Genomic DNA, 113,540 nt, shown 5'->3' with positions numbered 1-113,540 from the left:
CACGCTTGGCCAACCGAACCGCTGGAGCGGTCGCTCGCGTTGCAGACACAGGATTCACCGGCTGGCCCATGTTTGCCGGAACCTGCTGCAGGGTCGACTCATCGGGTTCGACGTCGATCCCGAAATCCGCTGCCAGCCCGGACAGGCCATTCGAGTAACCTTGGCCGATCGCGCGGAACTTCCATCCGCCGTTGTGTCGGTACAGCTCACCGCAAATCATGGCGGTCTCACTGCTCGCCCCATCGATGGCGAACCCGATAAGCGCTTCCCCAGTGACCGCGTTGAAGACCTGTACCTGTAGTCCCCCAACCACCCCGAACGATTGAGCATCGACCGAGGCCGTGACCACAACCGATTGGAGGGACGGAGAAAGCCGGGCAAGGTCGACCATGAGCAGTTCTGAGGCTCCGCCCGAGTCAGTGCTCCCGCCGTCGTGCCTGATATGCTCGACCGGATGCACAGGCTGGTTGTAAAAGACAAAATCGTCGTCCGACCGGACCTTGCCGGTTCGATCGAGTGCGATCGCCGCGGCATCCACCACGGGGCACCTGGGCCCGGGCCGCCAGCTCACCACGATTCGCGCTGCGCACGACTCCACTGGAGCGTTCGCACCCTTCGTCAGAGATCGCACGATTCACCATCGTAGCCCCCTCAACTCTCCGAGTCCCCGGAAACACCTTCAAGCTCCTCCAAGCGCTTCACCGCCGCTTCTGGGTCTACGGCCTTACCGACCGGAAGGGTTACCAGCGCCAGGGAGCCAAACGCACTGGGTTTCGTGGCGGCGACAATGCCCCCTCACGTCCGGACATCCGATCATCGGCATGCCCGGATGTCCGCGGCGTCGAGCTTGCCGACGCTCGGCCCGCCCCGGAGATCGATAGTGCGCGCACCCCTCTTCGGGATTCGGTCCACCCCACCCCCACACCACGCGCAAGGTCACCAGCAAGATCAGCTGAGCTGGGGGGAGGGGGGAGGGGTTCCGCCTAGGTGGGTTAGGGCGGTGGTGGTGGAGGTTTGCAAGGGGAGGGCGCCGCATTGGGTGGCTAGGTTGGTGGCGGTGGTTAGGTGGGTTTGGGCTTTGGTTGGGTGGTTGGCGGTGGTTAGGGCTTGGGCGTAGGCGGCGTGGGATTTGGCTCGTTCTAGGTGGGAGCGGGTTTGGTCCAGGAGGTGGACGGACTCGGCGAGGAGTTTTAGGCGGCGGGGGAGCGGTTCGGCGGAGGCGGCGTGGCGGAGGGCTCGGCCCAGGGCTCGGGGGGTGCCCCAGGTTTCGGCGAGGGACAGGAGGTTGGCGGCTACCTCTCGGGCCTCCTCGGGGCGGTTGAGGCGGTTGAGGCAGTGGATCAGGGGGGCTCGCCAGTCGGAGACCAGCGGGTTCGTCATGGGGGCGGCCTCGCACTCGTCGCGTAGGGCTAGGGTCCGTTCGAAAGCGGTGTCTGTGTCGCCTAGGGCCAGGAGCAGCGAGATCTCGCCGGGGGCGTAGATGGAGCGGGTGACGCCGGGGGCGTGTGACGCCTTGACGCGCCGCAGGACCTCCGACGCCTCCTTGATCTCGCCGCGCGCCACGAGCGCGTTGAGCAGGACGTTCGCCAGGAACGTCTCGGAAAGCCCGGTCGCGCCGTACTGGCCGACCTCCCACGCCTGCCGCGCGTCGGCGACGGCCTCGGCGAGGTGCCCGCCGATGTACATGTGCTCCGCCCGGTACAGCAGGGCGGGCGTCATACCGCGGAACGAGCCGGCGCGACGGCTGTGGTCGAGCATCGCCTCCACGGACGGAAGCAGCGCCGGGGAGTCGCAAGGCAGCAGCGCGTACCAGGCGCACGTCATCAGCGGCTCGGCCATGGGGTGCCCGATCAGGCGGTCTCCTGTGACGGCCCGCAGCGCCCGTCGTTCGGCGGATTCCCTACGGTTCTGGAACATGTCGTGCAGCGCCAGCCCGGCCTCCAGCGCGACACCGCCGAGCGAGTCGGGGGAGCCGCCGACGTCCTGCCCCCGGTAGGCGTCGGCCGCCGCGACGAGGTCGGCCCCGTGCCGCGTCCCGTAGGCGACCATGACGGCGCAGGACTGGAGGAAGTACCTGCTGTCCTCGGACATGAGGCTGTCGCGCTCCAGCGCCGCCTGGCAGACGCGCGCGGCCTCGCGTGGGCGGCTGGCGAGCCACAGTGTGCTGGCCAGCCCGTAGGAGATCCGCGCGCGGGCCTCGGGGTCCGGCTCGACGGCGAGGACCGCCGACAGCGTCTCCACCGCCCGCCCGGTGTCCACCAGCGCCTCGGCGGTGCCGAGCCGGGCGAGGGTCGCGACCCGCCGCTCCCCGAGGTCCTCCTCCAGCATCCGGCGCAGGAACGTGACGGTGCTGGCGACCGCGCCGCGCGCGAGGCTCAGTTCGGCGGCCGCGTCGAGCACCGGCACCGGGTCGCGCTCGTCGAGCCCCGGCGGCACCCGCGACAGGTGGGTGGCGGCGCGCAGCGGGTCGTGCGCGTCCGTCGCGGTGTGCGCGGCGCGCAGGTGGAGTTCGGTGCGCAGCGCGGCGGGTGTCGCGTCGTAGACGGCGGCGCGCAGCATGGGGTGGGCGAAGGAGAAGCGCAGCGGGACGCCCTCGCACTCGACGAGCTGGTCCGACACCAGCGGCGTCAGCGCGTCGAGCGCCTCGCGCGGCGTGACCAGCGCGACCCGGGCGACCCAGTCGGTGCCGGTTCCGTCGCCCAGGACCGCGAGCACCCGGGCGGCGTCGAGGCAGGGACGCGGTAGGTGGCGTAGCTGCCTGTCCACGAACCGGTGGAGGCTCGGCGAGCCCTCCAGCAGCGTCCGTTCGGCGTCGTCCTCGGCCTCGGCGAGCTGGAGCGCCAGTTCGCGCAGCAGGAACGGGTTGCCGCGAGTCAGCGCGTGGCACTGGTCGACCAGGGACGGCGGCGCGTCGAGGACGCCGGACAGCAGCGCCGCGCACCCTTCGGACGTCAGTGGCCGCAACACCCGTGTGACGGCGTGGGGCAGCCCGCCGATAGCGGCGGTGAACCTCTGGAGGCGCTCGTGGCCGGGCCGGAGCCCGATGACGAGCACGGCGCGCAGCGCGTCGAGCCGGGCGGCGAGGAACGCGAGGAACTGGGCGGACAGGGTGTCGGCCCAGTGCAGGTCGTCCAGCACGAGGAGCAGCGGGTCGCGCGCCGCGAGGTCGCCGGCCAGCCGGTAGAGGGACAGGATCGTCTGGTATTCGCCGCCCGTGGCCTGTCCGCCTTCGGGGGAAAGCAGCGCGCCCGCCTCCGCGTGCCGGTGGAACAGCTGTCCTGCGCAGCCCCAGGCGTAGTCGGTCTCCAGGTCGCTGCCGCGCGCGCGGACCACGGTGAACCCGAGCGCGGACGCCCGGTTCCTGGCGTGTTCGAGCAGGCTGGTCTTGCCGATCCCGGCGGGGCCCTCGAAGATCAGGACGTGTCCGGTGCCGCCGCTGACCGTCTCGTCCAGGGCGCGGTCGATCAGGCCGGTCTCCTCGGCCCGCTCGACCAGGGCGGCTCCGCCGGACTGCCGTCCGGGCCGTGCGGCGGGCACGGGCGCGAGGTCGAGCCCGGGGTCCTGGCGCAGGATCGCCGCCTCCAGGTCGCGCAGCGGGCCGCCGGGGTCGATGCCGAGTTCGTCGCGCAGCCTGGCGCGCAGCCCGTGCAGGACCGTCAGGGCGTCGGCCTGCCTTCCGCTGCGGTAGAGGGCGACCATGAGCTGTCCGTGGAGGTCCTCGTCGAAGGGGTGCCGCGCGGTCAGTTCCGTCAGTTCCGGGACGAGCGCGGCGTGGCTGCCGAGCGCGAGCCGGCATTCGATCGCCGCCTGCTCGGCCGCCCGCCGGGTGCGTTCCAGCCGTTCGGCCTCGCCCGCGAACCAGGAGAGCTCCCGCACGTCGGCGAGCGGCTGCCCCCGCCACAGCGCGAGGGCCCGTTCCAGCGCGGCGAGCCGCTCCTGGGGTCCGGGCGCGCCCCGGCCCTCGCCGATCAGCCGCTCGGCCTCGCGCAGGTCGGTGCCGGGGACGGCGAGGACGTAGCCGGGGGCCTGGGCGCGGACGGCGTCCGGGCCGAGCAGCCGCCGCAGGTAGGAGACGTGGCTCTGGAGCGCGTTCACCGCGGTGGCGGGCGGGTCGCCGTCCCACACCGCGTCGATGAGCCTGTCGACGCCGACGACCTCACCCGGCCGCAGCGCGAGCCGGGCGAGGACCGCCTTGCGGCGCAGCCCGGGTAGCGGCAGCTCCACACCGTCCACGACGACGTCCACCGGCCCCAGCAGCCGCACCTGGACGGACAATGGATTCCTCAACAGCAGTCGGGCAAAGACCGCTGTCAGTCTAACGTCGGCCCGCTGACGTCCCGGGGCGTCCCGCTAATGGGCGGGGGCCAGGCACAGCACATATCCCGGCTTGCCTTCCTCTCCCCTCCAGAAGAAGGTCTGGGCATCGGTGAAGGACGCGCAGATCGAGGCGGCGTTGACCTGTGCCTGGACGCGTGTCTTGTTCGGCACCCGGCCGACGATCCGGTAGTCCGCGGCCGGGTCGGCGCAGTCCACGAGTTCGACGTTCTGGCCCCCGGTGTTGCGGACGCAGTCACCCGACTTGGCCCGGTCCGGGCTCGCCAGGGCCGCCTGGACCGCCAGGTAGGAACACCCGCCCATGGCGAGCAGGGCGAGGACGGAAAGGATCTTCTTGATCATCTCAGTTTTTTCTCACTGTTCAGGTGCCCTTTTCAGTACAGGCGGACACCGACGGCTTCGAGGTATTCCGCCGGGGCGGCGAGGGTGTCGCCGGGCGCCTTGTCGTAACGGCGGGCGACGTCGGCGAGTTCGGCGGAGAAACGCGCGAGGTCGTCCTCGGAGAGGGCGCCGGAAAGGCGTGTGATCGGGCCGTAGTAGCGGCGGAACCACTCCGAGAAGTGCTCGGGCGAGCGGTAGCGGAACACGTAGTGCCGCTTGGTGAACGTCCAGGCGACGCGGTCGCCGAACAGCTCCTGCAGGTGCGCCTCGGTGCCCCACAGGGTGGCCGGGCGGACCCCGGCGGGCGGCGGCGCGAACGCGCCGACCGTGCGGAACATGGCGCCGACCATGCCCTCGGGCGTCCAGGACGCGACGGCGATCCGCCCGCCGACCTCGGTCACCCTGACGAGTTCGGCGGCCGCCTTCCGGTGGTCGGGCGCGAACATGACGCCGACCGTGCTCAGCACCGCGTCGAAGGACTCGGCGGGGAACGGCAGCTCCTCGGCGTCGCCCTCCACGAAGGTGACGGGCACGCTCGCGGCCGTGGCCCGGTCGCGGCCCCGCGCGAGCAGGGGCGCCGCGTAGTCGAGGCCGGTCGCCTCGGCGAACCGGAGGGCTGCGGCGATGGCGGCGTTGCCCTGCCCGCAGGCCACGTCCAGGACGCGTTCGCCCGCCTGCACGTCGGCGGCTTCGACCAGCAGTTCGGCGATGATCTGGAGGGTGTTGCCGACCCGCGTGTAGTCGCCGGTCTCCCACCCGGTCCGCTGCGCCGCCTTGATCGACGTGAAGTCGATCGCCGTGTTCGTCATGGTTTCTCCTTCTTCCGGACCGGCGACCGGTCGGCCGCCATACCGCAGATGCTCACCGGGCCCTGTTGTCGCCCGGTTGCCGCGCGGCTGCCGCGCGGCTGCCGCGGCGGGATCTCCTGCGGAAAGCCCAATTCACAAAAGGCAAAGGAGGGCCCGAGCATAAGCATGCGGCATTACCCTGACGCGTCACTGACGCGGCACTGAAATCCGCTGACGTTCGCCTTGGGAATCGTCGTAACGAACTGGACACCGCCATTTTCCGCCCGCATAGTGCGTTCATACGCATGACGTCCAGGGGGCGGAAAAGGAATGAACGGATCACTGACGGCCGAACGCGCACGCACGGGAGAACAGGGCAGGGCACGGGCCGCCCTGTGGACGGTCGATCTGCTCGGCCCCCTGGAGGCGCGCCGGGCGGGCCTGCCCGTCGAGCTGCCTCCGCGACGGCGCAGCGTGCTCGCCCTCCTCGCGCTCAGGGTGGGCACCCTGGTCACCGACGACGGCCTCGTCGACGCCCTGTGGGGCCGCGACGCCCCGCAGACGGCGGTGCGCACCCTGCACAGCCACATCGCGAAGCTCGGCGCGGCGCTGTCGACCGAGGGCGCGCGGCTGGTCCGGCGGCGCGGCCCCGGCTACCTCCTCGAAGCCGACACCGTGCGCGTCGACCGCGTCCGCTTCGAGTCCCTGACGTCCGACGGCCTGCGCTACCTCGCCCAGGGCCGCTGCGCCGAGGCCGCACGGGTGCTCACCGGCGCGCTCGCCCTGTGGCGCGGCGACCCGCTTGCGGACGCCCCCGTCCACGAGTGGGCGCTGACCGAGGTGGACTACCTGCGCGGCCTCCGCCTCCAGGCGGGTGAGGGCATGTTCGCGGCACGGCTCGTGGCGGGTCCGCAGGCGGCGGCCGCCGTCGCCGAGATCGAGCGCCTCGTCGCCGAAGAGCCGCTGCGCGAGCGCCTGTGGGAGCTGCTGATCGTCGCGCTGCACCTGGGCGGCCGCACCGGCGACGCCCTCGACGCCTACCGGCGGGTCCGCCGCAGGCTCCTGGACGACCTGGGCATCGACCCCGGCGAGGGCCTGCGCCATGTGGAGGAGGGCGTCCTGCGCGGCTCGGCCGACGCCCGCGCCCTGCTGCGGCTCGCGCCCGAGACGGCACGGGTGCGCGGCCAGGGCCCCACCGGGCCGCTGAGCCTTCCCCAGCAGCTCAGCCCGCTCGTCGGCCGGGAAGCCGACCTCGCCGAGACGGCCGACCTGCTCCGCGCCGCCCGGCTGGTGACGCTCACCGGCTTCGGCGGGACGGGCAAGTCGCGGCTCGCCGTCGCCGCCGCCCGCGCCGTGGCGCCGGAGTTCGCCGAGGTCGTCTTCCTCGACGTGGCGAAGCTCGGCGACGCGAGCGTCCTCGACGCCGTCGGCGCGGCGCTCGGCGTCCCGGCGCACGGCCCGGACCCCGTGCTGGACCGGATAGCCAGGCGCGTCGCCTACGACCACGTCCTCCTCGTCCTGGACGACTGCGAGCTCCTCGCGGGGCCGTGCGCGCTGGCCGTGCGGGAGCTGCTCGGCCGCTGCCCGCACCTGCGGGTGCTGGCGACGAGCCAGGAGGCGCTGCGGGTGCCGGGCGAGGTGCTCAGGCCGGTCGCGCCGCTGCGCTTCCCCGACCCGGCGCTGGTCCGCTCCGGCGCGGACCTCGCCGGGCACGCGGCGGCCGACCTCTTCGCCGAACGGGCGCGGCTCGGCGGCCCCGAGGCGCTCGCCGCACCGGACGCACGGGCCGTCGCCGCGATCTGCGCCCGCTGCCACGGCCTGCCCCTCGCCCTGGAGCTCGCCGCCGCGCGGACCCGCACGCTCGGCCTGCCCGAGCTGGCCGAACGGCTGCGCGACCCGTTCACCGTGCTGGACGGCGGCCGGTTCGGCGCGCGCCCGCACCACCGCGCGCTGCGCGACACCGCCGAGTGGGGCTACCTACTGCTCGGCCCGCGCGAGCGCAGGGCGCTGCGCGCGCTCAGCGTCTTCGGCGGCGCGTTCTCCCTTGACGACGCGGCTGCCGTGCACGTCGAGACCCCGCCCCTGGAACTGGTGACACGTCTCGCCGACAGGTCACTGCTCGCCTCGGTGCGGACGGAGGGAGGCACCCGTTACGAGCTGGTCGACGCCGTCCGCAGGTACGCCGCCGAAAGGCTCGCGGCCCGTCCTGACGAGTACGAGCAGGCCCGTCGTGACCACGCGTCCCGCTACCGGAGCCGCGCCGAGGAGATCGAACGGCATCTGCGGGGGCCGCGCCTCGGGGCGCTCATGACGGAGATCACCGAACGGCACGACGACGTGCGGTCCGCGCTCGACTGGCTGACCGGCGCCGACCCGGAGGGCGCGCTGCGGCTGGCGGCGTCCCTGTGGCGCTACCACGAGATGCGCGGCGGGGCCGTCGAGGGCGGCCGGTGGCTGGCCGAGGTGCTCGCGGCGAGCCCGCCGGACGTCCCCGCGAACGCGCGGGCGAAGGCGCTGTGGGCGTCGGCGAAGCTCGGGGCCCTGGGCGGCGGCTACGGCGAGGCGGCCCGCCAGGCCGAACAGGCACTCGACCTGTTCCGCCGGGAGCGCGACAACGCCGGGACGGCCCGCGCGCTCGCCCTGCTCGGGAAGATCGCCGCGGAGCGCGGCGACTACCCGGGCGCGCTGGAGTTCGGCAGCGGATCCCGGGAAGCCGCCGTGCGCGGCGGCGACAGCAGGGCCGTCGGGCACGCGCTGCGGCTGCTCGGCTCGGCGTCGTGGCTGGCAGGCGACCCCGCCTCGACGCCCCGGTACGCCGCTGAGGCGGCGCACCACTTCCAGGCGGCGGGCGACCGGGAACGGCTGTCCAGGTGCCGGCTCGACCTGGGCGCCGCCGCCCTGTACTCCGACGACCCGGAGACCGCCTCCGGGCATCTCCAGGAAGCCCTCCACCTTGCCTTCGAACTCCGCGCACGGGAGGGCGTGGCCTGGGCCGAACACCTCCTCGCCCTGCTGGACCTGCGCCGGGACGACACCGGCCGCGCCCTGCGCCGCCTGACGACCGCCCTGGGCCTCTTCCACAAACTCGGCGTCCGCTGGCGTCAGGCGAGCGTCCTGGACGCCCTCGCCGCCGCCCTCACCGGCCGGGCCCCGATCCTCGCGGCCGAACTCCTGGGCACCGCCGACCAGATCCGCGGCTCGCTGGCCGTTCCCGTCCCGGCCTGCGAACGTCCCGCCCTGACCCGGACGGCCACCGCCCTGCGCGCCCACCTGGGCCCGTCCACCTTCGAAGCCGCCCACACCCTGGGCCGCTGGCACACACTCCCCCATCTCCACCACCACCTGTCCACCCTCCCCGAGTGATCCTTGGGGTCAGGTGAAATCTGGAGGGTGCCGTTGTGGTCGGTGACGCCGCCACCCAATCCGACGGCAACCGAACGGCAACCGCCTTCGCGCATCGTTCTTCCCAGCACGCGAGCCGCCCCGGGGAGTGGGTATCTGCCGGTGACCCATCCGGTCCCGAACCGAGGCGGCCCGCGTGCGGCCAGCGGGGCGGGGATCGGATGGGGATGATCCCCGCTCCCGCACGTTGAGGACGCCCCCGCGTGCGGGGGCGTCCTGGTGGGCGGGGCGGGGTCAGAAGATCGGCATGAACTGGCGCTTGATCACGTTCGACTTGATCGTGTAGTAGGTGTTGTTCGGCCGTTGGAACCGGGTTTCGAGGTAGACCTCGTCGCGGCTCGCGCCGTCCTCGTTCAGGACGGCCCCGTTGACGATGAAGCTGGTGACCAGCCCGCTGGTCGGAAGGCTGGTGAGGTAGTCGTCGAGGTCGGGCCAGTCCTCACCCCACACGATGATCTGGGTCGCCCTGTCCGCCGCGTTCTTCGGAGCGCACCGGTTGGTGACCCTGTAGGTGCCCTTGCTCATCTCCGTGATCGCCAGCTCACACCGCCCCGCCCCCGGATACCCCGCCGCCACCGGCGACGCCACAAGCCCCACCGCCACCACGACCGCCCCCACGGCCCCGACGACCTTCCTCTTACTCCCACGCATGATCTCTCTCCCTCTCCGGAACGCACGTCCCCCGCACGTCCCTCATGGAAGATGTCTAGAAGACCCCCGTTGCCACCCGGTTGCCACCATCCCGCGTCTTCCTGGTCGGGTGACTGGGGTGGTAGGGGTGGGGCCGGCTTAGCGTGCGGGGCATGGGTGCTGGTGTCGACGGGTTGCCGAAGACCGAGTGGGGCACGGTGGTCGTACTCGCGGTGGCCACGTTGACCGCCGCCAGCGAGATCTCACTGTCGTCGTTTACGTTGCCGCTGATCGGGCAGGAGTTCGGTGCCGGACGTGCTGGCTCCGGCGGTGTCGGCGGCGGTCTGGGGGTCGGCGGGTTCCTTGGCGCGGTCGGGCTGCTGGCGGGGGTCGCGGGCGCGGGCTTCGGGGTGGCCGTCGGGGCGGCTGTCACCGGTCGGCGGGCCCGGTCATCTGACTGAGGCGGCGACACGTTCCGGCTTTGTACCGTCTGCGGCATGAAAGCCATCCGCGTCCACACGTTCGGTCCCGTAGAGCGACTCCACTATGACGACGTTCCCGCGCCCGAGCCGGGCCCCGGTCAGGTCCGCGTCGCGGTGCGGGCGGCGGGCGTGCACGTGCTTGACACGTACCTCCACGAAGGCGACCCGGCCAAGATCCCCTTCCCGGTGCCGGACCTGCCCGTCATTCCCGGACGGGAGGTGGCGGGCGTCGTCGACGCGCTCGGCGACGGCGTCGAGGAGTCCTGGCTGGGCCGCCGGGTCGTCGCGCACCTCGGCCTCGTCAACGCCGGTTACGCCGAGTTCGCCGTCCGGGAGGTGGACGCGCTCTTCCCCGTCCCGGACGTGCTGGACTTCCCCGCCGCGATCACGATGGTCGGCACCGGCCGTGCCGCGCTCGGCATCTGGCGGTCGACGGAGGTGCGCGCGGGCGACACCGTCCTGGTCACCGCCGCCGCCGGAGGCGTGGGCACCCTGCTGGTGCAGCTCGCCAAAGCCGCCGGGGCGACGGTGGTCGGCGCGGCCGGAGGGCCTTCGAAGACCGCTCGGGTCCGCGCCGCCGGAGCGGACAGGGCGGTCGACTACACGTCGCCCGGCTGGGGAAAGGAGGCGGGCGAGGTGAGCGTGGTCTTCGACGGTGTCGGCGGCGAGGCGGGCCGGGCCGCCTTCGAGCTGCTCGGACCGGGCGGCGTGCACGTGGTGCACGGCTGGGCTGAGGAGATCACCGCCTTCACCTCCGTCGACCTGCGCGACCGGGCCGTCAGCGCGGTGTACGCGCTCGGCCCGAGGATGGCGCGCCGGCCCGGCGGAATGCGCGCCCTCCAGGAGGAAGCCCTGGCCGAGGCGGTGGCCGGGCGCCTCGTGCCCGCCGTCACCACGTTTCCGCTCGCGGCGGCGGCCGCCGCGCACGCCGCCCTGCGCGGGCGGAAGACGGTCGGCAAGGTGGTCCTCCTGCCGTGATCTCCCCATCTGGGCCGGATTTTTCGGACATCGGCGCGGAGGATCGTCGTCCCGGCCGCCTAGGCTGACCGCATGATCTACGGCCGCGACCAGGAGGCCGGGGTCCTCACCGGCTCGCTCGACGCGGCGCGTTCCGGCCGCAGCACGGCGCTGGTGCTGCGCGGCGAGGCGGGGATCGGCAAGTCCGCGCTTCTCTCCGACGTCGCCGAGCGCGCTCGTGAGCAGGGCGGCCTGCTGGTCCTGACGGCCCTCGGCGTCGAGACGGAGCAGGACCTCCCGTTCGCCGGGCTGCACATGCTGCTCGCCCCGGTCGCCGACCGCGTCGACACGCTGCCGGGGCGGCAGGCCGCCGTGCTGCACACCGCGCTCGGCAGGGCCGACGGGCCGGTCGGCGACCGGTTCCAGACCGGCATCGCGCTGCACGCCCTGCTGCACGCGCTCGCCGCCGAACAACCCGTGCTCTGCCTCGTCGACGACGCGCACTGGATCGACGCGTCGTCCGCCGACGCCCTGCTCTTCACGGCCCGCAGGCTGCGCGGCGAAGGCACCGTCATGCTCTTCGCGGCGCGTGACGGGCACGCGCCCGCGTTCCCGGCCCCGGGCATCCCCGAGCTGAACCTGCCCCGGCTGGACCGGGAGTCGTCCGCCGCCCTCCTCGCCGACCACGCCCCCGACCTGACACGCCAGGTGCGCGAACTCGTGCTGCGGGAGGCGGCGGGCAATCCGCTGGCGCTGAAGGAGCTTCCCACCGCCCACCGCGAGGGCACCCTCGAACCGTTCGGCTCCGCGATCGGCACCGACCGGGTACGGCAGGGCTTCACCGAACGCATCGCCCACCTGCCGCCCAAGGCGCGCGCCCTGCTTCTGCTGGCCGCCCTCGACGGCAGCGGCGACCCGCACACCCTCGTCCGGGCCGCCGCCCATCTCGACGCGGGCCTGACCGACCTGGAACCGGCCGAGCGCAAGGGCCTGCTGCGCACCGCCGACAACCGGGTCTCCTTCCCGCACCCGCTCATCCGTTCGGCGGCCGTGCGGTCGGCGTCGCTCGCCGAACGGCTGGCCGCGCACGCCGCGCTCGCCCGGTCCGTGCCCGGCGACAGCCCGGACGGCTTCGTCCGCCGGACCCTGCACCTGGCCGCCGCGACCACCGGGCCGGACGAGTCCGTCGCCCGCGCGGTCGAGGAGAGCGCCGGATGCGGCCGTGGCCAGGCCGCCTACGGCACCGCCGCCGCGACCTACGAACGCGCCGCCCGGCTCAGCCCCGCCCCCGCCGACCGTGGCCGCAGGCTCGCCCTGGCCGCCCGCGCCGCCGCCGACGCAGGTGACGCGCCGCGCGCCGCCGCGCTCGCCGAGCAGGCGACGCCCCTCGTGGCCGACCCGGCCGTACGGGCGGCGCTCGCCCAGATCAGCGCCCTCGACCCGTACTTCCGCGGCCACCCCGACACCGCGGCCCGCCTCCTGATCGGCGGAGCCGCCCAGGCCGCCGCGCACGCCCCCGTCAAAGCGGCCTTCATGCTGCTGGACGCCACCGGCGCCGCCTGGGTCAGCGGCCGGCGCTCGACCGTGCGCGCCGCCCTGGCCACGACCGACGCGCTGGCCCTGCCCGTCGACGCCGCCGACGCGCGCGCCCTGCGCGACGCCGCAGCGGGCCTCGCCCGCGTCGCCCTGGGACAGCCCGGTATCGCCGCGCTGCACGCCCTCTACACCGGCGACGTGCTGCACCAGCTCGCGCCACTGGAACGCGCCTGCGCGCTGGAATGGGTCATCGCGACCGGTGACCTTCCCCTCGCCGAGCACCTCCTGTCCGAGCTGGCCGACGAGTACCGCACGAGCGCGACCGGCGCGCTGCCGGAGGTCCTGCGCGACCTCACGCGCGTCCGCCTGCTCCGCGGCCACCTCCACGACGCGGACGCCACGGCACGCGCCGCCGAACGCGTCGCGGAGGAGACCGACCAGCCCTTCTTCGCCGCCGAGGCCCGCGACCTTCGCGCCACCGTCGCCGCCTGGCGGGGCACACCGCCCGCCGGGGACCCGCCCGCCACCGCGCGCGCCGTCCGCGCGCTGTCCCGTGGCGACCTCGATGACGCGCTGGCGCTGCTCGACGTCCTCACCCAGACCGAACTGCCCGGCGTCATGACCCGCTATCTGGCCTTCGACCGGGTCGAGGCCCTGGCCCGGCTCGGTCGCACGGACGACGCCCGTGCCGCGCTTGACGCCGTCAGCCCGTGGGCCGTCGAAACGGGCCAGGAATGGGCGCGTGGTCTCCTCGCCCGCGCCGAAGCCCACCTCTCGCCCGACCCGGCGACGCGCTGGGACGAGGCGCTCGCCTGCCTGTCCGCCTCGGCCCGGCCCCTGGAGTACGCCCGCACCCTCCTCGGGCGCGGCTCCTGGCTGCGCCGCGCCGGCCGTCCCAGCGCGGCCCGCCCCGCCCTGCGCACCGCCGTCGAGACGTTCGCCGCCCTCGGTGCCGGCCACTGGGCGGAACGCGCCCGTGCCGAACTCCGCGCCGCGGGCGACAGCGGCGCCGTCACCTCCGCGCCCGCCCCGGCCCCGGTGGACGCGACGGCCCTGTCCCCGCAGGAACGGCGCGTCGTGCACCTGGCCGCGGCGGGCCTGACCAACCGCCAGATCGGCGAACGCCTCTTCCTCAGCCCCCGAACCGTCGGCTACCACCTCTACAACGCCTACCCCAAACTCGGCGTCAGCTCCCGCATCGAACTGACCCGGATCGCCCTCCCCGACGGCTGACCCACCTCGTCGACGGCACCGCATGCGGCTGGTTCTGCCGTCAAGGGTTCGGCGGGTTCGGCCGGAAGTGGACCGGGGCAGAACACCGGTCACAGGAGTCACTGCCGTCGGACGAGGGGGTTCAGCCCAACGTGAGAGAGGGCTACTGTTCGTGATCCAGGCGCGGATGGGGGAGCACGGGGGGCGATGACGTACCTGATCTCCGCTGAGGTGCTGGCCGTCGAGGGGCGCGAACGGGCAGCGGCCGCCGCGCTGCGGGACCTCGGGTTCAGGATCCTGCACGGCGGCGGGACGATCAGCGTGAGCGGGCCGAAGGAGCTGTGGGAACGCACCTTCGGGACGACCGGGAACGGGCGGCGCGAGATACCGGCGGAGCTGGCGGGGCTGGTCCGTGACGTCTACGTCGTCGAGCCTCCGGAGTTCTTCTAGCGCCGTCACGGCTCAGGAGGGAGCGCTCGTGGTCACGGTGACGGACAACCAGGAGAACAGGGTCCACTTCGAGGCGGTCGTCAGGTCCGAGAGCGGCGCGTCGGTGTTCGAGGGCACCGCGGCGGCCCAGGCGTCGGTGCTGGAGCGGCTCGCCCCGCCGGACGGGCGCGCCGCCGACGCCGCCGCCGAACTGCAGGCGATCGGCTTCACGATCCGGCACATCGGCACCTACTCCGTCAGCGGAGAGTGCGACCGCGGCCTGTGGGAGAGCACCTTCGGCACCGTGGTCGAGCCGCACACTCGGGCGCTGCACGGGCAGCCCGGCGACGAGGCAGACGAATCCGACCAGGTCACCTTCCTTTCGCACGTCCCCGACGTGCCGTTCACGGTGCCGGAGCGGCTGTCGTCGCTGGTCGAACGGGCCTACCCGCAGCGCCCGCCGGTGTTCTTCGGATCGCCGATCCCGCCACCGCTGCCCTACTTCCACCTGCGGGTCCCGGACGACGTCGCGCTGATCCTGCGGGCCACGGCCGTGCACCAGCACGGCGTGACGGGGCGGGGCGTGCTCGTCGCGATGACCGACACCGGGTTCTACCGGCACCCGTTCTACGCGGCGCACGGCTACCAGTACCAGGCGACGCTCGCGCCGGACGCGACCCGGGTCGAGCACGACGAGTACGGGCACGGCACGGCCGAGGCGGCGAACATCTTCGCGGCGGCCCGCGACATCGACTTCGTCGGCGTCAAGATGGGGGCGAACCCGGTGCTCGCGTTCAAGACGGCGAGCGACCTGCACCCGGCCGTCCTCACCAACAGCTGGGGCTTCCACCTGCCCGGCCTCAGCGAGCTGCCGAACTACCTCAAACCGCTGGAGCTGGCGGTGCTGGAGGCCGTCCGGGAGCGCGGCATCACCGTCTGCTTCTCGGCGGGCAACGGGCACGTCGCGTTCCCCGCGATGCTGCCGGACGTCATCGCGGTGGGCGGCGTCCACGCCCGGCCCGCACCGGGCGGCACGGGCTTCGACCTCCAGGCGTCGGACTACGCCAGCAGCTTCGACAGCCTCATCTACCCCGGACGCCATGTCCCCGACGTCTGCGGCCTGGTGGGGATGAGGCCGCACGCGATCTACATCGCGCTGCCCGTGGAGCCGGGCGACGTCATCGACCGCTCCCTGAGCGGGAACGACCAGACCGGCGCCGACGACGGGTGGGCGGTGATCAGCGGCACCAGCGCGGCCGCCCCGCAGATCGCGGGCGTCTGCGCCCTGCTCAAGCAGGCGCAGCCCGGCCTGTCGCCCGACCTGGTCAAGGCGCTGCTCAAGGCGTCCGCCCTGGACGTCGTCCACGGCACGAGCGCCATGGGCGAGCCCGCCGGCGAAGGCCACGACGGCGCCACCGGAGCGGGCCTCGTCGACGCCGATGCCGCCTACCGGCTCGCCCGCTCCATCCGAACCCGCAACCTCCTCGACCTCCCCTCTCCCCGCTGACGGACTTCCCCGAACGCCAGAAAGCTCTTACCTCCCAGGCATGACCCTTCCGGGGCTGGAAACCCCTTCCCGATCTGGCGGCCTCAGCGGGGCGAGCGCCGCGCGTGACCGGTCGCCGCTGCCGACCGGGCGCCGACGAGAACGGGGCGGCGGGTGGCTGAGGCCGATCGGGGGTCAGGGGGTGGGGGGTTGTCTTCGCGACGCCCATGATGGACGAGGTGTTCGAGGGCCCCGCAGGGATCCTGCTGTGGGCGGGCAACACCGAGGGCATGTGGAAGATGGTGCCGCTGGACGCCGTCGTGGCCGAGGCCGTCGGGGGGATCGAGAGGCGGGCGGCGCAGATCGTGGTGCCCCGCTCCCTTCTTCCGGCGGCGAAGGCGCCCGGATTCGCCCGGCCCTTTGTGGAGCGGTTCGGCTTTTGTGGCGATACGATCCCCCGCGTCGTCGCCGCGGCCCGTCCCCCGGCGACGCGCACCGGCGACAGGAGACAGCCTTGACTTCCACCCCGACCCGGCTGGACACCCCCCTCACTCTCAGATCAGGTCAAACGCTGCCGAATCGGCTCATGAAGTCCGCGTTGAGCGAGGGGCTCGCGGAACCCGACGGCTCGCCCGGCACCCGCCTGGAGACGCTCTACCGCAGATGGAGCGGCGGCGGATACGGGCTTGTCGTCACCGGCAACGTCATGGTCGACCGGCGGCACCTGGGCGAGCCCGGCAACGTCGTCGTCGAGGACGAGCGCCACCTCGCCGCGCTGACCCGGTGGGCCAAGGGCCACCGCGAACAGGGCGGGCCGATCTGGGCGCAGGTCAACCATCCGGGGCGGCAGGCGAACCGGCGCGTCAGCGGGAACCGGCCGGTCGCGCCGAGCGCGATCGCCGCGCGGGTTCCGGGGGCGTCCAGGCCGCGCGCGCTCACCGACGCGGAGATCCGCGAGATCATCACGCGGTTCGGGACGACCGCCGGGGTCGTCGAGGCCGCCGGATTCGACGGTGTGCAGATCCACGGGGCGCACGGCTACCTCGTCACCCAGTTCCTCTCGCCGCGCTCCAACCAGCGGGACGACGCGTGGGGCGGCGATCCGGAACGGCGACGCAGGTTCGTGCTTGAGGTGCTGCGCGCGATCCGTTCTTCGGTGAGCCCCGGATTCTCCGTAGGTATCAAGCTCAATTCGGCGGACTTCCAGCGCGGCGGGTTCACCGAGGAGGAGTCTCGTGACGTCGTCCGGGCGCTCGTGGCGGAGGGCATCGATCTCATCGAGATCAGCGGCGGCTCCTACGAGGCCCCGGCCATGATGGGCGTGATGGCGGAGTCCACCCGCGCGCGCGAGGCGTACTTCCTTGATTACGCCCGCACGGTCCGCTCGATAGCCGAGGGCACGCCTATCGCCGTCACCGGAGGGTTCCGCTCCCGCGCCGCGATGGACCAGGCGCTCGCCGACGACGACTGCGACCTCATCGGCCTCGGCCGCCCCGCCTGCGTCACCCCCGACGCCGCCAGGGCCCTGCTCGAACGCGGCGTCGCCCGGCTCGACACACCGCCGATCCGGGTCGGCGCCCGTCCCGTCCTGGGCCGTCTCACCGACCTCCGTCCGCTGGACAGCGCCGTGAACCTCCAGTGGCACGCCGAGCAGCTCCACCGGATGGCGGCGGGCCACGACCCCGACCCCGCCCGCCCCTGGTACCGCACCCTCACGTCCATGCTCCGCTACGGCCCCGCCGCCCTCACCCCCAAACGCGGCTGACGCCCGCTCCCTGACAGCCCCTCGCCGACGGCGGGGGGCGTTTCGCTTTTGTCAGGACGTCAGCGGCTTCGGCGGCCTGTAAGACGCGGGCCGTGGACAGGCTGACAACACGATCTTGTTGCGGACGGGTGGGGGAAACGGGAAGGTTGGCTCCGCCGCGGCAATCCGACAGTCGTCTCAAAGCGGGAGAAGTGGTGAAACCGACCTCATGTGCCGTCCTCGTGGCGGCCGCCGTCGTCGCCTCCCTGACCGGAGCGTCAGGGACGGGGACAGAGGCGGCACGGGCGGCTGACGTCAGGGCGCTACCGAGCGTCAATATGGAAGCCGTCGTCAAGGCCGCCCAGATCGACCCACGGCGTCCCGACACCAAGCTGACCCCCGGCGCCAAGGCAAGCGTCCTGCTTGTCGAACGCGCCCTACGCGACCGGCGCCTCCTCGACGCGAAGTGGGTGGACGGCTACTTCGGCACCACCACCGTCGCCGCCTACGCGAAGTTCCAACGGTCGCTCGGCTACAAGGGCCTCGCCGCGAACGGGCTGCCCGGCAAGGCGTCACTCGCCAAACTCGGCGCGGGACGCTTCAAAGTCACCCGGGCCATCTCGCCGGGCGGCAAGGTGCCACTCGGCGGCGTCGTCGTCAGCGCCCGCACCCGCGCCATGCTGGCCGAGGCGAAACGGCTGCACGGCCGCACCCTCAAGCTCGACCAGGGCTCGTACAACCCCGGCGGCGACCCCACCTCCGCCGGGACGCACGACGGAGGCGGCGTCATCGACATCTCCGTCAAGGGGATGAACGCCGCGACCCGCACCGCCGTCGTCCGCGCGCTGCGCACCGTCGGCTTCGCGGCGTGGCTGCGCAGCCCCGCGCAGGCCGACTGGCCGTGGCACATCCACGCCGTCGCGATCAGCGACACCGACCTGTCCGGCCAGGCCCAGAACCAGGTCGGCGACTACTACCTCGGTCTCAACGGGCTCGCCGGACGCGGCAAGGACGACGGCCCGAAGGTGACCATCCGCACCTGGGAGGAACACCAGCGCCGCTGACCCCCTCCACCCAGGCACCACGGACACACGAAGGAGAAACACCATGGCAACCCTCAACCGCGTCTTCACCGCGGCGGCAGGCGTGATCGCGCTCGGCGGCATCGTGCTCGGCACCGCGTCGCCCGCCTCCGCCGCCACCCGCAACGGCGTCTGCGAGACCGGCGAGTTCTGCTACTACTTCAACAGCAACACCAAGGGATCCGTCTCGGACTTCGGCGGATCGGTCGCCGACTACGGCACCAAGCAGCCGTCCTGCTACGACTTCAAGGGCTCCGGCGCGGGTAAAGGCAAGTGCATCAAGAACGAGGCGGCGTCCGTCTGGAACCGCAGCGGCAAAACCGTCCGCGTCTACTACAACACCGGCTACAAGGGCTCCTACCAGGACTTCAAGGCCGGCGCGAAAGGCAACCTGAGCGCGACGCTGAAGAACCAGAACGCCTCGCACCGGTTCAGCCCGCCCGCCTCGACCGGACGCGTCAACCTGTCCTACGCCCTTTACAACGCGACGGGCCGGATCAGCTGCCACTTCGACGGCTACACGAGCACCCCCGGACGGCACGAGGGCATCGACTTCGTGCGCGGCGTCGGCGTCAACGTGCGCGCCCTCATCACCGGCCAGATCATCCACGTCGCGCGCGGCCGCACCGGCAGCGGCGGGCTCTCCACCATCTCGATCTACAACGCGTCGCTGAACAAGTCCGTCATCTACCTGCACACCGCGCCGAACGCGTCGCTGAAGGTCGGCCAGACCGTCAAGAAGGGGCAGGCCATCGCCCTTGAGTCGTGGCGCGGCGTCGGCTCCTCCGCCAGCGCGCACACCCACGTCGAGATGCGGCCGGGACGGCAGAAGTACGCCTCCAAGAGCGTCGGCGACCCCGTCCTGAGCAACCCCAACCCGAACGCGTTCTGGAACTCGCTCGGCTACAACGTCCGCTAGCGGCGGCCCCCTGACGAACGGAAGGAAACCGTGTTCCCACGCATCGCGAAACTGCTCGCGGGCGCCGCGGCACTGGCGTTCGGCGGCGTGCTCGTCGCCGCCCCGCCCGTGGCGGCGGCCGGACGCGACGGCGTCTGCCAGACCGGCGAGTTCTGCTACTACTTCAACAGCAACAACAAGGGGTCCCTCTCGGACTTCACCTCCTCGGTCGGCGACTACGGCACAAAGCAGCCGTCCTGCTACGACTTCAAGGGCGCCGGAAACGGCAAGGGAAAATGCATCAAGAACGAGGCGGCGTCCGTCTGGAACCGCAGCGGTAAAACCGTCCGCGTCTACTTCAACAGCAACTACAAGGGCGCCTACCAGGACTTCCGTCCCGGCTCCAAAGGCAACCTCGAAACGGGGCTGAAGAACCAGAACGCGGCGCACCGGTTCCTGAGCGCCGCCCCGGCGCCGACCCCGACCGGCTGCAAGACCGACGGCACACACACCAAGCCGCCGACCACGATCCTCGTCTACCGGGCGTCGCTCGGCCGCGTCGACCGTGTTCCGTTCCGGACGTACGTCAAGGACGTCCTGCCGAACGAGTGGTACGCGAGCTGGCCCAAGGAATCGCTGCGGGCCGGGGCGATCGCCGTCAAGAACCACGGCTGGTACTGGGCGCTGCACTCGACCCGCAGGACGGCGGGCGGCAAGTGCTTCGACGTCTGGGACCACACCAACAGCCAGGTCTACAAGCCCGGCTCCGCCAAGCCCGCGACCAGCGCCGCCGTCGACGCGACCTGGCGCACCCGCCTCACCCGGGGCGGCAAGATCTACCAGGCCCAGTACTGCGCCACCACAACGGCGTGCCGCTCCTGGTGGGTCGACGGCGAATGGATGTCCCAGCACGGCTCCCGCGACCTCGCCCGCTCCGGCTGGACCCACACCCGCATCCTCAGGCACTACTACCGGGGGATCACCCTGAAGTCCTGACCCCTTCCGCGCCCCGGTTCCCCACCCTCTGGGAGAACCGGGGCGGCGGCACACCATGCCCGGCTGGCCCCGGTTCCCCACCCGTCCTCTGGGGGAACCGGGGCCGGACACCGGGACACTCGGACGCTCCGCGGTCGCGGAGTTCGGCGGCGCCGGGGTGCGGGGGCACCGGGCGCCGCGCGCCGCGCGCCGGGATCAGTCGACGATGATCTGGAAGTTGAGGGGGCGGCTTCCGGGGAAGACGAGCTGACCGGAGGCGTCGGCCATCTTGAAGCGGACGTAGCAGAGGCCGGGTGTGCGGGGTGTGGTGATCTCGGTGCCGATGTCGACGGTCTCGCCGGGGAGGGTGTCGTCGATCGGCACCTCGTTGACGGTCCGGCACTGGTCGGCGCGCTGCGGCACGTCGAGGCGACGCAGCGAGTAGCCCTGCCACGGCACCGTCCCGACGTTCTTGATCCGCCAGACCTTGGTGACGGTCTCGCCCCGCCCGACATGCGTGCAGTCGAGCAGCGTGATGTCCGCGATGAACACCGACGCGTCACCCTCGTTCGCGGGCGGCGCCGCGGGCGGATTCGTCGGCACCACCGGACAGTCCGCCGCCGTCAACCCCAACCCCACCGAATCCCCACCCGGCTTCGCCCCCTCCCCACCACGATCCACCGCCGCCGCGACAACCCCCACCACGCCCACCGTCGCCACCACCCCTACCACCAACCGCCCCACCCGAAACCCCCGCCTGCCCCCCACCCCGCCCGACGCCCTCGCCACACCGGCAGAGCCCACCCCAAAAGCCGCACCTTCACCCCGCGCCCCCTCCGCCGAACCGTCCCCAAGCGCCGAAGCCCCGGCCTGTACCACCGCACCCGAACGCGCCGCCCCGTCCGCACGAGCGTCGGCGTCCGGCCGAACCCCCGCACCGGGCTCGACACCCGGTTGAAGCACACCACCCGCATCGGACGCGCCGACCGAGTAGGACGCGGCACCCGCGCGGGCGTCGGCGTCCGAACCAAGCGGGGCGTCCGTGGGAGGAGCGACATCCGGAAGGGACACCGCACCCGCACCAGACTCGTCACCCGGTTGACGCACGCCACCCACGCGGGCCTCGGCATCCGCACCAGGAGCGGTATCAGCGCGAGGCACGGCATTCGGGTGAAGCGCGCCACCGGGTGCGGCGCCAGGGTGGAGCGCGGCACCCGCGCCGGGCTCGGCACCTGGTTGAAGCCGGGCGGCCGCGCCGGGCACGGCGTTCGAGTGAAGCGGGACATCTGCGCCAGGCACGGCGTTCGGGTGAAGCGCGGCACCCACACCAGGCTCGGCACCGGGTTGAAGCGGGGCGTCTAGGCCAGGCACGGTATTCGGGTGAAGCGGAGCATCCGCACCAGGCGCGACATTCGGGTTAAGTGGGGTAGCGGGACCGGGCACGGCGTTCGGGTGGAGCGGGGCAGCGGTAGCGGGTGCGGTGCCAGGGTGGAGCGTGGCGTCTGTGGGAGGCGTGGTGTCCGCGCTGGGGCGGGAGGAGGCTTCCCTGGCGTTGGTGGATCGGACGACGCGGTTGGCGGTTTCCCAGAGGGGGCGGTAGTCGGCGGGGTCGGCGCCGCAGGCGCGGACGAACTCGACGGTCGTCTCCCAGCTGGGAAGCCGGTTGCCTTTTGTGGCCTCGTGCAATGTCGTGTGCGAGATCGCCCCGGACCGGCCGGACATCTCCCGAAACGGGGGGTTGCCCACCGATGCGCGCAGCTCCCGCAGCTTCCCCGCGAAACCCGCGATCGCCTCCGCCCGTGCACGCCTCTCGTCCACCGCACGAAGCTAACAGCACCCCCACTCTCCCCTCAACTCCCACCCATCCCCCCGATCCCCGACCCGGCCACAGCCCGCGTCCCTGAGGAGGGGTTCAGGGGTTCTCCCACCAGCGAGGCTCCAGGCCGATCTCCGTAAGCCGATCCTCCAACCAGGGGACGCGGGCTTTTGGTGTGCGCAGGATGAGGCCACCGCTTCCGGGCGCGGACCTGGCGAGAGCCCGGGCCATCCTGCTTGCGGGCTGGAGGTGGAGCCCGTCCGAGCCCAAGGAGGGGTAGCCGTCGGCGAGGGCGACCAGGGCGCCGCGTCGCCCGAAGACGGCTCCCCACACGCCTACGAAGTGGCCTACGCGCCATTCCTGTTCGGTGGGCCATGGGTCGGCTCCGGTGTCCAGGTAGGCGCGCAGCCCTGCTTCGTCGGCATGACGCACCAGGGGGGCGGTGTGCGGGTTCGCGATGACCACGCCGGGGGCCGCGCCGTCCACGAGCAGCCGTAGGAGCGCGACGAGACGGCCGGTCGTCCACTCGCCCGTCACCGGGACCGCCTCCAGGCCGTCCCGCGCGCCCGACCGCAGCGCGCGGCCGACGCCGTCCGGCGACGTCCCGGCGGCCTCCGGGGACGCGGCCCGTGGCAGCCCCTCCCAGTTGACGGCGTGCGCGGGCTCCCCCGCCGGCCGCGACCACGCCGCCTCGCCCTCCCAGACCGCCGTTCCGGCCGCGCAGGCGAGCCGCCCGAGGTCCGGACGGCCGGTCACGAGCGCGGCCCAGAACGGGCCGCAGAGCTGGTCCGGCTGGGGCAGCGCGGCCGCGTGGGCGCGCAGCACGTCCGACGTGCCAGGGAAGGCCCGAACCTCGACCCCGTTCAGTACTTCCATCGGTGGGCTTCGACGACCGCGTCGAACGGCCGCTCGGCCGCCCACGCCAGGTCGGCCTCACGCACCGCCCGGAACGCGCCGAGCAGCTCGGGGCCCAGCACGGCGCCCACCTGCTCGGCGGCGGCGAGCGCGTCGAGCTGCGCGCGCGGCGTCTCGGGCAGCCGCGTCACACCGTGCTCGGCGCGGCGCTCCTCCGACCAGGTGCCGGGGTCCTCGGCGATCGGCGCGGGCGGCACAAGGCCGTCCTTCAGCCCCGCGAGCCCCGACGCGATGACGACGGCGAGCGCAAGATACGGGTTCGCCGACGCGTCCGACGGCTTCAGCTCGATGTTCGCGTGGCCGTCGCCCAGAAGCGGGGTCGCCGGGACGAAGCGTAGGGGCGCCTCACGGTTCTCCACCCCCCAGAAGGCGTAGGCGCTGGAGAAGTAGCCGGGACGCAGCCGCGCGCTTGACGGCACGCTGGGCGCCGTCACCGAGGTGATCGCAGGCAGGTCGCGCAGGAGTCCGGCGAGGAAGGCTCCGCCCTCCTCGGACAGGCCGTGCGGCCCGTCGCCCGGCAGGATGTTGACGCCGTCGCGCAGCGCCGAGACGTGCAGGTGCCAGCCGTTGCCGACGCCCTCGGCCGTGTGCAGCGGCGCGAACCCGGCGCGCAGGCCGTGCGCGCGGGCGGCGGCGTGGATCGTCTGCCGCGCGAGCAGCTGGTCGTCGGCCGCCGAGACCGGATCCGACGGCAGGAGGCTGAGCTCGAACTGCGCCTGCCCGTACTCGGCGTGGAACTGGCCGATACCGAGCCCGTTCGCTTCCAGGTCGCGCAGCAGCGTCACCGTGAACTCGTCTACTGAGAGCAGCGCGGTTGAACTGTAGGCGGGTCCACCGGGGGCGGGCCCGTCGTCACTGGAGAGGACGAACTCCAGCTCCCAGCCCGCCTTGAAGGTGAGGCCACGCTCGGCGGCCTCCGCGACCTGGCGTTCCAGGACCGACCGCTGGTCGTACGCCCAGGCCGACCCGTCCGCCGCCACCTGCCTGCCCGGCGCCCACGCCAGCCCGTCCTGCCCCCGCAGCCGCACGAGCCGTTCCACCACCGGCACCAGCCTGACGTCCCCCGACGGCGTCGCCAGCCCCTCGTGCGCGAACGTGATCCCGTCATGCGAGTCGAAGACGGCGAACAGGGACGTCACCCCCACCCCCTTCTCCGCCACCTCGGCGAGCCTCCCCACCGGAACCACCCGCGACCGAACAACCCCGTTGTTGTCCGCCCAACCCACAACAACCCCGGCCACCCCACCTTTCCGAAGCCCCTTGACCACTTCACCTACCCGAATCCCCGCCACGAAACACCTCCCAGTGCAATCCCTACTATTCAGACAGACAAATTCTATTAATAGCCGCCACCCCAGTCAAGATCACTCACTCCCAGATCACCCCGCCAACGCGGCGACCGGCTCCAGCGCCGCGGCCTTGAACGCCGGATAGATCCCAGCCACCGTGCCGACGAACAGCCCCAGCCCCGGACCCACCACGATCAGCCAGGGAGAGATGGCAGCAGTCCACCCTTTCGCCAAACAGATCCCGAGACAACCGCCATCAGCAGGAAGAGACGGCCCGCAAGGTAGAGGATCGTCTTACCGTCGACCCGGTCCGTCCGGCCAGCGACTCGACGCGCACGGGCACCGTCGTCGTCGACGGCGGCGCCTCCGCCTCGGCCGCCGACTGACGCGGCGAACGGGTTCCGTCCGCGGGTCATGCTCCCGCGCCGGAAAGGATCTGCTTCGCCTTTGTGAGGGCGTGCTTGTTCGCGGAGATGATCTCGGTGACCGGGCCTTGGTACTTCTGTAGTGCGACGGTGTAATAGCGGTCTTCCAGAGTTCGGCGCTTCGGGGCGTAGTCCGTCTCGGCCTCGCATTCGGCGTCCGCGACGGCCAGGGTGATCTCCTTCTTCCGGGCCTCGGCGGGCGTGCCCTGGCTCGCGAACTCCTTGGCCTTCACGCGGGCGGCCTCGGGGTCGGCGAATTCACCGAGCCCCTTCGCTTTCACACACGCGGCCCATGCGTCGTTCAGGGTCTTCAGCGCCGGATCCACCCGGATCTGCCGCTGCGCCACGATCGGCAACATTCCGGCGAAGTTCACCACCCTGATCTCCAACTCGACCGATCCGTACAGGGTGGCCCTCGCCTCGGCGAGGCAGCCGTTGGCGTTGGTGCCGACACTCTCCCCGTTGGGCAGTTCGATCTCCACGGACGAGGAGCCGTCCCCAAAATAGGCGGCGTGCCATTTGGCCTTGTCGGACGCCGAAAGGCCGCCGTTCCCCGGATCCGTCTCCGTCGCCGGCCTGTCGTTCACCGGGTCCTTCGGATACCCGTGGCGCTTCGCGTCGGCCACCGACTGCCCGTAAGGCTCCACACCCATCGTCGGCGCCACGTCACCGGTCGGCGAAGGGCTCTTGACGTAGGTGAATCCGGCCTTCGTCATGCACCGCCGAATGAGTTCCTCCTGTGCCGCGTGCCTGACGCTCATGCCGTCCCAGAGTCCGCGCATCGCGTCGCGCACACCCGGATCGGGCTCGGCAGGCAGCGACCACCCGCCGGTCCCCTCCGGCCGCGGCGACTCGTCAGCCGTCGAACACGCCCCACAGGCGACAAGCAAACCCCCGACAAGCACCCCAACACCCCAACCCCGCATGTGGACTCCTTGGCCGAGCCTGAACCGGACGTCAGCCGGAACTGCATGACAGGAGAAAGATCGCAGTACGAGATTTTCAGCAACAGGGCGCGTCCACATGCCGAGATTCAGGTTGCCCAGCCCGCGATACGGGGCGTCGCATCGCACCGCCATCCGCCGAATCGGCGCCACGCCCGCGACCGGCGAGAACTCGCCCCACAACTCCCTCGACCCCGGGAGGCGTGCCCGAGAAAGGAACGGTGCGTTTGTGACGTACATCACCTGCCGTTCTCGGTGCGAGCGGGCCTGGTTTCAAGGCGCCCTTTCGCGGCCTTTATGGCAGGGCCGATCAAGTGGTGGCGGAAAGGCGGCGGCGGAGCGCGGTTCGGACAGAAGTGGTACCGGCATCTACCTGCGTGCGCGACAGCGGCCAGCTCACCTTCGCCTCCCGCTCTCCGTCCGTGCTGGCAGCCGTTGGGGTGGCAACGGCTGAGCCGGGTGGGGTTTTAGGGTGGGGGGATGGATGGGGAGCTTCGGGAGATCCGGGGGCGGATCGATGCGGTGGATCGGGAGATCGTGGGGTTGTTGGCGGTTCGGGAGGGGTTGGTGAGGCGAGCGGCGGCCGTCAAGAAGGACGAGGAGGCGGTGCGGGCGCCGGAGCGGGTTGAGCGGGTGGTGGCGGGGGTGCGGGAGCGGGCCGTCGAGGCGGGGCTCTCGCCCGGCGTCGCCGAGGCGGTGTGGCGTGCGATGATCACGGCGTTCATCGAACTCGAACTGGACGAGCACCGGGCGCTCGGACGCGAGGCCCCCGTGAGCGACGCCCCGACGCCGTGACGGCACCGGGGCGCACGATCCGCCGGAGATCTGGCTATTTGACGGGGATGGGGCTGGTCGTGACCGGGGTGGTGGTCGTGGAGCCCTTCCAGTGGAGCTGGAGCGATCCGGGGGACTTGGGGCGGATCGTCTTGGTGTAGGTGCCGTTGCGCTTGGTCTTCACGGTGGTGAGGGTCGTCCACTTCGTGGAGCCCTTCTTGCGGAAGCGGATCTGGAGGGTGCGGCCTCCGAAGCCGTCGTAGGAGCCGTACTTCAGGGTGCGCAGGCGGCCGGACAGCGTGACGGCGGCGCCCTTGCGCGGCTTCTTCGGCGTCGCCTTCGCGGTGATCTTCGTCTTGCTGCGGATGGTGAACCGGCCGGTCGGGCCCTGGATCGCGCTGCCCGTCTCGTCGCCGATCGCCTCCGTTTTCACCGTCCAGTTGCCGGGGACGGCGAACAGCGGCGTCAACTGGACCCGCCCCGTGTAGACGCCGTCGCCGTCCGGGTCGGTCAGATAGAGGAACTCGTAGCCGTTGCCGTTGAGCGCCGTCAGCTCGGCAAGGATCTTGCCCTCATAGAACGGCTCCGCCGCGTCGATCGAGACCCGCAGATTCAACACCGTCGACTTCCCCGTCGTGACAACGGCGTTCTTCGGCGTGACGGCGACAAACGTCGCCCGCCGCTCGGACGGCCCCGCCTGCGCGGGCGCAACGAACAAGCCCGCCCCAACAGAAGCCGCGACAAGGACAACAAGGGACCTACGTGACAAGACAACACTCCTAGGACTGGGGGAAAAGATCCAAAACCCGACCCTAGGCCCGCAGAGAATTCCACTCTGCGTCCCACGCCTCGTTTCCCGCCCCATGGAACCAAGGCGACCCAGAACCCGCGAACCGTGGCTGGGCCGTGCCTGGTGATCTCACCGAAGGCCGGGCCGCGTCCGGAAGCGCCGGTAGAAGGGGCTCACGGCGAGGCCGGCCTCGCGAAGAGCCGAGGCGTCGCAGCCGGTGGTCTCAGCGACGACGTCGACCATCGCTTCGGCCATGAGCCCGTAGTACGTCGGATCCGGCTGGTAGCGCACGCACGCCAGCACCGCAGCACGGGCCGCCGCCTCGTGCGCGGCCCAGATCTCCACGATCACCGCGTCGTCCGTCCGCGCGTAGGCGTCGATCTTGTCGAGTCTCGGCCGCAGGGCGCGGTAGTAGGCGCGGACGTAGCCGTCGCGCAGGGTCGCGCGGCGCAGCGCGGGAGTGGCCCAGAACAGCACGACGGAGAGGACGAGCAGCGCGGGCGCGACGGCGAAGACGAACGCGTTGGACAGGAGGACGCCACCGCATTCGCCGGGGGCATCGCCCTCCTGGCCGTTGAAGCAGACGGCGTCCCCACCGGTGGAGCCCAGCGCGAAGAGCGCGCTGACGAACACGGCGACCGCCGCCGCGCGGGCGTGCTTGAGGAGAAAGAACGCGAATTCCATGAGGGGGCTCCCGTGGTGGACAGCGCATCAAGCCCCCGAAACTCTTGACGAGAGTGCCACCCGAGCCCGCCGAATACATCGGATCCCATAACTTTCAGGCGTCTCCACAACGCACGAGGGACCGCCGTCCCCGGCGAGCCGGTGGGGGTTAGGGAGGTGTGGCGGGGAGGGGAGGGACTTGGGGGGAACTGGTGTGGTGAGGATGGAAGGGTGCGTTGGGTACTTGCTGGAGTTGTCGCCGGGGTTGTTAGTGGAGTGGTTTGGGGTGGGGTTGTGGTGCTTGGGGAGGCAGGTTGGGTGGGTGGTGTGGGTTTTTTGGGTGGTGTTGTGGTGGTGGGTGGGGTTACGGGGTTTTTGGGGCGGCATCGGCCTGGGGATGCGGTGGCGTTGGGGGCGTTGCTGGGGCTTTTGGGGTGGTTTGTTGGGGCGATGGTGGTGGTGCAGTTCTCGGGGGGAGGGGGGGTTGTGGGGGTTTATCCGTGGGTGGTGGGAGGGGTGTTGGCGGGGGCGTTTGCGGGGGTGCTTGTGGGGCTGGTGGTGCGGGTGTTGCCGGAAAGGAGGGTCGAGGGGGCGTCGGCGGAGGCGGCGGCGCGGGTGGTGGTCGTGGGTGGGGGGTTTGGTGGGGTGGCGGTGGCGCGGCGGTTCGAGCGGCTGGTCGCGCGGGGGGCGCGGGTGGACGTGACGTTGGTGAGTGACTCGGGCTTTTTGCTGTTCACGCCGATGCTGGCGGAGGTGGCGGGTGGCGCGCTGGAGGCGCAGCACATCGGGGCGCCGGTCAGGGCGTGCGCGCCGCACACGCGGTTCCGGCGCGGCGAGGTGGTCAGGATCGACGCGGGCAGCAAGAAGGTCGTGCTGCGGACGGGCGGCCCGCGCGACGACGAGATCGGCTACGACCATCTCGTCATCGCGACGGGGGTCGCGCCCGCGTTCTTCGGGCTGCCCGGCGTGGCGGAACGGGCGTTCACCCTCAAGACCCTCGCGGACGCGGCACGGCTGCGCGCGCACGTCCTCGGGCTCCTCGATCTGGCCGAGCAGGAGCGCGACCCGCGTGTGCGGCGCAGGCTGCTGTCGTTCGTCGTCGCCGGGGGCGGGTTCGCCGGGGCCGAGACGGTCGCCGAGCTGTTCGACCTGGTACACGGCGTGCTCCGGTACTACCCGGGCATCACCGAGGACGAGCCGACGTTCACCCTCGTCCACTCCGGCCACCGCATCCTGCCCGAGATGCCGGAATCACTGGGCGCGTACGCGCGGGCGCGGCTGGAGGCGCGCGGCATCGTGTTCCGGTTCGGCGTCCGGGTCGCCGAGGTGGCCGAGAGCGCCGTCTGGCTGGCCGACCGCACGTCGATCCCGGCGCACACCCTCGTCTGGACGGCGGGCAACAAACCGGGCCCCCTCCTTTCCGGCGAACGCCTTAAAACCGACGCGGCGCTCCGGGTCACCGGCGCCGCCGACGTCTGGGCCGTCGGCGACTGCGCCCAGATCCCGGACCCCGACGGCACCCCCTACCCGCCGACGGCACAGCACGCGATCCGGCAGGGCGGAAAGGCCGCCGACAACATCGCCGCCGTGCTCGCCGGCCGCGAGCCCGAGCCGTTCGTGTTCCGCGCGATCGGCGTGCTGTGCCTGCTCGGCCACCGCACGGCGGCCGCGGAGATCCGCGGGGTGCGGCTGTCCGGCCTGGCCGCGTGGTTCCTGTGGCGCGGCATCTACCTGGCCAAACTGCCCGGCGCGGAGAAACGGGTACGGGTGCTGTCCGACTGGGTGCTCGACCTTGTGTTCCCGCGCGACCTGACGGCGGGCCGCGATGCGTGACGCGGTGCGCGGAGCCGTCGCAGGGCTAGTCGGCGGCCTGGTGTTCGGCGCTTGCATGGCCTCCTACGGCGCGCTGCCTACCGTCGCCTCCCTGGTACGCACGGACGCGGCACCTGTCGGTTTCGCCGTGCACCTCGTGATCGCGGCCCTCGTGGGCGCGGGCTTCGGAGCCGTCGCGGGCAAGGTGCGCGGGGGTGAGCTGTACTTCTGGGGCGTCGCCTACGGCGCGTTCTGGTGGTACCTGGGGCCGCAGACCCTGCTACCGCTGCTCACAGGCGAACCCGTCACCTGGGACCTCGCCAACGCGCGACGTCTCCTGCCGAGCCTCTACGGGCACCTGGCCTACGGCGCTGTGACGGCCCTGGCCTTCGGCCTGTTGGCGCGGCCGGACCTACGCTCTCACCTCAAGCCGGGCCCCCTGGCGCGCGGCCTCGTCGCTGGCCTTACGGCGGCCCTGGTGCTGCTCCCCGCCACGAACCTCCTCCTCGTCGGCGCCCTGGCCGGGCTCGCCTACCCGCTCCTGTTCTCCGGCCGTCGTGAGGGCACAGGCCCTGCCGTCATCAGAGGCACCGCCTACGGCTTCACCTGGTGGATCGCCAGCGCCCTCACCGCCTTGCCGCTGCTGCGCGGCGACGGCCTCGACTGGTCCGCGACGGCCACCGCCACCGCCGTCACGGAGCTGCCCCCTTATCTGCTGCTGGGCGCGGGCACCGCCCTGGTGTTCTCCTGGCTCGGCTCGCTCTCCCGCCTCTTCCTCGTCGACGACGTCAGGGCGCTGCACGACGACGGCGCCGGGGCGCGCGGCCTGCACGCGACGTTCTACGGCGTCCTCGCGGGCCTCGCGGGCGGGACGGTGTTCGCCGTCGTCTGGGCGGAGTCAGGCACCCTGTCCAGGGTGGCCGGTCTGGTGGGCGGCCGAGGCATCGTGCTCGCTGTCGTCGTCCACCTTGTGATCGCCCAGCTCATCGGCGTCTCCTACGCGCTGCTGTTCCGCCGCCGCTCCTTCGACCTCGCGTCCGGCATAGGCTGGGGCGTCTCCTACGGCCTCCTCTGGTGGTTCCTGGGCGCCCTCACCCTCCTCCCCGCCCTCCTCGGCGAGCCCCTCCGCTGGAACCCGACGGCGATGGCCGCCGCCCTCCCGTCCCTGGTAGGCCACCTCCTCTACGGCGCCTTCCTGGGCGCGATACACCAGTGGCTGGAGAACCGAACAAACCCGTGGTGGCTCACCCGCGGCGAAGCCGAGACCCGCCGCGTCGAGTCCCGCAGAGACCAGACCCTCTCCGCCGCCCCCGCCCTCTGGCTCCTCACCGTGCTGGTGGCCGCCGCCGTCCCCGTCCTCACCACACCGCCTTGACCAGGTTCAGGGGGTATGGGTGGGGGTGGGAAACGATTTGGGGGATCTGGGGGCGGGGGGGTTGGGGGCGGGTGTATTCAGGAGGTTGCCGGGTGAGGTGACAGCGCATGGGCAGATGGGCGGGGCTGGGGTCCGAGGGTGACCGGGGGGTGGTCCGCGGGCTCCACGAGGAGGATGTGCGGGCGCTGGAGAAGGCGCTCGCGGCCTACGAGGGGCAGGTGTACGACTACGCGTTCGCGCTCGCGGGCGACATGCGCGCGGCCGAGGACATCGTGCACGACGCGTTCGTCGACGCGCTGCGCCGGGCCGCCAGGATGCGCAACCCCGCGAGGTTGCGGGCCTGGCTGTACGCGGGCGTGCGGCGCAGGGCGCTGCTGCGGACCAGGGTGCGCGAGCTCGCCTGGGCCCCGCAGGACACGCGTGAGGGCGCGCCAGGCGAGGCCCTGGAGGTGCTCCAGGGCGCGCTGGACCGGATCTCCTTCAGCGACCAGGAACTCGTGCTGCTGACCGGCAGACACGGCTTCGCGGGCGCGGAGCTGGCGGCGGTGCTGGGCGAGCCCGTCCACCGCGCGACGGCACGGGCCGCCCGCGCGCGCCGCCGGGCGGAGGCCGCGGTGATCGCCCAGCTGAAGGTCGTCCAGGAGAGGTGCGCGGGGCACCTCCCGGTGCTGGTGCGGGCGCAGAACCGCGCCCCGCGCGACGACGGGCACAGCGCACGATGTCCGGCATGCCGGAGACGGGCCGAGGCGGGCCTCGCGGTGCTGCTGTCCCTGCCCGAGCCGCCGCGCCCGCCGGACAGCCTGCGCCGCCGGGTGCTGCACACCGCGACGGACCCCGAGCTGGCCGGGTACCGGGCGGACATCGTCGGCAAGGGCGGCCACCTGACGGTCGAGGGCTTCCCGCGCCAGCCCGACACCCCGTCCGGGCTCGGCCGCCGCTGGCTCATCGCGGGCAGCGGCATGGCGGCGACGCTGGCGTCCGCGATCGCCGCGAGCCTGCTGCTCGGCCCGCAGCTCGGCAGGCCGCCGCTGGGGTGGCCGCCGATCGAGCAGCCGATCAGGTCGCCCGCTCACCCGGCGCCGCCGGAGCGGCCGGTGGCGCTGCCGGACGTCGGCGGCAGCTCCGCCGAGCCGACGACAACACCGGAGCCGTCGCCCGCCGACACCGGCCACGCGGTGAACGGCGGCGAGCCCGACGTCCCGCTGCCGACGGACACGCCGAACGCGGCGACGGAGCCCACCGCGAGCCCCGCGCCGCCGACGTCGCCGGACACGCCGAACGCGCCGCCGCCTCCGCCCGCCCAGGTCGTCCCGGAGGCGCCGCAGCCGCCGCCCGCGCTGGCCCGGCTGAGCGTGCTCGACACCGAGGTGGCGATAGGCGCGGGACGTACCTCGCGGATCCCGTTGCAGGCCGAGAACGGGCCGGTCACCTGGACGGCCGAAGCCGACAATGGAGCGATCCGCCTGGGCGAGGACAGCGGCGTCGTAACACCCGACCAGCCTTACGAGCTCGAAGTGCGGCTTCCGCCTTCACTCATCCGGCTTCCGGGCAAGACGGTCGTCTCGATCGTCAACGAGGCGGACGGCAGCGAGTATCAGGTCGAGGTGAGCTGGGGCCTTTCGTTGCTCTGACGGCGCAGTAGGTAGGGCCGCACCCTTCCGATGCCCTGGAGCTGTCGGGCGGAGAGCCGCCTGCGCGCGTACCCTTCGAGCTCGTCCGCGAGTTCCGGCGCGGCCAGGACGGTGCCCGGCCTGGCCGCCGACGTCAGCCGGGCCGCCAGGTTGACGGGCGTGCCGAACACGTCGCCGAGCCGGAGGATGACCTCGCCGTACGCGAGGCCGACGCGCACGTCGGGGAAGTCGTCGTCCGCCGACCAGTCGGAGATGCGCAGGCCGATCTCGGCGGCGGCGGCCGGGGTCGGCGCGGTGAACAGGACCTCGTCGCCGAGCGTCTTGATCACCCGGCCGCCCTCCTCGGCGGTGATCGTCGCGGTGGCCGTCTCGAACCTGTCGACGAGGTCGGCGAGCCCGGCGGGGCCGAGCCGCCTGCTCAGCCGGGTGAAGGAGACGATGTCGGCGAACCCGACGGCGAGCAGCGCGGTGCCCGCGCCAGGGTCGGCCGTCGCCTCCGACACCGCGCCATACGCCCGGACCCCTGCGGCGGCGAGCTGACGTCGCCAGCCTCGCAGCAGCAGCCTTTCGAACTTCGGCCTGAGCTCCGCGCTCGCGGTGAGGGCAGCCACGACGTCGTCCTCCTCGACGACGGCGCCGGGCTTGACGAACAGCTCGGCGAGCCGCTCCAGCCAGAGCTCGCTGAGCCGGTTGGCCATCCGGCTCATGGTCTGGCCTACGCCGCGCGCAAGCTGGAGGACCATCTCCTCGTCCACGTAAGGGTGGCCGAGGAGGTCCTTGATATCGGCGAGCGCCTGGACGTCGTCCTGGGTGAAGGCGATCTCGTCCGGGGCGGGGGTGGAGAAGCCGAGCGCCGACCAGATCCGTAGGCTGAGCTCGGCGGAGAGCCCGGAGAGCTCCTCCATGTCGGCCATCGTGTGCGTGAGCGGCTCGCCCAGCAGGAGTTCCTCGACCTCACGCGCGTCCGTCATGGCGACTCCAACCATTACATCGAACAATGTCTCATTGCCTCAGGCGTAAGATTCGTACGATCGCCGACGAGGGTCAAGCCGGGAGGGGGAACTCGTGGCCGAGTACCGGATAGACGAGCTGGCCCAGCGGGCCGGCACCACGGTCCGCAACATCCGCTCCTACCAGGACCGCGGCCTGCTCCCGTCCCCTCGGCTCAAGGGCCGCGTCGGCCTCTATGACGATGCTCACCTCGCCCGGCTACGCCTCATCGGGCAGATGCTGGAGCGCGGCTACACGCTGAACAACATCAGCGACCTCATAGGAGCCTGGGAGGCCGGGCGCGACGTAGGCGAAGTGCTCGGCCTGGAGCAGGTGCTCACCGACCCGTGGACGGACGAGATCCCCGGCTGGGCGACCTTCGACGAGCTGCTCGAAGCCTTCGGCCGCGAAAGCGACCCCGACGTGATCGAGGACAGGGTCAGGCGGGCCATCGAACTCGGCTTTGTGGAGCCGGACGGCGACCGCTTCCGCGTCCCGAGCCCGCGCCTCCTGCACGTCGGCGCCGAACTCGTCGCGAGCGGCATCCCGCTGGAGGCGGTGCTGGACATCGCCGACGAGATCCGGCGCGACTGCGAGGTCATCGCCAACCGGTTCGTCGACCTCGTGGACGAGCACGTGCTCAAGGACGCCGACCTCATGGGCAAGGACGCCGTCCGGGTCGCCGAGGTCATCCGCAGGATGCGGCCGCTGGTGCAGATGGTGGTGAACCCGTTCGTCGCGCGCGGCATGGAGCGGCGGGTGCACGGCGAACTCGGCGACAAGCTGGGCCTGCTGCTCTCGGACGACAAAGCCAACGACACAGCGGTTTAACCCCCATAGCCGGATGCTTCGGGGTTAGGGTCGGCTTCGAGCCGTCCCCTCCTCCCCCCGGAGTGTCCCGTGAAGCTCATCACCCGCAAGCAGTGGAAGGCGCGGAGCCCGCGCTCGGCGTCGTCCCACCTCGCGTCGGCGCGGGGCGTGAAGGTGCACTACACGGGCAGCCGGGTGGACCCGCGCACCGCCGACGACCACGACAGGTGCTACGCGCTGGTCCGGCAGATCCAGAACGGCCACATGGACGGCAACGGCTGGGCGGACATCGGCTACTCGTTCCTGTGCTGTCCGCACCGGTTCGTCTTCGAGGGGCGCGGCCTGCACAAGCTGCCCGCCGCCAACGGCCCCGGCCTGAACAGCGGGCACTACGCGGTGCTCGGCATGGTCGGCGACAGCGGGCTCGTCGTGCCGAACGACGAGATGCTGCACGGCATCCGCGACGCCATCGAGCACGTCCGCGCGAACGGCCGCGCGGGCACCGAGATCAAGGGCCACCGCGACGGCTACGCCACGAGCTGCCCCGGCGAGCGGCTGTACGCCTGGGTGAAGGCCGGAGCGCCCCGCCCCAAGACCTCGGCCCCCAAGCCGCCGCCCGCGCCCCCCAAGCCCGTCTCAAAGCCGCTCAGCCTCGTCCTGGACCTCGCGACCCGCGGCACCCTCACCATCCCGCCCGGCACCCGCGTCTCGGTGCCGTGGGCCGTCGAGAACGCCGACCCGTCCGGCCAGCACGCCGCCAACTCCCCGTCCTGGCGGCCGAAGACCCCCGACTGGCACCTGGTGACGCTCTCCGCCATAGTCACCGGCCACAAAAAAGGCGAACGCCTCAAACTAGTCATCGGCGAATACGAGCCCACCGGCAGCACCCGCCGCAAGGACCACTTCGGCGAGGACAAGATCGGCCACGGCACCAAGGTCGAACACACCGTCTCCGGCCTCGTCTGGCTCGGCAAGGACCACGGCTACCGCGCCGACCTCATCAACCACGGCTCCGAGTCCGTGACGCTGACGTCGGCGCGGCTGCACGTGGCCCGCTAGGGATCAGTCGTTGTCGAGGACGAGGCTGAGGGCCCAGGAGACGATGGCGACGATGATGCCGCCGAAGATGGCGGTGGGCCAGAAGTCGGCTACGTGGAAGCCCAGGTCGACTTGTTCGGCTATCCAGGAGGTGAGGAGGAGGAGGGCGGCGTTCACGACCAGGCCGAAGAGGCCGAGGGTGAGGACGTAGAAGGCGCAGCCGAGGGTTTTGATGATGGGTTTGAGGACGGCGTTGACGACGCCGAAGATGAGGGCGACCAGGACGAGGGTGAGCGCCTTGTCCTGAGTGTCGGATCCGGTGACGGTGATGCCGTCGAGGAACCAGGTCGCGGCGGCCAGGGCCAGAGCCGTGATGACGACGTTGATCAGGATTTTCACCGGTCGATCGTGACATGTCCGGCCCCGCCGGGTCGTCACTCCAGACGATGAACTTTCACATCACCGGAAGGAGGAGGGCCGACGGACGGTCCGGGTCGTGGAACACCTCCTGGTCGGCGGCGACCATCTTCCGGGCCGACCCGAGCGGTTCGCCCGTGCCGGGGTTCGACGCGATCTTCGGGTAGGCGCCGCTGGCCACGTGGACGCGCAGCCGGTGACCCTTCTTGAACCGGTGCCCGATCGGCCACATGTCGAGGTCGACCCGGCGCACCCCGTCGCCGTCGGGCGGCGCGTTCTCCGGGCTGAGCCGCAGCCCGCCCTCGCAGATGTTCTTCGACGACCCGTCCGGCGCGACGTCGCACAGCCGGACGACGAAGTCGGTGTGCACCCGGGTGGACCGCACGTACAGCTCGGCGGTGACGGGCCCGATGACGTCGAGGTCGCCTTCCAGCTCCGGTGACGTGAAGACGAGCACGTCGGGGCGGCGTTCGGCGGGCCGCTGGTCGACGGGACGGCCGATGCCGAGCAGGGTCGGGCCGCCGAACGCGGGTGTCGGGTCGTTCGGGTCGTATCGGTATTTGTCCGGCTTGGAGGTGCGGGGCCCGTCCGGGCCGAACCCGTGCCCGGCCTGCAGGTGCCAGCGCTGCGTCTCCGCGCCGGGGATGGGCCAGTCGGCGAACTCGCGCCACTCGCCCGCCCCGGTGACGAGCAGCCGCACCGGGTTCTCGCGCAGCCCCGACGGGTCGTCCTTGAGGTGCGCGCGGAACCAGGCGAGCGACTCGCGCAGCGCCGCGATGCCGTGCCTCGGGTCGGCGTGCCACCACGGCCCGATGGTGAGCTGCGGCCGGTGCCCGGCGCCGCGCATCGCGATGTAGTCCTTCAGCATCCAGGGGAGGAACACGTCGTACCAGCCGCCGACCATCGACGCGGGCGGGAGTTCGCCGTCGCACGCGGCGCTGTGCACGCGGCCGTCCCAGAACGGGTCCTCGGGGACGCCGTGCCCGGTGAGCAGCTGCTGGAAGAACGGGACGCTGCCGCCGGTGGTGAACGCGTCGAGCTCCTCCAGCGGCAGCCCTGCCCGGACGGCCCGCGCGGTGCGGCGGCGCATCCGGAAGAGGTCCAGGGGGTGCTCGATCCGCGACGTCACCGACACCCACCCGAGGGTGGACTCCAGGGCGAAGGAGCCGCCGATGTAGATCGCGTCGCGGAACTGTGAGGCGGTGACGGCGAGCGACATCGCCTTGTGCTCGGTTCCGGCGCCGCCCGCTATCGCCCACTGGGTGTGTCCGAGGTAGCTGGGCCCGTAGGTGGCGAACGTGCCGTGGAACCAGGGCTGCCGCTTCAGCCATTCCACCGTCGCCAGTCCGTCGATCTGCTCGTTGAGCGGGTCGAACGACCCGCCGGAGCCGAACGTGCCGCGCACGCTCTGCACGAGGATCTGGTAACCGAAGAACGCGAACGGATAGCCGTTGATGGCCCCGGTGACGCCCCGCCGCCCGTAGGGGGTGCGGACAAGGATCGTCGGCGGCTTCTTCACGCCCAGGGGGACGTACCTGTCAGCGAGGAGGACGGTGCCGTCGGGCATCGTCACGGGGATGTCCTTCACGTGGCTGACCCGGTAGGTGGCCGACGGTAGGGCGGGCCATCCGGGTAGGGAGGGAAGGTGCGGGAGATGGGGAAGCTGCGGCAGTTGGGGGAACTGGCGCAGCCGCTCGGGGACGCTCAACCGGTCGGTAATGGCCATCGGTCCTCCCCTGTACGGGATGTCTGTAGTTAATACCCGCGTGTTACATCGGGGTAACACGAGCGGATCCGAACGACATTCCAGCGAAGCCCACCCCGGCCCGAAGATCCTTAACCGATCATGACAAAATCTCTGGGCACGGACCGGTGGTCGGTGATAACTATTACCAGCTGGTAGCAGGTCGGTCACCGCCGGGTAACGGAACACCGATAGGGTGACCCCACAAAAATCGGGTCATCGGGAGCCTTGGGAGACCTGTTGCTCTATCGCTTCATGAGACTGGTCGTGCCGACCGCTTTCCGCGTCCTGTTCCACCTCAGGGTGGAGGGGAAGGAGAACATCCCCGGGTCGGGTCCCCTCATCGTGGCAGCCAACCATCAGTCCTTCATCGACAGCTACGTCATCCCCGTGGCCCTGCTCCCCCTCAAGGTCGTCTTCCTGGCGAAGGCCGAGTACTTCGAGGGCACGGGGGTCAAGGGCAGGCTCAGCCGCTGGTTCTTCACCTCCATGGGCATGGTCCCGGTCGCCCGCGGTGACGGCGCGTCGGCGCTCGGCTCGCTGGAGCAGTCCGCGGAGGTCGTGAACGGCGGCAACGTGCTCGCGATCTACCCGGAGGGCACCCGTTCGGTGGACGGGCGGCTGTACCGGGGCCGCACCGGCGCGGGCTGGCTCGTGCTGGCGACCGGCGCGAAAGTGCTGCCGGTCGGGCTCATCGGCACCGACGAGCTCCAGCCCTACGGCACCCGGTTCCCCCGGATCGGCAAGCGCGTCACCGTCCGGATCGGGGAGCCGCTGGAGTTCGACGGGTACGCGGGCAGCCCGGTGCCCAAGGGACGGGCCCGCAGGGAGATCGCCGACGAGATCGTCCAGGCCATCCAGAAGCTGACCGGGCAGGAGTACGTGCCCGAGTACAACGACCACCAGAGCAAGTAGAGCGGGAGCCGAGGCCCCCGCTCTCATGGACCGTCAGCCCCGTCAGAACCCGGACGGCGGCTGGCGGTCCTTGATGGTGAGGCCGTCCTGCTCGGCGTCCTGCCGCAGGCCCTCCAGCGCGGAGCTCGCGTCGGTGATCCCCGAGGTGTCCCCGGTCTTGAGCTTGTCGATCGCCGCGCTGGCCGTCGCCCACAGCGCCTCGACGGGCGCCTTCAGCGACTTGCACAGCGTCGGGTCCGCGTTGATCATCTTGCGGCCGGCGTTCAGCCGGTTCAGCGAGAACGCCCCTGCGGCGACGGCCTTGGCGATCGCGCTCTTGCGCTTCTCGGCGCCCTCGTTGAAGCCGCCCGCCTTGTACGGCTTCAGGATCCACTGGTTGAACGCGCCGAAGGCGAGGCCCATGTCGGCGACGAAGCGCGTCTTGGCGAACTTCTTCGTCGCCGCCGTCGGGCAGGCCGCTGCGGCGGTCGTGCCGGGCGTACCGGTCGGCGTACCCGCCGCCCCGGTGACGGTCGCGACGACGTCGGTCGCCCTTTCCGCGGTCTCCTGACCGCCGCCGCCGCAGGCGGTGAGTGAGACCGTCAAGGCGGATACCGCCAGAAGCTTACCGACCATGCTCATTTCCCCCCGAGACTCGCACAGTTCGATCTCGGCCTACCCCGTGGTGGCGCGAAGATCACCGACGGGCCGGGCAGTATCGTCGGCTTCCATGCGGCTCCTGCGTCTGTTCCCTCCCCTTACGTCCGGCGGGCCGCAGTTCCGGGCGCTGGCCCTGGCCGTCGCCGCCGGGACGGTCCTCGGCGGCTGTTCCGGCTCGGGCGACGACGACGTGCCGCCGCCGATCCACACCCCGCCGCCCGGCGCGACCACCTTCACGGCCGACCAGCTCCGCCAGGCGCTCCTCGCGGACATCCCCCACTACGTCCGGGCGGGCGAGCCCGACGCGGGCCCCTACGGCATGCTCAAGGCCGTCCGGAACTTCACCCAGCTGCAGAGCCAGGTCAAGCTCGACAAGCCCGAGTGCGCGGACGCGACCAGGGCGCTCGCCGACGCGGGCGAGCTGGCCGCCGCCCCGGCCGCGCTCAGCACCTGGGCGCGGGCCACCGGCGAGACGATCACCCAGACCCTCGTCGCGGTGCCGCCGCAGGTCGCCGAGCGCGAGGTCGGGCGGCGCGTCCCCAAGCTGTGCCGGACGTTCAAGGCACGCGTCGGCGGCCAGTGGTCCACCCACCAGGTGGTCGAGCAGACCCCCGACCGGCACCTCGTCGGCGAGGGTTCGCGGACCGTCGGCCTGGTCACGATGAGCGGTGACGTCAAGGTGAACATGTGGTTCGTCGTCTTCACCTCCCCCGGTTACCTGGGCACCGTGTCGGTGTACGGGCCCAAGGCGACGAGGGCCGAGGCCGAACGGCTCGCGAGGGACGCGGTGGCGCAGACGGAACGCGTCCTGGGGTAGGGGACGAACCATCCGAACCTTGACGGGTCCGGAGCAGTCTCAGTAAAGCGGAACGAGAGCGCGGGACCAGGGATGGAACGGTCAGCGCATCCGGGGCCCGGTGCGATACTGGGGCCGCGTGTGTCTAGGGGAAAGGGACCACCCGGTAATGAGCGTTACCTACCGAGTACGCGGGGGCGGGCAGCTTCAAGGCACCGTCTTCATCCAGGGCGCGAAGAACTCCGCCCTCCCGATGATCGGCGCCGCGCTCATGGCCGCCAAGGGCCGCACCGTGCTGCGGAACGTCCCGATCATCGAGGACGTGCGGCGCGCGGTGGAGCTCGCCGAGGCCGTCGGGGCCAAGGCGGAGCTGCACGAGGCCGAGCGGACCCTGGTCATCGACGCGTCGCAGCTGTCGAGCCCGGTGCTCCCGGCGGACATCGCGGCCCGGTTCCGTGGTTCGTTCCTGTTCGTCCCGGCGCTGCTGCACCGGCTCGGCGAGGCGGTCATCGAGGGCGTCGGCGGCTGCAACCTGGGCAGCCGGAACCTCGACTTCCACTACAACGGCTTCAAGCGCATGGGCGCGACGGTCACCGAGCACGAGACCAACATCCACGTGAAGGTCGGCCAGCTCCAGGCGGGCACGCTGTACTGCGACACGCCGTCGCACACCGGCACCGAGAACCTCGTCATGGCCGGGGCCCTTGCCAACGGCACGACGCTCATCAAGAACTGCGCGCTGGAGCCGGAGGTCCTGGACAACGTCGACTTCCTGCAGCGGATGGGCGCGCGGATCGAGGGCGGCGGCACCGGTTTCATCCGGGTGCACGGTGTGGACGAGCTGACGGCCGTCGAGCACACCGTCATGCCGGACCGGATCGACGCGGGCGTGCTCGTCATGGCGTGCGCGATCACCGGCGGCGAGGTCAACCTCGTCGGCGCCGAGCTGGAGCACCTGGGCGTCGCGGTGGACAAGCTGGAGCAGATGGGCGTCGAGTTCAGCCAGCAGGGCGCGGTGCTCCAGGTGCGCCGGGAGCGGCCGCTGCGGCCGATCAACATCATCACCGACGAGTACCCGGGCTTCGCCACCGACCTCCAGTCTCCGATCATGGCGCTTGCGAGCCAGGCCGAGGGCGAGTCCTACATCTACGAGCGGATCTTCGACAGCCGGTTCCAGTTGGCCGAGGAGCTGATCCGGATGGGCGCGTCCATCGAGGTGGCGGGCAGCCAGCGGGCCAAGGTCTACGGGCGCACGCCGCTGCGCGGTGCCCGGACCGTCGCGCACGACCTGCGCTCGGGCGCGGCGCTGGTGCTCGCGGGCCTCGCCGCCGAGGGTGAGACCGAGATCAGCTCGGCGTACTACATCGACCGTGGCCACTCCAACTTCGCGGAGCGGCTGAACGCGCTGGGCGCCGACGTCATTCGCGAAACCGACTGACGCCCCTTACCTGCCCTTCTCCGCGAACTGGGTAATGCGCCACATTTGCCGTTGAGCGGCCAGATTCGGACACCTTCCCTAGAGCGCACACCTTCCATAAAGCCCTTCCCAGCCCATGATCCGCCCTTTAGGGTGCGTGTTCATGGGCTGGTGGTGCTGACCGGAACCTGACCATCCGGTAAGGATTTTCTGTCCACCCCTGTCTATAGGTTACTTTTTCGCCGCACTCTTGATTCGGTTTCGCGTCAGAGAGTCACATCGGCGCGCGGAGGGGCGATCCGCACGTTGTGATGGTGGACCCGAAGGTGCGGGCGAGCACGGCGGGCAATGGGACATACGGGCAACGTGGGCGGCCGGAAGGCAGGGGCGAAAGCCATGACAGGACCACGGACGGGGACGGTGGCGCCGGATCTGACGATCGGAGTCGTCGGTCCGCACGACCTCGTCGAACGGGTCATGCTGATGGGGCACGGGCCTACCCCCGTGCCGAGCCGCCTCGTCGCCGCGGCTTACCGCGACGAACAGGAGGCGGCCGACAAGGTGATGCGGCTCGGCGCGGGCGTTGACGTGTGCCTGTTCGCCAGCCCCGTCCCGTACGACTTCGCCCGCAAGGCCGGAGTCCTGACGATGCCGGCCACCTACGTGCCGCTGAACGGCGCGGCCCTCCAGGGGGCGCTGCTGCGCGCCGCGCTGGACGAGCGGTTCGACCCGGCCAAGGTGAGCATCGACGTGCTCGCCCGAGGCGAAGTCGAGGAGGCGTACTCGGAGATCGGCCTCCAGGTCGACCAGGTGCACCTGCGCGAGGAGGTCGCCGGTCCTGGCACCCTCGCGGCCTTCCACGAGCGGCTGTGGCGGCGCGGCGTCACCAGCGTGGCGCTCACCTGCGTGCACGCGACGGCCGAGCGGATGGAACTCGCGGGCGTCCCGACGCTGCGCATCCGGCCTACGGGCGCGGCCATCCGCAGCTCGTTGCAGACCGCCGCGCTGCTCGGCGCGCACCACCGGCTCGAAGAGTCACAGCTCGTCGTCGTCCTCGTGGACGTGCCGACGCTGCGCGAGTCGCCCCGGCGCGTCACCCCGCGCTACTGGCGCGAGGAGCTGAAGCTCGCGCTGCACCGGGTGCTGCTCCAGGAGGCGCACCGGATGAACGCGGCCGTCTGGCCGCTGGACGACCACAGCTACCTCGTCACGGCCACCCGCGGCTCGGTCGCCACCGGCACCGAGGGGTTCCGGACGCCGCCGTTCGTCGAGCGCGTCCGCGAGGAGCTCGGGCTCGTCGTCGAGGTCGGCATCGGCATGGGCCGCACCGCGCAGGAGGCCGAGACGCACGCGCGGGCCGCGCTGTCCCGCTCCCAGACGTCCCAGCGCGCCCAGGGCTTCGCGCTGGACCGCGACGGCAGGGCGCTGGTGCCCGCGCCGCGCACCCCGCCGCGCGGCGCCCCGCCGGTCAAGCCGAAGGGCCTGGAGATCCTCGCCAGGCTCGCCGACAAGCTCGGCGAGCAGGTCGAGACGGGCGCCCCGCTCATCGTCGACGCCGAGAACGCCGGAAAGATGCTCGGTGTGACTTCGCGCACTGCCCGGCGGCTGCTGCGCACCCTCGTGGAAGAGGGCCTGGCCTGGCCGCTTCCGCCCAACCGCACCCCACAGCCGGGTAGGCCGAGGCAGCTCTACCGCCTCATCGTGGAGAAGTTGGGTTCGGTGAAAGCCGGCGGCGGCCCATGAAAAAGCTAAACTCCCCCCAACCAGTGAACGACTACACGCGTCGTAGCACGTGTTGAGGTGTGGCTGGAAGGACTGACGTTGGACAGGACCTGGACGGTACCGGGTTACCGGCATATCCGAGAGCTCGGCGCGGGGGCGTCCGGGCGTGTGGTGATGGCCGTACACGAGGAGACCTCCATCGAGGTCGCCATCAAGTACCTGTCCCCCGAACTGGCCATGGACCCCGAGTTCGTGCTGCGCTTCCGCGACGAGGCGCAGCTCCTGTCGGAGCTGGAGGACCCGCATCTCGTCCAGTTCTTCGAGTACGTCGAGACGTCCACCAGCGCCGCGATCGTCATGGAGCTCGTCGACGGGGTGAGCCTCGCGCACATCCTGGCCGACGCGGGCCCGACCACGCCCGAGGCGGCGCTGACCGTCCTCAAGGGCTCGCTGCTCGGCCTGGCCAGCGCGCACGCCTCCGGGATCGTGCACCGCGACTACAAGCCCGGCAACGTCCTCGTGGACGGCCAGGGCACCAGCTTCCTGTCCGACTTCGGCATCGCCGTGCGGGCGGGCGAGGACATCGCGGCGGCGGGCACCCCGGCTTACATGCCGCCCGAGCAGTGGAACGGCAACCCCGTCACGGCAGCCGCCGACGTGTACGCGGCCACCGCCGTCGCCTACGAGTGCCTCACCGGGCGCCGCCCCTACCAGGCGGCCACGCTGCCCGCGCTCGCCGTGGCGCACCGCGAGCAGCCCGTGCCGGTCGAGGACGTGCCCGAGGGGCTGCGCCCGCTCATCGCGGCCGGGCTCGCCAAGGACGTCCAGGAGCGCCCGCAGAGCGCGTTCGCGTTCCTGCTGGAGCTGGAGATGACGGCGGGCGCCGCCTACGGGCCGGGCTGGGAGGACAAGGGCCGCGCCCACCTGAAGACGCGCGCTCTCGCGCTCGCCCTACTGTTCCCGGTAAGCCGCCCGTCGGATTACGCGGCGCCCTCGGACGCCGCCACCACCATGCTCGACGGCCCCGGACGCGTCCCCGCCGTACTGGAGTCGGCGCCCTACCGGCCGAGCAAGCGGCTCGGCCTGGCCGCCGTGACAGCCGGTGCGGTCGCCTCGTTCACGCTGCTGAGCGGCGCCGTCATGGTGCTGAACAACTCGGCGAACCACCAGGCGGTGCAGCCGCACGCCGCGCAGGCGACGCCCGACTCGCCGGCCGCGCAGGCCGGCGGCGGCCCCGTGCCGTCCCCCTCGGCGACGCCGGGCAGCGGGCCGCGCCCCGGCCCCGTCATCGTGGTGACGGCGGACCCGATCTCCGACCCGGCGTCCCCCACCGGGACCCCCACGCCGTCGCCGTCGGGCCCGACCCCGACCGAGACGGACGCGCCCGAGCCGGAGCCGACCGACCCGACGGCGACCCCCGACCCGACCGGGACCCCGACCGATCCGGCCGAGCCGGAGCCCACCGAGCCGGCCGAGCCCGACCCGACACCGTCCAGCCCGGCCACGCCCGACGCCGACGACGACAAGCCCGACGCGCCGCAGGCCCCGACCCCGACGGTGACGACCCAGGCCGCGCCGCCGGTCCCGGTCGCCGTCTCCGGGCTGCGCGTCACCGCGCGGGCCAGCGGCTCCACCATGGTCGTGACGGTCGGCGTCACCGGGGTCACCGGGACGTCCGGCAGCACCGCGGTCACGCTGCGGCTGCTGGTGGACGGCCAGACCAGCGCCGTCATCGTGGTCCCGAACGTCACCGGGCCGACCACGCGGGTCTACACCCGGCCGCTCGCGAACTGCGGCACCGGCTCCGCCACGGCGAGCGCGGACGGCGTCAGCGTGGCCAGCGCCACCGTCAAGGCGCCCTGCGTGCGATGACCGGCCCCGTCGAGCCCCCCGTTCCACCGCGTCCCGGCGACGGCACGCCCCCGGCCGGTTCGCGCGGTGTGCCGCCCCGCGCGGGCGGGAGGCCGTCGAGGCCGGGCCGCCGCCGCAAGCCGGAGCCCCCGGCGGGCGACGGGCCCCCCGACGTCACCCAGTTGGACTGGGGCAGGGCGACGGCCCGTCCGGAGGATCCGACCCGGACCAGGACGGACGCGGCGGGCACGACGAGCCTGGATCCGACCGTCACCCGCCGCGAGTTCGGCCCGACGGGCACCCGTCCGGCGGCGCCCGGGACGACGGGCGAGAGCCCCGTCTCCGGCGCGGCGACCCAGGCGCCCGGCGACGACATCAGGGTGCGGTTCGGCGCGGGCCCCACGGTGCCGCGCATGTGGAACCCGGAGTCGGTTCCGGCACGGCACCGCAGGGGCAACGCAAGGGTCGCCCCGTTCCTGAGCGTGGCCGCTTCCATGGTCGTCATCGGCGGCCTGCTCGCGTGGCTCGCCTTCCGTGACTCCCCGGCGGAGCCCCTCGCCGTCTCCGGCGTGGAGATCGCCGCGCCGGGCGGCGAGCAGCGCTGCGACCCCGACAGGCTCTCCCGCACCGTCAAGATCACCGCGACGGTCCAGCTCAACGGCGAACCGGGCATCCTCACCTACCGCTGGGTCCAGAGCGACGGCACACCGGGCGACTTCCACAAGGCGACGATCCTCGCCGACCAGACCCGCTTTGAGGCACCACTCCAGTGGACGGTCTCAGGTGAGGGCCGTAAGCAGCTCACCGCGACGTTCGAGCTCGACTCCCCCGAGAAGAACAAGTCGTCCGCCACGTTCGAGTACCTCTGCCGCCCCTGACCCCTACCAGGGCAGCGCTTCCCCGTCCTCGCCGAAGAACCCGCCCGTCGGCGCCTCAGCCCCCAGCAGGGCGAGCCTGACGATGTCGGCGGCCCCCTCGGACGCCTTGCGGACGCCGGTATGCGCGTTCAGGTCGGTCGCGCAGTAGCCGGGATCCGCGGAGTTCACCTTGATCGGGCTGTCACGGAGCTCCTTGGCGAACGCCACGGTGACCCCGTTCAGCGCCGTCTTGGACGAGTTGTAAGGCAGGAAGTTCAGGGCGGCGTACTCGTGGTCGAAGTCGGCGCCGAAGGCCAGGGAGCCGAGGCCGCTGGAGACGTTGACGATCCGGGCGGCGGGCGCCGCGCGCAGCAGCGGGAGGAACGCCTGGATCGTCCGGATCGGCCCGAACACGTTGGTCTCGTAGGTGCGGCGCACGGTGTCGACGGAGGTCTGGCTCGGCAGGTGGCGGTCCATCGGGGCGTCGGGGGGCGCGACGACCCCCGCGTTGTTGATGAGCACGTCGAGGCTGCCGTACTCGCGCGCGACGAGCGCGGCGGCGGCCGTCACCGAGGCGTCGTCGGCGACGTCCAGCGGGACGTACCGGGCGTCGAAGCCCTCGTCCGCCAGCCTCGCGACGGCCTCCTCGCCGCGTTCCGGAGCACGCGCGCCCACCAGCACGGTGAACCCGAGCGCGCCGAGCTGCCGCGCCGCCTCGAAGCCCAGCCCCCTGTTGGCCCCGGTGATCAGGGCTGTCTTGTTCGTCATGGGTCGAGTACACCGAGCCGACGCCCCGCCTTGCAGAGCCCGCCTCATCCAGGGACCGGCGGTACCACCCTGAGGCGGCACAGGCGGGGGTTCCGTAGGCGATGCTTGGAGGGTGGACCAGAAGAGCCTCGCCGCCTTCCTACGCTCCCGCCGCGAGCGGACGGCGCCGCGCGACGCCGGGATCGAGCCGGGGCCGCGCCGCCGCACGCCGGGCCTGCGCCGCGAGGAGGTGGCGGCGCTCGCCGGGATCTCGGTCGACTACTACGTCCGGCTGGAGCAGGCGCGCGGGCCCCGGCCGTCACGGCAGGTGCTCACCGCGCTGGCCCGCGCGCTGCGGCTGAGCGACGCCGAGCGCACCCACCTGTTCCGGCTCGCGGGCGACGCGCCCGAGCCGCCCCGGCGGGCGCCGCAGCGGGTGCCGCAGGGCGTTCTGCGGCTGCTGGACCGGCTCGACGACACCCCGGCGTTCGTGCACGACGCCAAGTACGACCTGCTCGCCTACAACACCATGGCCGACCTGCTCCTCGGCCTGTCCAGGCTGCCCGCGGAACGCCGCAACGTGTGCCGGTCGATGTTCCAGACGCCGGGCGTGCGGCTGGCCGACCTGACGCCCGCGCAGCGTGACTTCGCCCGGGTCTGCGTCAACGACCTGCGCGGCGCGCTCGCCAGGTATCCGCACGATCCCGGCGTCACCCGGCTCATCGCCGAACTCCGGACGAACCCGGACTTCACCGACCTGTGGGACGAGCACGGCGTCGAGGTGCCCAGGACGTACGCCAAGACGATCCGGCATCCCGTCGTCGGCGAGATCGACCTGCACTGCGACACGCTGGAGGTCCCGGACCTGGACCAGCGGGTCGTGCTGTACACCGCGGCGCCCGGCACCCCCGCGCACGAGGCGCTCGCGCTGCTCCGGGTCGTCGGCCCGCAGAACCTGAGCCCGGACGGCGAACGTCAGCCGCGGTGAGGGTAGGCGCGCGCGACGGCCAGGAGCGCGTCGTTCTCCTCGGCCGAGCCGATCGAGATCCGCGCGCCCTCGCCGGGGAAGGGCCGCACGCTGACGCCCGCCTGCTCGCAGGCGGCGGCGAAGTCGAGGGTGTGCCCGCCCAGGCGGAGCCACACGAAGTTCCCCTGGGAGGGGACGACCGTCCAGCCCGCGTCGCGCAGCGCGTGGGTGACCCGCTCGCGCTCCTTCACCGTCTCCTCGACCCGCGTGAGCAGCTCGTCCTCAGCGCCGAGCGCGGCGACGGCGGCCCGCTGGGCGATGCTGCTCACGCTGAACGGTAGGTAGACCTTCCGGACGGCCTCCGCGATCACCGGATGGGCGACGACGAACCCTACGCGCAGCCCCGCGAGCCCGTAAGCCTTCGAGAAGGTACGGAGGACGGCGACGTTGGGCCGGTCGCGGTACAGGTCGAGCCCGTCCGGCACGTCCTCGTCGCGCAGGTACTCCCGGTACGCCTCGTCCAGCACAACAAGGACGTCCTGCGGCACCGCGTCCAGGAACGCGACGAGCTCGTCGCGCCGGACGACCTCGCCGGTCGGGTTGTTCGGGTTGCAGACGATCACCATCCGGGTGTGCTGGGTGATCGCGGCGAGCATCGCGTCGAGGTCGTGCGTCTCGTCCGGCCGGAGCGGCACCCGCACGGACGTCGCCCCGGCCAGGTCGGCGAGCAGCGGGTACGCCTCGAACGACCGCCACGCGTAGACGACCTCGGCGCCCGGCTCGCTCACCGCCTCGAACAGGTGCGCGGCGACGACAACGGAGCCGTTGCCCACGGCGACGTCGTCCTCCGGCACCCCGTGGCGGGCGGCTATCGCGGCGATCAGCGCGGCGCAGGAGTTGTCCGGGTAGCGGTTGACCATGGCGGCGGCGTCCGCGATCGCCGTCAGCACCGAAGGCAGCGGCCCGTAGGGCGACTCGTTCGACGAGAGCTTGTAGGAGCGGCCGTCCGGGGACACCGCTGTCTTCCCCGGCTTGTACGCCTGGAAGCGGTCGAGGACGGAACGGAACCGCGGGCTCATCGCCGGAAACCTCCTGCTACTGGGGATGTTCCCACTGTATTCCCGTCAGCCGAGCGCGCCGACCGGGCGGAGCATCGGCGGGTGGAGCTGCTCGGCCGGGCCGCGCCGGAACAGCTGCGCGGGCCTGCCGCCGTCGCGGGTCGTGGTGGCGCCCGTGGGCACGAGGAAGCCCTCGGCGCCGGTGACCTTGCGGTGGAAGTTCCGCGGGTCCAGCGGGGTGCCCCAGACGATCTCGTAGACGCGGCGCAGCTCCGCGACGGTGAACTCGCGCGGGCAGAACGCGGCGGCGAGCGAGGTGTACTCCAGCTTGGAGCGGGCCCGCTCGACGCCCTCGCGCAGGATCCGCCGGTGGTCGAAGGCGTTCTCCTCAAGGGTGAGGAGGATGTCGACGGGCTTCCAGGTCACCTGGGCGCGGGAGGAGGCGGGCAGGTTGGGCGCGAGCCCCAGGTACGTCACGCTGACGACGCGCTGGCGCGGGTCCCGGTCCGGGTAGCCGAAGGTGGCCAGTTGCTCCAGGTGGATCCTGACGTCCGCCAGGCCCGCCTTCTCGTCCATGAGGCGGGCCGCGGCGCCGGGCAGGTCCTCGTCGAGCTGGATGAACCCGCCGGGCAGGCACCAGCGGCCCCGGTAGGGCTCGTGGTCGCGCAGCCAGGTCAGCGCGCACAGGCGCTGTTCGCGCACGGTGAGCACGACGAGATCGACCGTGAGAGCGACCCGGTGCACCGACGACATGCCGAAGAACCTATCGGCAATCCTCGTCGCCAGGCCCACTTACCGCCCGTAAGCCTGAGTACTCCACGACTTCCACCGGCTGGCCGACGTGCAGGGTGCCGGTCGCCCTGGGGATGCCGTTCTGGCCGAAGGCGATGACGCGCTCTCCGTCGAACGTCACCGTCCGGTAGCGGGCGAGCGTGGCGAGCGGCTCCCTGCCCTTGACGCCGGTGTCCTGGTCCACCGTGGTCATGACGCACCGGCCGCACGGCTTGACGAACTCGATCTCGACGGCGCCGATCCTGATCCGGCGCACCGAGTCCTCGCCGAAGGGGCCGAGCCCGGAGAGCACGATGTTCGGCCGGAACCTCGCCATCGGGACGGGCTCGGGCAACCGCGCGTTGAGATCGGCGAGGGACTCCTCACCGATGACGAGCAGCGGGTAGCCGTCCTCGTAGGCGACCCGGCCGCCTCCGAGCTTGGTAGCCCGTTCTCCTGTGAACCGCACAAGGCGGACGGGGAAGCCGAGGAAGCCGCTGAAGAACCGGGCGGCCTCCTCGCCCTGGTCGACGCCCTGGCACGGTTTGCCGTGCACCGTCACCTCGACCACAGGGCCGTGTTCGATGGGCCCGGAGGGCGGCCGCTTCGCGACCCCGACTTCGTCGGGAGCGGCCGCCCCCGGGCCGTCCTCGGGCCCGACGGCCTTGTGGTGGAAGTCGTTGACCTCCAGTTCGAGCCCGTCGTAGGACGTCCGCAGCAACGCCATCGAAGGGTGCTTGCGCTGGGACAGGAACCTGCCTTCGGCGTCCACCAGCATGAACTCGCGGTCGTGCCGCAGCCCCGTGTCGAGCAGTTCGGCGACGGGCAGCGCCGTGGCAGAGCCGCTCTTGAGCGGATGGACGTTCAGCCCCGTGACGGTGATCACCGCACCCCCGGATCACAACCAGCCGTTGCGGCGGAACCCCCGGTAGAGCAGCAGGCAGCCGACGGCGATGACGGATATCACTACCGGGTAAGAGTACGTCCAGTCGCGTTCGGGCATGTGTTCGAAGTTCATGCCGTAGATCCCGGCGATCGCGGTGGGGAGCATGAGGATCGCGCCCCACGCCGAGATCTTCCGCATGTCCTGGTTGTCGCCGACCGTCACCTGGGTCATGTGCGCCTGCAGGATCGGGTTGAGCAGCTCGTCGCAGGCGTCCACCTGCTCGCGCACCCGGGCCAGGTGGTCCTCGACGTCGCGCAGGTACTCGCGGATGTCGTGCGGGATCATCCGGCGGGTGCACAGCGTGCGCAACGGCCCGGCCAGCGGCCCGACAGCCCGCTTGAGCTGGATCGTCTCGCGCTTGAGGTGGTAGATGCGGTTGGTGTCGTTGGTGCGGCTGGGGGAGAAGACCGACTCCTCCACCTCGTCCACGTCCTGCTGGATGCCCTCGGCGACCTGCAGGTACTCGTCCACCACCCGGTCGGCCACCGCGTGCAGCACGCTGGCCGGGCCGAGCGCGAGCCGCTCCGGGTCGGCCTCCAGCCGCCGCCGCACCGAGGCCAGCTCGCCGTGCGCCCCGTGCCGCACCGTGACGACGAAGTCCGGCCCGCAGAAGATCATGATCTCGCCCGTCTCGACCGCGTCCACGCCGTCCTCCTGGGCGACGTAGCCGACGGTCTTGAGCACAAAGAACTGGAGGTCGTCGTACCTCTCCAGCTTGGGCCGCTGGTGCGCCTTGATGGCGTCCTCGACGGCCAGCGCGGGCAGTTCGAGCAGCACCGCGAGCTTCTCCAGCTCGGCGGAGTCGGGGTCGTGCAGACCCACCCACACGAAGCCGGGCGAATCCGTGTCGGTCGGGACAAAAAGCTCGCCGTCCCGGACGAGCCGCACCGCGTCCGCGACACTCTCGGTCACCACCCGCTGCCCGTCGATGTAGACGGCCCAGTCGATGACCGCGCTGTCACGGCACACCGGATCATGCGGCAGCGCCTTCGAAGCACGGTTGAACAGGGACAGACCGGGACGCACCTTGGTCATGGCCATGACCGGAATCTCCTTCACGCCAGGGATCAGGGGACCCGGCGCGAAGAAAGGCGCTGCCAACCCCGCGTGACGTCCGTCAGACGGGGGAGCGCACAGGCGTGACCGGTCCCCGAGAAGAGGTGGAACGTGGATGATGAGGCGTTTCGCCGGTACTGCAAGGATCGCCCGTGACCATCGTCAGCCACACCCCCTTCCCTCTTCGTGCCTCCCAGACGCGAGGACAAGACCCAAAGCCCAGGCCAGATTAGCACCCGACACTTCGGACGCCCGGGGCATCGTCAAGGTTCACACGCCGTTGCCGATAGGCTCGGGCAACGTGCGCGTCCTAGTTCTCGGATCCGGCGGCCGTGAGCACGCCCTGGTCCGCTCCCTGGCCCAAGACCCCTCGGTGAGCGCGCTCTACTGCGCGCCCGGCAACCCGGGTACCGCGGTACTCGCCGAGAACCACCACCTGGACCCGACCGACCCCCTCGCGGTCACCGAACTCGCGGTGCGGCTGCGGGTGAACCTCGTCGTCATCGGCCCCGAGGCCCCGCTCGTCGCGGGCGTCGGCGACGCGGTGCGGCGCGAGGGCATCCCCTGCTTCGGCCCCGACGCGGGCCCCGCGCGTATCGAGGGCTCCAAGGCGTTCGCCAAGGAGATCATGGAAGCGGCGGGCGTGCCCACCGCGCGCGCGTTCGTCTGCGACGACGCCGCGCAGGTCGCGCACGCGCTCGACGCCTTCGGCCCCCCGTACGTGGTGAAGGACGACGGCCTCGCCGCGGGCAAGGGCGTCGTCGTCACGCTGGACCGCGCGGAGGCGGTGGCGCACGCGGCGGGCTGCGCGCGCGTCGTCATCGAGGAGTACCTGGACGGGCCCGAGGTGTCGCTGTTCGCGCTGAGCGACGGCGAGCACGCGGTCCCGCTGATCCCGGCGCAGGACTTCAAGCGCGCCTACGACGGCGACGAGGGTCCCAACACCGGCGGCATGGGCGCGTACACCCCGCTGCCCTGGATCCCCGACACGCTCGTCGACGAGGTGATGCGCACCGTCGTCCAGCCGACCGTGGACGAGCTGCGCCGCCGCAACAGCCCGTACGTCGGCGTCCTGTACGCGGGCCTCGCGCTGACGTCGCGGGGCGTGCGGGTCGTCGAGTTCAACGCGCGCTTCGGCGACCCCGAGACCCAGGTCGTGCTGGACCGGCTGGCCAGCCCGCTTGGCACCCTGCTCCAGTCGTGCGCCGTCGGCAACCTGACCCCGGCCACCAGGCTGGAGTGGCGTCCCGGCGCGGCTGTGACGGTCGTGGTGGCCGCCGAGGGGTACCCCGAGTCCCCGGTGCGGGGCGACGCGATCGAGGGGCTGGAAGAGGCCAATGCGGTCCCGGACGCGTATGTGCTGCACGCGGGCACCGCGCTGAACGACGAGGGCGTGCTGTACAGCGACGGCGGCCGCGTCCTGTCCGTCGTCGGCACCGGGCCGGACCTCAAGGCGGCGCGGGCGGCGGCCTACGAGGCGGTCTCGAAGATCACGCTGCGCGCCTCGCAGCACCGCGCCGACATCGCGCTCAGGGCTTCGGAGGGCTGAGTTCGCCCAGGTCAGGGCGTCAAGCGTGCCTCTCCGCAGCCGTACCGTTACGTTGAGCCGCATGGATGGGGGATTGCTGTTCCTGCGGCTGGTCTTCGGACTGGTCCTCGCCTCACACGGCGCGCAGAAGCTCTTCGGGTGGTTCAACGGCACCGGTCTGACCGGGACGTCACGGTTCTTCCAGATGCTGGGGTACGAACCCGGATCGTTCTGGGCCGTCGTCGGCGGCCTCTCGGAGTTCGTCGGCGGCCTGCTGCTCGCGTTCGGCCTGCTGTGGCCGCTCGCCACCGCGATGGTCATCGGCGTCATGCTGACCGCCGCCTTCAGCACCTGGAAGCAGGGCTTCTACGGCGGCTACGAGACGCCGCTGCTGATCGCGGCGGCCGCGACGGGCCTCGCCTTCACCGGCCCCGGCCGCTACAGCCTCGACGAGGCGCGGCCGTGGCACCGGACGGGGGCCGCCTGGGCGTGGGGCGCGGTCGCGCTCGGCGTCATCGGCGCGCTGATCGCGCTGCTGCTCAAGAAGTGAACCGCGCGGCCGGGTCCAGGCACCAGTCCACGACGGACGGCCAGGGCCCGTAGCCCCAGCAAACCCGACAAAGGGATCTTATCTCTCGGGGCGCTCGGCTTTCGGCGTCCGTACAGATGTATGAAGGACGGCTCGGGGAGTCGTGACACCTGTCGATGGCGCGGGCCGCCGGGCGCTCCTAGCGTCGAAGGCACAGACCACGCACCCCCGGAGGCGGAGACACCCATGGAAGCCATCACCTCTGTGCCCGCGCCGGTCAACGAGCCGGTACACGCGTACGCGCCCGGAAGCCCCGAACGGGCCCGCCTGGAAGCCGCGCTCGCCGCGCTGTCCGGCGGCGGCGCCGAACTGCCCAGCGTCATCGGCGGCGTCCACCGGATGGCCAAGGGCGCGCCCATCCCCGTCGTCCAGCCGCACAGCCACCGCGAGGTGCTCGGCACCACCGCCAACGCCGACCACTCCGACGCCAGCGACGCCGTCGAGGCGGCCCGCGCCGCGGCCCCCGCATGGCGCGCCCTCTCCTTCGACGACCGCGCCGCGATCCTGCTCCGCGCCGCCGACCTCCTGTCCGGCCCCTGGCGCGAACGGATCGCCGCCGCCACCATGCTCGGCCAGTCCAAGACCGCCCAGCAGGCCGAGATCGACGCGCCCTGCGAACTCGCCGACTTCTGGCGCTTCAACGTCCACTTCGCGCGGCGGATCCTCGCCGACCAGCCGATCTCCGGCCCCGGCGTGTGGAACCGCGCCGAATACCGGCCGCTCGAAGGGTTCGTCTACGCCGTCACGCCGTTCAACTTCACAGCCATCGCGGCGAACCTGCCCACCGCGCCCGCGCTTATGGGCAACACGGTCGTGTGGAAGCCGTCGCCCACCCAGCAGTTCGCCGCCTACGAGACGATGCGGCTGCTGGAAGAAGCGGGTCTGCCGCCTGGCGTCATCAACATGGTGACCGGAGACGGGATCGCCGTCTCCGACGTCGCGCTTACGTCGCCCGACCTCGCGGGCATCCACTTCACCGGCTCCACCGCCACCTTCAAGCACCTGTGGCGGACGGTCGGAGAGAACCTCGACACCTACGCGACCTATCCTCGGCTCGTCGGCGAGACCGGAGGCAAGGACTTCATCGTCGCGCACCCTTCGGCCGACCCGGCGGTGCTCGTCACGGCGCTCGTGCGCGGCGCGTTCGAGTACCAGGGGCAGAAGTGCTCGGCCGCGTCCCGCGCCTATCTGCCGCGCTCCCTGTGGGCGCGGATCTCCGACGCGTTCCTCTCGACCGTCTCGGGCCTCACCATGGGCGACGTCCGTGACCTGTCGAACTTCATGGGCGCCGTCATCGACGCCCGGTCCTTCGCCAGGCTCAAGGGCGTGCTCGACCGGGCCGCGCAGGACCCCGCCGTGCGGGTCGCCGTGGGCGGGACGTACGACGACTCGGTCGGCTACTTCGTCCGTCCTACCGTGCTCGTCAGCGACGACCCCACCCACGAGATCTTCAGGGACGAGTACTTCGGGCCCGTCCTGGCCGTCCACGTGTACGAGGACGCCGATTACGACGCCATGCTCGCGCAGATGGAGAAGGCCAGCCCCTACGGGCTCACCGGGGCCGTCATCGCGCGCGACAGGGCGGCCATCGCGCACGCCACCTCGGCGCTGCGGTTCGCCGCCGGGAACTTCTACGTCAACGACAAGCCGACCGGCGCCGTCGTCGGGCAGCAGCCGTTCGGCGGCGGCCGCGCCTCCGGCACCAACGACAAGGCGGGCTCCGCCCAGAACCTGCTCCGCTGGACGTCCACCCGCACCATCAAGGAGACCTTCGCCCCACCCACCGACCACCGCTACCCCCACATGGACTGAACGAGGTGAGCCGGGGGGCGGGCTACATGAGGGCGGCTTCGGTAGCTTCGGGGGATGCGACTCCATGTGGGATGTCCGATGTGGACCCATGCCACCTGGCGCGGCACCTACTACTCCGAAAGGCTCCCGGCCGGAGAACGTCTCGCCGCTTACGCCAGTTGGTGCAACGCCGTGGAAGGCAACACCACCTTCTACGCGACGCCGAGCCGGGAGACGGCAGCCTCCTGGGCCGCCCAGACGCCGCCGGATTTCCGGTTCCCTTTGAAGCTGCCGAGAACCGTCACCCACGAGCGCCGCCTTACCGGCGCGGAAGCCGAGCTTGCCGCTTTCTTCCACGCGATCGAGCCTCTCGGAAGCCGCGCGGGCACCCTGTGGATCCAGCTCCCCGGCTCCTTCGGCCCGTCCGACGTAGGCGGTCTGGCGGCTTTCCTCCGCCGCCTACCGGCCGGATACCGCTACGCCGTCGAGGTCCGCCACGCCGCCTTCTTCGCCGACACCCGCGCCGAGTCCCTCCTGGAGCGCACCCTGGCCGCCGCCTCCGCCGAGTGGATCCCCTTCGACACCACCGTCCTCTTCGCCTCCCCACCCACCACCGACCCCGAGCGCGAAGCCTGGACCCGCAAACCCCGCATGCCCCGCCGCACCCGCGCCCTCACCCCCCTCCCCATCGTCCGCTACCTGGGCCGAGACTCCCCCGAAGCCACCATCAAGGGCTGGCGACCCTGGGTCCACACCATCGCCTCCTGGCTCCGTGAAGGCCGCTCCCCCACCTTCTTCCTCCACACCCCGGGCAACACCGAAGCCCCCTCCCTGGCCCGCGCCTTCCACACCGAAGTCCGCGCCCTCCTCCCCAACCTCCCGCCCCTCCCCACCCCCCTCCCCCTGGACAACAACCCCAACGACCTCACCCTCTTCTAACCCCCACCTCCCGGAGCGGTAGGCACGGCTTCGGGGAGGCCCGGCGGGGTCGGGGGTTGGTCAGGGGGTTTGGAGGGCTTCGGCTAGTTGGGCGCGTAGGGCGGTGCGGGTGACGGGGAGGCGGTTGTCGACGGTGAGGTGGGGGACGGGCGGGGGCACGCCGGGGCGCATCCGGGCGAGGAAGGCCGGGAAGTCGGCGAGTTTTCCCTCGTCGCGGGGCAGGCCGCGGCCTTCCAGCCGGGCGCGGAGCGTGCCGCCGTCGGTGCGGATCCACACGAGCCGGACGGGCGCGCCGCCGAGCGCCGCCTGCCAGGCGTACCAGGCGTCGGCGTCGTGGATCCGCGCGGTGAACGGGCCGCTGAGCAGCACCGGGCAGCCGTGGCCGCGGATCTCGCGGGCGGCGGCCGTCAGCGCCTCGTACTCGTGCGGCTTCACGTGCGCGTCGTACCAGGGGCCCTCGCGTTCGCCGCGCGGCCTTCCGGCGGCCGCGAGCGTCGCCCGGACGAACGGCCCGAACAGGGTGTCCTTGTCCAGCAGGGCGGGCACCGGGTCGAGCAGCGACAGCAGGAGCGCGGACACCGTGGACTTGCCCGCGCCCGGCGGGCCCGCCACCACCCAGCCGGGCGCCGGTCGTTCGGCCACCCCTCCACGTTACCGGGATGTACCCCTGGACACCGAAGGTGTGGGATTGGTCGAATGCCCCCCATGTACCGGGTCGTCCTACGGCGGCTGCGCTCCGCCGACGCGGCGGAGGTCGCCCGGCTCGCGCGCCTCAGCATCACCCTGCACGGCTCGTGGGTCTACATGCCGCGCACCGCCCCGGCCTACCTGGACTACCTCGCCCGGCTCGACGAGGAGGGCACCATCGGCCTTGCCGTCCGGCACGCCGAGGAGGACACGATCGTCGGCCTGGTGACGATCAGCGGCATCACCCGCGGCGGGTACGAGCGCGCCATCCTGGGCTACGCGGGCTTCGCGCCCACCACGGGCCACGGATACCTCACCGAGGGGTTGTGCCTGGCCCTCCACTACGGGTTCACCAGGCTCGGGCTGCACCGGCTCGAAGCCGACATCCAGCCCGAGAACACCCGCTCGCTGCGGCTCGCCGCACGCGTCGGCCTCCGCCGCGAGGGGTTCTCGCCCGCGTTCATCATGATCGACGGCGTCTGGCGCGACCACGAACGCTGGGCGATCACCGCCGAGGAGGCGCGCGGGCTCGCGCCGTGCGCGCCCTGGCAACTGCCGGACACCTGAGTTTCAACACCCGGACGACGGCGACATATCCCAAGAAACCGGATATCGCGCCCGCTCGCCGGGGGAGTTGATCAGCGTGGCCGTCCACGGCGGTGAGTGGCCCTCGCGCCTCGACGTCCAGGCGCTGCTGGAGAGCGGGTGGCGGCCCACCCCCTTCCGCGAGTTCGTGCTCAAGATCCACAGCCGGTGCAACCTGGCCTGCGACTACTGCTACATGTACGAATCCCCCGACCAGGGGTGGAAGACCCAGCCCCGGCGCATGGCGCGGACCACGGTGGACCTCGCCGTCTCCCGGATCGCCGAGCACGCCCACGCGCACCGGCTCCCCGCCCTCACCGTCGTGCTGCACGGCGGCGAACCGCTGCTCGCCGGGGTCGAGCACCTGCGGCACACCGTGACGGCGCTGCGCGCGGCGCTGCCGGACACCAGGGTCGCCGTCCAGGTCCAGACGAACGGGACGCTGCTCGACCCCGTCTTCCTCGACCTGTTCGCCGCGCTCGACGTGCGCGTCGGCGTCAGCCTCGACGGGGACGCGTGGGCGCACGACAGGCACCGGACGCGCCGCGACGGCGGCGGCAGCCACGCCGACGTGCTGCGCGGCCTCGACCTGCTCACGTCGCCGCGCTACCGGCCGTTGTTCGGCGGCCTGCTCGCCACCATCGACCTGGCCAACGACCCGGTCGTCACCTACGAGGCGCTGCTCGCGCACGGCCCGCCCGAGATCGACTTCCTCCTTCCGCACGGCACCTGGGACCTTCCGCCGCCCGGCCGCCCGCCGGACCTGTCCACGCCCTACGGGGACTGGCTCGTCAAGGTCTTCGACCGCTGGTACGGCGCGCCCGTCCGGGAGACGCGGATCCGGCTGTTCGGCGAGATCCTGCACCTGCTGCTGGGCCGCCCCTCCCGCAGCGAGACGATCGGCCTGTCGCCCGTCGCCGTCGTCGTGGTCGAGACGAACGGCCGCATCGAGCAGGTGGACAGCCTGAAGTCCGCGTTCGACGGCGCCAGCCGCACGCCCCTGCACCTGGCCCGCGACTCGTTCGACGACGCCCTGCTCGTGCCGGGTGTCGCCGCCCGCCAGATCGGCGCCCGCGCCCTCTCCCCCGCCTGCCTGTCCTGCGACCTGCACCGCGTCTGCGGCGCCGGGCTCTACCCGCACCGCCACCGCTCCGGCACCGGCTTCCACAACCCGTCCGTCTACTGCCCCGACCTCTACCGCCTCATCACCCACACCCACCAAACCCTCACCACCTCCCTCACCACCCTCCGCTCCCCGCCCTAGCCGCACCCGCCAAGGCCCGGCCATCCGCCCCCGCCGGTGCCGCGACCCCCGGTCGACCACCGCGCTCCCGCCGCACCGGCGGCTCCACAACCCGACCACCGGCAGCGTCAGACCGCGCCACCGCCTCGGCCGTCCTCCGTCCGGCTCCGGCGCGGACACGGCGCCGACCGCACCAGGCAGGCCGATGACCTCCCCGCCGCGCCCGACCCCCCTCCCCGTGGAGGTGTTCCGCGCCCTGGCCGCGGGCTCCGGCGGCGCTTCCGCCGCCCGTCTCCTGCGCGCGGGCCAGTCCGCCCGACGCCTCCTCCTGCTCCGCGGCCTCCTGGACGCCGCCCTCGCCGACCCGTCAAGCCCCGCCGCCCCGGCCGCCCGCGCCGCCTGGACGCTCCTGGCCGACGTCCAACGCACCGCCCCCGCCGTCTTCGACCGAGTAGTCCAGTACCCCTCCGTGGGCCCCGCCGCCCGCCGCCACCTGCGCACCGCCGCCACCACCGGCTCCCCCACCCCCGCCGCCACCCTCCTCATCACCCTCGCCACCACCACCGCCCTCCTCACCCACCGCCCAGCCCACTTCCCCCTCCCCACCCTCCCCGCCCTGACCCTCCCCTCCCTCACCCACCTCCCCCTGACCCAACCCCACCCCTCCCCACCACCCCGAACATCCGGCCAACCAGGGCGGACAGGCGGGGGAGAGGGGTGGGGGGAGATGGAGGTTCGGGTGGGGGCCGGGGTGGGGGAGGTTCGGGCGGGCAAGGTCCTGGTGGGGCGGGTGTTGGGGGAGGTTGAGGAGGGGGTGCGGAGGGTTTTGGTGGGCGGGGAGGGAGGGGTGGGGTTCTGGGTGGATGAGGGGGATCCGGATCGGATGCCGGGGGCGGATCTGCGGGAGGGGCGGTTGTCGGCGGCGGAGGTGCGGGAGTGGGAGGCGTTGTTGGGGGAGGCGTGGGGGATCCTGCGGCGGCGGCACTGGACGGCGGCCGAGGAGATCCGGGTGCTGCTGCGGGTGGTGACACCGCTCAACGCGCCGGACGGGCGCGCGACGAGCGGCACACCCCGCCACGCGCCGGGACTCATCGGGCTCTCGCCGCCCGCCGACGCGTACGCCCTCGCCGAGACCCTCGTCCACGAGGCCCAGCACACCAAGCTCAACGCCATCCTCGACCACCTCCCGCTGACCGCCCCCGACGACGGCACCCGCTACCAAGCCCCGTGGCGCGACGACCCGCGCCCCCTGCTCGCTCTGCTGCACGGCACCTACGCGCACCTGGCCGTCGCGGGCTTCTGGCGCCGCGAGACCGGCACGCCGCACGCCGCCGAGCACTTCGCCCGGTGGCGCACAGCCACACACGCCTCAGCACTTACCCTCGTCACCAGCCCATCCCTCACACCCCACGGCCACACCTTCGTCACCGAAATGACCGCGACCCTCACCCGCTGGCTAGCCGACCCCCTCCCCTGACCCGCACACCGCCCCCAACAACGGCCCTTACTCCCGCACCTCGTCCTCGCCGACGAGATGGCCCGGAGTCCGGCACAGGCGTAGCCGTCGCTTGTGGATCAGATGGGCGGGGGGTCGAAGTCGGAGTCCAGGTGGCGGCGGGAGCGCGCGACGACGGCGTCGGGGTGTTCGGGCCCCAGGGTGGCGGCGTAGGCGTCGAGCGTCTGGGTGAAGAGGGATTCGGCGGCGGGGGTGTCGCCGAGCCGGAGGAGATCGGTGGAGAGGTTCGCGGCGCAGGAGAGGGTCATCGGGTGCCGTTCACCCAGGACCCGGCTGAGCCGGTCGAGCGTGTCGGTGCCGAGGCTGACGGCGTCGTCGAGCCGGTCGAGGGCCGCGTAGTCGCTGGCGAGGTTCGCGGCGACGGTCAGCGGATAGTGGTGGTCGCGGCCCAGCTTGGCTTCCAGGCCCGCAAGGGCGTCCTCGTTCAGCGCGCGCGCTTCTTCAGGCGCGTCCATCACCCGCCGCAGGATCGCGAGGTTGCCCGCGCACCCGTGGTTGTAGGGGTGCTCGGGCCCGTAGACGTTCGGGTACCGCACGACGGTGTCGGAAGCCAGCTCCAGCGCCTCGTCGAGCTCCCCGAGGGTGCGTCTGACGTTGGCGAGGCACATCGCGGAAGCGAGCGTGTCAGGGTGCGTCAGCCCGTAGAGGCGGACATAACGGCCGTGGATGTCCAGGGCCAGCTCCAGCGCGCGCTCCCCCTCGCCGACCCGACGCCAGGCGATGGACAAGTCCTTGCCTGTGCGCAGCGTCCACGGGTGGTCCGCGCCGAGTTCTCCGACGCCGTAGTGGTACGCCTCCTCCCCTACGTCGCACGCCTCGGCGTAGTCCCCGCACAGCCGGACGGCTCGGGCCAGCCCGCTCCACGGCGCGAGCACGTCCACCGCCCCCGCCCGACGGCCCAGCACCCGCATCCGGAGGTATCCCTCCTCGTGGAGGTTCTTGGACTGCTGGTAGTCGCTGATTAGCCCGTAATCCAAGGCGAGGCTGTTGATGACGCGCAGCGTGTGCGGCTCGTCGGGCCCGATGACGGCCTCGTGCCGGGTGCGGGAGTCGTGGTCGTGGTCGCGGGCCGCCCTGAAGTCGCCCCGCGCCCGCAGGTCGGCGCCGATCGTGTTGACGAGCCGCAGCACCTCCTGCTCGTCGGGCTCGGCGCGGCCTCGGTGCAGCCTGAGCGTCTCCTGGTTGAGGTCGTACGCCTCCTGGTAGCGGCCCAGTTCCCTGAGGATGTTCCCGAGCTGCCTGCGCGCCTTCAGGACGTCGAGGTCGTCCGGCGCCCCGTCTCGCGTCCACCTCGTGATGAACCCCTCCGCGAACAGCCTTGCGGACGCGTAGCTGCCCGACGCGTACAGGTACCTGACGACGTCGAGCGCGAGTCCTCTTACGTCGGCCTCCCCGCTCTCGGCTATCGCGGACGGCTGGATGTGACCGAGGAGATCGAAGTAGGCGGGCCAGTGGGTACGGTCGTCGGGCGCTCCGGGGGCGGCCCGTGCGAGCAGGAGGTGTACCTCGTGCCTGATCCGGCGCTGCTCGTCGGGGTCGAGTTCCTCGCGGACGAGCGCCTGGATCAGCCGGTGCACCTGGATCGTCCGGGCTGACGCGTCGATCTTGGCGAGGGCGTAGCGGCCGAGTTCGCCTACGGCGCGGCTGAGCCGGATCGGGTCGCGCAGCAGCGCGGCGAGGCGCGGCCCGAGGTCGGCGTGCGGCTGGCTGAACACGTCGCGGGGGATGGGCTCGGGCCCGAAGAAGGCGCAGCAGCGCAGCAGGTCGATGGCCTCGGGCATGGTGCCGCTCAGCGACGTCACCGACAGGCCCCACGCCGCCGTCATCGACACCGGGTACTCCGAAGGCTTGCCTTCCGACAGCAGATGGGCGGTGCGCTCGGTAAGAAGCTCCAGATACTGGGCGACCGGCATACCCGTCTCTGCTTGCAGCGCCCCCGCCTGCTCCAGGGCGAGCGGCAGGTCGCCGAGTTCGTCCGCGAGCCGGTAGGCGTCGGTGTCCCGGACGGCCCTGGGCACCCGCTTCGCGAGGAACTCAAGGCTCTCCTGCCGGGTGAACACGTCTACCGCGACGGTGTCCACGACGCCCTCCCAGCGATGGTTACGCGAGGTGATGAGCACGTGTCCGGGGCCATGCGGGAGCACCTCCTTGAGGTCCTCCGGCTGGTCGGCGTTGTCGAACACCAGAAGCCACCGCGCGTAGGGCTCACCCCTCCGCAAGGCATCCAGGACGGCGTTAGCGGCGTCCTCGATACCGGTCGCCGTAACGGGCGGCAGCCCTAGGGACGGCGCGAGCCCGGCCAGGCTGGAGCGCACGAGGGCGGGCTGGTCGGCGGGAATCCACCAGACAAGGTCGTATTCGCCCCGGTAGCGGTAGGCGTACTCGACGGCCACCTGGGTCTTGCCTACGCCGCCGAGCCCGTGCAGGGCGTGCGGGACGACCGCCGTCACCTGGCCGGAGATCCGTTCGCGCAGGCGGGTCAGCAGCGCGGCGCGGCCGGTGAAGTTCTTGTTCCGGGGCGGCACCTTGCCCCAGACGGCGGGCACCGGGCCGAGCGGCACCGCGGCGGAACGTGCGGGGGAACGGGATTTCGTCATCGAAAACTCCGCGTCCGGGGACGGTGTCCGGCGCCATGCTAACCCGCGCGCGGAATGGACCGAAGTTTCCGTTGCCGGGTAATGCGGCGGGTGACACGAATCAGTCGATGATCTTTTCACCGCCGATCTGGAAAGCCGTTCACCCGCGTGCGAAGATTGACGCGACCGCTGACCGCGCGATGGGGAGAGCACATGGAGCATCACGGTCACAGTGATCTCGTCGACGTTTCCGGACTGTCCCTCGACGATCTCGACTCCCTCGACCGCACCACGTTGTGGCACGTGCTCAGCGAGATCCTCGACCCCTGCGAGGGGGACGCGGGCGACGTCGTCGCCGCGTTCAACGCCGCGCTTCCGCCGTCCCGCTGAACGGCGTCGCACGCCCCGCGCGTGGCTGGCCGGATGAGGCCGATGGCGTATCCGCACGGCCTCGCGCCGTTTCCGGGAAACCGTCCGTTCAGTGCCCGGGAACGGGCGCTGTATTTCGGCCGCGCGCCGGAGGTCCGGGAGCTGGCCGAATTCTGGCACCGGTGCCGGGTGACGATTCTGCACGGTGAATCCGGCACCGGAAAGACGTCCTTGCTGCGGGCCGGTGCCATTCCGGCGCTGCGCGACGCGGGGCACCCGGTCCTACCGCCCGCGCTACCGGGCCACCGGCTTACGCTGCCGATGGCGGCGGTGCCGGGGCAGAATCCGTTCGGTTTCGCCGTGCTGTGCTCGTGGCAGCCCGAGACAGCGCCGACGCGGGTCGCGGGCCGCTCGCTCGCCGGGTTCCTCGCGGGGCTGAGCAGGCCGGACAGGTTCGGCGCGCCCGCCGCCGTCCATCTCGCCGTCGACCAGGCCGAGGGGCTCTTCGCGGCGGCCTCGGCGGACGAGGCGGCCCGTGTCGCGTTCCTCGACGAGTTCGCCGAGGCGCTCGCCGACCGGGCCGACCTGCGGCTGCTCCTCGTCGTCAGGGACGACCACCTGCCCGAGGCGCTGGAGTTCGCGCGCCGTCTCGACGAGCCGGGACGGATGGCGCTCGGCCCGCTGGACCGGGCGGCGGCGGCCGAGGCGGTGCGCGGCCCGCTCGGCCCCGGCGCGCCCACGGGGCTGCCCGGCCGTCTCGCCGCCGAGCTGTGCGACGCGCGCCGCGACTCCCCCGGCGGCCTCGTGGAGCCCGCCCTGCTACAGGCCGTCTGCCTCCGACTGCTCGGTGACGGACGCGAGCCTCCCGACGAACCCGGCCCCGCCGTAGCCAGGGCGCTCACCTCCCACGTGGCGGGCACCCTGGCCAGGGTCGCCGCCGCGCACCGGCTGACGCCCGAGGAGCTCACCGGCTGGTTCCGCGACGTGTTCGCGCCCCGCGCCGGAGGCGCCCGCGTCGTCTACGAGGAGAGCCCCAAGACGGCGGGGATGCCCACGGCCGTCCTCGCCGATCTCGTGGACCGCCACCTACTGCGCGCCCACCGCCACCGTGACGGGTCGCGTTTCTATCGCCTCGCCCATCCGAGGCTCGTCAAACCCGTACGCACGGCCCGGCCTGCGGAGGCCGTAAGGCTGACCCCGCAAGAGCGACTGGAGGAGGCGCACCGGGCGCTACGCAGGGGAGACCACGCGCAGGCACGGGCGCACGCCGACACGGCACGCGCCTACGAGGGGCCCGACGCGCTGCGCGTCCACGCCGACGCCGAGACGCTCCTCGGCAACATCGCTTATCTGGTCCGTCACGCCGAAGCCGCTATCGCGCACTACCGGGAGGCCGCCCTCGCGTCAGAGGCTCTCGGCGACACCACCACCGTCGGGAGGCTGCTCGCCGCTATCGGCCGCCTGCACCTGGGCGCGGGTGAGAGCCCCGCGCGCGCGGTCGCCGACCTGCACGCCGCCGCCGACCGCGTCCCGCACGACCCGGCCATCCAGACCGGCCTCGGCCGCGCCCTCTGGCTCGCCGGTCGGCCCACGTCGGCGCTCGCCGTGCTCAGCGGGGTGCTCGCGCTCGACGGTGAGACGACGGAGGCGCTCGGCACCCGCGGCGAGATCCTCGCCGACCTCGGCGACCCCGCCTCCGCCGCGTCCGCGCTCCGCGACCTCGACCGGCTCCCGAGGCCGCGTGCCTCCGCTCGGGCAGCGCGCGCGCTCGCACTCGCCGTCCTGGATCGCGGGGGAGAGGCCCGCGCGGCACTGGAGACGGCAGCACCCGACACCTGTGACAGCAGCCTCGTCCTCCTACGCGCCGCCCGCGTCGAGGACCTCACGGGCCACCCGGCCGCCGCCGCCAGGCTCGCCGCGCGCGCCACGCAAGCCACCGACCCGCCCTTGCCCGATCACCTACGCGCGACGGCCGATCGGCTCCGCGGCGACGTCTGACGGGTTGACTCCGGGCAACATGTTCGGTCACCGGACCGTCACGGGGAGTTCCAGTAGGCTGCTCGCACCGGACCGCCCGCGACGGCCGTCCGGCGGCCGGGCCCCGTCGGCGTGACGCGGCGGTGCGCGTCCCGGCCGCGGGGATCTCAGGAGGGCACACACCGGGGTGAGCGCGTGGCGCCGTGACTTCGCACTGCTCTGGGCCGGTTCCGCGGCCTCCGGGCTCGGCCGGACGGGCACCACGACGGCGCTGCCGCTCCTCGCGCTCGGCCTGACGGGATCGCCCGCCGCCGCAGGGTGGGCCGCCGCCTGCGCCGCCCTCCCCCACCTGCTCGCCCACCTGCCCGCCGGACGCCTCGCCGACAGGTACGACCAGCGCCGGATCATGCTCGGCAGCCAGTCGGCCCGGCTCCTCCTCGCCGCAGGCGCCGCCTGGGCTCTCCTGACGTCCGGGACGCCTCCCTTCTGGACGCTCCTTGTCGTCGCCGCTCTCGACGGCACCCTGTCGGCGTTCCACACGGTCGCGGAGCAGACGTCCCTTCCCCGGGTCGTCCCGACGGAGAGCCTTGCGACGGCGGTAGCGCACAACGAGGCACGCATCCACGTCGCGCTGCTCATGGGACGTCCCCTGGGCGGATTCGCCTACGGCCTGGGACGTGCGGTCCCTTATCTGGCCGACGCCCTGGCCGCCGCCGTCTCCGTCGTCACCCTCCTGCTGCTGCGGCCGCTCGCCCCGCGCGCGCACGCCGCCCGCGAAGCACAGGGCAGCCTCCTGGACGGCGTGAGGTTCCTGTGGCAGGACGCCTTCCAAAGGTGCGCGGTAGCCCTGTGCGCGGTGACCAACGCGCTCTTCCAAGGGCTCCTGATCCTGCTCGTTGTCATGGCCGACGAGCAGGGCGTCCCGCCTCTGTCCATCGGCCTCCTCATGGCTGCCTCCGGCGTTGGCGGGGCTGCGGGCGCCCTTGTCGCGCCACGCTGCACGCGTCTGCTACCGGCCGCCGCGGTGCCCGCCGTCTGCGCGTGGGGGTGGGCGGCGCTGGTGCTGCTCGTCGCCGTCGCGCACGTGCCCGCCGCGGGGATGGCGGCGTGGGCGGGCGTCGGACTGCTCGGCTCGGTCCTGAACGTCGCGCTCGCCACGCACCGCTGCGCCCGCACGCCGCGCCGGCTGCTCGGCCGGGTCACCGGGGTGTCGGTGCTGCTCTGCGGCGTGTGCGCGCCGCTGGGGGCGCTGGCGGGCGGCTACGCGGTGGCCGCGCTCGGCACCCGCGAGGTGGCCGCCGCGCTCGCCGCCGCGCTGGTCTGCCTCGCCGTCGCGGTGACGCCGCGCCGGGGCCGCCCCGCCGTCCCCGAGCGGGCGCTCGCTCAGGTGTGAACCGGCGTGCCGAGCGCCCCGCCCGCGACCCACTTCTTCCACGGGATCTGGTGGAACCCCCACCCGTTGTTCCACGCGAGCTTGCGCTTGGTGCCGGTGATGATGACCCGGTCGCCCCGGTACGACCAGTTCATGAACCACTTGGCGTCCTTGCCGGGCGAGCGGACACAGCCGTGCGAGCAGTTACGACGGCCGAGGCAGGCCGGGTCGCTCATGTTCTGGTGGATGTACTCGCCCGACCCGCTGATCCGGGTCGCCCACGGGATCATCTCGTCGTAGTAGCCGGGGTCGCCCTCCTCCTTACCGGGGGAGATCATGCGCTCCAACTTGCTATGCGCCATCACTAGGTGGACGCCACTGGTCGTGATGAGCACGTCCACACCGTTACGCACCTCGCCGCCCGACCCCATGCTCACCGGCCACGTCCGCACGAGTTTCCCGTTCCGGTACGCCTTGGCCCGGAACTTCTTCGCCGCGATCCTGACGACATGGTCGTCCCCGATCCGGAACGTGTGCTTCAGATTCTTCGACCCGACAAGGTTCGGCCCGGCCCCCTTCAACCCCTTCAGCTCCGCCGTGACAGTCACCCTCTGATTAGGCTTCCACGCCGTCTTAGGCCGAAAAATCGCCAACGGCTTCCCACCCGCACTCTTAGTCCAGAACCAAGCCCCCACCGTCGACTTGTCCGACGTAACCGTCAGCGCCCTCTCCACCTTCTTCCGATTCCGAATCCCCTGACTAAACCGCACCATCACCACCATCCCCGTCCCCACCTTCTCCCCCGCCCTCGGCGTCACATCATCCACAAACAACCTCTTCACCGCCGCCCTCCCCCCTCCTTCCCCCCCAGGCCCAGGCTCCGCCGCCACCCCCTCCCCAACCCCAAACCCCGCCACCATCACCAAGCCACCCAAACCAGCCAGAACGTTTCGCCACATACCTAACTCCAAAGGAGGTTTTCCGAGGGATCCCGGCAGCCTAGCGCCCCACCCCCACCCCCACCGCAACATCCAGAGGACTTCGAAGCCCGCAAGCTACGAGACGCCGCAGCCGAGCCGGGTGCCGCCCGGCTACTATCGGCGAATCGCGATCACAGGAGCCGCTACGGACGGTTACGAGGCCGCTTATTGGCGCCCAGACGGCCGGCACTGACGAAGCGGCACTGGTCAGGAGTCGTCCCCCAGTTTCTTCATGTCGCTCTTAAGGTTCTGTTGCACCTCGTTCATCGGGCGCTTGTCGATGTAGTAGCGGATGGCCGCCTCGCCAACAGCCTTCGTACCCGCCGCCGCGACGGCACCGGAGACCACATTGCCGGCGACCGGTAGGAACTTCGCCAGTGCGCGCGCCACTTCTCTAAAGACGAAGCCGGCCCCAACGTTCAGGCCCAGACCCATAAAGAAATCCTGTGCCATCTTCCGGGATATTTCCCGTCCAGCGATATGGGCGATGACCAAGACCATGGTCACCTGCAGTCCAGTGATCACAGGCAGATCTGCGACCGGAATCGGTTGCACCCCGACAGCTCCACAGATAGCGGCGAAGATTACGATCATTTTTCGGGAGAAGTCGAGTTGGACCTGTCGAAACTGGGCGGCTCGAACATACTCCAAGCGCGCGGCATCCGGAATGACCTCCTGGATCTCCACGGCGAGCATTTCGATGTTCCACCGGTAGTCCCGGCGGGGGTTGACCTTGCCATCGCCGTCAAAGTAGACGGTAGCCACCGTGGGAATGGGCCGTGGCGTCATGTACTCCCTGAGGTAGGCGTTTCCCCTCAGGTGGCGGGCCAGGACGCCAACAGCACCCCTGACGTTCTGGATCTTCTCAGGGTCCTCGGCACTCATGTCCCGAATATCACTGGGATCGAGATCGTCGCACTGTGTCAGGACCGGAATGATCCGCACGGTGGCATCTGGGTCCAGGACACGATGCTGCTTGAGCGCCGCCTGATGGACTTTTGCCAGCGCTTCGAGATCGCCGTCGATGGCGGAGTCCACATCCTTGGCTTTCACCAGAAAAAGGATCACGTCCGGACAGCGCTCCTCGACGGCTGCGAGGACAGAGTCGAGGGCATTATTTTCAGAGTCCTCCTCAACCGGCTTGGACCCTTCTTGGACGCCGCGGGTGTCGATCAATTCGACAGTCCGGCCCTGAAAGGAGTACTCACGCCACACGCTACTGCCCGTCTGCGCCTCGTAGGCGCCGAGTTCACGTAGTGGCGCACTAAAGATTGCATTGAAAAGCGTAGATTTTCCCGCCCCGCGACGTCCGAACATCATGATGCGCGGATGGCGCCGGTCCTTGACGATCCTGAGCAGTTGCTCGACTGGTGCCTCTGCGGCGGCGCGCACCGCGCTTGGCAGGTTATCCACCGACCGCAGGAGGTTCGCCAGAACCCGGTCGATACCGTTGAACTCTTCTGACCGCTCAGACACTGTCGCCACCTATGCAAAGATCCACCACTCCGACTCAGCATAGAGACCACCAACGCCACAGGCCAATACCTACCATTCAGTAGAATGATTTATAAAATCGAAACCGAAGTCGTGAAACAGGTTTCCATATTTCTGCACCGACATCCTGCAATTGGCCGTGCGCATCCTGTGGATTCCGGATGGCATGCGGTTCGAACCCTGCCAGAGGCGCGCTTCTAGCCCGAGACAGGTCACCATCTCCACAGATCGATCAGTCCGACGCCCTACAGCTGCCCCACCACCTCAGTACCGGGCCCGCCACCCCACCCCACCCCGCCGAGCTGGTCGAACAACTCGTCGTAGCCGCCATCACCGGAGCCGAGTGCAGGCTGCGTGAACTCCCCAGCGACGGTGACCTTGGCGACGACAGCCATCAAGGGACCTCCGAAAGCACCACCGGGCGAGCGGCAGTACAAACAATCTGACAGCAAAGCGACGGAACAGCCGCCGGAACGACACAGGGAGCCCGTCCAGTCTGGACGAACTCCCTGGTGGGGGCGGAGGTGGCGAGATTTGAACTCGCGATGGGCGTGAACCCAAACCGCATTAGCAGTGCGCACCAGCCCCGTCCAAGAAGATCCACACCCATCCTGACCTGCCCCGCTACACCCTCGTGGACCGCGCCGAACACCCATGAACTGCAACCAGAACTACAACCGGCCATCCGTCGGCACTGAGCCTTTTTCATCAGTCTCTTCGAGGCTGATGATCACGGCATGGTCGCGGGTGGTGTGGCGCGGCCGGGAAGTGAAGAAGCCGCTGGTAGGAGGGGTGGACTCTTACCTCCGCCTCACCCCCACCAGAGGCTTCGCGTGCTTTTCTATCGTTGTTCGCTGCCGTTGTCGCGTTCGACCCTGAACTACCTGACCGGGCTGGTGCGTCGGGAACGGGTGAAACTGGGCAGCAAGGGTCGTGTTCTCGCGGCGGGGCAGCAGACGTTGATGACGCTCGCGTACTTGAAGAAGGGAGAGACGTTCGCGCAGCTCGGGTCGGGTTTCGGGGTGGGGACGACGACCGCTTGGCGGTAGGTGAACGAGGTCGTGGGGTGGCTGTCGGCGCGTTCGCCGAAGCTCGGACAGACCCTCGCCCGTGCGCGGCGGGACGGGCTGGGTCATCTGATCCCGGACGGGACGCTCATCGCGATCGACCGGATGCGAGCTGATCGGCCATTCTTCTCAGGGGAAGCACAAGACGCCCGGCGTGAACTTGCAGGTTATCGCAGGTCCGGACGGTCAGATCGTATGGGTGTCCGGTGCGGTGCCGGGTTCGATCCACGACCTGAAGGCGGCCCGGAACTGGGGCATCATCAGGGCGCTCGCCGCGTGCGGGCTGATCGTCCTGGCCGACAAGGGCTACGTCGGAGCCGACCCAGCGATCTCGACCCCGTACAAGGACAAGAACAAGCCCGCTTCGCAGAAACAGGCCAACCATGCTCACACCAAGCTCCGTGGACCCGACGAACACGCGAACACGCAACTCAAGTCCTGGAGAATCCTCACCAAGCTCCGCCGCTGCCCCTTCCGCGCCGGCCACCTCGCCAAGGCCATCAGCGTCCTTCAGAACCGCGAAGCCTCAGCTCACACATGATGGAAAAGGCTCACTGGTGCGGACCTACTCCCAATTCCGAGCAGCCGATCACGAAGCCGATGGACTGGCGACCAACGACCCCAGACAGGTAGAAACCCAGCGAACGATCCCTTTCGAGGCTGGAGACCGAGGGCGCGCCCCAGCAACGTTCAGCTCTAACGGAATTGCAGGAGTCTCGCTTTTCCGGCGGACGGCGGCCTCGTCGTTGGGCGGATGCCGCAGTCGGGCTTCTGGCTGTAGAGCGCCAGCCATCCCGACAGATGTACAGCCAACCCGATCACCACCACCTGTACACCCCCGACCAGGGCAGAACTCGGTCATACCAGCTTGATCGCGACTCCAACCACTACTCGACCACCAGTCGAGCCGAATACGGCACACAAATTTGGCTCGACCAGGTAGCGAGGCCCCAGCGCTACCATGCAGGCCAGCTTTGACCCATACGCGGACTGCGGGTGAGAGCGGGTCATCGACGGCCAAGGAGGGGCGAGTGCTATGTGCCGCTAGTACCGCTGATCGGCACGTCGATGCGATCCCGGGCGACGACTACACCATCCTTGACGACGTAACACTCCACGACGTGCTCGCCTCTGAAATCGGAGTGTTCCGCCCGGGCGTTCGGCTTGTTCGAGTCGACGATCTGGCCGCGGATCATGTTCCGGCGCTCAGCCTCTGGACCGCGGTTGAGCACCTTCCACTTCAGTTCGTAAGGCTGTGGAACGCTGCACTCGGTGACGATGAACTTCAGCTTCCTATCTGACCTGAGCGGTGCCCCGGTGCACAGCATCTCGCGCAGCTGGGTCGGTCTCCAACCGTTCTGCGTCACCTCGCAGTCGATGGTGACCGACTCCATGATGTCGACTGGATACCGGTCCTCAATGAACTGCTCGGTGTTCGTGAACGCCTTGGACGCTTCGGTGACGGCCAGCGGAACAGGCGTCCCGAAGACTTCGCGCCACTTCTTATTCGCGGCGGCCGTGCCCTCATCCGCAATCGCCTCGAAGCACCGGCTATACGCCTTCTTGGCTTTCGGCTGGAAGCGCGCCTTCACCGTCACACGTTGGCTGCTGCCCAGGGCGAGATAATAGTCCTTGTTGGGCTCGTCCTTGAGAAACTCGAAGAAGTCACGGGCCAAGGAGCCGAACGAACCGGTCCCAGCCGAGTCATACTCATCGGTCTGCGCGAAGAACCGGTATACCAGCGTATCGATGAGGAGGCCGCCGATGTTCACTCCGTTCGAGTTCTTCCACGCCCGTACCATTCGCGCCAAGTGACGCATGTTCGTCGAGGTGCGGTCGTTGCACTCCTTGGTCGCTTTGATCTCTTTGCGCGGTTTGGTTACCTTCCAACCCTTGGCTACCGTGTCGGGGTAGTCGAAGCTGCCGTCGCTGTTCTCGAACGCTGGCTGGATCTCGAACTTGAAGGCGTTGCTGGTGAATTGCACCCGCACGACGCACTGGTCAATGCGAATGTCGGTGTGCGGATACCGGGATTTGAGGGCGTCCCGGACGCGCTCGAGCACCCGTCGCGGACCCGTCTCACTGCTGTATGCGGAGCGGATCCCGGGAGGCAGGACGAAGATCATATCTAGGTCGGACACGCCCTTGATAGCGGTGTGGCGACCGAATGAGCCCACCATGAGCCTGTAGTCGGTGCAGCCGACCTTTGAGCGAAAGTCCTTGTTCAGCGCCTTGGCGATCTCGTCCCTGCGGGTGGCGACCGCTGCTGCGGCGTCGCCGACCTTAAGACTGTCGAGCAAAGCGTCAAAGATCTCCGAGGTCTTCATGATCGGCCCTCGCCGGCGCCGGGCCTGAGCGTCTCGGGGAGGAAGAGATCGATCTCACGGGAGGTGAACGTCATCTCTTCGTCGCGCTGTAGTCCCTCGCTGGCCCGCTCGTATGCTTTCCGACTTGTTCGGGGTGCTCCGGCGTAAGCGTCGAGCGTGGCCTGCTGGAGCTCGTCGCGGCGCTCTCGACCATCGGCATCTGACATGGCGCCGGACATCAGGTCGGCGATGAGAGAGATGTAGGACTCCCTGACATCCCACAGCTGAGAAGCTATACCGCGGTGAGCCTCGGACTCCTCCTCGAACTTGAAAGTCCTCGCACCGAGGCTCATCCAGCTCACCAGGAGCGCAATGAACGAGGTCACGAGGTTGGTCGGTACACCGCGGCCGAGCAAGCCGATCACTGCTGCCAAGAAGGTGCCAGAGCTAATCGCCGTGAGGGCGATGAGGACTCTCTGCTGCCATCGATGCTTCCCAAAGCAGATGTCAGCCTGCTTCTCATGTGTCTTGTGGCTGTAAACGACTCTCCCAAACGCTTCACGTACCTGCGCGAGCAGGTACGGATCACGGCTGGGCTCCGATTCCAGGTCGTCGTTCAACTTGCTCCGATCATGCAGCTCTTTGGCGAGCACGCCCGCGAGAAGCCGATCGGCTATCCTGTTCCGCCAACGCACCGTCTCTAAGTATGGCGGGCACTACCGACAAAACGGAGCGACGCTGGCGTCGGTCATCGAGGCGACGGGCTGGCCTCCAACCTCAACGCCGACGTCGTGGTGGCCCATGCCTATGACGTGCGGAATGCGACCAGCAAGCTTTCAGCCGACGAACCCCTTCTCTGTCCTCACTGCGGCCGACGCGTGGCTGATCCCCGACGGTGTCTCGGCCAGCCGGTTAGCCTCAGGCTTTCACCCGGGAGGTACTTCGCCTCCACGTTTCCAGAGATCAAGCTGCTCTCAGGTGCATCGATCCATCTCCTCCCAGTCGAGTGCCTCCCGCCGTGCCAGCGCGAGCGCCCGAGCCTGCCTCTGCTGCTGAGTCAGCTTCGCCGCGGCGACCTCCTCGCCTCCGTCTCAGCGAAACAGTCCGACGCCAAGCAAAGCCAGAGATTCTAGCAAACTGCCCAGAATATCGGATTCGGCCGCAATCTCGTCAGATTTACAATCCGGGATAACTACTACTTCTTCCACAACGCCAACATGAATGGTTCGAGCTCATCCCAGGCAAGCCTGAGCTCGCTCGGATGCGGGAAGACGTAGCCGTTATGGACGTACTGATTGAACGTGGTCGTCGAGGCGCTGAACATCCCGACACCATCGGCGATTTTAATAATTGCCCTCTCCAACTGCATATCAATATGTCCAGCCGCTCGCAAGAACTCCGCGAGCTTCTTCATCCTCTTCGCCAAAGGTGAGCTGTTACGCTCACTCTCCGACATGATGCCATTGAGGGATATGTGATGGTCGACAGTCAGCTCAACAAAGACCCTGAGACTCACGCCGCACGCATTACTAAAGTTGTCCACGCTGATTCTGCAAAGCTCGTTATAGATCGCGTTAATTCGAGCCTGCGGAATCCACAGAGCACACGCAGCGGGGATGAGCGTCGTCCTATCACCCCTGACCTTCACCCTACTTCTCGATGCACCAGTGGGCGGAGCAAGCGTTACCCCCGGAGTAGCATCTGCTGACATTGTAGCGACGGATGCAGCGCCCGCATCAGCAGGATCGGCCGCCTCTGGAGCAGCTTCGCTTCGAGGGATGGGAACACCGTGCTCGTCACTCGCGTGACCTTCCTCCTCCGCTCTATAATCCGAGGAAGGAGCTGAAGTAACAATCAGATCGACGAGGATCACCGGTTCATCGAGCCTAGTTTCAGGATTCGGAAGATCGTCCCGACCGAACCCGTTGATATAGGAATCACGCTGAGTAGCATGATAAACGTCGGTGACCTTAATGACCCCGGTACGCAGGTCTATGACCACTTTCGAAAGGCTCTTGAGCACTTCCGTGGCAGGGAAATATGAGTACACAACGCCGGACTTCGTGTGGATTCCCAAGTGCTTTCGCACATGCACCGACGATACGATTCGCTGAACGGTTGAGAATATTCTTCTGGCATCACCGCTATTCGGCGGGCAAAAGTGATCGACAAAGTCGATCACCTGACCAGCAGGCGTGCGCTTGGCCAGGCCCCCACGCCGGCTCTTCCATCGAGCCTTTTCATTGGAGTCCCAGCCAACGAGGCCGGCGCCACCATTTTCGCCGGTGTGACGCAGCTCGATCCAGTGGTCGGCGTCTTCTTCCAGTTCAAACACGATACAGCGCAGCCGTCGAATAGGGTCTACATGGAATCGCTCTGAAAGGTTTACGAGTCGCTTATAGCGGGCTGGCGCCAACGCCTCAGCGAGAATCTTCGGCTTCGTAAGGGCCTTGACCGTCAGAAGACGGCGATTACCTTCGAGAATTCGATACTTTCCCGGCGATCCCTCAGCGGGAACTGCAATCAGTAGAACACTCGGATCCATACCGAATTTCACAACGTCATTGGCTAGCTCAAAGAGCTGGTTGTCAAGCAGCTTCGCCAATTCGATCTCGGTCGACCTCTGGTTCGGCTGAACGGCGCCCAGGCGGGGATTACTCTGGTCAAGAAGGAGCTTTGACACAGCAATTTCCCGTGGCCTCTCATGCAACGGCCGATCCGCCATGAGGTCCTCCTGAGGTCAGCACCACCCTGTTGCCGAATAACAGTAACGTGAGAAGCTCAAACCTGCGACTGGATTAGGCTCGATCTTCCGTGATGTTGTTTGGGCTGCCCTGGAGACCAGCTGTCGCGCCTGAGCGACGGGCTCGCCTGGGACCTGGTCCGAGCTGTCCCGACTCTGCTTTCAGGGAACGATCGTGGTGTTCTGCTCGGTGTGGCTGTGGTGGTCGGTGCCGTTGAGTGCGAAGTGGCGCAGGGCGGCGAACTCGGATTCGATCCAGTTCAGCCAGGAGCCGTAGGTCGGCAGGAACACCAGGTCGACGTCGTTGTCAGCGGCCCACGCCCTGACGTGGGGGTGTTTGTGCGGCGAGTAGTTATCGCAGATGGCGTGCAGGCGCTGGCCGGGCCATCGTGCGCGCAGGCTCTTGAGGAAGGACAGGAACTCCTGCCACCGTTTGCGGTGCCGGATCCGGTAGTGGAGGCGGCCGGTCGCCAGGTCGAGGGCGCCGAGCATGTGCCGGACGCCGTCGTTGCGGTTGAACGTGGCGCGCACCCGGGCCCGATGCGCCCTCGGCCGCCAGGTTTTGCCCTTGCGGGGCATCAGATTGAGGGGCCCGAACTCGTCCACGCAGATCACCCGCCCGCCCTGCGGCGGGGCGTCGTAGAGGGCCAGAACGGCGTGCATCTTGGCGATGAAGTCCGGATCGTTCGAGCTCTTCCACGTCGTGGTGGTCTGCCACGACACCCCGCCGGCCTTCAGGATCCGGGCCAGATGCGTGCGGCTCAGCGAGGTGACGAGGCCGACGTTCTCCACGTGGGCGGCGAGCTTGGCCAGGCTCCAGGTCAAAAGCCGGTGATTCCCCATTCGGCGGGGGTCGTCCGGGCGATCAGGCAGATGCGCTCACGCACCCACTCACCGATCCTCCTCGGCCGACCCCCGCTCCATTTTGGGTCCAACGCGTCGAACCCCCGCTCATTGAATGCATGCACCACTGACCGGACGTAGTCGTCACTGACCTGCATCAACGACTTGATGGCGGAGGCCCGCTGGCCTTGAGCGGACATCAGCACGACGATCGCCCGCCGCAGTTTCACCGGGTCCTTCGCCGTCCTGGTGATCCACTGCAACCGGCGGCCCTCCTCCATCGACAACGCCCGCACGAACACCTCGGGTCTACGCCCCACGACCCCCTCCCAGAACGAGCCTGAGACAAGGCTGCCGAGCACACCCGCCTAGATCAAACCCCCAGCAACGTTGGCAGACGAGCCACTAGGTCAGGACACGTAGCTGGCTATCTGTCGGGACCGTAGAAGGTGGAAGCGTTGTAATGAGGAGCTCATCTGCATCGCGCTTACCTGTCTTGCCGCTAGCTGTGTAGCGCGTCTTCACCAGGCGCTTGCTAAGCGTCCAGGAGCTTACACCGAGCATTTCACGGTCTTCGGTGCTTGGTGTCATGCGAGAATGCGCATACAGCCACGGATCACTTGTCAGTAGCGGGTTATTATCGTAGCTGAGAAGCCAGCGAAATTGGGCTTTGGTACGCAGATAAGTGGATAGCTGCATATGAAGCATGTAGTCGTTTGGCCTCGACTTGCCTAGACCATCACCGCCATAGCCGCCGCTCGGATCGAAAGAAGTGCGGTATAGATGGGACGCCTTCTCTAGGTACGGAGGGTCAAGGTAGGCAACGACGCGAGACGGAATCAACTGCGGATAGTACTCGGGCACATCAACAAGGGTTTGCTTCCAGTCCTTATGCCATACATCAACTATCCGACCGGTCCTATACAGATGGCCAACATATCGGAGTCGCCCATCAATTGATTCTGGGTTCCACCGGCATCCAATCCCGTATGGACTCTTCTGCTGACGTCCACCAATCGGTCCAGCCTTCCCGTGCAGGATGCCCGAGAATGTAGTCCGATTAAGAAATAGGCATTGCATCGCCAAGCCAAGTCGAACCGTGGAGGGTTTCGCGTTCCGAGCAGGCGTCCAGGAGCGCCAATAGTCCCATCGCTCAACACCAGTCGCACCGCCTGGTCTCACGTATCTGGCCCACTCATCATGCATTCGGTCAATAAAAACTTCTGTGTCGGCAGCCGCGACTTGCCAAAAAGCAGTCACGAGCGGATCAACATCGGCGAGCAATACCCGATCAACAATCCCTTGGCCGACGAGGCGCAAAGAAGCTGATGCCCCGCCAGCGAACGGCTCAACGAGTAGGTTGATCTCTGGGACAGCACGCGATTTCTTCGCGGAATCCAAGATTCGGGCAATTACTGGGGCGAGAGAGGACTTCGCCCCTGGATACCTAAGCGGCGACTGAAATCTGCCGGATGCAAGGGGATGCTCGATTGCACCGAGTGGAGAGACGAGTTGCCTGGCGTTCTCATGAATATGTGTCGGGATGGTAGGCGTAGTCTCATGGATGGCACGCGCAGGACCAGCCGTCGCCACCTCAGCACTTTGTATCATGGGGTAGACCGTACCTGATTCGGTTGCTGTCCAGGAGAGTCGAGGCCTAGCCGCTTGGTAGCCACCAGGCGAAGCACGTCGGTGCCAACTCCGATCGGAAACGCTGCCCTGCCATGTGCGGCCGCGACCGGGATGATGCCATCGACGTACATCGATGAGCCTGTGCGATCGATTACATCGAGAATTGCCGATAGTGTTGGATAGTCGCGAGGGTCCGCTTTGCCGCCGTTAGCATCGTATGGCGCGCCAGTCGGTGGTGGAACCGTTGGAACGACGACCCGTCCATCGAGCGCACGGTACACGAATTTACGACCCCAGTAGGTTTCCTTGCCGTAGGCGCGAGCGTTGTTGGCGTTGACAACACGAGAGATGATTTGCTCATCACATACCAAAAGGTCGCCAGGGCTAAGAAGGTCGTGACGCGCTAGCTGGCGCGCATAGTCGACCAATACCCCAGACTTCTCAATCCCACAAACATACGGGGCGACCGCAGGAGTGGTACTGCCCATAGCCTGGAAGTAGTCGAGCGCTCGTCCTCGTAGCTTCGCCGGCGTTCCGAACACTGCGAGGGGGCCATCGACGATGAACAGCGTTGTACGCAGGGCTCTCTGGCGTGACTGCTCCCACAGCAGCGTGGACAACCCGACCAGGACCAGCAGCTCAATCACAGACATCAGGCGTCCGAGAGCAGACTGATTCGCACCCTCTTCGCCGACCTCTTCATGGATACGAAGCACGTCAGTAGGAAAGAGGTGCTCGCCGCACACGGAGCAATCGGCGCCTGCCGGCGGGACGGGCACGTCCTTACTACAATCCGTGCTCGGGCAATTGACTGGCACAGTAACTGCTGGCAGACCGGGACCACCGTGGAGAAGGAAGAGCAGGTCAAGCAACGGCTGATCCAAGCGGTTGACATCGATCTTCTTCTGGCGGAACAGGAGGTCTATTGACTCTCGCCACGAGGTCACGATGTCGACGCCAGGACGCGTGTACGCACCAGCGACTGGCAGATCGAGCGTCACGAGAGCGGTGTTGATCGCACGTTCGATCGCGTACGGGTCGACGAACCTCTCTGCTCGCTGTGATTCAAGAACATCGAGGTCTACATAGGCGGCAGCAGCCTGGGCGAATCCGTACATGACCGAAGGCAGCCCGTCTCGCACCTGTTCGACCACGTGTGAACCATCGATCGCCAACGCTGCGCTAAGCCGATCTGCCGCAGGCGGAACGGCGAAGTCTGTCCGCGGCCTAATCCGCTCACGGATCATTTCCACGTCCTGAAGCGGCTCTGCCGGAACATAGAAGGTCCGTTGGTCGGCTATGGCCTTGATGGCTGCGGCTGAATGACCCAGCCGTGAAGCGAGCTCGTACGCACCCCCGATGGTCTCGTACGGCATCAGGGCACCATACCGTTCAGCATCAACGGCCCATCGCCAGCCGCGGCTCGCGCCTCATTCACGAGGGCGATGTCGTATCGGTCAACCTGGACAGGAACGATGTACGGCGATGAAAGGGTCTTGAGGCGCACATACCCTCGGTCCTCGGAAGCGATGATGGCGTCCGAGAAAGATCCGAAGTCATAGAATTTGGCCAATTCACGCACTTCGGTCGTATTATTTAGATGCGCGACAACCCAGTTGGCAGTGTTCGCCTTTACCTGATGCGCTACTCCAGAGACCTCCTGAGTCGCATACGTCATGCCAAGGTTGAGCTTGCTGGCCTCTTTCGCGAGCTTAATCCATACATCGGAGTCGTTCTTGTACCTATCGGACGAAAACAAATTATGCGCTTCTTCAAGCATCACCTGAATATGCGGAGGCTCTTGCCCTGACGTAAAAACCTCCGTTTGCCTCGACAGCAGCCGACGCGTGATCGACTCACTCAGTGCTTTGGTCACTGCCTCCGCGCCGACATGCAGGTCGACGATGACGATGCGTCCTTGGAGCAACTCCTCATAGATCTCGATCGCAGGATCGTTCCTCGTTAGAGGGCTATGAAACGGGCGCAGCGGGTTCAGATTTCGCCAACCTCGGACGTTGCGCCGTCCACTAATCGTCGTAAAGATCGGCTCGACGCTCTTCCAGCGGACGTCCTTTGTAAAATTTGTCGCGTCGCTGTCTCTCGCTTCGGACATCTTCACGATCGTGTCAACGACGACCCCGATGTCCTCGGCCGCGACGGTGACATAGTTCGCACTATTTCCGGCCTGAGTAAACGGATTGCGGCCAAGTCCGGCTACTGCGGTCGCCCCAGTGATGCCGTTCTCTATCTTCCGCTGGAACGCACTGCTTATGTTGATGAACGCACGGAATCCTGTCGGCACTGCGAATCCGGCGCGCATCAATGCGCCATAAAGCACCATTCGAGCGCGCTGTGCCTGCGTGGTCGCTGAACGATCGCCTGGGACGTCTGCGTAGGATGTACCCGCGAAGTCTTTGACGTAGCCAGCTTCGTCGCTGCTTAGCGTATCGGAGATCAAGCTCTGAACAGCGTCAATCTGCTGTTCAGAAAAGAAGTTGATATTAAGCGGCTTCACATGCGCCTGCGATCCGTCGGCGCCGAACTTGAAAATGCTAACGTGACTAGCACCAATCGCCGCAATCTCAGTTCCGTCTTGCGTGTTTGGATTTGCATATTCGCCCTGGGGGTCAAATATCAATTGACCTATGGCGCTTCCGCCCGCGGCGCGCTGCTGCTCGGATACGACGAATGTGCGCGCAATGATGATCTTTGCGGTATTAGACTTACCCATCCGGGTCATTCCGAGCAGGGCGGTCTTATTGCCGATGAAGTCGCGGATATTGACTTCAACGGAAGCGTCTGCTTGCTTGGAGGTCTTGGCGCGCCGTCTCGTAGCTGAGTATCGAACCGCTCCGATGCGCACGCGTTCGACCGGGCGCCCGGTCGGCTTGAGGTAGGAAGCGATCGTTGCTAGACCACCACCGATAGGCTTCAGGACTCGATAAGTTGACGTGGCGTAGAAGTTATCCACGTCAGCGCCGAATTCCAGCACCTTCTCCCCGTCGACGTCATCCTCATAGAATGTGCCGAGAATCTTGCATCGAACGCCGGTAAATGACACCCTGTTCTTGGTGAATGGGTCAAGCTCCGCATCAAGTACGACAGATGGTGATGGGTCTTGGTTGTTCGAAAGGGCTGTACGCAGCGACTCTTCACGCACGGCGTGTAGGTCACGCTCAAGCGCCAGTGGCGCTGTCCCCTCGACACGTAGTAGCAGCACCTCATCATCGTCCAGCCGAGGGTCGTCTACGTCCTGTGCGGTGGCCAGCAAGAACGAGAACTGCGGGATACCCCCGGCATCGAACTTCCAGCGATCGTGGGTCAGAACGACCGCCTGACCGTAGTCGATCTGATGGATTGCACCGACGCGGGTCGACCTCCCATCGGCGAGCAGCTCCGACCGTAGCAAGGACCCAGCACCGACCCCGGGGATGAACTCTGTCATTCTCGCCCTCTCAAGAGGCACCAGCAGAACTCCGCCTCACACAGCCTACAGACATCAAACCCGATGATCAGCTGTTTCATCTCAGATCGGACAGTGCACCGACGACACGGTATTGGGCCTATCACCACCTTGGCGAGGCGGGCAAGGTGCGTTTGCACACCCTCAGGCGATGCTGTGGCCAGGGGCGCAGTGACGCGATCCGCTGTGTCCGCCCACGACAGCCACGATCCGCTTGCCTTTCAGGCCGATTTGTTCCTTATGTGGGATCTCCCTGCGCCCTTACTGGTGCGCTGCCGTATCCAACTTTGTTGTATTCGTGAGTGATTTGGGTGTCGGTTGGGTTGCTGGCCTGGTGCGCTGCTGGTGTTGATCGGGAGGAGGCGGGGCGGCGGTTCGGCGGCGGATGGTCGGGGCCGGAAGAACGCGGTGGGTCTGCGGTTCAGTGATGAGGAGTTCGCGGCGATCTCGGCGGCGGCGGCGCGCGAGGGCTTGTCGGCGCCGAACTTGCTGGCCACCGTGGCGTTGGAGGTGGCTGCGGCTGAGGCGCTGTCGGGGGTGGATCGGCGGGCTGTGGTGGAGGAACTGGCGGCGGTGCGCCGGTATCTGGAGGTGTGCGCTGCGGGGCTTGCGGGTGGTGGTGAGTCTCGGGTGGCGGCCATGGTGGAAGAGGCCGTGGTGCGGCTGGCGGGGGTGCTGGATGAGGTCGAGGCTCTATTGGCCCGCGAGGAGGATTGGTAAGCCTGTTCGTGAACTCGGCGGGTGTGGTGTCGCTTCAGGGGCGCCGAGTGGGGTCCAGCCTGCCTATCAATCTGGCGGTCTCTGGAGCTGTCGCGTGCAGCGGTCGTGGACGATGTGTCTGCGTTCGTCTTCCGATGGGCCCCAGGGCTCATCCCAGTAGTCCGCGTAGCTGTAGAGCTCTCCCAGTGGCAGATCGATGATCGTTGCCGGGTAGTCCGTGCTGAGCAGGACCTCGTCAACGCGTCGGATGACCCAGCGTTCGTCGCGCTCGCCTGCCAGGTGCCGGCGTGCCATGTCGTCGAAGACGAGCACGGCGGCGTCGAAGACGGTCGGCGTCGTGGTGTTCATCTCCGCCAGAGCCCGGGGAAGAAGATCACGGATCTCGCCGTGGTCGGTGCCATCCAGGCAGGCGAGTGCGAGCATTGCGGGCCCGTCGTGGCCTTCGGTCAGCCATTGGGCGGCCCACCAGGGCGCTCGTTCGAGCCGGAGGCGGCCGAGTGTGAACCAGGCGGCGGCCATGTCCGGTGCCGGAGCCGCTTCTTCGGCTGACGTCACTGACCTGCTCCCCTTCGCATTCTGAGCATCTCCAGGCTATTGCTTCACCGGCGGTTCTCGCCGGGATCGCGGCGGTCATCCACCTGCTTGGCGGGAACTTGTTCGTCGTCCGTGCTGGCGCCGCCGTGCGGCCCGACCGGATGTCCTCGCGAGCCCATCGGGGCCAGCGGCGGCAGCGAGTCCAGGTGCCGTCGGCGGCGCTGGCGTGCTGGGTGCTGGTAGCGAGGGGGGACGGGGGCTTGGAGGACGAGTTGCCGGAATGCTGAGGTGCGGGTGGCGATGGTGGGGAAGTCGAGTGCCTGGAGGCGTTGGCTGAATCCATCACCTCCCTTCTTCTTCCTCCGATCGCCCGGTAGAAGCCGGGCTCCGTCACGTGCCAAACTCGCTGGGTCGCCGCGAGGGATCCGGACTGGCTCGGACCCCTTTTTCGACCTGGACGACGGCAGCGGGGCCTAATCTCGACGACGAGAAGTCCGAGGCCATCGGCATCGGCCCGAAAGCAGCGGAAGATGCTCAAGGCCAGGTCGTGGACCTGAGCGGCTCTCTGGACCGCGCAGCTTCCCGGAGAGCCCCGGGCCCGCGAGTACTACATGATCGACCACGTTCCCGCAGGTGGAGCCGCCCTAAACTTCGCCACACCCTCTCCGGGCGATCGGGACACGATCCCTGGCCGGATCCGGCCGGTCTCCGTTCGAAAACGACAGAACCATGGTCTTCGGTACCACGGTTGGCTTCTCGGCGACGGATAGGCGAGGGAGGCTCCGTGCTGAAGCTGCTGAAGATCGCAGGGAGGGGCCTCGTGTCCGTCCTGGCCGGTGCCGTGGGACTCGCCATCGGCTATGGCCTGTGGATCGGCTACTGGCGGCGGTGCGCCGGTATCTGGGGGTGGGCGCTGCGGGGCTTATGGGCCTGAGGGCTGGGACAATCCTCGTATGGATCATCGTTCGGGCTCGCGGGTTCGTCGTCGGCTGCGGTCGTTGGCCTGGCTGGAGTTGCTCAACGTTCCCTTGCAGGCCTGGATCTGGTTCGGTGTCGTCGGCTGGCCGGTAACGTCGGCGAACCTGGCGGGTTTCGGGTTGTTCGTGCTTGTGCTCGTGGAGGGGGCTGGATATTGGTGGGCCAAGCTCCAGCAGCTCGCGACAGGCTGTGCGCCCCTGCCCGGCGCCGGGGCGTTCTCGGTCGCCCGTGCGGCGAACGTTCCATTGCTTGGCGTCGGGTTGTTGTTCATCGCCTGGAGGGCAGTCACCGATCCGGGTGCCGGTAGCTGGCCGGGCATGGCGTTCGGACTGTTCGCGGTGCTGGAACATGTGAACTACTTCCACGTTCAGCTCATGTACGACACCGCCGCGGACCGTCGCCACCTGCGGTCGCATGGCTTGCGCCGTGCGCACCTGGCCCGCGACCTCGACGTCTGGCACCGGTCGTCCCACGTAGAAAAGACGCCGCTCAACCCGTGAAGGTGGAGACGACGTCTGAGTGGCGGTGTGGGCTCCTCAGGAACCCAGTTCGCCGCCCTTGATCTGTCCAACCAGGGCACCGAACTGGCGTCGAGTGAAGCCGAGGGTCGGGCCGGTCCGGTTCTTGGTGTCACGGATGGCGACGGTAGGAGCCGCATCACCCACCTCGACGCACGAACCGCGCTCAGGGCCCCTACGTCATGTCGGTCAGCCTCGAACACGCCCTTAAACGCCTCAGACTCGCCTACCCGCCACCTTCTTGATCCCCTCCGGCGGGGGCGGGTGGGCGATCCGCTCGCGGTGCGTTCAAGATGACCGGGCGGTATTTGGGGTGTCATGCGGGTTGGGCGGCCGCATGGCTTGATGTCGTCATCTCGTTTTGTCGGAGCTGTGTGCTTCAGTGGCGTGAAGTTGACGCGGACGGGAGATGGGAGCGTGCATGGGTCTCGGTGAGAGGGGCGGGGTGGATGCTCGACTGTGGGGTAAGCACAAGGGTCTGACCTCGGAGTATCCCGTTGTCTGCCACCTCATGGACGCTGCTGCCACGGCCGGGAAGCTTTGGGATGTAGTAGACAAAGATGGCAGTTTGGCCAAATGGCGTAGTTATGTCTCGTTCTGGGCTGGACTGCATGATGTTGGCAAAATATCCCCTTCTTTTCAGGTGAAGGTTCCGGAGCTCTACAAGAAACTGGTCGACGCGTCGCCTGAGTACGGGGAGGACCGGGCGGTGCCGTCGCTCGGCCACCAGGAGGTGACGCACTGGGGGCTCGTCCAGATTCTGCGGGAACTCGGTTACGCGGCGGGCGACAGCGCCAGGAAAGACGTGGGACATCAGGTCGCGCAGATGCTCGGGGGCCACCACGGAAGGTTCTGCGCCGCTGTTTCGCGGCGGGAATGGGCGAACCCGAGCGGACGGACGGGAGTCGGCGCCGGAAAGTGGGAGGACGAGCGTCGCAGGCACGCGGAGTTGCTGCGGGGGCTGACCGGTGCCGAGGAAGGACTTGACGAGCATCTGCCGCCGGCTCTGGTCGTCCTCGCGCTCGGCGTGATCGTTGTGGCGGACTGGCTGGTGAGCCAGACGACCTTCATCGAGCCGCGTCTGCCCGGGCCGGGATGGAGCGCTACCGAAGAGCAGGTCCGGGAGCATTGGGAACGTTCGCTCGCTGACGCGCCCAGGCTCATCTCCGAAGCGGGTCTCGGCACGGCGGAGTTCCGCGACCTCCCGTTCGCCGACCTGTTCGGGTTCGAGCCGAACACGCTTCAACGTTCCCTCGTTGAGAGGCTGCCGTCGCTCGTCAACGGTCCCGGGATGCTGCTCGTCACCGCACCTCCCGGGGACGGCAAGACCGAGGCCGCGCTCTACGCGGCTGGGGTCATGGCCCGGTCCAGCCGTGCGACCGGTCTCGGGTTCTGCCTGCCGACCATGGCGACCACCGACGCCATGCACAGGAGGGTGCGCGCCTTCCTCCGCACGGCGTTTGTCGGTGCGCCCGCGCTGACGAAGGCCCACAGCATGGCCTGGCTCTCCCACGACGCGGCCGCCGACGCGGCGGCTTCGGCCGTTGATGCCCCCGGCGTCGTGAGCGGACCCGAGGCGACCGGCTGGTTGTACACGGGCAAACGTCCGCTCCTCGCCCCGCTGAGCACGCTGACGATCGACCAGGCCCTCGTCGCAGTGCTGCCGGTGAAGTTCAACGTCCTGCGGCTCATGGCGTTGTCAGGCAAGGTTCTCGTGATCGACGAGGCGCACTCCTTCGACGCCTGGATGCACGCGCTGCTACTTCGGTTCCTCGAATGGATGGGGGCACTGGGCGCTCCCGTCGTCGTCCTCTCGGCGACCCTGACCGGGACGACGGCCCGCTCGCTCGTTGAGGCGTACCTACGCGGATGCGGACATGATCTGTCCGACGCCTTCTCTCCCGTGTACCCGGGCTGGCTGTTCGTGAGCGCCGAGAACGGAAAGGTCAGTGAGCCGGTCGCGGTGGCCAGCGAACGGGAGCGCGTCATCGAGTTCCCCGTCCGCGCCGTGCGCCGTGGGCGTGACACCGCGCATCCCGAACACCGGATCTCGGTCATCAAGGAACTGCTCCGTCCGTTGACCGAGGGACCGGAGGGTTGTGTCCTCGTCTGCTGCACGACGGTCGCTGAGGCGAAGGAGACCTATGACGCTCTCGCGGACTGGTTCTCTGAGCTCGAAGCCTCCGGAGGCGAGGCACCCGGCCTGCGGCTCCTGCACTCCCGGTTCCGCGCGAAGGACCGAGCCGCCGTCACCGACTCCTGTGAGCGGGACTTCGGGAAGACGGGCACCCGCCCGAGGACGGTCCTCGTCGCGACCCAGATCGTCGAACAGTCCCTCGACCTCGACTTCGACCTGATCATCAGCGATCTCGCGCCGCTGGCGTTCCTTCTTCAGCGCTCCGGACGATGCCGCCGCCATCAGAACCCGGGCGGCGACCCGCACGAGGCGCTCAGGCCGCGCTGGCTCAGCCGTGATCCCCGTGTGGTCGTCCTCGATCCCGTGGACGCCAACGGCTCCTTCGAGGTCCCGGACGCCTGGGGCAAAGTCTATGCGGAGTCGTTGTTGCGGCGGACGAGCATCCTGCTGCGCGAACGGTCGAACTCCCCGATCGGCATCCCGAGTGACGTGCAGTCCCTCGTGGACGATGTCTACGCCGCTGACTTCGCGCGGGCCCACGACCTTCTGAAGGAGGCGGAACGCCGGCTCGCCCGTGCGGACGGCGAACGCCTCGCCTCCGACGCCGCCCAACAGCAGCTCAGCGAACTCGTGGCGATCCCGGGCCCATCATCCAGAACGGCCCGGAATCTGAGCGTGCTGACCACCCCGATGGCCGGAGTCGACGAAGATCTGATCACCACTCGCCTGGACGCCGATTCCGCTCGCCTCGTGTGCGTCTACGAACAGGACTCCGGCCGCTGGACGCTGGACGAAGCGGGCGAGCTCCCCGCCCCGGGCCTGAACGGCGGACAGAAGATCAGCCGAGACCAGGCACGCACCATAGCCCTTCACATGGTCCCCGTCCCCGCGCGCTGGACCGGAGCGGGCGCGGAGCTGATGAAGCTCCCTCCCGCCTGGGAGAAGAACTCGGTCCTCGCCGGGTGGACCCTGCTCCCGATGCGGCGCTCACCCACGGGCGAGTGGACCGGACGCCTCCAGCCCGGAGCCGTCCGCATCCGGCCAGACGTAGGAATTTTCGTCTTCAAGGACGGAGTCGGCTCACCCCCGCCCGCGCGGGGACTGACAAACGAGAGCCATGAATGTCACCCGGAGCCGGCTGACCAGGGGTTGTCAGCCTATCGCGACCGAAGAAGGGGGGTCACGGCAGGTGTCGAGACCCAGCTTTGATTTGAGGACCAGGCCATGGGCAGCCATCCGCTGGGTTCACGGGACCACGCCTCCGACGAACGTCCGGGCCGACAGGGTCGGCCTCGAAGACCTGCTCGTTCGGGCGCACGAGATCGAGGCGTTGCTCTTCGGTCCTCCACCGGCGCTGTCCGGGCTCCTGCGCCTGCTGTATGCGTTGATCGCGCGGGTCACTGGACTCGATGAGGCATCGGACGATGATGAGTGGCATGACCGGCGTGCCGAGATCCTGGAGAAGGGGATCGACGCGAACCGGGTCAGGGAGTACTTCGACCGGTTCCCCGGCATGTTCGACCTGTTCTCCGAGCGCCCGTTTCTTCAAGATCCCCGGCTTGCCGAGGAGTGTCCGAAACGGGCGGGAGTGAACAAGCTCGTCATCGGACGTCCTGCGGGTAACAACCCGGTCTGGTTCGGTCATCACTGGGACGACTCACCGGTGCCGGTGGACTCGGCGGAAGCGTTCTCGCACATCTTGATGTGGCTGTACTACGGCCCGTCAGGACGGTGCGCGACCCGCTCCCATGGTGGCGAGTCCAAGGCCGACGTCTCAGCAGGGCCTCTGCGTTCGAGTCTTTCCTACCACCCGGAGGGCCGCACGCTCCTGGAGACCCTGCTCGCGGGCCTGGTCCCGCCCGAAGCCCATGTCTCCCGGGAGAATGATCTCTGCCCATGGGAAGTGGATGAACTCCACGACCCGCTGTCTCCGGCCCCCGCCCCCACAGGCCCCTGCTCCCGGTGGACGGGCGGCTGGCAGCACGCCCTTCTCCTCTTTCCCGATGCCACCGGCGATCACGTTGTCGACGCGTGCATCACCTGGGGCCGCAGGCAGAAGACACCGAACACCGCTGACCCCTATGTGATCCACCAAACCAGCAAGCAGGGAAACGTCTACGCCAGACCGGCTGACGGTGGTCGTGCGCTCTGGCGGGACCTCGACGGTCTCCTCGTCCTGGATCGTGTGGCGACCGAGGTAAAACGTCCCAAGGTCTTCGATTACACAGATGACCTCGGCATCTTTCACATCCGGGCCCTGGGGTTCGAGCAGGACGGCAAGACGAAGGACGTCCAGTTCGTCGCGTCCCGCACGCCGATCCCGATCCATCAGATCAGCGAGGACGACCCCAACACCGCCCGCGCACTCGGCGATCTTCGGGCCGCCGGGGAGATGTACGGCCAGCGGTTGGAGTTCGCGGTGAAGGCGGCCTGGGCCTGGGCGCTCGACAAGAAGGTCGGCCCGTGCGCCTGGCAGGAGCAGGCGGCCGCGATCTACTGGCCGCGCGCCGAGGATCTCTTCTGGAAACGCCTGGCCGAAGACGACCTCGCCGCCCCCTGGAGCGCCTTCTTCCGTATCGCCGAGGACACCTTCAACACCGTGACGTCCGGCTACGTGACGGGTCCTCGGGCGGCGCGGGCCATTGAGCGGGCCCGCCTCGAACTTCACGGAGGCCGCCGAAAGAAACCGGCCACCCCATGACCACACCACCCGATCCCAGCAGGATGCGATGACCGAGACATCACCTCCCCCCACCCGCTACGACGAGACGTACGACTTCGTGAAAAAGGTCTACGACGCCTGCGACGACCCGGGCAGACGGGCGGCTCTGCGCAGCGGCCTGGGCCGACCACTCGCCCAGAGTCCCCGCATGCACCGGGTGATCGCGGGCTTGGTGCCCGAGCGTCGGACGGCGTTCCAGCAGGCGTACTACACGATCGCCTCGATCATCGCTTCGTTGCCCCCGCAGGCCCGTGGACTCCCGCCGAAAGGCGCCTCACGGAACTTCGGCGTGTGCCTGGCGGAGGCCGTGGCCCGAGGAGACCTCCGGGAGACGTCCGCCGAAAGCCGCCTCACGTTGTTGACCCGGCAGAACGAGCGCGGCCTGTACCGCCACCTTCCGCCGGCCGCCCTGTACATCAGCACCCGCCCCGGAACCGTCGACTGGCCGCAGCTCCTGCTCGACCTGCGCACCTGGGACCAAGGCCGTGAGGAAACAGCGCGCCGCTGGCTCCAGGGCTACTACCGCACCCGGTTCAAGGCCGAGCGCGAGGCCGCGCGCACCGCCGACCAGATCGACCACCCGAACGACTGAGCACAACGACTCCGAGGACCCCCATGAACGCGAGCAACGGTTCCTTCGTGGAACTCCACATCATCCAGCCCATCCCGTTCTCCACGCTCAACCGCGACGACACGAACTCGGTGAAGACCGTCGAGTGGGGCGGCAGGACCCGGACCCGGGTCAGCAGCCAGAGCTGGAAGCGCGCCATGCGCCTCCACCTCCAGCAGGAACTCGGCGAGTCGGCCCTGCGCACCCGCCGCCTGGTCGAGTGCGTCGCCGGCCGGCTCAGGGAGGCCCACTCCTGGTCTCCGGAGCTGGCGGTCAGGGCCGCGCGGCACATCGCGGTGGCGAGCAGCGTCGGAGCCGAGGTCCCGAAGCCGTCCAAGGGCGATTCCGCGCAGAAGAGCGAGTGGAGCACCGCGGCGATGATCTACGTGCCTGACCTCGCCATCGGTGAGCTGGCCGACCTCGCCGTCAAATACGAGGCCGAGATCGCGGCGGCCAAGGAACTGCCCGCCAAGCCCCAGGCGAAGGACAGCGCCGTCCCGACCAGGGAGGTGGACGACATCCTGCGCAGCCGCAACGGTGTCATCAGCCTGTTCGGCCGGATGCTCGCCCAGGTGGACGACGCCAAGGTCGACGGAGCCGTCCAGGTCGCCCACGCCTTCACCACTCACGAGACGAACGTCGAGATCGACTACTTCAGCGCAGTGGACGATGTCAGCGAGACCTGGCGTGACGCCACCGGAAGCGCCCACATGGGGCACGCCGAACACTCGGCCGGAGTTCTGTACCGGTACGTCGTCCTCGACGTTCGGGAACTGCACCACAACCTCGGCGAGCAGCCGTACGACACCCGTGCCCTGGCCTCCGCCCTCCTGCGTGCCGCGTTGTTCTCGCTCCCGCAGGCCAAGAAACGTTCGACGGCTCCCCACACGATCCCGCACCTCGCGCACATCACAGTCCGTCAGGATCGTCCGTTGTCGTATTCCGCCGCGTTCGAGCAGCCCGTCTCACCCGACCGTGGCGGGGGGCACGCCGAGCCGTCCGTCGCCGCCCTGAACGCCTATGCCGCCGCCGCCGAACGTCTCCTCGGCGGGAACGGACTGGTCCACGCCGCCCACGCGACCTTCTCCAAGATCGACGTCTCGGCCCTCGGCACCGCCGCCGACTCGTTCGAAGCCCTGATCGGCGGGGCGTTGGAGGCCGCACTGCCGGAGAGCCCGGCATGACCGGCACGCCGTCCGGGCTGCTCCTACACCTGAGCGGGCCCCTCCAGTCCTGGGGCACCGGGGACGTCCCGGCCAACCTGCGGGACAGTTCCCGATACCCCACCCGGTCCGGGCTGATCGGCCTGCTCGCCTGCGCGCTGGGCCGCACCCGCGACCAGCGGACGGACGATCTCCGCGAGCTGACCTTCACGATCCGCGTCGACCGTCCGGGAACCTTCCTGCGGGACTTCCAGACGGTCGGCGGCGGGATGCCGCGTGAACTGACGGTCATCACCGCGGAGGGGAAGCGGCGTAGCGCCGAGACCGCGACCGTCGTCTCCGAGCGGTACTACCGGCAGGACGCGGCCTTCACCGTGCTCGTCGAGGGGCCTCCGGAAACCGTCGCGGCGTGCGGTCAGGCCGTGCGGTGTCCGCGATGGCCGCTCTTCCTGGGGAGACGCTCATGCCCCCCGGACGCGCCGTTGTTCCTGGCCCTGACCGACGGCCCTGAGCCCGCGCGCGAACTGCTCCGGCTGCCGCTCGCGCGGAGACCGTTCGGCGGCACGACGGTCGAGTTCATCGGCGGCGTCCCGTTCACCGCCCCGTTCTGGCCCGAGGGACAGTCCGGCGGACGCGGCGACGTGCCGTTCGCCGAGTCCCGCTCCGACCCGGTCTCCTTCGCCTCCGACCGCCGGGTCTACCGACCCTGGCGGGTCTACCGCCTGGTCGCCGACCTGGACGGCGATCTCCACACCTCGCCCGGTCCCGACTTCCTCGAACGACTCATCTCCCACTTCTCCATGGACGCCGCATGACCTCACCTCTGTGGATCACCCAGCTCAGCCTCAACCCCGGTTCGCGGGACGTCATCCGGGATCTGGGCGACACCGTGCGCCTGCACCAGCGGGTCATGACGCTCTTTCCGTCCGGGCTCGGTCAGCAGGCGCGGCACGACGCGGGCGTCCTGTTCCGGATCGAGGAGACGCGGAGCGGGGTCGCCGTGCTCGTCCAGAGCGTCCTGGAGCCGACGGCCGGGGCACTGCCGGACACGTACGGGACGGTGCGCAGCAAGGCGCTCACCCCGCTGATCGACGCGCTGGTTCCGGGACGCCGTGTGCGCTACCGGATCATCGCGAACGCCACCCGCAAGCTCGGCGTGAACACCACGGCGGGCAAGCCCAAGGAGGTGGTTCCGCTGCACGGTGCCGACGCCGACGCCTGGTGGCAGCGTCAGGCCGAGTCCAGCGGCCTGGTCCTGCACACCCTGGAGAGCGTTTCCCTCGACCAGGCGTCCGGGACGCGGCGCGACCGCAATCGGGTCGTCCACGCGCGCACCCGCTTCGACGGCCTCGCCACCATCTCGGACGCCACGGCGCTCACCACCCGGCTGCGCGCCGGTATCGGACGCGGAAAGTCCTACGGCTGCGGGCTCCTGACCCTCGCGCCCGCATGAGCGGAACCGCCCGCGCACGCCTGGCCGCACCCACCGCGGCCATGCTGCCGCGCATCGGCGACTCGGTGTCGTTCCTGTACATCGACATCGCCCGCATCGTCCAGGACGAGACCGGCGTGAAGGCGATCATCCAGTCCGGCGACGGAGTCCAGCGGATCGCCCTGCCCACGGCCGCACTCGGTTGCCTGCTGCTCGGGCCGGGCGTGTCGATCACCACGCGGGCGTTGTCCACCCTCGCCAGGCACGGGACCACGGTCGTGTGCACCGGAAGCGGCGGCGTCCGCACCTACGCCGCGAAGGTCCCGGACTCCCTGCCGACCCGCTGGCTCGAACTCCAGGCACGCTCCTGGTGCGACGACACCGAGCGCGCCGCGGTGGCCCGGCGCATGTACCTCCGGCGTTTCGGCGAGACGGCACCGGCTGGCGCGACCATCGCCCAACTGCGCGGCCTCGAAGGCCAGCGAATGAAGGCTCTCTACCGGATCCTCGCCCAACAGCACGGCGTCCGGGCGTTCAAACGTTCCTACGACCCGTCCGACTGGGACGGCCAGGACCCCGTCAACCGGGCACTGTCGGCCGCGAACACCTGTCTCTACGGCATCGTCCACGCCGCGATCAACGCGATCGGCTGCACCCCGGGCCTCGGCTTCGTCCATTCCGGCACGTCGCACTCGTTCGTCTACGACATAGCCGACCTCTACAAGGCCGAACTCACCCTCCCCCTCGCCTTCTCCCTCCACGATTCCCCCGCCCCCGACGCCCAGGCCCGCCGCTCCTTCCGCGACGGCCTCCGCCTGTTCCGCCTGTTCCCCCGCATCGTCGCCGACATCCAGACTCTCCTCTCCCCAGACGACGGCACCCGCCAAGACGACGCCGAGGAAGCCTCCGAAGAACTCGTCAACCTCTGGGACCCCGACCACGGCCTCCTCCCCGGCGGCAAGAACTACGACCCCTGGGAGTTCTGAGTTGGCCACCCTGACCGTCATCGCCACCACCGCGATCCCCCAACATCTACGCGGAGCCCTCACCCGCTGGATGACCGAACCCATGCCCGGCCTCTACGTAGGCACCCTCTCAGCCCGAGTCCGCACCGAACTCTGGACCACCCTCTCCGCCACCCTCGAAGACGGCGCCGCCGTCCTCATCCACCCCGCCCCCACCGAACAAGGCTACACCCTCCAAACCGCCGGCACCCGCCGCCGCACCCCCATCGACTTCGACGGCCTAACCCTCATCTCCCTCAGCCCCCAAGAACCCGACCCAGCCCCCACCACCCCCGAACCCTTCCCCCCATCTCAAATCGATAACGCCCCCGAATAGCCCCAGCTCACAAAGCGTCAGCCCCGCGCAGGCGGGGGTCAACCGCCGTCGGCATACCTGTCTACCGGATGTGGGTCGTCAGCCCCGCGCAGGCGGGGGTCAACCGGTGGTCGAGGGGCTGGTCGGCGGGATCATGTCGTCAGCCCCGCGCAGGCGGGGGTCAACCGACCGCCGCGGCACCAACGCCGCCGCCGCCTCCGTCAGCCCCGCGCAGGCGGGGGTCAACCGTGGGCGACGACGTGTGTGGTGGGAGTCCAGTCGTCAGCCCCGCGCAGGCGGGGGTCAACCGGAGACCCCGTAGGGGGTCTCCTCCCAGTTCCCGTCAGCCCCGCGCAGGCGGGGGTCAACCGTCCGCCCCGTGTCCCGCGAGACGGGCCGCGAGGTCAGCCCCGCGCAGGCGGGGGTCAACCGCACGGCGGCTCCCAGTCGGGGATCTCCCGGATGTCAGCCCCGCGCAGGCGGGGGTCAACCGGTCTGGGATGACTTCACCAACGCCCCCTCCCCGTCAGCCCCGCGCAGGCGGGGGTCAACCGGGAGATCTGCCGTTCGGTGAACAGGGGTGCCAGTCAGCCCCGCGCAGGCGGGGGTCAACCGCCGCCGTAGGTGGACTTGGCCATCCCCTGGATGTCAGCCCCGCGCAGGCGGGGGTCAACCGAGTGGATCACTCTTCATGGCGAGCCGGGTCTGGTCAGCCCCGCGCAGGCGGGGGTCAACCGTTGGTGCCCTTGCCGATGGTCACGTCGACCAGGTCAGCCCCGCGCAGGCGGGGGTCAACCGCCCCGGCCCAGGCGGGTCGGGGCGGGGTGAGGGTCAGCCCCGCGCAGGCGGGGGTCAACCGATGCAGCGGGGCGACTCCATCGGGGTCGAGGGGTCAGCCCCGCGCAGGCGGGGGTCAACCGGCCGGGGGGCGAGGAAAGGAGAGTCCCATGAGGTCAGCCCCGCGCAGGCGGGGGTCAACCGCAGGAACGCATCAGCGTCGGCCCGACCATGCCGTCAGCCCCGCGCAGGCGGGGGTCAACCGAACCAGACCCGAGCGGAGCGCGAGCGCGAGGCGTCAGCCCCGCGCAGGCGGGGGTCAACCGCTACTCATCCGCGCGCCGCCGCCTTCTTCACCGTCAGCCCCGCGCAGGCGGGGGTCAACCGCGTGTCGCTCGCTGCGCCCCTGCCTACGCCGAGTCAGCCCCGCGCAGGCGGGGGTCAACCGCAGTTCATCAGCGGCTCCACCGCGCAGTTGGGGTCAGCCCCGCGCAGGCGGGGGTCAACCGGTGACCGCTTACATCCTGATGCGCAAGAGCAGGTCAGCCCCGCGCAGGCGGGGGTCAACCGCTGCTGACCACCTGCCCGGCCGCGTTCCGCCAGTCAGCCCCGCGCAGGCGGGGGTCAACCGCTCATGGGTTCCCCTCGGGTGGCGCGTAGGGAGTCAGCCCCGCGCAGGCGGGGGTCAACCGGGCCTCGCGGAGGCCCTGGCGAACGCCCCAGCGTCAGCCCCGCGCAGGCGAGGGTCAACCGTGGCGGGGGCGGCGTCCGTAGGGGCCGGTCACGTCAGCCCCGCGCAGGCGGGGGTCAACCATCATTGCCGGCACTGGGCTGCTCGGCGGCGGGGTCAGCCCCGCGCAGGCGAGGGTCAACCGTGATGCGGTCCGCACGGTCGAGCAGGTCGCGGGTCAGCCCCGCGCAGGCGGGGGTCAACCGTCGCGGCGCTCGTCGCGCTGATCCAGCAGTACGTCAGCCCCGCGCAGGCGGGGGTCAACCGATCACCGAGGTTGGGCAGGTTGAGGACGGCTAGTCAGCCCCGCGCAGGCGGGGGTCAACCGTGTGTGACGGTGGTTCCGGCCGGGACCTTGGATGTCAGCCCCGCGCAGGCGGGGGTCAACCGCGCTGTACGCTGACCGGGCCCAGGCCACCCGCGTCAGCCCCGCGCAGGCGGGGGTCAACCGGCGTAGGGCCACACCACGTAGACGGTTTTGTCGTCAGCCCCGCGCAGGCGGGGGTCAACCGGTGATGGCGTCGGGCTCGATGGTGAGGGCGAGGTCAGCCCCGCGCAGGCGGGGGTCAACCGGTGATGGCGTCGGGCTCGATGGTGAGGGCGAGGTCAGCCCCGCGCAGGCGGGGGTCAACCGCCCTCAAAGGCCAGACCGCCATCCCCACCGACGTCAGCCCCGCGCAGGCGGGGGTCAACCGGAGACCCGGCCCTGGCCGTCGCGCTGCCAGTAGTCAGCCCCGTGCAGGCGGGGGTCAACCGAACGGCAACAGTTCGAACGCCTCGGTCGCGGCGTCAGCCCCGCGTAGGTGGGGGTTAACCGCTCTGCTACCTGGCGGCGTTTACCACCGCGCTGTCAGCTGCGGCTGCCTCGCGAAACTCGGGCGCCAAGTAGGTGTGTCGAGTGAGGTACCGTCGACGGCCATACGCGCTGTTCGTGCCCCTTTCGGCATCTGTTACTGGTGCCCTGTCGTATCCATCTGTGCCGTATTCGCTCTGTCGTGATGGGATCGGGCCGTTGCGGGCCTTCTCGACGTCGGTTAGCCGGTGGGGGCCGGTTGTGCCTGGGTGAGCTTGGTCCAGAGTTCGATTTGCTGTTGGTGTGAGCCGTTTGCCGTGGCGCGGCGAACGGTTTCGGCGGCGAGGTCGTCGGGGTGTCCTTGGCGGGTCAGCAGCGTCAAGGGCCAGACGGGGTAGTGAGGGCCACTCTGGTCGAATGAGTGCCAGTCCCAGGGGCCTTGAAAGTGCCAGGTGCGGCCGTCGGTGTCGGCGATTTCGTCGCCGGGTTCCAGGAAGTCGTAGAGGCGATGGATGCGTTCGATGCTGAAGGGGATGTCGTCGTCGGGGTCGAGGTCGTCCGACCGAAGCGTTCGCTGCCAGCAACGTGCCCGCCCTGGTGGTTCACGGGGACCGCGATTCATATGTGTCCTACGAGATCGCCGCGCGTGCGGCCAAGGAACGTCCCGGAACGGCGCTCCACACGATTGAAGGGTCTGATCACGGCTTCGACTCTCGGGAGCGGGAGGACGAGGCGATCAAGATGACGGTCGACTGGTTGTCGGGAGCGTAGCCGTGGAGATGCCGTTCGGCCCGGTCCACGTGGGTGAAGGCACCTTCCTCGGAGCCAACAATGTCTTCGCCTGCCCTAAGGAAGCGCGGCTCCGAGATGGTGAGGCCGGGCCACCGAAGGGCATGACGATCGGCGACCGATGCCTTCTCTTCCACCACGTGATCCTCTATGAAGGCGTTCGCGTCGCCGACGACGTCGTGATCGAGGACCGGGTGCGTATTGGTGTACGGCGCCTACGTCTGCGACCGGGTCACGATCGGCGAAGACGCCCGTGTGGCCGGCTTCGTCTGCGACGGCACCGTGATCGGCGACCGGTCGACGGTCATGGGGGATCTGGTCCACGAGTGCACCAGGCCGCATGAGGACTGGTGGGAGGTGGACGAGGCACCGCCGGTGATCGACTCGGATTCGGTGGTCGGGTATGGGGCGAGGGTCGTCGGAGAGGTCGGCTCGGGGATGGTCGATGTAGAGCGCGAGGGCAGGAACTCATCGACGGGCACGACGGCCTGGTCGAGGCGCGCGGACAGCACCTTGTCGAGTCCCGGTCGGCTCAGTAGGTAGCCGAAGGTGCAGTGGCTGTACCCGGGCGACACGACGCCGTCTTTCACCGACTGATCCGGCTCCAGGGGGAACCGGCCGAGGTACAGCAGATCGAAGGGCAGGTCTTCCAGACCCTCGAGAAGATTTTGGAACCGGGGTACGAAGTCGCCGGCGAAGGTGGCGTCGTCTTCCAGGATCAATACGTACGGCTCCGGGTGTCCGTCAGCGTCCTGCCAGCAGGCGAGATGCGCGAGCGTGCAAGCGATCTCGCCGAACTTCAGGGGCCGACCCCACCACGGATTGTCGGATTCGATCTTCCAGGGGAAGAGCCGGTATCCGGCCCGTTCGAGTCCTTCCAAGCTCAGCTGACGCCCGTCGTACGGCCCGGACCAGTCCGAGGTGTAGGTGGCGCGCAGGATGTCCGGAATGGTCGCCTCCATGTGCTGTCTGCGGTCTGGGCGGCGGCGCAGGTTGACGACGTAGGTCCGGACGAGTTCGTTCACCGGATTCCCCGGTAGCGCCGGGTGTTGTCGGTGATGACGCTGAAGTCGCCGCCCGGGTCGCGTGAGAGGAGCAGCAGGGGTTTGGTCGCGGTGAGATCGGCCATGTCGGCGATGCCGCCGACGCGGCGCGCCTCGGTGACGAGGACGAAGTCCTGATCGCCGACCTGGTCGGAGATGTACGCGATGTTCTCGCTGCCGCGTCCGCCGGCCAGAAAGCACTTGGCCGCGCCGAGCACTCCCAAGGTGAGGCACCCGCCCATGAGGAACACCCGGGTTCCCTGGGCGAGCGTGAGCCGGGTGAAGACGGCCAAGTCCTCCAGCAGCTCGCTCCGCTCTGTCCACGACGGGCCCATGGTGAGGCCCGCCAGCTGCGGGACGACCAGCGGGTCGTCTTCCCCCAGGGGATGGGGCTGGAAGTGGAAGGGCAGCTGCGGGAGGAACTCGCGGTACTTGGCGTTCGGGCCCAGTCCCCAGAACCGGCCGACGTCCGAGGGTTTCGGCGAGGAAGCCTCCGGGCCGCTCCAAGCGACGCTCTGTTCGCCTGCCACCAGGAGGAGCGCGAGAGTCTCCAGCGCTTGGAACGACGCCTTCCCACCAGCCGTGGATGTGATCGTCCCGCTCAACACGGTGCCGTCACTGCGGGGCTGGACACGTCCTACACCTACGTCGTCGGCCTGGACCCGTTGGAGGATCTCAGGCGGGGCGTCGAAGAGCTCGCCGAGCACGTGACCGAGTTCCCCAACTTCCAGGACTTCCAGGACTTCCAGGTCTTCCAGGCCCACAACGCTCTCATGCAGGGCCTCCGGGCCCCGGGAGCGGAAGACCTCTCGTACTACCTGCGGGCCAGGGAGATCATCGAACACGCCATGGCGCCGACCGGGCTGCGGCCCGCCGGGTGGGAGTGCTACCTCGCCAACCCCTACGACCTCGAAGAAGCACAGAAGATTCTGGAGGTGGCGAAGCATCGGCGGAACGCGGCCCGCTGGTCCGTAGCGCTCGCGCTCGGCATCCGGCAGGGTGAGGCGATCGGGCTTCGCTGGTCGGACATCGACCTGGACACAGGAGAGATCCGGCCCTGGTTCCAGCTTCAGAAAGCCGCCTGGAAGCACGGCTGCGCCGACCCGTACGCCTGCGGTGCGCGATTCCACCGCCCGAAGTGCCCGAAAAGATGCCGAACACACGTTCACGAGCCGAAGTGTCCGAAGGACTGCCGGAAGCCCAGCCATCGATGCCTGGCCCGGCCGTGCCCCAAGGACTGCGCCGGACACGCTCACCGCTGCCCGAAGCGTCAAGGGGGAGAGCTTCAGTTTCGGATGAGGAAGGGCCGGAAGAAGCCGATCCTCATCTGTCCGCCCGAACTGCTGCCCCAACTCCGCGAACAGTTCGCGACGCAGCAGCGGGAGAGAACACGGGCCGGGGACCGCTGGGAAGACTGGGGAGTGGTCTTCAGTCAGCGGAACGGGCGGCCCCTGGATCGAACCGAAGACTGGAAGGCGTGGAAGGCGCTGCTGCGACGGGCCGGTGTACACGACGGCAGGCTTCACGACGTCCGGCATACGGCCGGGTCGCTGCTCGCCGCCCAGGGCGTGCATATCCGGGTCATTCAGGAGATCCTCGGGCACTCTCGGGTGACCACGACAGAGCGCTACACGGTCGTTCGCTCACCACTGGTTCAAGACGCCGGGGAACGGCTCGGAACGGCCCTGTGGAGCGCCGAGGAAAGCTGAACTGCAACTGAAACTGCAACTACGGTCCCGGAACACGATCAGGCCCGTTCCACGAGATCGGGGAACGGGCCTGGTCGGGGGCGGAGGTGGCGAGATTTGAACTCGCGATGGGCGTGAACCCAAACCGCATTAGCAGTGCGGCGCCATAGACCGTACTAGGCGACACCTCCAGTGGCCCGGTGGGCCAGGTGACAGGGTACCGGGGGTTGGGGGGTGGGGCAAAGTCGTTAGGAGATCGGGCCGCATTCGCGTTCCATGGCGGCTACGGCGTCGGCCAGGCGGCCGCTGGCGGCCAGGGACTTGCGGTCGGTGCTGGGGGCGCCCGACGTGGCGGTGGTGACTACCTCGTCCAGGGCGGTGGCGATCTGGTCGCCGACCTTGGAGACGCCCTCGTCGGCGGCCGAATCGGCGATGGAGCGGATCTGGCGGGCGGCGTCGCCGTAGGGGGCGGTGAGTGTTGACGGGTCGGAGAAGTCGACGCCCACCTGGGTGGTGCCTAGGGTGTTGATCGCGGTCTTGTAGCCGTCGCAGGCCGTGGCGTGGTCGGTGTCGCCGCCGCCGCAGGCGGACAGCGGAAGCAGCGCGGCGGTGGCGAGGACCCGGCGCAGGCGCATGGTGGGGCTCCAAGGAGTGCGGGGGGCTCGGGGGTTGCGAGACTAGCGGTCCCGTGCGGGCGAACACGGAACCTTCACCGTATCGACGCGCACCACAACGCCCCCGGCCAACCCCCGCACACCCGCAACCACAACACCCACCCACACCCCCAACCACAACGCCCAGCCCCCGCACACCCTGACCTCGACGCCCCCGGCCGCCCCCGACCACAGCCCCCAACCACAACATCCCCGCACACCTCCAACCACAACGCCCACGCCCAGCCCCGGCACACCCCGACCTCGACGCCCCCGGCCACAACCCCCCGACCGCCCAACCACAACACCCCCGCACGCCCCCAACCACAACGCCCACGCCCAGTCCCCGCACACCCCGACCTTCGACGCCCCCGGCCGCCCCCGACCACGACCCCCCGACACCCCAATCACAACGCCGCCGCGCACCCCCGACCACAACACGCCCCGCCACCCCCACCCCCAACACCCCCGCGCACCCCCAACCACGACACTCCTCCCGCGCCCCCAACCACGACACCCCTCCTGCACCCCCAACCACGGCATCCACGCACGCCGCCGACCGCAACGCCTGCGACCAACCGCCGCGTGCCCCCAACCAACGGTGGACCTGCGCACTACCGAGCACGGCATCCACGCACGCCGCCGACCGCAACGCCTGCGACCAACCGCCGCGCGCCTCCAACCAACGGTGGATCCGCGCGCCGCCGAGCACGGCATCCACGCCGACGCCGCCTCCGACGACGGGGTGCCCGGCCAGCGTAGGGGAGTGACGGTTGGGGTTTGAGGGGTGAATGTGGCGGGTGGCGGGAAAGCGTCACTTTCGGGGCACTCGGAGGGGGGATTTCCCTACCGGGTTGAGGTTTTCCCTCCCCTCGTGACAGGGACTTGTGGACAAAATGGTCGACTCGTGGTTGATACCTAGTAAGTGTGGAGCAGGACGACACTCAAGGAGGAGCATGGGACGTCGGCGAGAGCTGCGCACGGCGGTGCTGGGGCCGGCCCCGCGCCGCCTGCTGACGTCCGCCGAGCCGCCGCTGCGCGCCGTGGAGGGGCGCATCGTCGACGCGAGCCCGCACCTTCTTGTCCTGCGTGCTCCGGCGCGCGCGGGTGGCGGTGAGCCGGTCGCGTACGAATTCCGCATGCCGATGTCGGGCCGCACCACGGTATGGCACGGCGGAAAAGCGGATTTGTCGGCACTTGTTCCGGGACGTGACGCCGTGGTCCGCCCCACCCCCGACGGCCTCGCCGCCGAACGCGTCTGGGTGGACATCCTGCGCGTCAACGGCGTGATCGTCTCCGTCGCCAGGGAGCGCGCGAGCGGCGCCCACAACATCGAGGTGGACCAGGGTCCGCACCGGCCGCGCGCGCACGTCACGATCCCGAAGGAGAACTTCGGGTTCATCCTGGTCCGGCATCCGAGGCTGGAGCCGGGCCAGCTCTTCGACGTGATCGCGCTGCGGTCCGAGCGCGGCCCTGTCGCGATCAAGCCGGGCACCGCCCAGGCGGGCCCGCTGGCGGAGGTGCCGAGCCCGGCGTCGTCGACGCTGCTGCGCGGCACCGCCACCTGGTTCTCGGGCGACGGGCGGGGCGCCGCCTACCCCGCCCTGGACCCCTACGGGGACTCCGGCGGCTGCCCGGACGCGCCGGCCTCGTGCGCGTCCCTGCCGCTGCTGTCCCTCGGCTCCTCCTTGCGCGTGCGCAACGACTGCGGAAGACGCAGCGCCGAGGTGGACGTCATCGAGTGCGGCTGTACGGCCGCCCGTTTCTGTGACCGGTGCGTGGTGTGCGGGACGTCGCCGCGCGGCCGGGTGGTGGAGCTGACGCGCGCCAGCTTCGTCGATCTCGGGGGAGACCTGGATGTCGGCTGTTTCAACGTGACCCTGGTGGTGGGGTGAGATGTCTGACGATCTCCTCGGGGCGCAGCTCCTCGTGCTCGTCGTGGTGTTCCTGCTGGCTTGCTGGGGCAAGCTGCACGCGCCGAAGAACCGCGCGGCGGTCGGCTACGCGCTCGCCGAGGGCACGCTGGCGCTGCTCCTGCTGGTGAGCGACACGCTGGTCGCGCGCCTCGCGGCGGCCGGCATGCTGTGCGCGGCGACGTGGGTGCTCACCGAGCTGCGCGCGACCCGCCCGGACGAGGGCTGCGGCTGTTTCGGCAGGCTCAGCCGGATCCGGATCGGGCGCCGCACGGTGGCCAGGACGGCGCTGCTCGCGGGCGTCGCGATCGCCGCGTGCTGGGCGCCGGTGTCGGGCCTGGCGGTGCTCGCGGACGGCCCGGGGCTCGCCGAGGCGGTGTTCCTGGCCGAGCTGGCGTTCCTCGTGGCGGTCTCGCCGGAGTCGACGGCGCTGGTGCACCGCGCGGCCGTGCCGTGCGAGCGCCGGGTGGTGCCGCTGGCGGACACGCTGCGGGTGCTGCGCGGCAGCGCCGCCTGGCGAACGTTCGGCGTCGGCCTGGGCGAGCCGGTCGAGACCTGGCGGGAGCTGTGCTGGCGCTTTGTCGTGTACCGGGTGCCGGGCGGCGAGGTGGTCTTCGCGGTGTCGCTGGCCGACCGTGAGGTCCGGGTCGCGCACGTGCCGGGCCCGCTGCTGCCGGACGGCGAGAGCACCGAGTTCCTCCCGGCGCCCGTCCTGGTCTGACGCCCGAACCAACCGACCGAACCGGTGGAGGCGCGTCGTCAGGAGAATCTACGGCTTTCTAGTCCCGTCCCTAGAATCCCGTAGACATCGCACGACACCCCTCGCCAGCGTTCTCTACGGTTCTCTAGCGTTTGCCCTAGAGAACCGTAGAAAGCCCAAGCGCCCCCGAGCCCCCGGCGGCGGACCGGCCAGGCTCAGGTATCCCCTAAGGCCGGTTGCGCGCGCAGGAACTTGCCGAAGTGCGGCACGGTGAAGGCGACGAGCCCGCGCTCGGCGCTGTAGATGAGCCCTTTCTTGATCAGCCCGTCCCGCGCCGGGGACAGGCTGGACGGGCGGCGGCCCAGTTCGTCCGCGACGGACGCGGTGGGCACGGGTTCGTCGCCGAGCAGCGCCATCGCCCGCATGTAGTCGCGCTCGGCGGGGGTGGCCCGCTCGTACCGGCTGCCGAAGAACCCCACGGCGAGCTCGCTCTCGGCCTCCGGCGCGGCGACCTCGATGTCCCGGACGGTGATCGGCGAGGTCGGCGCCAGATCCCAGACGACCTTCGCGTACGCCTGGACGAAGTAGGGGTAGCCGTCCGCCGCCGCGTACAGCGCGTCCAGGGCCTCGGGCGTGAAGGTGACCTCCTCCCGCTCGGCGGGCGCCAACAGGGCCAGATCGGCCGACTCGCGGTCGAGCCTGTCGATCCGGGCATACCGGAACAGCCGCTCGGAGTAGGACTTGCTGGCGCTCAGCACCGCGGGCAGGTGCGGCAGCCCCGCGCCGACGACGATCAGCGGCCCGCCCGTCTGCGACAGCTCGTGGCAGGCCGCGCACAGCGCCGACACGTCGTCGGACGGCACGTCCTGCATCTCGTCGACGAACAGGCCGATGCCGACGCCGAGATCGGTGGCGACGGACGCGGCGTCGACAAAGAGCTCGGTGAGGTCGATCTCCAAATCGCCGGAGTCGGCGCGGCCGCGCGCGGCGGGCACGTCGATGCCGGGCTGCCAGCGGTGCGCCGGCGCCTTGGACCGCGTGGTGGGCTGCGGCCCGGCCTGGGCGAACGCCTTGAGCACACCGAGGAACCCCTCGATCCGATCCGGCGCGCGGTGCCGTGGCGCGAGCTCGCGGACGGCGGTGTGCAGCGCCGCGGCGACGGGCCGCCGGATCGACTGCTCGGGCCGCGCCTCGATCTTGCCGGTGCCCCACAGCCGCTGGATCGCCATGGAACGGAAGGTGTTGAGCAGCACCGTCTTACCGACGCCGCGCAACCCGGTGATGATCATGCTGCGTTCGGGCCGGCCCCTGGCCACCCGTTCCAGCACGATCTCGAACTGCCTCAGCTCGCGGTCGCGCCCGGCCAGCTCGGGCGGCCGCTGGCCCGCGCCCGGCGCGTACGGATTGCGTACGGGATCCACGCTCTCGGACTCTATGAGCCCGTATAGCTGTGGCCGTAGATTTCCGTAGGAACATCTACGGCGTGTCGCCACGACGGCCACGATTCCCCCCAATCCGCCTCACACCACACCCCGCGATCGAAGACGCGTTCGACTCGATGGCGCCACCGTAGCGCACATGTGTTCGACTCTCCACCAAAGCCTGTGGAAAAACCCGCGCCAAAAATCCTGGCGATAGGCTCGGCGGCATGGCTGAGACACGCTGGCTGGACGCGGCACAGCAAGGCCACTGGCGGTCCTATCTCGACGGCAGCTCGCGGCTCTGGGAGGTCATGGACCGCGATCTGAAGGCCGCGCACGGCCTCGCCATGCCCGAGTACGAGATCCTCGTCCGGCTGTCCGAGGCGCCGGGGCGCACCCTGCGGATGGCCGAGCTAGCCGAGATGGCCTACCACTCGCGCAGCAGGCTCTCGCACACCTGCTCCCGGCTGGAGGCCAAGGGCCTGGTCGAGCGGCGCCGGTGCTCGGAGGACAAGCGCGGCATCAACGCGTTCCTCACCGAACAGGGCATGGACGTGCTGCGCGAGGCCGCCAAGGACCACGTGACGACGGTCCGCGCCTACTTCGTCGACCTGCTGACGCCCGAGGAGCTGGAGGTCGTCGGCCGCGCCTTCGCCAAGATCGCCGCGCACGCGCCCGACTGAAGCCGCCGGACGCCCTAATTAAGCCCGGTAGCGAACCCGAGCGAGAACAGGGTGAGCGCCACCCACCCGAGCATCATCCCGAACCCGATCGGCCGGAACGCGCCCCCGATCAGCTTGACCAGCACCGTCCCGAAGCCGAACGCGACGACGACGAGGACCACCGCCTGCGCGCTGGAGGACAGGTCGCGGTCGCGCATCGGCGCCCACATGACGATGAGGTCGATCAGCGCGAAGAGCAGGGCGCCGACCCCGGCGAGCACCATCTCGCGGCGGCCCGGCCTGGGCCCGAGGAAGTCGGGCCAGGAGGGCGGGCCCTGCGGCGTCGGCGGCTCGCGTCCCCCGGCGCCGCCCTTCGCCCCGAAGAGTTCGTCCGAGAGGGTCGGCCGCTCGTCCTTCTCGGTCATGAGCGATCCTGAGGTGATGGACGTTGTACGGACAGTTCCGATACTTGCCCTGACAGCGGTCTTCCTGGTCGGGTCGGCCGGATGTGGCCAATCCGCGGAGGTGCCGGAGCGGGTGGACTCGCCATCGGGTACCGCCTCTCCTTCCGACGCCGCGGAGCCGTCGCCGACCGCGACGGACGTGCCGTTCAAGGCCGAGATCTCCCGGGTGACCGCGCAGCAGTTGGAGCACTCGTGGCGGAAGGGCTGCCCGGTTCCGGTCTCGGGGCTCCGCATGATCACGATGCCTTACTGGGGCTTCGACGGGAAGCCCCACGAAGGCGGACAACTCATAGTGAACGCGGCGGTCGCCCAGGACGTCGCGGACACCTTCGGGACGCTCTACAAGAACCGTTTCCCGATCCGCAAGATGGTCCCGGTGGACGCCTACGAGGGCAGCGACTTCGATTCGATCGAGGACGACAACACGTCTGCCTTCAACTGTCGGCCCGCTACGGGCTCGTCCAATTGGTCGCGGCACGCCTACGGGATGGCCGTGGACATCAACCCTTGCGAGAACCCCTATGTCTCGGCCTCTGGGACGATCGCCCACCCGCGCTGCAAGAAGTTCTACAAGGACCGGAGCCCCGCCCCCGGTGTCATCACGGCGGGCGACAAGGTGGTGAAGGCGTTCGAGAAGATCGGGTGGCAGTGGGGCGGTTACTGGACCGGCACCAGGGACTACCAGCACTTCGACCGGCGCTGAGCGCGGGTCGGCGCTGGTGCCGTGCGGCCGCGGCGGGGGCGCGGACACCACCGCGGCCGCACGGGTCTGGAGAGGTCACGCCCGCATGACCGTGTACTGAACAATTACCTTCCCGCGCCCGCCCATGTGGGCAAATCACCAGAACTAGTCCCAACTCGGCCGCGCAACACCCCTCCGCGTCAACCAAGGTTGACAACCTCGCGGCGTCAACCTATGTTGACACCATGAGCGAAGGAGTACAGCTCGCCCAAGCGGCGGGCAGCCGCGACCCGGCCGTCGGCCTGCGCGCGGTCAGAGCCCTGCGGGAGCTCGCGGAGCGCCTCGAAGTCCTCCAGGTCGGCAACGCGCGCGCGCTGGGCTGGTCCTGGCAGGACATCGCTGAGGCACTGAGCGTCAGCCGCCAGGCCGTCCACAAGAAGCACCGGCGGATCGACGCGGTGATCGCCGCGCGACGAGAGGAAGACTGACGTGTTCGAACGGTTCACCAACGACGCGCGGGAGGCGGTCGTCAAGGCCCAGGAGGAGGCCAGGACGCTCCGCCACGACCGGATCACCTCGGGGCACGTCCTGCTGGGCGTCCTCGGCCCGCTGGGCGGCGCCGGGGGGCGTGCCCTGCGCGCCCACGACCTCACCCCGGCCCTCCTGCGCCCCCTCGTGGCCCGCGAGGTGGACGGCCTCGACCCGGACGCCCTGGCCGCCATCGGCATCGACCTGGAGGCCGTCAGGCAGGCCACCGAGGCGTCCTTCGGCCCCGGCGCCCTGGACGGCGGCGGGCGCGAAGCCAGACCCGGCCACATCCCCTTCACGGCGAACGCGAAGAAGGCACTGGAGCTTTCACTCCGGGTCGCGATCAGGCACAGGCACCGGTCGATCTCGGACGGCCACATCGTGCTCGCCCTGCTGATGCTGCCTGATTCGTCGGCGGGCCGGGCGCTGCGGGCCGGGGGCGTCGATCCGGACGCGCTGAAGGAGACGGCGCTCCGCGAGATCGTCTCCCCCGCCGCCTAGCACAGAGCCGGAAATTTCGGAAATCTACCCACATGCCGTCGTCGCGTAGGCTCGCGCGCATGGCTGAGAACGAACTGGACCCCGCGCGGAGCACCCAGCAGTTCCGCGCTTTCACCGAGCAGAACCGCCCCGAACCGGCCACGCCGCCCGGCATCCCCCTGGGAACCATCGGCGCCGTGGCCGCCGTCGGCGCACTCATCGCGATCGCCGTCCTCGCCCTGGTCCTCGTCATGAGCTGAACCCACCACCTCCAGGCAGCAGCGCCCGCCAGGTCCCGACGCTGGCCATCGTGTCCAGTGCCCTTGCTTCTTCGTTGGAACATCGTGCTAGTACACCGCTTACCTTGCTCACCCTTGGGTACATCGGTGTGCTATTACACTGCGTCAGATCGGACATGGGAGGCCGAACGATGTCACCGCGGATTGAGCGGACCGACCCGCCCTACCTGCAGGTCGTGCGGGCGCTGCGGAAGAAGATCGAGTCGGGTGAACTGGCTGACGGCGACATGCTGCCGTCGGTGCGACAGATCTCCACGGACTGGTCGATCAGCCACGCGACCGCGACCAAGGTGCTGGCCGCGCTGCGTGCCGAGGGGCTGGCCGAGGGACGTCCGGGAGTCGGCACGGTCGTGACGTCGGCGCGCTTCGCCCGGTCGGCGGAGGACCGCCTGGTGGCGATCCGCGACACCGGCCGGATCTATCCGGCGAACGAGAAGGCGCGGATCGACGCGGCCGAGCTCGTGCCCGCCCCGGCCCGGATAGCCGACGCGCTCGGGCTGGAAGAAGGCGCGCCGGTCATCCGTCGGCGCCGGGTGACGCTGCGGGACGACGTGCCGGTGTCGGCGTCGACCTCCTGGTTCGACGGCGCCCTGGCCGAAGCGGCTCCGCTGCTCCTCGTCGCCGCCCGGATCGTCCAGGGCACGCCGGGCTACATCGCCGAGACGACCGGCCGCAGGGTTGTCGCCGGCCGGAACAGCTACGCCGCGGACACCGCCGACGCACAGGACGCCACCGACCTCGGCATCGAGCCCGGCCACCCGGTGCAGCGACGCCGAAACCTCTGTTTCGACGCTGACGGCGACGTCGTCGAGTTCGGCGAGAGCGTGGCGACCGCGGGCCGCTGGGCGTCGTATGAATACAAGATCAACTGAGGGGCTGGAACTGATGGAACTTCTGCATTCGGGCAAAGTCCGTGACGTCTATGGTGACGGCGATGATCTGATCCTCGTCGCGTCCAATCGGGTCAGCGTCTATGACGTGGTCTTGCCGACCGAGATTCCGGACAAAGGGGCGATCCTCACGCAGTTGTCGCTGTGGTGGTTCGAGCAGCTCGCCGACGTGGTGCCGAACCACGTCATCTCGGCGACGGACGTGCCGGAGGAGTTCGCGGGCCGGGCGGTGCGCGTCCAGCGGCTGGAGATGCTGCCGGTCGAGTGGATCGCGCGCGGCTACCTCGCGGGCCTCGGGCTGAAGGAGTACGAGCGTGACGGCGCCGTCTCGGGCGTCAGACTGCCCGAGGGCCTGGTGGAGGCGTCGAAGCTCCCGGAACCGATCTTCACCCCCACCACGAAGGCCGCCGTCGGCGAGGGTCACGACGAGTTCATCACCTTCGACGACGTCGTCACCGAGATCGGCAAGGAGACAGCCGACCGGCTTCGCGAGGTCACCCTGGAGGTGTACCGGCGGGGCGCGGCCATCGCCGCCGACAAGGGCATCATCATCGCCGACACCAAACTGGAGTTCGGCAGGGCCGCCGACGGTACGCTCGTACTCGCCGACGAGGTCCTGACCTCCGACTCGTCCCGTTTCTGGCCGGCCGACGACTATGCGCCGGGCCGTCCCCAGCACGCCCTGGACAAGCAGTTCGTGCGCGACTGGAGCAGCACCCTGGACTGGGACCGCACCGCGCCCGGCCCGGCCATCCCGCAGGACGTCGTGACCGCCACCCGCGACCGCTACATCGACGTCTACCAGCGGCTCACCGGCCGCACCTGGGAGAGCTGACCTCCGACCGCCCGGCGCGAAACCGCCTGACACCCGTGCCCCGGCCCCCGGCAGCTCGCCCTGCCGGGGGCCGCCGCGTCCGCCCGCCCGATACCGCCACCCGTCACCCGGCCCGCGTGGACGCGCTGGTGTCGGCGCGTTCCAGTGCGCTGCGGGCGACGTCTCTGTTGTCGTCCTCAGCCGGGGGTGCCCGGCGCGGCCCCTCCTCCGCTCCGGGCACCCGGTTCTCTCCGCCCTGGCCGGTTCAGGAGGTTCCGTCCATCGTCAGGGCGAGGTGGGCGGCGGTGATCCCGGCCAGGATGACGGTGGCGAACGGCAGGAGGACGAAGGCGGCGACCAGCCCCGCCGAGGTCACGCCCCGCCCTCCTTCCCTGCGAGCAGAGCGGCTACCTGGCGTTCGAGCTGGCCCAGCCGTTCCATGACCGAGGGTGCCCAGGCGCCCGGCGGGTCGATGGGCGTGGGTTCGGGCGGCAGCAGGCCCCAGTCCCGTAGCACGTTCCGGATCCGGGCCGAGGTGGCCGCCGCGATCTGCGGCACGGCCAGGAGACGATCCCCGTCAGGATGGGGTGTACCCGCAAGGTCGGTAACGTGCCCGAGGGTCGGCAGACCGTAGGCACGCAGCACAGTGACAGTCCGCCCGCCAAGGACGTCACCGAGACAGTCGATAGGACAGTCCCGCGTGTGGAGAGGATCCAGACCGTGGTCGGCGAGCGCGGCCCGAACGGCGAGGATCGCCCGGGGCCCGATTCCCCGCACAACGTCCAGACGACCCGCGATCACCGCGGCGACGAGCTGGCCGACGTTGTGGATACCGGCCTGCCGCGCCAGACGCACCACGCGGGGGCCCAGACCGCGCCCGTCGCTCTCGCTGTGCCGCTCGATATCGGCGGTCATACACGCGACCAGACAGTCACGACCGACAGGGTGGGGTTCGGCGTGCGAATCCAGGTGCACGCTAGTCCTTCCGAGAGGGGGCGGGCGAGAGGGTGGGCAGGCACTCGCTTAGGAGCCGCTCGATCCTGGCGATGCGCTGCAGCATGAGTTGCTGCCACGGGTCAGGCGGGGCAACGGCCATACCGTGCTCGGCCAGGATCTCGGTGACGGCGGCGAAACTGACCGGCCCGACGTTACGCAGGTCGCGCAGTTCGCCACTGGCCGCCAGCACCGCGACGTGCCCGACGGTCACACACCCTTCACGCCGCGCCGCGTTGACGACACGGGCACCGTTCCCAGGGCCACTCCGAGACGAGTGCTCATTCACGAGCACGGCCAGACAGGCCAGTTCACAGTCGGCACCCAACGGGTGATCGAGCGGCACGCGCTATTCCTTCCTGGACGCCGCGACAAGGTCGGCGAGATGACGTTCGATACGTTCGAGCCGATCAATGACGCCAGCCAGCCCGTCATCCCGGCAGGGAGACTCGGACGGGCGCGGCAGAAATCCCCACTCCCGCAAAAGGTCACGGATCTGCTGCTGGTGATGGCCCCCGATCCCAGGCACCGAGGTGAGATCGACGCCGTGCCCCTGGGCCAGGTCGATGACATCGCCCAGGGTGACCAGGCCATGCGCACGCAACGGCGCCACAAGACCATGCCCCACCTCAGGGGCAAGGCAGTCGATCGCGCAATCCCGGCTGTGATGAGTACGGGACACCGCCACCGTGCCGAACGCCGGATCAAGCAGCCCCTCACCGACAAGCAGCGCCGTCAGACGTGCCCGCAACCCGACCGACACAGCAGCCCCCAACGGCGAGACATCAGCACAGGACTGCGAAACGTCCGGGGCAGGCAGGCCGACGATCCCGTGCTCGGCCAGAACAGCGACCGTCCAGCCGAGAACCTTCTCACCCACACCCCCCACCCGAGTCAGCCTCCCGGCAGCGACACGATCGGCCACATCACCCACCGTCCGACACCCGGCATGCTTCACCGCCACCACCACCCGCCCACCATTGCCCGCACCCCCGAACACAGCGATATGCGGGACAAGACAGTCAACGGGACAGCCACGGGTAAGCGGATGACCACTGGGCGGATGATCTGTCACAGATACCTCCAAGGATTCATGCGGCGACGGCCCACGCCCGCACCCGGACGCCCACGTCGGCGGCGCGCCGGGCCGCCGACGCGGTCTAGGTGTCGAGCTCGAACCAGACGGTCGTGCCGCCGTCGTAACCGGGACAGTGCCCCCAGGCGCTGGCCAGGGCGGCGACGAGGAAGAGGCCGCGCCCGTCCTCGTCGGCCGTGTCGGCGTCGCGCGACCGGGGAACCCCCGTACCCCGATCGTTGACCTCGACCCGGAGCCCCTTCGGGTCACGCAACAGCGCCACCCGAACCCTGTGCTCCTCACCCTGCGGCCCGTGCCGCAACGCGTTCGTCGCAAGCTCGGACGTCAACACCCGGACCGTGTCCAGGACGTCGTCCCCGCAGCCGTGCTGCGCCACAAGATCCGCCACCCACGACCGGGCACGACGAGGCATCGTCTGATCGGGCCGCACGTGGATGTAACCGACGAGGTCCAGGCCAGACCGGCTCATCCCAATCACACTCCCTAACGTTGTCGGACCGCTACTCTCAGCGGTGTCGAGACCCAGTGTTCAATAGGTTTTCCTGGTCTGCGATGAGATTTCTCATCTGATCTTGGCCTAACCTGGCCAACACGGCGCGGCGACACAGCGCGACCGTGGAAAACTCTGTGCCATGGCGAAGGAACAGGGACCGACCGTCCGTCAGCGGAAACTAGCGTCGGAGCTGCGCAAACTACGCGCACCTACAGGGCTGAATACCGAGCAGGCGGCAGCGACCCTCGGCTGGCAGAAGTCCAAACTCAATCGCTTCGAGACGGGGGCCACGACCCCGACGGTCTCCGACGTCTCACGCATCCTCGGCATTTACGGCGGCATCGACCACGCGTTCCGCCTGGCGCTCCTCGAACTGACCCGCCAGGTCCGCCAACGCGGCTGGTGGGTCCCCTTCGGCGAGATCCTCGGCGGTTCCTACGCCGACCTGGAAGACGCGGCCAACAGGATCCTCGCGCTCCAGAAGGAAGGTATCCCCGGCCTCCTCCAGACGCCGGACTACGCGCAGGAACTCATTTCGCAAGGGTCGCCTGACCCGAAGAAGACTGATCTACGGCTTCAGGCACGGCTGACGCGGCAGGCGATCCTTCTCAAGGAGAAAGCGCCGCATCTTGACGTCATCCTCACCGAAGAGGTGCTGCGCCGACCGATCGGCGGCCACACGGTGATGCGCCGCCAACTCGAACGGCTCCTCACCGACGCGGAGCGGCCCAACATCGACATCAGGGTCATTCCCATCGAGCGCGCCCATTACCGGACGTTCGGTGAGGGCGGCATGGTGATCTTCGAGTTCGACTCACCGATCGAGCTGGACACGGTCTACGTCGAAACCGTGCCGGGAGGTCACTACATCGAGGACGTTGAGCAGGTACGGCGCTGTAGGTTGGTGTACTCGCAAGCCGCAGACGCCGCACTGTCCCCAGAGGACTCAGCGGCGCTCATCACCGCGATCATCAAGGAGTAGTCCAGGCCATGCACCAGCCTCGTCTCCAGTGGCGTAAGTCCTCCTACAGCGCGACGGGCAACGATGTTTGCGTCGAACTCGCCGACCTGCACGAGGCCGGACGCGTCGGTATCCGGGACTCCAAGCACCCCGACCTCGCTCACCTGAGCGTCTCCCGCCGCGACCTGGGCCGCCTGACCGCCCGCATCCGCACGGGATCACTCGACCTCTGATCCAACGCCAGCGGCCCCCGGTAGCTAGGACTGCCGGGGGCCGCTGCGTGCACCCGTCCAGGCCATGACGAGCAAGTCCAAGCTAGTCGAACACCCATCGAACACCTAGCAGGCTCGACCACCCCTGACCTGCACCGGCCACCAAACACCCAACCTTCCACCCCCCGGATTACCCTGACCCCGAGAATCTCTCTCCTTCCGGTCTCAAGGAGTAGTCCAGCCCATGCCCCACCCCCAATGGCGCAAGTCCTCCCACAGCACACCGAACGGCCAGAACTGCGTCGAGCTCGCCGACCTGCACGGGGCCGGACGCGTCGGCATCCGGGACTCCAAGCACCCCGACCTCGCCCACCTCAGCGTGCCCCGCCGCGACCTCACGCGCTTCACCGCCCGCATCCGCACCGGCGCGCTCGACCTCTGACCCACACCGCAAAGGGAGCCCAGGCCATGCTCAAGGCACTCAACTGGCGTAAGTCGTCCCACAGCACACCGGACGGCCCGAACTGCGTCGAACTCGCCAACCTGCACGAGGCCGGAGCCGTCGCCATCCGCGACTCCAAGCACCCCGAACACGCCCACCTCAGCGTCCCCCGCCACAACTTCGCCCGTCTCACCACCCGCATCCGCACCGGCGACCTCGACTCCTGACCCACACCACACAGGGAGCCCAGGCCATGCTCAAGGCACTCAACTGGCGTAAGTCCTCCTACAGCGCGACGGGCAACGACGCCTGCCTCGAACTCGCCGACCTGCACGAGGCCGGACGCGTCGGCATCCGAGACTCCAAGCACCCCGAGCGGACCCACCTCAGCGTGTCCCGCCACGACCTCGCGCGCTTGACCGCCCGCATCCGCACCGGCGACCTCGCCTGACAAACGCACGTGACGACCCCCAGCAGCGAGCACTGCCGGGGGTCGTCGCGGTTCCTCGGTCAGGCCGGGCCAAGAAACCGCCGCGCGCACTTCCCCAGGCCAGGAAAGCGCGAGCCCCAGCACTGCGCTCCGAAGTACTCCTGTGGCCCGTGCCATCCGAAGGACACACTGTGCAACCCTGATAAGAACTGCAAGCCCAACCAGTGCAGGCCCACCCGGT

General features: G+C 69.8%; 108 protein-coding genes, 2 tRNA genes, 4 pseudogenes and 1 CRISPR repeat array (1 of these 115 cut by a window edge). Of the genes and pseudogenes, 64 read left to right on the top strand and 50 right to left on the bottom strand.

From position 1 onward, the window contains the following. The 4 genes and pseudogenes from LO762_RS26135 to LO762_RS26120 form a co-directional block, all read right to left on the bottom strand. Positions 1 to 631, bottom strand: a pseudogene (locus LO762_RS26135) (TerD family protein); its annotated part reaches 536 nt to the left of the window's first position; the annotation flags it as partial. A 317-nt stretch (positions 632 to 948) separates the two neighbouring features. Beyond that, the gene (locus LO762_RS26130) at positions 949 to 4,275 is read right to left on the bottom strand and encodes an AfsR/SARP family transcriptional regulator (protein ID WP_230618664.1); all 3,327 of its coding nucleotides are present in this window, start codon (positions 4,273 to 4,275) and stop codon (positions 949 to 951) included. 75 nt (positions 4,276 to 4,350) lie between these two features. After that, complete coding sequence (locus LO762_RS26125) at positions 4,351 to 4,677, bottom strand: hypothetical protein (protein WP_230618663.1); 327 nt, start codon at positions 4,675 to 4,677, stop codon at positions 4,351 to 4,353. Positions 4,678 to 4,709: 32 nt separating this feature from the next. Next, on the bottom strand, positions 4,710 to 5,525 hold the full coding sequence (locus tag LO762_RS26120; RefSeq protein WP_230618662.1) for a class I SAM-dependent methyltransferase: 816 nt from the start codon (positions 5,523 to 5,525) through the stop codon (positions 4,710 to 4,712). 309 nt (positions 5,526 to 5,834) lie between these two features. On the opposite strand from LO762_RS26120, the gene LO762_RS26115 reads away from it, so the two are divergent. Next, positions 5,835 to 8,867, top strand: a complete 3,033-nt coding sequence (locus tag LO762_RS26115; RefSeq protein ID WP_230618661.1) for a BTAD domain-containing putative transcriptional regulator — start codon at positions 5,835 to 5,837, stop codon at positions 8,865 to 8,867. A 273-nt stretch (positions 8,868 to 9,140) separates the two neighbouring features. Here the strand turns inward: LO762_RS26115 and LO762_RS26110 are convergent, their stop codons facing one another. Then, positions 9,141 to 9,557, bottom strand: coding sequence for a hypothetical protein (locus LO762_RS26110; RefSeq protein WP_230618660.1), 417 nt, complete (start codon positions 9,555 to 9,557; stop codon positions 9,141 to 9,143). A 152-nt stretch (positions 9,558 to 9,709) separates the two neighbouring features. Here LO762_RS26110 and LO762_RS33215 point away from each other — a divergent pair, with 152 nt between their 5' ends. The 10 genes from LO762_RS33215 to LO762_RS26060 all read left to right on the top strand — a co-directional run bounded on the left by LO762_RS33215 (position 9,710) and on the right by LO762_RS26060 (position 20,358). Next, on the top strand, positions 9,710 to 9,997 hold the full coding sequence (locus LO762_RS33215) for a hypothetical protein (RefSeq protein WP_304523708.1): 288 nt from the start codon (positions 9,710 to 9,712) through the stop codon (positions 9,995 to 9,997). A gap of 36 nt (positions 9,998 to 10,033) precedes the next feature. Then, a complete protein-coding gene (locus tag LO762_RS26100) occupies positions 10,034 to 10,996 on the top strand; it encodes a zinc-binding dehydrogenase (RefSeq protein WP_230618659.1) in 963 nt (320 codons plus the stop codon). Positions 10,997 to 11,068: 72 nt separating this feature from the next. Then, on the top strand, positions 11,069 to 13,744 hold the full coding sequence (locus tag LO762_RS26095) for a LuxR family transcriptional regulator (RefSeq protein ID WP_230618658.1): 2,676 nt from the start codon (positions 11,069 to 11,071) through the stop codon (positions 13,742 to 13,744). A gap of 186 nt (positions 13,745 to 13,930) precedes the next feature. Next, positions 13,931 to 14,173, top strand: coding sequence for a hypothetical protein (locus tag LO762_RS26090; RefSeq protein WP_230618657.1), 243 nt, complete (start codon positions 13,931 to 13,933; stop codon positions 14,171 to 14,173). 28 nt (positions 14,174 to 14,201) lie between these two features. Continuing rightward, on the top strand, positions 14,202 to 15,659 hold the full coding sequence (locus LO762_RS26085) for a S8 family serine peptidase (RefSeq protein ID WP_230618656.1): 1,458 nt from the start codon (positions 14,202 to 14,204) through the stop codon (positions 15,657 to 15,659). A gap of 206 nt (positions 15,660 to 15,865) precedes the next feature. Next, entirely contained in the window at positions 15,866 to 16,156 is a 291-nt protein-coding gene (locus tag LO762_RS26080; protein ID WP_230618655.1) for a hypothetical protein, read from the top strand. Then, the gene (locus LO762_RS26075) at positions 16,078 to 17,403 is read left to right on the top strand and encodes an NADH:flavin oxidoreductase/NADH oxidase family protein (RefSeq protein ID WP_255687857.1); all 1,326 of its coding nucleotides are present in this window, start codon (positions 16,078 to 16,080) and stop codon (positions 17,401 to 17,403) included. Before LO762_RS26080 ends, LO762_RS26075 begins: the two co-directional genes overlap by 79 nt. 194 nt (positions 17,404 to 17,597) lie before the next feature. Beyond that, complete coding sequence (locus LO762_RS26070; protein WP_230618653.1) at positions 17,598 to 18,446, top strand: peptidoglycan-binding protein; 849 nt, start codon at positions 17,598 to 17,600, stop codon at positions 18,444 to 18,446. Positions 18,447 to 18,489: 43 nt separating this feature from the next. Next, positions 18,490 to 19,383: a peptidase inhibitor family I36 protein gene (locus tag LO762_RS26065; protein ID WP_230618652.1), complete on the top strand. Its 894-nt coding sequence runs from the start codon at positions 18,490 to 18,492 to the stop codon at positions 19,381 to 19,383. 30 nt (positions 19,384 to 19,413) lie between these two features. Next, positions 19,414 to 20,358, top strand: coding sequence for a SpoIID/LytB domain-containing protein (locus LO762_RS26060; protein ID WP_230618651.1), 945 nt, complete (start codon positions 19,414 to 19,416; stop codon positions 20,356 to 20,358). A 195-nt stretch (positions 20,359 to 20,553) separates the two neighbouring features. Here LO762_RS26060 and LO762_RS26055 read toward each other — a convergent pair whose 3' ends face one another. After that, complete coding sequence (locus LO762_RS26055) at positions 20,554 to 20,940, bottom strand: NBR1-Ig-like domain-containing protein (RefSeq protein ID WP_230618650.1); 387 nt, start codon at positions 20,938 to 20,940, stop codon at positions 20,554 to 20,556. A gap of 351 nt (positions 20,941 to 21,291) precedes the next feature. Between LO762_RS26055 and LO762_RS26050 the strand changes: the two genes are divergently transcribed. Then, complete coding sequence (locus LO762_RS26050; RefSeq protein WP_230618649.1) at positions 21,292 to 21,699, top strand: hypothetical protein; 408 nt, start codon at positions 21,292 to 21,294, stop codon at positions 21,697 to 21,699. A 550-nt stretch (positions 21,700 to 22,249) separates the two neighbouring features. On the opposite strand, the gene LO762_RS26045 is transcribed toward LO762_RS26050, so the two are convergent. From LO762_RS26045 to LO762_RS26035, 3 genes are all read right to left on the bottom strand, one after another. Beyond that, positions 22,250 to 23,029, bottom strand: coding sequence for a hypothetical protein (locus tag LO762_RS26045; protein WP_230618648.1), 780 nt, complete (start codon positions 23,027 to 23,029; stop codon positions 22,250 to 22,252). After that, positions 23,017 to 24,228, bottom strand: a complete 1,212-nt coding sequence (locus tag LO762_RS26040; protein WP_230618647.1) for a glutamine synthetase family protein — start codon at positions 24,226 to 24,228, stop codon at positions 23,017 to 23,019. Before LO762_RS26040 ends, LO762_RS26045 begins: the two co-directional genes overlap by 13 nt. Positions 24,229 to 24,769: 541 nt before the next feature. Further along, positions 24,770 to 25,543 carry a hypothetical protein gene (locus LO762_RS26035; protein WP_230618646.1) on the bottom strand — a complete coding sequence of 258 codons (774 nt, stop codon included), beginning with the start codon at positions 25,541 to 25,543 and terminating at the stop codon, positions 24,770 to 24,772. Between the two features lie 663 nt (positions 25,544 to 26,206). Between LO762_RS26035 and LO762_RS26030 the strand changes: the two genes are divergently transcribed. Then, positions 26,207 to 26,521 carry a chorismate mutase gene (locus LO762_RS26030; protein ID WP_230618645.1) on the top strand — a complete coding sequence of 105 codons (315 nt, stop codon included), beginning with the start codon at positions 26,207 to 26,209 and terminating at the stop codon, positions 26,519 to 26,521. 34 nt (positions 26,522 to 26,555) lie between these two features. Here the strand turns inward: LO762_RS26030 and LO762_RS26025 are convergent, their stop codons facing one another. Both LO762_RS26025 and LO762_RS26020 read right to left on the bottom strand, forming a co-directional pair. After that, positions 26,556 to 27,218, bottom strand: a complete 663-nt coding sequence (locus LO762_RS26025; protein ID WP_230618644.1) for a hypothetical protein — start codon at positions 27,216 to 27,218, stop codon at positions 26,556 to 26,558. A 201-nt stretch (positions 27,219 to 27,419) separates the two neighbouring features. Further along, entirely contained in the window at positions 27,420 to 27,974 is a 555-nt protein-coding gene (locus LO762_RS26020) for a hypothetical protein (RefSeq protein ID WP_230618643.1), read from the bottom strand. 498 nt (positions 27,975 to 28,472) lie between these two features. On the opposite strand from LO762_RS26020, the gene LO762_RS26015 reads away from it, so the two are divergent. The 3 genes from LO762_RS26015 to LO762_RS26005 all read left to right on the top strand — a co-directional run bounded on the left by LO762_RS26015 (position 28,473) and on the right by LO762_RS26005 (position 32,771). After that, positions 28,473 to 29,786, top strand: coding sequence for an NAD(P)/FAD-dependent oxidoreductase (locus tag LO762_RS26015; protein ID WP_230618642.1), 1,314 nt, complete (start codon positions 28,473 to 28,475; stop codon positions 29,784 to 29,786). Beyond that, positions 29,779 to 31,140: a hypothetical protein gene (locus LO762_RS26010; protein WP_230618641.1), complete on the top strand. Its 1,362-nt coding sequence runs from the start codon at positions 29,779 to 29,781 to the stop codon at positions 31,138 to 31,140. Before LO762_RS26015 ends, LO762_RS26010 begins: the two co-directional genes overlap by 8 nt. Positions 31,141 to 31,247: 107 nt before the next feature. Continuing rightward, the gene (locus LO762_RS26005) at positions 31,248 to 32,771 is read left to right on the top strand and encodes an RNA polymerase sigma factor (protein WP_230618640.1); all 1,524 of its coding nucleotides are present in this window, start codon (positions 31,248 to 31,250) and stop codon (positions 32,769 to 32,771) included. Here LO762_RS26005 and LO762_RS26000 read toward each other — a convergent pair. Beyond that, positions 32,735 to 33,742 carry an adenylate/guanylate cyclase domain-containing protein gene (locus tag LO762_RS26000; protein ID WP_230618639.1) on the bottom strand — a complete coding sequence of 336 codons (1,008 nt, stop codon included), beginning with the start codon at positions 33,740 to 33,742 and terminating at the stop codon, positions 32,735 to 32,737. The two genes, LO762_RS26005 and LO762_RS26000, sit on opposite strands and share 37 nt — an antisense overlap. Before the next feature lie 94 nt (positions 33,743 to 33,836). Between LO762_RS26000 and LO762_RS25995 the strand changes: the two genes are divergently transcribed. Together LO762_RS25995 and LO762_RS25990 are read left to right on the top strand one after the other, a co-directional pair. Next, a complete protein-coding gene (locus tag LO762_RS25995; protein ID WP_230618638.1) occupies positions 33,837 to 34,592 on the top strand; it encodes a MerR family transcriptional regulator in 756 nt (251 codons plus the stop codon). A gap of 69 nt (positions 34,593 to 34,661) precedes the next feature. Then, positions 34,662 to 35,630: a hypothetical protein gene (locus LO762_RS25990; protein WP_230618637.1), complete on the top strand. Its 969-nt coding sequence runs from the start codon at positions 34,662 to 34,664 to the stop codon at positions 35,628 to 35,630. A 3-nt stretch (positions 35,631 to 35,633) separates the two neighbouring features. On the opposite strand, the gene LO762_RS25985 is transcribed toward LO762_RS25990, so the two are convergent. Next, on the bottom strand, positions 35,634 to 36,008 hold the full coding sequence (locus LO762_RS25985) for a phage holin family protein (protein ID WP_230618636.1): 375 nt from the start codon (positions 36,006 to 36,008) through the stop codon (positions 35,634 to 35,636). A gap of 55 nt (positions 36,009 to 36,063) precedes the next feature. Continuing rightward, the gene (locus LO762_RS25980) at positions 36,064 to 37,752 is read right to left on the bottom strand and encodes a CocE/NonD family hydrolase (protein WP_230618635.1); all 1,689 of its coding nucleotides are present in this window, start codon (positions 37,750 to 37,752) and stop codon (positions 36,064 to 36,066) included. Positions 37,753 to 38,025: 273 nt separating this feature from the next. Here LO762_RS25980 and LO762_RS25975 point away from each other — a divergent pair, with 273 nt between their 5' ends. Next, the gene (locus tag LO762_RS25975; protein WP_230618634.1) at positions 38,026 to 38,685 is read left to right on the top strand and encodes a 1-acyl-sn-glycerol-3-phosphate acyltransferase; all 660 of its coding nucleotides are present in this window, start codon (positions 38,026 to 38,028) and stop codon (positions 38,683 to 38,685) included. 42 nt (positions 38,686 to 38,727) lie between these two features. Here LO762_RS25975 and LO762_RS25970 read toward each other — a convergent pair whose 3' ends face one another. After that, entirely contained in the window at positions 38,728 to 39,300 is a 573-nt protein-coding gene (locus LO762_RS25970; RefSeq protein ID WP_230618633.1) for a hypothetical protein, read from the bottom strand. Between the two features lie 94 nt (positions 39,301 to 39,394). Between LO762_RS25970 and LO762_RS25965 the strand changes: the two genes are divergently transcribed. The 5 genes from LO762_RS25965 (at position 39,395) to LO762_RS25945 (ending at position 45,988) form a co-directional block, all read left to right on the top strand. Further along, positions 39,395 to 40,141 (top strand): hypothetical protein, encoded by a 747-nt coding sequence (locus tag LO762_RS25965; RefSeq protein WP_230618632.1) that lies wholly within the window; start codon positions 39,395 to 39,397, stop codon positions 40,139 to 40,141. A gap of 148 nt (positions 40,142 to 40,289) precedes the next feature. Continuing rightward, positions 40,290 to 41,558 (top strand): UDP-N-acetylglucosamine 1-carboxyvinyltransferase, encoded by a 1,269-nt coding sequence (gene murA, locus LO762_RS25960; protein ID WP_230618631.1) that lies wholly within the window; start codon positions 40,290 to 40,292, stop codon positions 41,556 to 41,558. A gap of 375 nt (positions 41,559 to 41,933) precedes the next feature. Next, complete coding sequence (locus LO762_RS25955; protein ID WP_230618630.1) at positions 41,934 to 43,280, top strand: transcriptional regulator; 1,347 nt, start codon at positions 41,934 to 41,936, stop codon at positions 43,278 to 43,280. A gap of 78 nt (positions 43,281 to 43,358) precedes the next feature. Further along, entirely contained in the window at positions 43,359 to 45,131 is a 1,773-nt protein-coding gene (locus LO762_RS25950; RefSeq protein ID WP_230618629.1) for a serine/threonine-protein kinase, read from the top strand. Then, a complete protein-coding gene (locus LO762_RS25945) occupies positions 45,128 to 45,988 on the top strand; it encodes a hypothetical protein (RefSeq protein WP_230618628.1) in 861 nt (286 codons plus the stop codon). Before LO762_RS25950 ends, LO762_RS25945 begins: the two co-directional genes overlap by 4 nt. A gap of 3 nt (positions 45,989 to 45,991) precedes the next feature. Here LO762_RS25945 and LO762_RS25940 read toward each other — a convergent pair whose 3' ends face one another. Next, a complete protein-coding gene (locus tag LO762_RS25940; RefSeq protein WP_230618627.1) occupies positions 45,992 to 46,735 on the bottom strand; it encodes an SDR family oxidoreductase in 744 nt (247 codons plus the stop codon). Between the two features lie 112 nt (positions 46,736 to 46,847). Here LO762_RS25940 and LO762_RS25935 point away from each other — a divergent pair, with 112 nt between their 5' ends. Then, positions 46,848 to 47,702, top strand: coding sequence for a helix-turn-helix transcriptional regulator (locus LO762_RS25935; protein ID WP_230618626.1), 855 nt, complete (start codon positions 46,848 to 46,850; stop codon positions 47,700 to 47,702). Here the strand turns inward: LO762_RS25935 and hisC are convergent. Genes hisC through LO762_RS25915 form a run of 4 tightly spaced genes read right to left on the bottom strand, consistent with a single transcriptional unit; the run spans position 47,690 to position 51,497 of the window. Further along, positions 47,690 to 48,760, bottom strand: a complete 1,071-nt coding sequence (gene hisC, locus LO762_RS25930; RefSeq protein WP_230618625.1) for a histidinol-phosphate transaminase — start codon at positions 48,758 to 48,760, stop codon at positions 47,690 to 47,692. The genes LO762_RS25935 and hisC overlap by 13 nt on opposite strands. Before the next feature lie 45 nt (positions 48,761 to 48,805). Then, entirely contained in the window at positions 48,806 to 49,492 is a 687-nt protein-coding gene (locus tag LO762_RS25925) for an NUDIX domain-containing protein (protein ID WP_230618624.1), read from the bottom strand. Positions 49,493 to 49,502: 10 nt separating this feature from the next. Continuing rightward, a complete protein-coding gene (locus LO762_RS25920) occupies positions 49,503 to 50,396 on the bottom strand; it encodes an MOSC domain-containing protein (protein WP_230618623.1) in 894 nt (297 codons plus the stop codon). A 12-nt stretch (positions 50,397 to 50,408) separates the two neighbouring features. Continuing rightward, positions 50,409 to 51,497, bottom strand: coding sequence for a magnesium and cobalt transport protein CorA (locus LO762_RS25915; RefSeq protein WP_230618622.1), 1,089 nt, complete (start codon positions 51,495 to 51,497; stop codon positions 50,409 to 50,411). Positions 51,498 to 51,813: 316 nt separating this feature from the next. Between LO762_RS25915 and purD the strand changes: the two genes are divergently transcribed. The 4 genes from purD to LO762_RS25895 all read left to right on the top strand — a co-directional run bounded on the left by purD (position 51,814) and on the right by LO762_RS25895 (position 56,359). Further along, the gene (gene purD / locus LO762_RS25910; protein WP_230618621.1) at positions 51,814 to 53,061 is read left to right on the top strand and encodes a phosphoribosylamine--glycine ligase; all 1,248 of its coding nucleotides are present in this window, start codon (positions 51,814 to 51,816) and stop codon (positions 53,059 to 53,061) included. 61 nt (positions 53,062 to 53,122) lie between these two features. After that, positions 53,123 to 53,590 carry a DoxX family protein gene (locus LO762_RS25905; protein ID WP_230618620.1) on the top strand — a complete coding sequence of 156 codons (468 nt, stop codon included), beginning with the start codon at positions 53,123 to 53,125 and terminating at the stop codon, positions 53,588 to 53,590. Positions 53,591 to 53,815: 225 nt separating this feature from the next. Then, positions 53,816 to 55,441 carry an L-glutamate gamma-semialdehyde dehydrogenase gene (gene pruA / locus LO762_RS25900; RefSeq protein ID WP_230618619.1) on the top strand — a complete coding sequence of 542 codons (1,626 nt, stop codon included), beginning with the start codon at positions 53,816 to 53,818 and terminating at the stop codon, positions 55,439 to 55,441. A 78-nt stretch (positions 55,442 to 55,519) separates the two neighbouring features. Beyond that, entirely contained in the window at positions 55,520 to 56,359 is an 840-nt protein-coding gene (locus tag LO762_RS25895) for a DUF72 domain-containing protein (RefSeq protein WP_230618618.1), read from the top strand. A gap of 60 nt (positions 56,360 to 56,419) precedes the next feature. Here LO762_RS25895 and LO762_RS25890 read toward each other — a convergent pair whose 3' ends face one another. Further along, positions 56,420 to 57,001, bottom strand: a complete 582-nt coding sequence (locus tag LO762_RS25890; RefSeq protein WP_230618617.1) for an AAA family ATPase — start codon at positions 56,999 to 57,001, stop codon at positions 56,420 to 56,422. Positions 57,002 to 57,064: 63 nt separating this feature from the next. Between LO762_RS25890 and LO762_RS25885 the strand changes: the two genes are divergently transcribed. From LO762_RS25885 to LO762_RS33210, 3 genes are all read left to right on the top strand, one after another. Continuing rightward, a complete protein-coding gene (locus tag LO762_RS25885) occupies positions 57,065 to 57,613 on the top strand; it encodes a GNAT family N-acetyltransferase (protein WP_230618616.1) in 549 nt (182 codons plus the stop codon). Between the two features lie 76 nt (positions 57,614 to 57,689). Then, positions 57,690 to 58,895 (top strand): FxsB family cyclophane-forming radical SAM/SPASM peptide maturase, encoded by a 1,206-nt coding sequence (locus LO762_RS25880; protein ID WP_230618615.1) that lies wholly within the window; start codon positions 57,690 to 57,692, stop codon positions 58,893 to 58,895. Between the two features lie 184 nt (positions 58,896 to 59,079). Continuing rightward, entirely contained in the window at positions 59,080 to 60,351 is a 1,272-nt protein-coding gene (locus tag LO762_RS33210) for an HEXXH motif-containing putative peptide modification protein (RefSeq protein ID WP_304523707.1), read from the top strand. A gap of 98 nt (positions 60,352 to 60,449) precedes the next feature. Here LO762_RS33210 and fxsT read toward each other — a convergent pair whose 3' ends face one another. Further along, positions 60,450 to 62,987 carry an FxSxx-COOH system tetratricopeptide repeat protein gene (gene fxsT, locus LO762_RS25870; protein WP_230618614.1) on the bottom strand — a complete coding sequence of 846 codons (2,538 nt, stop codon included), beginning with the start codon at positions 62,985 to 62,987 and terminating at the stop codon, positions 60,450 to 60,452. A gap of 192 nt (positions 62,988 to 63,179) precedes the next feature. Between fxsT and fxsA the strand changes: the two genes are divergently transcribed. The 3 genes from fxsA (at position 63,180) to LO762_RS25855 (ending at position 66,705) form a co-directional block, all read left to right on the top strand. Next, positions 63,180 to 63,356 (top strand): FxSxx-COOH cyclophane-containing RiPP peptide, encoded by a 177-nt coding sequence (gene fxsA / locus LO762_RS25865; protein WP_230618613.1) that lies wholly within the window; start codon positions 63,180 to 63,182, stop codon positions 63,354 to 63,356. Between the two features lie 42 nt (positions 63,357 to 63,398). After that, positions 63,399 to 65,333: a tetratricopeptide repeat protein gene (locus tag LO762_RS25860; RefSeq protein ID WP_230618612.1), complete on the top strand. Its 1,935-nt coding sequence runs from the start codon at positions 63,399 to 63,401 to the stop codon at positions 65,331 to 65,333. Positions 65,334 to 65,499: 166 nt separating this feature from the next. Continuing rightward, positions 65,500 to 66,705 (top strand): MFS transporter, encoded by a 1,206-nt coding sequence (locus LO762_RS25855; protein WP_230618611.1) that lies wholly within the window; start codon positions 65,500 to 65,502, stop codon positions 66,703 to 66,705. Here the strand turns inward: LO762_RS25855 and LO762_RS25850 are convergent. The 4 genes from LO762_RS25850 to LO762_RS25835 form a co-directional block, all read right to left on the bottom strand. Beyond that, a complete protein-coding gene (locus LO762_RS25850; RefSeq protein WP_230618610.1) occupies positions 66,696 to 67,526 on the bottom strand; it encodes a L,D-transpeptidase in 831 nt (276 codons plus the stop codon). The two genes, LO762_RS25855 and LO762_RS25850, sit on opposite strands and share 10 nt — an antisense overlap. A 345-nt stretch (positions 67,527 to 67,871) precedes the next feature. Continuing rightward, positions 67,872 to 69,140 carry a GTPase gene (locus LO762_RS25845; RefSeq protein ID WP_230618609.1) on the bottom strand — a complete coding sequence of 423 codons (1,269 nt, stop codon included), beginning with the start codon at positions 69,138 to 69,140 and terminating at the stop codon, positions 67,872 to 67,874. A 263-nt stretch (positions 69,141 to 69,403) separates the two neighbouring features. Further along, complete coding sequence (locus LO762_RS25840; RefSeq protein ID WP_230618608.1) at positions 69,404 to 69,553, bottom strand: hypothetical protein; 150 nt, start codon at positions 69,551 to 69,553, stop codon at positions 69,404 to 69,406. A 124-nt stretch (positions 69,554 to 69,677) separates the two neighbouring features. Then, positions 69,678 to 69,770, bottom strand: a tRNA-OTHER gene (locus LO762_RS25835). Positions 69,771 to 69,991: 221 nt separating this feature from the next. Between LO762_RS25835 and LO762_RS25830 the strand changes: the two are divergent. Continuing rightward, positions 69,992 to 70,766 (top strand): annotated as a pseudogene (locus LO762_RS25830) (transposase family protein). A gap of 493 nt (positions 70,767 to 71,259) precedes the next feature. Here LO762_RS25830 and LO762_RS25825 read toward each other — a convergent pair. The 9 genes and pseudogenes from LO762_RS25825 to LO762_RS25790 form a co-directional block, all read right to left on the bottom strand. Then, a complete protein-coding gene (locus tag LO762_RS25825) occupies positions 71,260 to 72,552 on the bottom strand; it encodes a nucleotidyltransferase (RefSeq protein ID WP_230618607.1) in 1,293 nt (430 codons plus the stop codon). Further along, entirely contained in the window at positions 72,549 to 73,184 is a 636-nt protein-coding gene (locus LO762_RS25820; RefSeq protein ID WP_230618606.1) for an SLATT domain-containing protein, read from the bottom strand. The genes LO762_RS25825 and LO762_RS25820 overlap by 4 nt, the downstream gene beginning before the upstream one ends. A 542-nt stretch (positions 73,185 to 73,726) precedes the next feature. Further along, positions 73,727 to 75,256, bottom strand: a complete 1,530-nt coding sequence (locus LO762_RS25815; protein ID WP_230618605.1) for a hypothetical protein — start codon at positions 75,254 to 75,256, stop codon at positions 73,727 to 73,729. A gap of 180 nt (positions 75,257 to 75,436) precedes the next feature. Further along, positions 75,437 to 76,099: an IS630 family transposase gene (locus LO762_RS25810; protein ID WP_230618604.1), complete on the bottom strand. Its 663-nt coding sequence runs from the start codon at positions 76,097 to 76,099 to the stop codon at positions 75,437 to 75,439. After that, on the bottom strand, positions 76,096 to 76,437 hold the full coding sequence (locus LO762_RS33715; protein WP_230618603.1) for a helix-turn-helix domain-containing protein: 342 nt from the start codon (positions 76,435 to 76,437) through the stop codon (positions 76,096 to 76,098). The genes LO762_RS25810 and LO762_RS33715 overlap by 4 nt, the downstream gene beginning before the upstream one ends. A gap of 85 nt (positions 76,438 to 76,522) precedes the next feature. Continuing rightward, on the bottom strand, positions 76,523 to 76,981 hold the full coding sequence (locus LO762_RS25800) for a hypothetical protein (RefSeq protein ID WP_230618602.1): 459 nt from the start codon (positions 76,979 to 76,981) through the stop codon (positions 76,523 to 76,525). A 186-nt stretch (positions 76,982 to 77,167) separates the two neighbouring features. Further along, a pseudogene (locus tag LO762_RS33980) lies at positions 77,168 to 77,728 on the bottom strand (DNA adenine methylase); the annotation flags it as partial. Next, the gene (locus tag LO762_RS25795) at positions 77,725 to 79,125 is read right to left on the bottom strand and encodes a hypothetical protein (RefSeq protein WP_230618601.1); all 1,401 of its coding nucleotides are present in this window, start codon (positions 79,123 to 79,125) and stop codon (positions 77,725 to 77,727) included. The pseudogene LO762_RS33980 and the gene LO762_RS25795, both read right to left, overlap by 4 nt. Further along, positions 79,125 to 81,194 carry a helicase HerA domain-containing protein gene (locus LO762_RS25790; protein ID WP_230618600.1) on the bottom strand — a complete coding sequence of 690 codons (2,070 nt, stop codon included), beginning with the start codon at positions 81,192 to 81,194 and terminating at the stop codon, positions 79,125 to 79,127. The genes LO762_RS25795 and LO762_RS25790 overlap by 1 nt, the downstream gene beginning before the upstream one ends. Before the next feature lie 426 nt (positions 81,195 to 81,620). Here LO762_RS25790 and LO762_RS25785 point away from each other — a divergent pair, with 426 nt between their 5' ends. Beyond that, on the top strand, positions 81,621 to 81,932 hold the full coding sequence (locus LO762_RS25785; protein ID WP_230618599.1) for a hypothetical protein: 312 nt from the start codon (positions 81,621 to 81,623) through the stop codon (positions 81,930 to 81,932). A gap of 66 nt (positions 81,933 to 81,998) precedes the next feature. On the opposite strand, the gene LO762_RS25780 is transcribed toward LO762_RS25785, so the two are convergent. Together LO762_RS25780 and LO762_RS25775 are read right to left on the bottom strand one after the other, a co-directional pair. Continuing rightward, on the bottom strand, positions 81,999 to 82,487 hold the full coding sequence (locus LO762_RS25780; RefSeq protein WP_230618598.1) for a hypothetical protein: 489 nt from the start codon (positions 82,485 to 82,487) through the stop codon (positions 81,999 to 82,001). A 44-nt stretch (positions 82,488 to 82,531) separates the two neighbouring features. Next, the gene (locus LO762_RS25775; protein ID WP_230618597.1) at positions 82,532 to 82,867 is read right to left on the bottom strand and encodes a hypothetical protein; all 336 of its coding nucleotides are present in this window, start codon (positions 82,865 to 82,867) and stop codon (positions 82,532 to 82,534) included. A 383-nt stretch (positions 82,868 to 83,250) separates the two neighbouring features. On the opposite strand from LO762_RS25775, the gene LO762_RS25770 reads away from it, so the two are divergent. Beyond that, a complete protein-coding gene (locus LO762_RS25770) occupies positions 83,251 to 83,400 on the top strand; it encodes a hypothetical protein (protein ID WP_230618596.1) in 150 nt (49 codons plus the stop codon). A gap of 19 nt (positions 83,401 to 83,419) precedes the next feature. Further along, a complete protein-coding gene (locus LO762_RS25765) occupies positions 83,420 to 83,944 on the top strand; it encodes a hypothetical protein (protein ID WP_230618595.1) in 525 nt (174 codons plus the stop codon). A gap of 36 nt (positions 83,945 to 83,980) precedes the next feature. On the opposite strand, the pseudogene LO762_RS25760 reads toward LO762_RS25765, so the two are convergent. Then, a pseudogene (locus LO762_RS25760) lies at positions 83,981 to 84,121 on the bottom strand (DUF397 domain-containing protein); the annotation flags it as partial. A 250-nt stretch (positions 84,122 to 84,371) separates the two neighbouring features. Between LO762_RS25760 and cas3 the strand changes: the two are divergent. The 8 genes from cas3 to cas2e are packed head-to-tail and all read left to right on the top strand — an operon-like array spanning position 84,372 to position 93,367. Then, positions 84,372 to 87,308 (top strand): CRISPR-associated helicase Cas3', encoded by a 2,937-nt coding sequence (gene cas3, locus LO762_RS25755; protein WP_308104562.1) that lies wholly within the window; start codon positions 84,372 to 84,374, stop codon positions 87,306 to 87,308. Further along, entirely contained in the window at positions 87,289 to 88,800 is a 1,512-nt protein-coding gene (casA, locus tag LO762_RS25750; protein ID WP_230618593.1) for a type I-E CRISPR-associated protein Cse1/CasA, read from the top strand. The genes cas3 and casA overlap by 20 nt, the downstream gene beginning before the upstream one ends. A gap of 28 nt (positions 88,801 to 88,828) precedes the next feature. Then, positions 88,829 to 89,413: a type I-E CRISPR-associated protein Cse2/CasB gene (gene casB / locus LO762_RS25745; protein WP_230618592.1), complete on the top strand. Its 585-nt coding sequence runs from the start codon at positions 88,829 to 88,831 to the stop codon at positions 89,411 to 89,413. Positions 89,414 to 89,436: 23 nt separating this feature from the next. Then, positions 89,437 to 90,615 (top strand): type I-E CRISPR-associated protein Cas7/Cse4/CasC, encoded by a 1,179-nt coding sequence (gene cas7e, locus LO762_RS25740; RefSeq protein WP_230618591.1) that lies wholly within the window; start codon positions 89,437 to 89,439, stop codon positions 90,613 to 90,615. After that, a complete protein-coding gene (cas5e, locus tag LO762_RS25735) occupies positions 90,612 to 91,409 on the top strand; it encodes a type I-E CRISPR-associated protein Cas5/CasD (RefSeq protein ID WP_230618590.1) in 798 nt (265 codons plus the stop codon). Before cas7e ends, cas5e begins: the two co-directional genes overlap by 4 nt. Then, the gene (gene cas6e / locus LO762_RS25730) at positions 91,406 to 92,047 is read left to right on the top strand and encodes a type I-E CRISPR-associated protein Cas6/Cse3/CasE (RefSeq protein ID WP_230618589.1); all 642 of its coding nucleotides are present in this window, start codon (positions 91,406 to 91,408) and stop codon (positions 92,045 to 92,047) included. Before cas5e ends, cas6e begins: the two co-directional genes overlap by 4 nt. Next, a complete protein-coding gene (gene cas1e / locus LO762_RS25725) occupies positions 92,044 to 93,012 on the top strand; it encodes a type I-E CRISPR-associated endonuclease Cas1e (protein WP_230618588.1) in 969 nt (322 codons plus the stop codon). The genes cas6e and cas1e overlap by 4 nt, the downstream gene beginning before the upstream one ends. A 1-nt stretch (position 93,013) precedes the next feature. Further along, the gene (gene cas2e / locus LO762_RS33205; RefSeq protein WP_304523706.1) at positions 93,014 to 93,367 is read left to right on the top strand and encodes a type I-E CRISPR-associated endoribonuclease Cas2e; all 354 of its coding nucleotides are present in this window, start codon (positions 93,014 to 93,016) and stop codon (positions 93,365 to 93,367) included. A 15-nt stretch (positions 93,368 to 93,382) separates the two neighbouring features. After that, positions 93,383 to 95,670: direct repeats of the CRISPR family, unit length 29 nt; unit sequence GTCAGCCCCGCGCAGGCGGGGGTCAACCG. A 217-nt stretch (positions 95,671 to 95,887) separates the two neighbouring features. On the opposite strand, the gene LO762_RS25715 is transcribed toward cas2e, so the two are convergent. Beyond that, the gene (locus LO762_RS25715) at positions 95,888 to 96,268 is read right to left on the bottom strand and encodes a hypothetical protein (RefSeq protein ID WP_230618744.1); all 381 of its coding nucleotides are present in this window, start codon (positions 96,266 to 96,268) and stop codon (positions 95,888 to 95,890) included. On the opposite strand from LO762_RS25715, the gene LO762_RS25710 reads away from it, so the two are divergent. Then, a complete protein-coding gene (locus LO762_RS25710; protein WP_308104559.1) occupies positions 96,232 to 96,417 on the top strand; it encodes an alpha/beta hydrolase in 186 nt (61 codons plus the stop codon). The genes LO762_RS25715 and LO762_RS25710 overlap by 37 nt on opposite strands. On the opposite strand, the gene LO762_RS33710 is transcribed toward LO762_RS25710, so the two are convergent. The 3 genes from LO762_RS33710 to LO762_RS25690 form a co-directional block, all read right to left on the bottom strand. Next, positions 96,345 to 96,572, bottom strand: coding sequence for a hypothetical protein (locus LO762_RS33710; RefSeq protein ID WP_230618743.1), 228 nt, complete (start codon positions 96,570 to 96,572; stop codon positions 96,345 to 96,347). The genes LO762_RS25710 and LO762_RS33710 overlap by 73 nt on opposite strands. Positions 96,573 to 96,650: 78 nt before the next feature. Continuing rightward, on the bottom strand, positions 96,651 to 97,460 hold the full coding sequence (locus tag LO762_RS25695) for a glycosyltransferase family 25 protein (protein ID WP_230618587.1): 810 nt from the start codon (positions 97,458 to 97,460) through the stop codon (positions 96,651 to 96,653). After that, complete coding sequence (locus LO762_RS25690) at positions 97,457 to 98,008, bottom strand: hypothetical protein (RefSeq protein WP_230618586.1); 552 nt, start codon at positions 98,006 to 98,008, stop codon at positions 97,457 to 97,459. The genes LO762_RS25695 and LO762_RS25690 overlap by 4 nt, the downstream gene beginning before the upstream one ends. A gap of 135 nt (positions 98,009 to 98,143) precedes the next feature. On the opposite strand from LO762_RS25690, the gene LO762_RS25685 reads away from it, so the two are divergent. Then, positions 98,144 to 99,187, top strand: a complete 1,044-nt coding sequence (locus LO762_RS25685) for a site-specific integrase (RefSeq protein ID WP_230618585.1) — start codon at positions 98,144 to 98,146, stop codon at positions 99,185 to 99,187. Between the two features lie 81 nt (positions 99,188 to 99,268). On the opposite strand, the gene LO762_RS25680 is transcribed toward LO762_RS25685, so the two are convergent. Together LO762_RS25680 and LO762_RS25675 are read right to left on the bottom strand one after the other, a co-directional pair. Continuing rightward, a tRNA-Ser gene (locus LO762_RS25680) sits at positions 99,269 to 99,357 on the bottom strand. 57 nt (positions 99,358 to 99,414) lie between these two features. Next, entirely contained in the window at positions 99,415 to 99,801 is a 387-nt protein-coding gene (locus LO762_RS25675; protein ID WP_230618584.1) for a hypothetical protein, read from the bottom strand. A 619-nt stretch (positions 99,802 to 100,420) separates the two neighbouring features. Here LO762_RS25675 and LO762_RS25670 point away from each other — a divergent pair. From LO762_RS25670 to LO762_RS25660, 3 genes are all read left to right on the top strand, one after another. Then, positions 100,421 to 100,603: a hypothetical protein gene (locus LO762_RS25670; RefSeq protein ID WP_230618583.1), complete on the top strand. Its 183-nt coding sequence runs from the start codon at positions 100,421 to 100,423 to the stop codon at positions 100,601 to 100,603. Positions 100,604 to 100,775: 172 nt separating this feature from the next. Next, positions 100,776 to 101,714: a hypothetical protein gene (locus tag LO762_RS25665; RefSeq protein ID WP_230618582.1), complete on the top strand. Its 939-nt coding sequence runs from the start codon at positions 100,776 to 100,778 to the stop codon at positions 101,712 to 101,714. 1 nt (position 101,715) lies between these two features. Next, a complete protein-coding gene (locus tag LO762_RS25660) occupies positions 101,716 to 102,453 on the top strand; it encodes a MauE/DoxX family redox-associated membrane protein (RefSeq protein WP_230618581.1) in 738 nt (245 codons plus the stop codon). Between the two features lie 194 nt (positions 102,454 to 102,647). Here LO762_RS25660 and LO762_RS25655 read toward each other — a convergent pair whose 3' ends face one another. Further along, positions 102,648 to 103,853 carry an ATP-binding protein gene (locus tag LO762_RS25655; protein ID WP_230618580.1) on the bottom strand — a complete coding sequence of 402 codons (1,206 nt, stop codon included), beginning with the start codon at positions 103,851 to 103,853 and terminating at the stop codon, positions 102,648 to 102,650. 227 nt (positions 103,854 to 104,080) lie between these two features. On the opposite strand from LO762_RS25655, the gene LO762_RS25650 reads away from it, so the two are divergent. After that, positions 104,081 to 104,536 (top strand): MarR family winged helix-turn-helix transcriptional regulator, encoded by a 456-nt coding sequence (locus LO762_RS25650; protein ID WP_230618579.1) that lies wholly within the window; start codon positions 104,081 to 104,083, stop codon positions 104,534 to 104,536. 14 nt (positions 104,537 to 104,550) lie between these two features. Here LO762_RS25650 and LO762_RS25645 read toward each other — a convergent pair whose 3' ends face one another. After that, positions 104,551 to 104,940 carry a hypothetical protein gene (locus LO762_RS25645; RefSeq protein ID WP_230618578.1) on the bottom strand — a complete coding sequence of 130 codons (390 nt, stop codon included), beginning with the start codon at positions 104,938 to 104,940 and terminating at the stop codon, positions 104,551 to 104,553. Positions 104,941 to 105,052: 112 nt separating this feature from the next. Here LO762_RS25645 and LO762_RS25640 point away from each other — a divergent pair, with 112 nt between their 5' ends. The 6 genes from LO762_RS25640 (at position 105,053) to LO762_RS25615 (ending at position 108,693) form a co-directional block, all read left to right on the top strand. Continuing rightward, positions 105,053 to 105,682: a M15 family metallopeptidase gene (locus LO762_RS25640; protein WP_230618577.1), complete on the top strand. Its 630-nt coding sequence runs from the start codon at positions 105,053 to 105,055 to the stop codon at positions 105,680 to 105,682. Positions 105,683 to 105,906: 224 nt separating this feature from the next. Further along, on the top strand, positions 105,907 to 106,149 hold the full coding sequence (locus LO762_RS25635) for an RNA polymerase subunit sigma-70 (RefSeq protein ID WP_230618576.1): 243 nt from the start codon (positions 105,907 to 105,909) through the stop codon (positions 106,147 to 106,149). A 1-nt stretch (position 106,150) separates the two neighbouring features. Further along, a complete protein-coding gene (locus tag LO762_RS33705; protein ID WP_230618575.1) occupies positions 106,151 to 106,690 on the top strand; it encodes a Clp protease N-terminal domain-containing protein in 540 nt (179 codons plus the stop codon). 59 nt (positions 106,691 to 106,749) lie between these two features. After that, positions 106,750 to 106,929, top strand: a complete 180-nt coding sequence (locus LO762_RS25625; RefSeq protein ID WP_230618574.1) for a hypothetical protein — start codon at positions 106,750 to 106,752, stop codon at positions 106,927 to 106,929. 170 nt (positions 106,930 to 107,099) lie between these two features. After that, positions 107,100 to 107,840 (top strand): GntR family transcriptional regulator, encoded by a 741-nt coding sequence (locus LO762_RS25620; RefSeq protein WP_230618573.1) that lies wholly within the window; start codon positions 107,100 to 107,102, stop codon positions 107,838 to 107,840. Further along, positions 107,821 to 108,693, top strand: a complete 873-nt coding sequence (locus tag LO762_RS25615; protein ID WP_255687853.1) for a phosphoribosylaminoimidazolesuccinocarboxamide synthase — start codon at positions 107,821 to 107,823, stop codon at positions 108,691 to 108,693. The genes LO762_RS25620 and LO762_RS25615 overlap by 20 nt, the downstream gene beginning before the upstream one ends. A gap of 351 nt (positions 108,694 to 109,044) precedes the next feature. On the opposite strand, the gene LO762_RS25610 is transcribed toward LO762_RS25615, so the two are convergent. The 4 genes from LO762_RS25610 to LO762_RS25595 form a co-directional block, all read right to left on the bottom strand. Beyond that, positions 109,045 to 109,587: a hypothetical protein gene (locus LO762_RS25610; protein WP_230618571.1), complete on the bottom strand. Its 543-nt coding sequence runs from the start codon at positions 109,585 to 109,587 to the stop codon at positions 109,045 to 109,047. 61 nt (positions 109,588 to 109,648) lie between these two features. Beyond that, entirely contained in the window at positions 109,649 to 110,011 is a 363-nt protein-coding gene (locus LO762_RS25605) for a hypothetical protein (protein WP_230618570.1), read from the bottom strand. Positions 110,012 to 110,014: 3 nt separating this feature from the next. Then, positions 110,015 to 110,545 (bottom strand): hypothetical protein, encoded by a 531-nt coding sequence (locus LO762_RS25600; RefSeq protein WP_230618569.1) that lies wholly within the window; start codon positions 110,543 to 110,545, stop codon positions 110,015 to 110,017. 280 nt (positions 110,546 to 110,825) lie between these two features. Next, entirely contained in the window at positions 110,826 to 111,230 is a 405-nt protein-coding gene (locus LO762_RS25595) for an ATP-binding protein (protein ID WP_230618568.1), read from the bottom strand. Between the two features lie 163 nt (positions 111,231 to 111,393). Here LO762_RS25595 and LO762_RS25590 point away from each other — a divergent pair, with 163 nt between their 5' ends. The 5 genes from LO762_RS25590 (at position 111,394) to LO762_RS25570 (ending at position 113,320) form a co-directional block, all read left to right on the top strand. Further along, complete coding sequence (locus LO762_RS25590) at positions 111,394 to 112,236, top strand: helix-turn-helix transcriptional regulator (protein ID WP_230618567.1); 843 nt, start codon at positions 111,394 to 111,396, stop codon at positions 112,234 to 112,236. An 8-nt stretch (positions 112,237 to 112,244) separates the two neighbouring features. Beyond that, positions 112,245 to 112,448 carry a DUF397 domain-containing protein gene (locus LO762_RS25585; protein WP_230618566.1) on the top strand — a complete coding sequence of 68 codons (204 nt, stop codon included), beginning with the start codon at positions 112,245 to 112,247 and terminating at the stop codon, positions 112,446 to 112,448. A gap of 223 nt (positions 112,449 to 112,671) precedes the next feature. After that, positions 112,672 to 112,869 carry a DUF397 domain-containing protein gene (locus tag LO762_RS25580; RefSeq protein WP_230618565.1) on the top strand — a complete coding sequence of 66 codons (198 nt, stop codon included), beginning with the start codon at positions 112,672 to 112,674 and terminating at the stop codon, positions 112,867 to 112,869. Positions 112,870 to 112,895: 26 nt separating this feature from the next. Then, the gene (locus LO762_RS25575) at positions 112,896 to 113,096 is read left to right on the top strand and encodes a DUF397 domain-containing protein (protein WP_230618564.1); all 201 of its coding nucleotides are present in this window, start codon (positions 112,896 to 112,898) and stop codon (positions 113,094 to 113,096) included. A 26-nt stretch (positions 113,097 to 113,122) separates the two neighbouring features. After that, positions 113,123 to 113,320 carry a DUF397 domain-containing protein gene (locus LO762_RS25570; RefSeq protein ID WP_230618563.1) on the top strand — a complete coding sequence of 66 codons (198 nt, stop codon included), beginning with the start codon at positions 113,123 to 113,125 and terminating at the stop codon, positions 113,318 to 113,320. Positions 113,321 to 113,540 lie beyond the last annotated feature (220 nt).

Source organism: Actinocorallia sp. API 0066 (assembly GCF_020991275.1).
In the GTDB taxonomy this organism is placed as follows: Bacteria; Actinomycetota; Actinomycetes; order Streptosporangiales; family Streptosporangiaceae; genus Actinocorallia.
Note: the sequence above shows the minus strand (reverse complement) of the source record. Positions and strands in the feature narration are given on the sequence as shown.

Coding starts and splice junctions, on each gene's coding strand:
- cas5e (WP_230618590.1), top strand. CDS start 90,612: ATGACCGGCACGCCGTCCGGGCTGCTCCTACACCTGAGCGGGCCCCTC.
- LO762_RS25970 (WP_230618633.1), bottom strand. CDS start 39,300: ATGGTCGGTAAGCTTCTGGCGGTATCCGCCTTGACGGTCTCACTCACC.
- LO762_RS25915 (WP_230618622.1), bottom strand. CDS start 51,497: ATGGCCATGACCAAGGTGCGTCCCGGTCTGTCCCTGTTCAACCGTGCT.
- fxsT (WP_230618614.1), bottom strand. CDS start 62,987: ATGACGAAATCCCGTTCCCCCGCACGTTCCGCCGCGGTGCCGCTCGGC.
- LO762_RS25765 (WP_230618595.1), top strand. CDS start 83,420: ATGGATCATCGTTCGGGCTCGCGGGTTCGTCGTCGGCTGCGGTCGTTG.
- LO762_RS25955 (WP_230618630.1), top strand. CDS start 41,934: ATGACAGGACCACGGACGGGGACGGTGGCGCCGGATCTGACGATCGGA.
- LO762_RS25635 (WP_230618576.1), top strand. CDS start 105,907: ATGAGCGAAGGAGTACAGCTCGCCCAAGCGGCGGGCAGCCGCGACCCG.
- LO762_RS25660 (WP_230618581.1), top strand. CDS start 101,716: ATGTCTGACGATCTCCTCGGGGCGCAGCTCCTCGTGCTCGTCGTGGTG.
- LO762_RS25965 (WP_230618632.1), top strand. CDS start 39,395: ATGCGGCTCCTGCGTCTGTTCCCTCCCCTTACGTCCGGCGGGCCGCAG.
- LO762_RS26110 (WP_230618660.1), bottom strand. CDS start 9,557: ATGCGTGGGAGTAAGAGGAAGGTCGTCGGGGCCGTGGGGGCGGTCGTG.
- LO762_RS25860 (WP_230618612.1), top strand. CDS start 63,399: ATGGCGTATCCGCACGGCCTCGCGCCGTTTCCGGGAAACCGTCCGTTC.
- LO762_RS25665 (WP_230618582.1), top strand. CDS start 100,776: ATGGGACGTCGGCGAGAGCTGCGCACGGCGGTGCTGGGGCCGGCCCCG.
- LO762_RS25925 (WP_230618624.1), bottom strand. CDS start 49,492: ATGTCGTCGGTGCACCGGGTCGCTCTCACGGTCGATCTCGTCGTGCTC.
- cas6e (WP_230618589.1), top strand. CDS start 91,406: ATGACCTCACCTCTGTGGATCACCCAGCTCAGCCTCAACCCCGGTTCG.
- LO762_RS26005 (WP_230618640.1), top strand. CDS start 31,248: ATGGGCAGATGGGCGGGGCTGGGGTCCGAGGGTGACCGGGGGGTGGTC.
- LO762_RS25795 (WP_230618601.1), bottom strand. CDS start 79,125: ATGCCGTACGAGACCATCGGGGGTGCGTACGAGCTCGCTTCACGGCTG.
- pruA (WP_230618619.1), top strand. CDS start 53,816: ATGGAAGCCATCACCTCTGTGCCCGCGCCGGTCAACGAGCCGGTACAC.
- LO762_RS25595 (WP_230618568.1), bottom strand. CDS start 111,230: ATGAGCCGGTCTGGCCTGGACCTCGTCGGTTACATCCACGTGCGGCCC.
- LO762_RS25615 (WP_255687853.1), top strand. CDS start 107,821: ATGAATACAAGATCAACTGAGGGGCTGGAACTGATGGAACTTCTGCAT.
- cas1e (WP_230618588.1), top strand. CDS start 92,044: ATGAGCGGAACCGCCCGCGCACGCCTGGCCGCACCCACCGCGGCCATG.
- LO762_RS25625 (WP_230618574.1), top strand. CDS start 106,750: ATGGCTGAGAACGAACTGGACCCCGCGCGGAGCACCCAGCAGTTCCGC.
- LO762_RS25715 (WP_230618744.1), bottom strand. CDS start 96,268: ATGAATCGCGGTCCCCGTGAACCACCAGGGCGGGCACGTTGCTGGCAG.
- LO762_RS25620 (WP_230618573.1), top strand. CDS start 107,100: ATGTCACCGCGGATTGAGCGGACCGACCCGCCCTACCTGCAGGTCGTG.
- LO762_RS25945 (WP_230618628.1), top strand. CDS start 45,128: ATGACCGGCCCCGTCGAGCCCCCCGTTCCACCGCGTCCCGGCGACGGC.
- LO762_RS26080 (WP_230618655.1), top strand. CDS start 15,866: ATGATGGACGAGGTGTTCGAGGGCCCCGCAGGGATCCTGCTGTGGGCG.
- LO762_RS25940 (WP_230618627.1), bottom strand. CDS start 46,735: ATGACGAACAAGACAGCCCTGATCACCGGGGCCAACAGGGGGCTGGGC.
- LO762_RS26020 (WP_230618643.1), bottom strand. CDS start 27,974: ATGGAATTCGCGTTCTTTCTCCTCAAGCACGCCCGCGCGGCGGCGGTC.
- LO762_RS33215 (WP_304523708.1), top strand. CDS start 9,710: ATGGGTGCTGGTGTCGACGGGTTGCCGAAGACCGAGTGGGGCACGGTG.
- LO762_RS25980 (WP_230618635.1), bottom strand. CDS start 37,752: ATGGCCATTACCGACCGGTTGAGCGTCCCCGAGCGGCTGCGCCAGTTC.
- LO762_RS25790 (WP_230618600.1), bottom strand. CDS start 81,194: ATGACAGAGTTCATCCCCGGGGTCGGTGCTGGGTCCTTGCTACGGTCG.
- LO762_RS25885 (WP_230618616.1), top strand. CDS start 57,065: ATGTACCGGGTCGTCCTACGGCGGCTGCGCTCCGCCGACGCGGCGGAG.
- LO762_RS25610 (WP_230618571.1), bottom strand. CDS start 109,587: ATGACCGCCGATATCGAGCGGCACAGCGAGAGCGACGGGCGCGGTCTG.
- LO762_RS26120 (WP_230618662.1), bottom strand. CDS start 5,525: ATGACGAACACGGCGATCGACTTCACGTCGATCAAGGCGGCGCAGCGG.
- LO762_RS26030 (WP_230618645.1), top strand. CDS start 26,207: ATGGATGGGGAGCTTCGGGAGATCCGGGGGCGGATCGATGCGGTGGAT.
- LO762_RS25840 (WP_230618608.1), bottom strand. CDS start 69,553: ATGGCTGTCGTCGCCAAGGTCACCGTCGCTGGGGAGTTCACGCAGCCT.
- LO762_RS25580 (WP_230618565.1), top strand. CDS start 112,672: ATGCCCCACCCCCAATGGCGCAAGTCCTCCCACAGCACACCGAACGGC.
- LO762_RS25585 (WP_230618566.1), top strand. CDS start 112,245: ATGCACCAGCCTCGTCTCCAGTGGCGTAAGTCCTCCTACAGCGCGACG.
- LO762_RS26000 (WP_230618639.1), bottom strand. CDS start 33,742: ATGACGGACGCGCGTGAGGTCGAGGAACTCCTGCTGGGCGAGCCGCTC.
- LO762_RS26100 (WP_230618659.1), top strand. CDS start 10,034: ATGAAAGCCATCCGCGTCCACACGTTCGGTCCCGTAGAGCGACTCCAC.
- LO762_RS25575 (WP_230618564.1), top strand. CDS start 112,896: ATGCTCAAGGCACTCAACTGGCGTAAGTCGTCCCACAGCACACCGGAC.
- LO762_RS26090 (WP_230618657.1), top strand. CDS start 13,931: ATGACGTACCTGATCTCCGCTGAGGTGCTGGCCGTCGAGGGGCGCGAA.
- LO762_RS25645 (WP_230618578.1), bottom strand. CDS start 104,940: ATGACCGAGAAGGACGAGCGGCCGACCCTCTCGGACGAACTCTTCGGG.
- LO762_RS25650 (WP_230618579.1), top strand. CDS start 104,081: ATGGCTGAGACACGCTGGCTGGACGCGGCACAGCAAGGCCACTGGCGG.
- LO762_RS26125 (WP_230618663.1), bottom strand. CDS start 4,677: ATGATCAAGAAGATCCTTTCCGTCCTCGCCCTGCTCGCCATGGGCGGG.
- fxsA (WP_230618613.1), top strand. CDS start 63,180: ATGGAGCATCACGGTCACAGTGATCTCGTCGACGTTTCCGGACTGTCC.
- casB (WP_230618592.1), top strand. CDS start 88,829: ATGACCGAGACATCACCTCCCCCCACCCGCTACGACGAGACGTACGAC.
- LO762_RS26010 (WP_230618641.1), top strand. CDS start 29,779: ATGCGTGACGCGGTGCGCGGAGCCGTCGCAGGGCTAGTCGGCGGCCTG.
- LO762_RS25675 (WP_230618584.1), bottom strand. CDS start 99,801: ATGCGCCTGCGCCGGGTCCTCGCCACCGCCGCGCTGCTTCCGCTGTCC.
- LO762_RS25825 (WP_230618607.1), bottom strand. CDS start 72,552: ATGAAGACCTCGGAGATCTTTGACGCTTTGCTCGACAGTCTTAAGGTC.
- LO762_RS25570 (WP_230618563.1), top strand. CDS start 113,123: ATGCTCAAGGCACTCAACTGGCGTAAGTCCTCCTACAGCGCGACGGGC.
- LO762_RS26045 (WP_230618648.1), bottom strand. CDS start 23,029: ATGGAAGTACTGAACGGGGTCGAGGTTCGGGCCTTCCCTGGCACGTCG.
- hisC (WP_230618625.1), bottom strand. CDS start 48,760: ATGAGCCCGCGGTTCCGTTCCGTCCTCGACCGCTTCCAGGCGTACAAG.
- LO762_RS25895 (WP_230618618.1), top strand. CDS start 55,520: ATGTGGACCCATGCCACCTGGCGCGGCACCTACTACTCCGAAAGGCTC.
- LO762_RS25905 (WP_230618620.1), top strand. CDS start 53,123: ATGGATGGGGGATTGCTGTTCCTGCGGCTGGTCTTCGGACTGGTCCTC.
- LO762_RS25590 (WP_230618567.1), top strand. CDS start 111,394: ATGGCGAAGGAACAGGGACCGACCGTCCGTCAGCGGAAACTAGCGTCG.
- cas7e (WP_230618591.1), top strand. CDS start 89,437: ATGAACGCGAGCAACGGTTCCTTCGTGGAACTCCACATCATCCAGCCC.
- LO762_RS26115 (WP_230618661.1), top strand. CDS start 5,835: ATGAACGGATCACTGACGGCCGAACGCGCACGCACGGGAGAACAGGGC.
- LO762_RS33210 (WP_304523707.1), top strand. CDS start 59,080: ATGACCTCCCCGCCGCGCCCGACCCCCCTCCCCGTGGAGGTGTTCCGC.
- LO762_RS26095 (WP_230618658.1), top strand. CDS start 11,069: ATGATCTACGGCCGCGACCAGGAGGCCGGGGTCCTCACCGGCTCGCTC.
- LO762_RS25815 (WP_230618605.1), bottom strand. CDS start 75,256: ATGGCGGATCGGCCGTTGCATGAGAGGCCACGGGAAATTGCTGTGTCA.
- LO762_RS26035 (WP_230618646.1), bottom strand. CDS start 25,543: ATGAGCGTCAGGCACGCGGCACAGGAGGAACTCATTCGGCGGTGCATG.
- murA (WP_230618631.1), top strand. CDS start 40,290: ATGAGCGTTACCTACCGAGTACGCGGGGGCGGGCAGCTTCAAGGCACC.
- LO762_RS26065 (WP_230618652.1), top strand. CDS start 18,490: ATGGCAACCCTCAACCGCGTCTTCACCGCGGCGGCAGGCGTGATCGCG.
- cas3 (WP_308104562.1), top strand. CDS start 84,372: ATGGGAGCGTGCATGGGTCTCGGTGAGAGGGGCGGGGTGGATGCTCGA.
- LO762_RS25975 (WP_230618634.1), top strand. CDS start 38,026: ATGAGACTGGTCGTGCCGACCGCTTTCCGCGTCCTGTTCCACCTCAGG.